This window comes from Bacillus sp. 7_6_55CFAA_CT2, assembly GCF_000238655.1.
Taxonomy (GTDB): domain Bacteria; phylum Bacillota; class Bacilli; order Bacillales; family Bacillaceae_G; genus Bacillus_A; species Bacillus_A cereus.
The window spans coordinates 1,009,785-1,098,986 of sequence record NZ_JH414708.1; the positions used below are offsets into that span (position 1 = coordinate 1,009,785).

Below are 89,202 nucleotides of genomic sequence, written 5' to 3' on the forward strand. Positions count from 1 at the left end.
CTTTTTTATATAGTGTTTTTGTTATATACTATACTCAGTAATAAAGAAAGGGCTTACATTCAGGAGTGCTCTTTAGAATACGAATACTTTGAGTATGTTTTATGTAAATGTTCGATATTTAATGCAGAAAAATGTTAGATTTTGTTGACACGTATGAGAGCAAGTGGTAAGATTACTTCGAAAAGAATCACTGCCTCATATAATCTTGGAGATAAGGTCCATAAGTTTCTACCTGGCAACCATGAATTGCTAGACTATGAGGGGAAAAGTGTGTAACAAAGGATGTAAAGGATCTTTGTGCCGAACTTTTTCTCGAAATGAGGAATGTTTATGGTGCAAAGTTTTTTTTATGCAATAAAGAGTGAAAATTTCATTAAAAAAATTATTATTATTTATTCGACAATTACGCTTATTTTGGTGTTTAGTCATTTGTACTATGTTGTAAGTTGAAAAAAGAGAAAAGAAGTCTTACATCAGAGGTCGAATAATTGAAATGCGGGGGAGTCTTATGTCAGTAAAATCTGATAGTCGTCACCTATATCTACGGGTGATTGATCACATCAAAGAAAAAATTAAAGATGGGGCTTATAAAGAACGACAAAAGTTACCATCAGAGTTTGATTTAGCGAAAGAACTTGGCGTAAGTAGAGCGACTTTAAGGGAAGCGTTGCGTATTTTAGAAGAAGAAAATGTTGTCATTCGTAGACATGGTGTAGGGACATTTGTAAATGCAAAGCCATTATTTTCTTCTGGAATAGAACAACTTTCTAGTATTACAGATATGATTTCTAGTGTGGGGAAAACACCAGGAACAATCTTTTTATCATCATCTACTACAACTTTAACAGAAGAGGAAAAAGAGAAGTTTAATAGTGAAGATGGTTTTAATGCAGTGATGATTGAACGCGTACGTACAGCAGATGGGGAACCTGTTGTGTATTGTATCGATAAACTTGCAAAAGAAATATTGCCAGATTTATCGGGTTACAATGAGGAATCATTATTAACGGTGATACATAATAACACACATAAGCGCATAACATATGCGGTTGCCCACATTGAGCCAATTGGCTATCACCCTAAAATCTCACCGATTTTAGAATGTGAGCCTGAAACAGCACTGCTTGTATTAAAACAAATGCACTATGATCAAAATGATGAGCCAATCTTATATTCTATCAATTACTTTAGAGCTGATAAATTTAGCTTCCACGTATTAAGAAAGCGTATGTAGGTAAATTCCTTTTTAGGGAGGTGACAGCAAGAAGTAAGGAACAGCAGCGTAAGAATAAATAAATATATATCATTTTTGGAGGGGTTTCTAGTATGAAGAAAAAAGCAGGCCTTTTATTATCATTAACATTAGCAGCAAGTACAGTTTTAGGTGCATGTGGTAACTCGGATAAGGCGAGCAGTGACAAGAAAGACACGAAAGACAATAAAGATTTCAAGGTTGGTCTTGTAACGGATGTTGGGGGCGTTGATGATAAGTCATTTAACCAATCTTCTTGGGAAGGGTTACAAAAGTTTGGTAAAGATAATGGTTTAAAAGAAAAGACAAATTATCGTTACCTTCAGTCTGAAAAAGAAGCTGATTATATTCCGAATTTAAAAAAATTCTCAAAAGATAAATATGATTTAACATTCGGAATTGGTTATAAATTAGAAGGTGCAATTAAAGAAGTAGCAAAAGAATCTTCAAAACAACAATTTGCAATCGTAGATACTGTTGTAGATGCACCGAACGTAACGAGCATTACGTTTAAAGATCATGAAGGATCATTCCTTGTAGGTGCGGTAGCAGCTATGTCAACAAAATCGAATAAAGTAGGATTTGTTGGTGGAATGAAAAGTGATTTAATTAGTAAATTTGAAAATGGATTTAAAGCTGGTGCAAAGGCAGTAAATCCAAACATTGAAATCGTATCTGAATATGCAGAAGCATTCGATAAGCCTGAAAAAGGTACAGTTCTTGCTTCAGCAATGTATGGTCAAGGCGTAGACGTAATTTATCATGCTGCTGGTGGTACAGGTAACGGTGTGTTCACAGAAGCGAAAAACCGTAAGAAAAAAGGTGAAAATGTTTGGGTAATCGGTGTTGACCGTGACCAACATCAAGAAGGTATGCCTGAAAATGTAACATTAACTTCAATGATTAAACGTGTTGATGTAGCAGTAGAAAAAGTAGCTAAAGAAGCAAAAGATGGGAATTTAAAAGGTGGGAAAATTGAAGAGTTTGGCTTAAAAGATGACGGTATTGGTATTTCAAAAACAACTGATAACGTGAAAAAAGTTAACCCTGAAATTTTAACAAAAGTAGAAGAGCTTGAAAAGAAAATTACAGCCGGTGAAATTAAAGTGCCAGCTACAGATAAAGAGTATAAAGAATACGAAGCTTCTCTAAAAAAATAAATAGAGAAATAGCAAAGGTTAGTTCATAGAACTAACCTTTGTATGTATAAAACTTCCGAATTGCTTAATAAGTTAATAGTGTAATAGGGAATGTTCCCTGTTAAAAGGAGGAACACAATGGAATACGTAATTGAGATGAATAACATTACGAAAGTATTCCCAGGCATTGTAGCGAATGATGATATTACGCTGCAAGTAAAGCAGGGTGAGATACATGCTTTACTTGGAGAAAATGGTGCAGGGAAATCCACATTGATGAATGTACTATTTGGTTTGTACCAACCAGAGCAGGGTGAAATTAAAATTAAAGGTAAACCTGTAAAAATTACAAATCCGAATATAGCAAATGACCTTGGTATTGGAATGGTCCATCAACACTTTATGCTTGTTCATAATTTTACAGTTACAGAGAATATTATTCTCGGAAATGAACCGAAGAAAAAAGGGAAAATTGCTGTTGAGGATGCTGCTAAAGAAATTCAAAAACTGTCTGAACAATACGGTTTGGCTGTAGATCCATATGCGAAAATACAGGATATTTCAGTGGGTATGCAACAGCGTGTTGAGATTTTGAAAACTCTTTACCGCGGTGCAGAAATTTTAATATTTGATGAACCGACAGCTGTGTTAACACCACAAGAAATTCATGAGCTAATTCAAATTATGAAAAAGCTTGTACAAGAAGGAAAATCTATTGTTCTTATTACACATAAGTTGAAAGAAATTATGGAAGTTTGCGATCGTTGTACGATTATTCGTAAAGGAAAAGGGATTGGAACGGTTGACGTTGCAAATACGGATGAAAATAAACTTGCAGAATTAATGGTCGGACGTCAAGTGAATTTTAAAACAGAAAAAATAGACGCGAAGCCAAAAGAAGAGGTACTTTCAATTGCAAACCTTGTTGTTCACGATGCACGTCAACTACCTGCTGTAAAAGGCCTTGACTTAACTGTTCGTGCGGGGGAAATTGTTGGGATTGCAGGGATTGATGGAAACGGACAAAGTGAATTAATAGAAGCAATTACTGGTTTACGAAAAGTTGAGTCAGGTTCTATTGCAATTAAAGGAAAAGAAATAACAAATTGGCCTGTTAGAAGAATAACAGAAGAAGGAATTGGTCATATTCCAGAAGATCGTCATAAACACGGACTCGTTCTTGATTTTTCTGTTAGAGATAATATAGTTCTGCAAACGTACTATAAAAATCCATTTTCAAAGAAAGGGATTTTAAATTTCAGCAAAATTACAGAAAAAGCAAAGGCTCTTATTGAACAGTTTGATGTGCGTACACCTAGTGAGCAAACGTTAGCACGCGCTCTATCTGGGGGGAATCAACAAAAAGCAATTATTGCACGTGAAGTAGACCGAAATCCAGATTTATTAATCGCGGCACAGCCAACACGTGGTTTAGATGTAGGAGCAATTGAATTTATTCATAAGAGATTAATAGAGCAAAGGGATAAAGGAAAAGGTGTATTACTTTTATCATTAGAGTTAGATGAAATCTTAAATGTTAGCGATCGAATTGCTGTTATTTATGAAGGGGAAATTGTAGCAATAGTTGATGCGAAAGAAACGAATGAACAACAGCTTGGATTGTTAATGGCTGGAGGAACAAAGAAGGAGCAGGTGGGTACAAATGGCTAAAAAGCTTTTAACAGAACGAACGATAAATATTTTAGTCCCAGTACTATCCGTTATTTTCGGCTTACTTGTAGGAGCGATTGTAATGCTAGTTAGTGGCTATGATCCAATTGTTGGTTATAGTGCACTTTGGACAGGAATGTTCGGCAGCGCAAGTGCGATTGGTGAAACGCTCCGTACAATGATACCGCTTATTCTTGCTGGCTTATCGGTGGCGTTTGCATTTCGTACAGGTTTATTTAATATCGGGGTAGAGGGTCAATTGTTAGTTGGTTGGCTTGCAGCGGTTTGGTTCGGTTATGCAGTCTCACTACCAGCGTTCCTTCATATTCCATTATCGATTTTATTTGCCGCATTGGTGGGCGGAATTTGGGGCTTCATTCCGGGATATTTAAAAGGGAAGTTTCAAGTGAATGAAGTTATTGTAACTATTATGATGAACTATATTGCGTTGTATGTAACGTATGACATCATTAAGCGTTTCTTACATGCGGGTAATGACAAAACGTATGATATTAAAGAGAGTGCGTCACTATCTTCAGACTGGCTTGCTTCTATTACTGACGGTTCACGTCTACACTGGGGAATTATTGTAGCAATTTTAATCGCTATTTTAATGTGGTTCTTATTAGATCGAACAACTTTAGGTTACGAATTAAAGTCTGTAGGATTTAATCAGCATGCTTCTCAATATGCAGGTATGAAAGTTTCTCGTAATGTAGTATTCTCTATGACAATTGCTGGTGCATTTGCGGGGATTGGTGGAGCGATGGAAGGATTAGGGACATTTCAGAGTATGACAGCGATGTCTTCGTTTACAGGAGTAGGATTTGATGGGATTGCCGTAGCATTACTTGGAGGGAATAATCCGTTTGGTATAATCCTTTCAGCTTTATTATTTGGTGGTTTGAAAAGTGCTTCCCCTCAAATGAACTTTGAGGCAGATGTACCGTCAGAGCTTATTAATGTAATTATTGCATGTATCATCTTCTTTGTTGCATGTAGTTATGTGTTAAGATGGGCGCTTACACGCATGAGCAAGGAGGGGAAATAAATGAGCTTTTTAGATATATTAGCCATTCTTGTGACGGGTACGTTATATACATCGGCACCTATCATTTTCACAGCACTAGGTGGTGTATTTAGTGAACGATCAGGTGTTGTAAATATCGGATTAGAAGGACTAATGCTATTTGGTGCATTTATTGGAGTTGTTACAAACTTATTGATGGGTGATACTTGGGGAACGATGACTCCATGGATTGCATTATTATTTGCGGCAATTGGTAGTGGATTATTTGCATTACTTCATGCGGTAGCTTCTATTACATTCCGAGCAGATCAAGTTGTAAGTGGTGTAGCCATTAACTTCTTATCTCTTGGTTTAACAGTATTTGCAATTAAGAAGATTTTTGATAAAGGGCAGACTGACTTTATTCAGTATCGTATTGAAAAGATTGATATTCCAGGCCTTTCGGATATTCCGGTTTTAGGGAAAATATTTTTCTCGAACGTACCAATAACGTCGTATATTGCCATTATTTTAGCATTCGTTGTTTGGTATGTTATTTATAAAACACCGTTCGGTCTTCGTCTACGTGCTGTTGGTGAACACCCAATGGCAGCGGATACGATGGGGATTAATGTATATAAAATGCGTTATATTGGAGTCTGTATTTCAGGAGTGTTTGCTGGAATCGGTGGAGCGATTTTTGCAATGTCAATTTCTAATAACTTCTCAGGGGCAACTATTACAGGACAAGGTTTCTTAGCTTTAGCTGCTATGATTTTTGGGAAGTGGAATCCACTAGGCGCATTAGGTGCAGCTCTATTCTTTGGTTTTGCGCAATCTCTAAGTGTAACGGGCGGAACAATTCCTGTATTAGATCAAATTCCAAGTGTTTTATTAACGATATTACCATATGTATTCACAATATTAGCGCTTGTTGGTTTTGTAGGTCGTTCTGAAGCTCCGAAAGCATTAGGAACTCCTTATGAAAAAGGAAAACGATAAGTATTTTATAAGTATAAAAAAGCTCGCACATTAGTGTGGGCTTTTTTACATAGAATATATTTAATACGGAATTTTACTATGTTCCTTACATATTAAAGTTTTTAGAAAGAATCATATGTAAGCATAATAAGGGAGAAAAGTTGATTTTTTATTTCTAAAAACTGTATATTGAAGAGGAATATTCCTATATACGTAAAGGAGGGCTATAAATGAAACTAATGGAACAACAACTACATGAGTTAGATGGTTTGCGCGTACATATTATTCCGACTGATAAATATAAAACGAATACCTTTGTATTTCGTTTTAAAGCGCCTTTAAATGAGGAGACGGTGACAGAGCGTGCCTTATTGCCATACGTATTGCAAAGTGCGACAGAAAAAATTACCTTCTGTAATTCGTCTTCGTCAATATTTAGAAGAATTATACGGATCTTCTTTAGCGGTAGATGTAAGTAAAAAAGGGGAAGACCATATTATCTCTATTTATGTAGACATTGCAAATGAAGTTTACTTACATGATGCACCACCGTTATTTGAAAAAGCGCTTTCTATGTTGTCAGATATTGTGTTACATCCAGCAACGGAGGGCAACGGTTTCCTATCTTCTATCGTAGAAAGTGAAAAAAGAGCACTGTTACAGAGAATTGAAGCTACTTATGACGATAAAATGCGTTATGCAAACGAGCGTTTAATTGAAGAAATGTGCAAAGTAGAACCGTATCGTTTAAGTGCAAATGGAAAAAAAGAGAGTGTTATGTCTATTACAAATGAAAGTCTGTATCAATATTATCAAAAGGTGTTAGCGGAAGATGAAATGGATCTATATATTATTGGTGATATTTCAGAAAACGCCGTTGATCTTGTAAGTAAGTATTTTTCTATTTCAGCTCGTCCAGTGAGAGAAAGAAATGTACTCCTTCATAGACGAAATAATGAAGAAAAAGAAGTTGTTGAAAAACAAGAATTAAAACAAAGTAAATTACACATCGGTTATCGTACATTTGTCACATATAAAGATGAAGATTATTTTGCATTGCAATTGTTCAATGGATTGTTTGGTGGCTTTTCTCATTCGAAGTTATTCGTAAATGTGCGTGAAAAAAATAGTTTAGCGTACTATGCAGCATCGCGCTTTGAAAGTCATAAAGGTTTATTATTTGTTATGTCAGGAATTGAAGCGAAAAATTATGAAAAAGCAGTTGAGATTATTAAAGAACAAATGCTTGCGATGCAAAACGGAGAGTTTTCTGAAGAAGAAATACATCAAACAAAAAGTGTCATCCAAAATCAAATATTAGAGGCAATTGATACACCACGTGGCTTTGTAGAAATGCTATATCATGGCATTATTTCAGATCGTACACGTCCAGTTGAAGAATGGCTTACAGGTATAGAAAGTGTGACAAAAGAAGAAATTGTAAAAGTTGCTAAAAATATTGAACTAGATACAATTTACTTTTTACAAGGAACGGAGGGAGAGTAAGTGGAGAAAATTGTTTATGAGCAATTAAAAGAAACACTCTATTATGAAAAACTTCCTAATGGATTAGATGTATATGTTTTACCGAAACAAGGATTTAATAAAACATTTGCAACGTTTACGACGAAATATGGTTCTGTAGATAATACATTTGTACCATTAGGGAAAGAAGAAATGATTCGTGTGCCAGATGGGATTGCACATTTTCTTGAGCATAAATTATTTGAAAAAGAAGATCACGATGCTTTCCAATTGTTTAGTAAACAAGGAGCATCGGCAAATGCTTTTACATCCTTCACACGAACAGCTTACCTTTTTTCAGGTACTTCAAACGTAGAACAAAATTTAAATACATTGCTAAACTTCGTACAAGAGCCCTATTTCTCTGAAAAAACAGTTGAAAAAGAGAAGGGGATTATTGGGCAAGAAATTCAAATGTATCAAGATAACCCAGATTGGCGTTTGTACTTTGGGTTAATTGATAGCTTATTTGTAAAACACCCAATTAAAATTGATATTGCGGGGACAATCGAATCTATTAGTAAAATTACGAAAGATTTATTATATGAATGTTATGAAACATTTTATCATCCGAGCAATATGTTATTATTTGTTGTGGGTGCAATTGATCCAGAGAAAACAATGGATTTAGTACGTGAAAATCAAGCGAAAAAAGATTATAAAAACCAGCCAGAAATTGTGCGTTCATTTGAAGAAGAACCAAATGAGGTAAATGAAAAGAAAAAAATTATTTCAATGCCTGTGCAAACACCGAAATGTTTAGTTGGTATTAAAGCGACTAATTTAAAAGAAAAGGGGCAAGCGCTTTTAAAACAAGAAATTGCGCTTACGTTACTTTTAGATTATTTATTTGGAAAAAGTTCTGTTCATTACGAAGCTTTATATAATGAAGGACTTATTGATGATTCATTCTCGTATGACTATACAGAAGAAAATAACTTCGGTTTTGCAATGGTTGGTGGTGATACGAAACAACCTGATGAATTGGCAGATCGTTTAAAAGATATTTTATTAAAAACAGATTATGATCAATTAGATGCGACGGCATTAGAACGAGTGAAGAAAAAGAAAATTGGTGGTTTTTTACGCTCGTTAAATTCACCAGAATATATTGCAAATCAATTTACACGATACGCGTTTAATGAATCTAGCCTATTTGATGCATTGACTGTATTAGAAGGACTAACCGTTCAAGACTTACAAGAAGTAGCGGGATTATTGTTATCAGAAGAAAAAATGAGTGTTTGTCAGGTGTTACCGAAAAAATAAAATTTTAAAGATACCCTCATCTTATCATTGAAAAATTGTAAGATGAGGGTATTATTTAGTTGTGTGAAAATTGAAGTTGTAGAGATAAGAGAGGGAATTTATGAAAAAGTATGTGTTAGTAACTGGAGGGAGCGGAGGGATTGGCTCTGCTATTTCGAAACAATTAATTCAAGATGGATATACAGTTTATGTTCATTACAATAACAGTGAAGAAAAGGTATTGGAATTGCAGAAGGCATGGGGAGAAGTTATCCCTGTTCAAGCTAATTTAGCTTCTAGTGATGGAGCAGAACGATTGTGGGGACAAATTGAACATCCTATTGATGTTATTGTATACGCAGCGGGGAAGAGTATTTTTGGATTAGTAACAGATGTAACAAACGATGAATTAGATTATATGGTAGAACTTCAAGTGAAGAACGTATATAAATTACTTTCAATGGCACTTCCGCCTATGATTGAGAGAAGAAGTGGTAATATTGTAATTGTTTCATCTATATGGGGACAAATAGGGGCTTCTTGTGAAGTGCTTTATTCAATGGTAAAAGGGGCGCAAAATTCATATGTGAAAGCTTTAGCGAAAGAAGTTTCTTTAAGTGGATTACGTGTGAATGCAGTAGCACCAGGAGCAATTGAAACGGAAATGTTAAGTGTTTTTTCTGAAGAAGATAAAATGGGAATTGCTGAAGATATACCATTAGGTAGAATAGGATTACCAGAAGAAGTAGCGAAAACAGTTTCATTTCTCGTATCACCAGGAGCGTCTTACATAACTGGACAAATTATCGGAGTGAATGGCGGTTGGCACTGCTAAAAAATTCTTACATAAAAAATGAATAGTTGCACAAATTAAGGATGATTTTATTACTCAATAGTGAGGTGCTTAATTATGTCAGTATTAGATAATTTTGATCAGTGGAAGAGCTTTTTAGGAGAACGTTTAGAGCAAGCGCAAGACAAAGGTTTAGATGGCGGTGCGGTATCAGATATGGCATTTCGTGTTGGCGACTATCTTGCTAATGAAGTAGAAGGACGCAATGACCAAGAGAAATTATTAGCTGAGCTTTGGAAAGTTGCTGATGAACAGGAGCAACATACAATTGCAAATTTAATGGTTAAGTTCGTACAACATAAGTAAAAGTAGAGAGGAGATTCTCCTCTCTACTTTTTTTGTATAATAATTACACAGGATAGATTATACATTTAGCTTCCCTATTAAGGTGAAATCATATAATATAGTACGTAGGTGTAAAGTAAGCAAGGGGAGTGATCTTGGATGATTGAATGGTATTTTGAATATGAAATACATAAAAACCGACCTGGCTTGCTTGGTGACGTTTCTTCGTTAATCGGTATGCTCGGCATTAATATTGTCACAATTAATGGTGTAGATAATGCACGACGTGGGTTACTTCTTATGTGTGATAATCAAGAGCAAATCTCTAGACTTGAATCAATTTTAAATACGATGGATAACATAACGGTAACGAAATATCGTCCGCCCAAGCTAAGAGATAAGCTAGCAGTTAGGCATGGTAGGTACATACAACGAGATGCAGATGATAAGAAAACATTTCGATTTGTGCGTGATGAATTAGGCTTACTTGTAGACTTTATGGCAGAAATCATGAAAAAAGAAGGCCATAAACTAATTGGGATACGCGGAATGCCTCGTGTCGGAAAAACAGAATCCATTGTGGCTGCAAGTGTTTGTGCAAATAAAAGGTGGTTATTTGTATCATCTACTCTTATTAAGCAAACTGTTCGTAGTCAATTAATTGAAGATGAGTATAGCGATGACAATATTTTCATCCTAGATGGAATTGTGTCAACGAAGCGTGCTAACGAAAGACATTGGCAGCTCGTTCGTGAAATTATGAGATTGCCTGCAACGAAAGTTGTGGAACATCCTGATGTATTTGTGAGTCAGTCAGAATACACATTGGATGATTTTGATTATATTATCGAGTTGCGTAACGATTATGATGAAGAAATTCAATATAATTTAGTAGATGAAATTGAGCAAGGTACGCAAAATAATTTCTCTATGTTTGACTTTTAAAGAAATATTGAGGTGTTAGTAGTGACGGAATTGGGACAAAAGCTGAAAGAAGCAAGAGAAGCGAAAGGCTTGTCTATTGATCAGCTGCATGAGATTACAAAAATTCAAAAACGCCATTTAGTGGCAATTGAAGAAGGCAATTATGATGTATTGCCAGGAGCTTTTTATGCGCGTGCATTCATTAAACAATACGCAGATGCGGTTGGATTAAATGGAGAGGAACTGCTTGTAGAACATCAGAGTACGATACCACAATCTGAAAAGCGTGAAGTTCCACAAGTATCAACGGGACAAAAAACACAAGAAACAATGCAAAAATCTTCATCATGGCCAATTGCAGATCACATGCCGAAAATCTTAGTTGCGCTGTTAGTAATCGCAGTTGGAGTGGTAATCTGGTTTGTGTTTCAAGCGTTAACTGGAAAAGATGATGAAAAAGTTCCGAGCGCTCAAAGTGAGAAAATTGAAGTTCAAAAAGCGAAAGATTCTCCGTTAGATACGAAGAAAGATGAAGTGAAAGCGGAAGAGCCAAAAAAAGAGGAACCAAAGAAAGAAGAACCAAAGAAAGAAGAACCAAAGAAAGAGGAGCAACCAGCACAACCAACTGGACAGCAAGAAGTGAAAGTAGTTGGAACAACTGGAAAGGTATCTACTTTGGAAATTCATAATAATAAAACATTAGAACTGGAATTATCGGGTAAAGGTGCGAGTTATGTAGATGTTAAAGATGATGCTGGGAATGTGATTCTAAACGCTACAGTACAAGAGGGCCAAATAGAAAAACGTGATGTATCAACATTAAAAGAAGTGCGACTTAATATTGGGAATGCAACGAATGTTGAAGTTAAACTGAATGGCCAAGTGGTCGCTTATCCATTGGATCCAGAAAAAGAACTTCACCAAAGATTGGTGATAAAAAACCAAGGGATAGAGCAACCTGCACAATAACAGTCATCGCTTCGATGACTTTTTTTCGATGAACAAATGTTTTTGATATGATGGAGGAATAGCTGTGAATTTACCAAATAAAATTACAATATCTAGAATCTTCTTAATTCCAATTTTTATGGTAATTATGTTAGCACCCTTTGATTGGGGTTCATACAAAATTGGTGATGTTGATTTACCAATTCAACATTTAGTGGGGGCACTTATCTTTATCATTGCTTCAGCTACAGATTGGATTGATGGACATTACGCAAGAAAATATAATCTTGTAACGAATTTAGGGAAGTTTCTTGACCCGTTAGCTGATAAATTGCTTGTTTCGGCAGCACTTATTACATTGGTAGAGATGCAATATGTACCGGCTTGGATTGTTATTGTAATTATCAGTCGTGAGTTTGCGGTAACAGGTTTACGTCTTGTACTTGCTGGAACAGGGGAAGTAGTTGCAGCAAACCAACTAGGAAAAATTAAGACGTGGACACAAATTATTGCAATTGCAGCATATTTATTACACGATGTACCTTTAAATTTAATCCATATTCCAGTTGCAGATATCTTCATATGGATTGCATTAATCTTTACTGTTATTTCAGGATGGGATTATTTCTGGAAAAATAGAGCTGCTTTTGTAAACTCAAAATAGAAGTTTATGGGGGAATTGGGATGAATGCTGAGATTATTGCGGTTGGAACTGAATTATTACTTGGACAAATTGCAAATACAAACGCCCAGTTTTTATCTGAAAAGTTAGCTTCAATCGGAATTAACGTGTACTATCATACTGTTGTTGGTGATAATAATAAGCGACTGCAAAAGGCGATTGAAGCTGCGGAAGAACGTGCTGATATACTTATTTTTACAGGTGGATTAGGACCGACAAAAGATGATTTAACGAAAGAAACGATAGCTGCTAGTTTAGATGAAGAGCTTGTGTATGATGAAAAGGCATTAGTCTTAATAAGTAATTACTTTAAGCGTACAGGCCGTGAATTTACGGAGAATAATAAAAAGCAAGCGCTCGTTTTAAATGGAGCAACAGTATTTGCAAATGACCACGGTATGGCGCCAGGTATGGGGGTAAATAAGAACGGAAAAGTTTATATTTTATTACCAGGGCCGCCAAAAGAAATGAAACCAATGTATGTAAGTTACGTAGAGCCTTTTTTACGTAATTTTACAACAGGAGAAAACATTTATTCTCGTGTGCTTCGTTTCTTTGGTATTGGGGAGTCCCAATTAGAGGTGAAAGTGCAAGATTTAATTGATGGACAAACAAACCCAACAATTGCCCCTTTAGCAAATGATGGAGAAGTGACATTACGTTTAACCGCTAAGCATCAAAATGTTAGGGAAGCGGAGAAACTAATTCAACATGTGGAAGATTTGATTTTAGAAAGAGTAGGAGAATTTTTCTACGGATATGACCAAGAATTTTTGCATTATAAGGCAATCGAGTTATTGAAGAGAAAAGGGTTAACTTTAGCGTGTGCAGAAAGTTTAACAGGTGGTCTTTTTGGAAATCAAGTAACTGAAAACGCTGGTGTTTCTTCTGTATTTAAAGGCGGTGTCATTTGTTATCATAATGATGTGAAGCAACATGTTTTACGTGTGCCTGAAGAAGTGTTGCATACTGATGGTGCAGTTAGTAAAGAATGTGCTCGTTATCTTGCTGAAAATGTTAAGGATGTATTAAAAGCGGATATCGGAATTAGTTTCACTGGGGTAGCAGGGCCAGATGCTTCAGAACAGAAAGAACCAGGAACAGTATTTGTTGGGCTTTCGATTAAGGATGAGCCAACTGTAGTCTTTCCTCTTAATTTAAGCGGAAGTCGTCAACAAATTAGAGAACGAACAGCAAAATATGGTTTTTATCATTTATATAAAAAGCTAGAAGAGATATAAGTTTCTTCTAGTTTTTTTACGTTTAAATTTAAATATTATTTGATAGAAAATAAAAAAATCGAATAAATGTTCGATTTTTGTTGGCAAATTGAATTGAAAATAGGTATAATAAGATTAGCAATTCAGTTAAGGAGGAATTTTGAATGAGTGATCGTCAAGCGGCGTTAGATATGGCGTTAAAACAAATAGAGAAGCAATTCGGTAAAGGTTCAATTATGAAATTAGGAGAACAAGCAGAGCGTAGAGTTTCTACGGTTTCTAGTGGTTCTTTAGCACTTGATGTGGCACTAGGAGTAGGCGGATATCCACGTGGCCGTATTATCGAAATTTACGGACCTGAAAGTTCAGGTAAAACGACAGTTTCATTACATGCAATTGCAGAAGTACAACGTCAAGGTGGACAAGCAGCATTCATCGATGCGGAGCACGCAATGGATCCTGTATATGCACAAAAATTAGGCGTTAACATAGATGAATTACTATTATCACAGCCTGATACAGGGGAGCAAGGATTAGAAATCGCGGAAGCACTTGTACGAAGTGGTGCGGTTGACATTATCGTAATTGACTCTGTAGCAGCTCTTGTACCGAAAGCAGAGATTGAAGGCGACATGGGTGACTCGCACGTAGGTTTACAAGCACGTTTAATGTCACAAGCACTTCGTAAGCTTTCAGGAGCAATCAACAAATCAAAAACAATTGCAATCTTTATTAACCAAATTCGTGAAAAAGTTGGGGTTATGTTCGGAAATCAACTACAAGTTGCTTAATCGAAAAGATTAAGGAGTTTACCATGGGTTTCCCTTGCTAGTGATAGCATGTTAAAAACCTTGTGAACCTTATTGCCTAAGGGTGTAACTATCCATATAGTTGCTAACGGTGAAGCCCACCATTATTTAGGGTAATACCGTGCCAAGCTCCATAGTGATATGGGGAAGGTGTAGAGACTACCGAAAAGGACTTTTAGTTAACTGAGTAGGGTACGGCAGATGATAGGCTACTGCTGGAAGTGCAAGGCTCTCTGTAAAGAGATGAAGAGATAGTCCGGACTATAGAGATGGAAAATCTATAGATAGTGCCAGAAACAACTCCAGGTGGTCGTGCGTTGAAATTCTATTCAACTGTCCGTCTTGAAGTGCGTCGTGCGGAGCAATTAAAGCAAGGTAACGACATCGTTGGTAATAAAACAAAAGTAAAAGTAGTGAAAAATAAAGTAGCACCACCATTCCGTGTTGCGGAAGTTGATATTATGTACGGAGAAGGTATTTCAAGAGAAGGTGAAATCTTGGATATGGCTTCTGAGCTTGATATCGTTCAAAAGAGCGGTGCTTGGTATTCTTATAATGAAGAACGCCTAGGACAAGGTCGTGAAAATTCGAAGCAGTTCTTAAAAGAAAATACAGATTTAAGAGAAGAAATTGCCTTCTTTATTCGTGAGCATCACGGAATTAGTGAAGATTCTGGTGCTGAGGGCGCAGAAGATTCAACTCTTCTTGATTAAAAAAATAAAGACACGGTCTCGTGTCTTTTATTTTTTTATCTACTATTAAGGAGCATAATACTATAGATAAAAATATTTTTTGACTTCAAATGGGTTGTGTAAAGAAGGATATGTAAATATTTTAAGTAAAGAAATGGGAATTACTAAGGTTTTCCAGTATAATAGGCTCCTTACTTTTCAAATTTAGGTCACATTCAAGGCTGAAGGTAAAGAAAGTAAAAGTAGACAACGCTTGACAATGAAAATTACGATAGATACAATGAGAATGTATATTTTTTCTTATATACGATATACTCTTCTCAAGAAGAGAAGTAATATTCGGAGTAAGGTTTAAATCTTACCGAAATAATAATATGACATTTTAATTGTGAAATGAAGAAAGTCCCTTAAAAAAGCGGGACGACGGTCTTTGCTGTATGTTGTAATTCAATGTACATGCCGACAGTCTTTTTTCATTCATAGCAAGGGGAGGTGAAATCATGAGTAGTACAGTTTGGATACTCATCTCCATTTTGCTTGCAACAACAGTCGGTGCAGTTGTTGGCTTTTTTGTTCGAAAGTCTATTGCTGAAGCGAAGATTAATGGTGCGGCTAATGAAGCAAAACGTATTCTAGACGAAGCGAATCGTGAGGCTGAAGCACTTAAGAAAGAAGCGCTTTTAGAAGCAAAGGATGAAATTCATACACTTCGTACAGAAGCTGAATTAGAAATTCGTGACCGTAGAAGCGAATTACAAAAACAAGAAAATCGTTTAATGCAAAAAGAAGAGAACCTTGATCGTAAAGACGAAACGCTCGATAAACGCGAGCAACAGTTAGAGAAGAAAGAGGAATCTCTTGTAGCGAGACAACAACAGATTGAAGAGTTGGAAAGCAAAGTGGGAGAGTTAGTTCAAAAGCAACAAACAGAATTAGAGCGCATTTCCAATCTGACACGCGAACAAGCGAAAGCAATTATTCTTGGTAAAGTAGAAAATGAAGTTTCTCATGAAATCGCTGTTATGGTAAAAGAAAGTGAAGTTCGCGCGAAAGAAGAAGCGGATAAGAAAGCAAAAGAGATTTTATCTCTTGCAATGCAAAGATGTGCAGCTGATCATGTTGCTGAAACAACCGTTTCGGTTGTAAATCTTCCAAATGACGAAATGAAGGGACGTATTATCGGGCGTGAAGGTCGTAATATTCGTACGTTAGAAACGTTAACGGGTATTGACTTAATTATCGATGATACACCAGAGGCGGTAATCCTTTCTGGATTCGACCCAATTCGTCGTGAAACAGCTCGTATCGCTCTTGATAAACTAGTACAGGACGGACGTATTCACCCAGCGCGTATTGAAGAGATGGTCGAAAAATCAAGACGTGAAGTGGACGAGTATATTCGCGAAGTCGGAGAGCAAACAACGTTTGAAGTGGGTGTTCATGGATTACATCCAGATTTAATTAAAATTTTAGGTCGTTTAAAATACCGTACAAGTTATGGTCAAAACGTCTTAAAACACTCTATGGAAGTTGCATATTTAACTGGACTTATGGCGGCAGAGCTTGGCGAGGATGAAAAACTAGCAAGACGTGCAGGTCTATTACATGATATCGGAAAAGCGATTGACCATGAAGTAGAAGGAAGCCACGTTGAAATTGGTGTTGAACTTGCAACGAAATATAAAGAGCATCCTGTAGTTATAAACAGTATCGCATCTCACCATGGTGACACAGAACCAACTTCTATCATTGCAGTTTTAGTTGCAGCAGCAGATGCTTTATCAGCTGCAAGACCGGGAGCTCGTAGTGAAACACTTGAAAACTATATTCGTCGTCTTGAAAAGTTAGAAGAGATTTCAGAGTCTTATGAAGGCGTTGAAAAATCATTTGCAATTCAAGCAGGACGTGAAGTTCGTATTTTGGTAAAACCAGATACAATCGATGACTTAGAAGCTCATCGTTTAGCTCGTGATATCCGAAAACGTATTGAAAATGAACTGGATTACCCAGGACATATTAAAGTAACTGTTATTCGTGAAACACGTGCAGTGGAATACGCAAAATAAAGTGGTGAAACACCACTTTATTTTTTTGTGTTGGAATTGGATAAAATAAAGACAGTTAGTTATATAGCATAAAAGTGAAACAAACTTATAATAAAGATATTATAAGGAATTTACTTGATGCTATAGCAATAAAAAATGCAGTACATAGAAAGGGTAAGACATATGAGAATATTATTTGTTGGGGATGTAGTAGGATCTCCTGGTAGAGGTATGATTCAACAATACGTACCGGCATTAAAGAAAAAATATACACCTACAGTAACAATCATTAATGGAGAAAATGCAGCAGGTGGCCGTGGGATTACAGAAAAAATATATCGAAACTTTTTAGAGTGTGGGGCGCAGGCAGTTACACTTGGAAACCACGCTTGGGATAATCGTGAAGTATTTGAATTCATCGATGATGCAAAATATCTTGCAAGACCAGCTAACTTCCCAGAAGGAACTCCAGGAAAAGGACTTATCTTTGTGAACTGTAATGGAACAGAAGTTGCAGTTATTAATTTACAAGGACGTACTTTCCTTCCTCCAATTGATTGTCCATTCCGTAAAGTGGATGAATTAATTAATATTGCGAAAAAACGTACGAATATTATATTTGTTGATTTCCATGCGGAGACTACAAGTGAAAAACAAGCGCTAGGTTGGTATGTAGATGGACGTGCTACAGCAGTAGTAGGTACGCATACGCACGTCCCTACAGCGGATAACCGTATTTTACCAAGCGGAACGGCATACATTACAGATGTTGGGATGACAGGGCCGTATGACGGAATATTAGGTATGGACAGAGAAGCAGTATTGAAGAAGTTTTTAACAAACTTACCAGTACGATTTGAAGTAACAAATGGTAGAACGCAATTAAGTGCAGTGTTAATTGATGTGGATCCAAATACAGGAAAAGCAAAGAAAATTGAACGTATTTTAATTAATGATGATCAACCATTTTTTGAGTAAATTTTCGTTAAATTTTAGATAAGTTATTATATTTTAATTTTTTAGAAAAATTACGAAAATTTAGCAGGAATACGCGCCATTCCTCGTGAATATAAGTTAAAGTGAAATAATTGCTAATACTTTTTAAAGAAACGAGGAGGAAACGCGGAATGGAAATATTAAAAGTTAAAGCAACGTCGGTCCCTAATTCTGTAGCTGGTGCACTTGCAGGTGTTATTCGCGAACGCGGAACAGCAGAAATTCAAGCTATTGGTGCAGGTGCATTGAACCAAGCTGTAAAGGCAGTAGCAATCGCAAGAGGATTTGTAGCGCCTAGTGGTTTGGACCTGATTTGTATCCCAGCGTTTACAGATATTATGATTGATGGCGAAGAGCGTACAGCAATAAAATTAATTGTAGAACCTCGTTAAGTTTAAACAACCTGTTTGCAGTATGCAAACAGGTTGTTTTTATAATGGAGGAATGAAAATGAAAATTTTTGATGCTCATTGTGACGTGCTTCTTCAGTTATGGAGTGCACAAGGGAAAAGGGATTTTAAAGATGATTCACAATTACATATTACATTTGAACAGTTAAAGAGAAGAAAAGGAAGTATACAATGTTTTGCTATATATGTACCAGAAACAGTGGCATATGAAAACCGATTTGAAGTAGCATTACAAATGGTAGATATTTTTTATAATGAGATTTTATCCCTACCAGGTGTGAAGTTTATTCAGACAAAAGATGATATTAACATATTAAAACAGGACGAGATTGGAGCGATATTAACAATAGAAGGATGCGAAGCAATTGGAAAAGATGCAATGAAATTACGGTTGTTGTATCGCCTAGGAATACGTTCTTTTGGACTAACATGGAATTATGCCAATCTCTTAGCTGATGGTGCGCTAGAGACACGTGGGGCGGGTTTAACGACTTTTGGTAAACATGTTGTACAAGAACTGAATACGTTACATGTATGGACTGATGTGTCTCATTTGAATGAAAGAAGTTTTTGGGATGTTATAGAGATTGCAAAAAATCCTATTGCTTCCCACTCAAATTGTATGAAACTTTGCGAGCACCCACGTAATTTAAAAGATGAACAACTTAAAGCTCTTATAAAGCGAAATGGCATGATTGGTGTCACTTTTGTACCGCAGTTTCTAACAAATGAAAAACAAGCGAATGTAGCAGATATAGTAAGACATATCGAATATATTTGTTCATTAGGTGGAGAGCGCAATATAGGATTTGGTTCCGATTTTGATGGGATTTTAGAAACAGTTGTAAATGTATCAGCGTATCGAGATTATGAAAATGTAATGAATGAGCTTTGTAAACACTATGCTGCATCTACTGTAGAACGATTTTTATATGATAATTTTGTAGAACATATGAGTTTTTAAATCCCGATTTAAAATTCAGAAAAATTAAAATTAATTCATTTGATTTTATTGCTTTTTTTAAGACCTAATACTAGAATGAAAAACAAAATAGCTTTATACTAAAGATTCAGGGAAATCAGAAGAGGCATAATTTGCGTCCGTTGTAGTTTATTTGCATAAAAAATGCTAAACTATTACTGTAAAAAAATACACTACAATGAATGCAGCCAAAAGGGGTGTAGGAGATGATTAGTCAACTTTCATGGAAAGTTGGAGGCCAACAAGGTGAAGGAATTGAAAGTACAGGAGAAATCTTCTGTATTGCATTAAACCGATTAGGATATTACCTATACGGTTACCGCCACTTCTCATCACGTATAAAAGGCGGCCATACAAATAATAAAATTCGTGTAAGTACAACAGAAGTACGAGCGATCTCAGATGATTTAGATATTTTAATTGCTTTTGACCAAGAAACAATTGATTTTAATTTCCACGAACTACGTCCAGGTGGAATTGTAGTTGCGGATGCGAAATTTAATCCAACAATACCTGACAATACAGATGTAAATCTATATGTGATACCGTTTACAGATATTGCTTCAGAATTAGGCACATCATTAATGAAAAACATGGTTGCTGTTGGAGCATCAAGTGCAGTATTAGGATTAGATGAAACAGCTTATTTAGATGTTGTTGAAGAAATCTTTGGTCGTAAAGGAGAGCAAGTCGTTCAAAAGAATATGGACGCAATTAAACGCGGCTCTCAATATATGAAAGAATTACTAGGTGAGAAAGTAAACATGATGCAGCTTGAAAAAGCTGATGGTAAAAAACGCATGTTTATGATTGGAAACGATGCAATCGCATTTGGTGCGGTAGCTGGTGGTGCTCGTTTTATGTCAGCATACCCAATCACACCTGCATCAGAAATTATGGAATACTTAATTAAAAAATTACCGAAAGTCGGCGGAACAGTAATCCAAACTGAGGATGAAATCGCAGCTTGTACAATGGCAATCGGTGCAAACTATGCTGGTGTTCGTACATTAACGGCATCTGCTGGTCCTGGTCTTTCATTAATGATGGAAGCAATCGGTTTAGCGGGTATTACAGAAACCCCATTAGTAATTGTTGATACACAACGTGGCGGCCCAAGTACAGGATTACCAACGAAACAAGAACAGTCTGACTTAATGGCGATGATTTACGGTACGCATGGTGAAATTCCAAAAATCGTAATGGCGCCAAGTACAGTTGAAGAAGCTTTCTATGACATTGTAGAAGCATTTAACTTATCTGAAGAATATCAAGTTCCTGTTATTTTCTTAACAGATTTACAGCTTTCGTTAGGAAAACAAACAGTAGAACCACTTAAATTAGATAAAGTGGAAATTCGTCGTGGTAAGCTTGATTTAGAAGCAGAATTACCAGAACGTGAAAATAAAGCATACTTCAAGCGTTATGAAGTAACAGAAGACGGCGTTTCACCACGTGTTTTACCTGGTATGAAAAATGGTGTTCACCATGTTACAGGTGTAGAACATGATGAAACTGGAAAACCGTCGGAATCAGCAATAAACCGTAAAGATCAAATGGACAAACGTTTCCGTAAAATGGAGAACTTGAAGTTTAATACCCCTGTTTATAAAAATGTTAAGCATGAAGAAGCAGACGTATTGCTTGTTGGATTTAACTCAACTCGTGGTGCGATCGAAGAGGCAATGACGCGTTTAGAACAAGAGGGTATGAAAGTAAACCATGCTCATGTGCGTTTAATTCACCCGTTCCCAACAGCTGAAATCGATCCACTTGTGAAAAAGGCGAAGCGTGTTGTAGTAGTAGAAAACAATGCAACAGGTCAGCTTGCTAACATTATGAAAATGAATCTTGGTAATGGTGAGAAAATTTCTAGTCTTTTAAAATATGATGGAAACCCATTCTTGCCGAAAGAGATTTACAACGAATGCAAAAAAGGGGTTGTATTAAATGGCAACATTTAAGGACTTTCGTAACAGTGTAAAGCCAAACTGGTGCCCAGGTTGCGGAGACTTCTCAGTGCAAGCTGCAATTCAACGTGCGGCAGCTAACGTTGGCCTAAATCCAGATGAACTTGCTGTTATTTCTGGTATCGGCTGTTCAGGCCGTATTTCAGGTTATATTAATTCATATGGTGTGCATAGTATTCATGGTCGTGCCCTTCCGATTGCACAAGGTGTGAAAATGGCAAATCGTGATTTAACAGTTATCGCTTCAGGTGGTGACGGTGATGGATTTGCGATTGGTATGGGACATACAATCCATTCTATTCGTCGTAATATCGACATTACGTACATCGTAATGGATAACCAAATTTATGGATTAACAAAAGGGCAAACTTCACCACGTAGTGAAGCTGGATTTAAAACGAAAAGCACACCACAAGGTTCAATTGAACCATCACTAAATGTAATGGAAATGGCCTTAACAGCTGGTGCGACATTTGTGGCGCAAAGCTTTTCGAGTGATTTAAAAGAATTAACACAAATTATTGAAGCTGGTATTAACCATAAAGGATTTTCATTAATTAACGTATTTAGCCCATGTGTTACTTACAATAAAGTAAATACTTACGATTGGTTTAAAGAGAACTTAACGAAACTAAGCACAGTAGAGGGATATGATCCATCTAATCGCATGATGGCTATGCAAACTTTAATGGAAAATAACGGTTTAGTAACAGGGTTAATTTATCAAAATACTAAGCAACCATCATATCAAGAACTTGTTAAAGGCTATAGTGAAGAGCCTTTAGTGAAATCTGATTTAAATATGGATCAGAAAATGTTTGATGAGCTTGTTGCTGAATTTATGTAATGTAAGAAAAAAAGGTTGCCGATTTGGCAACCTTTTTTTATGTACAAAATATAGGGTAGCCTTATTTACTTAGAAAATTCAGAATGATAAAATAATATATAAATCGTTGTATGAAAATGGCAAGTTCATTGCTTATGAAATGTAAGGTAATAAAAGGCCTTTGTATTGTTAAGATTGGCGAAACACGTCATACTATGGTAATGTTTATAGGGATAAAGCAATATGCTTTTGGGTAGGACAACAAGAAATGATAAAAAGGGAATGTCTATTTGCGTGGGGAAGACTTCATTCTTATGAATGATTAGATTGATTACTCAAGTTTCAAAGGACAAGTTATCTCTCCAGCTATCTAACCATTTTTGAGGTGAGTCTAAGCGCATTAAAATGGACTATAGAGTGTGTATAGTTAAGGGTGAAAGGAGATTACCGATGAACGAGCAACAACGATTAGCAAGTCAACAAGCAAATTCCTCTATGAAAAAAGAAGAGAAAGATTATAGTAAATACTTTGAAAGTGTATATCAACCACCTTCCTTAAAGGATGCGAAAAAGCGTGGGAAAGAAGAAGTTAAAATTGAACGGGATTTTGGCTTACCTGAAGAGTTTCGCAATTTTGGTACAGGAAGAAAGTTCTATATTCGTACATATGGTTGTCAAATGAATGAGCATGATACGGAAGTAATGGCAGGTATTTTCACAGCACTTGGATATGAACCAACTTTTTCAACTGAGGATGCAGATGTAGTTTTATTAAACACTTGTGCAATTCGTGAAAATGCTGAAAATAAGGTGTTTGGTGAGCTAGGCCATTTAAAGTCACTCAAACGAAGAAATCCAGACCTTTTAATTGGTGTATGTGGTTGTATGTCTCAAGAGGAATCTGTTGTAAATAAAATTATGCAAAAAAATCAGCATGTAGATATGGTATTTGGAACGCATAATATTCATAGACTACCGTACATTCTAAAAGATGCGATGTTCTCGAAAGAGACGGTAGTTGAAGTATGGTCAAAAGAAGGTGACGTAATTGAAAACCTTCCGAAAGTACGTCGTGGTGATATTAAAGCTTGGGTAAATATTATGTATGGCTGTGATAAATTCTGTACGTATTGTATTGTACCGTATACACGCGGAAAAGAGCGAAGTAGACGTCCAGAAGATATTATCCAAGAGATTCGTCATTTAGCTGCAAATGGTTATAAAGAAATTACGTTACTTGGACAAAACGTAAATGCATATGGTAAAGACTTTGAAGATATAGAATACGGTCTTGGCGATTTAATGGACGAACTTCGTAAAGTTGATATTGCCCGTATTCGTTTTACAACGAGCCATCCACGTGATTTCGATGATCACTTAATTGAAGTGCTTGGAAAAGGTGGCAACCTAGTAGAACATATCCATTTACCAGTTCAATCTGGAAGTACAGATATGCTGAAAATTATGGCACGTAAATATTCGCGTGAGCATTATTTAGAACTTGTAAGAAAAATTAAAGAAGCAATTCCAGATGTAGTATTAACAACAGATATTATCGTTGGTTTTCCAAATGAAACAGATGAGCAATTTGAAGAAACGATGTCGTTATATCGTGAAGTAGGGTTTGATACTGCCTTTACATTCATTTATTCTCCTCGCGAAGGTACACCAGCTGCAAAAATGAAAGATAATGTACCGATGGAAGTAAAGAAAGAACGTCTTCAGCGTTTAAATACACTAGTAAATACGTTGGCAATTGAAAAGAATAGTCGTTACAAAGGTCAAATTGTAGAAGTGTTAGTTGATGGGGAAAGTAAAAATAATCCGGAAGTACTTGCAGGTTATACTCGTACGAATAAACTTGTAAACTTCGTCGCTTCAAAATCTTTAATTGGTCAGCTTGTGAAAGTGAAAATAACGGAAGCAAAAACTTGGTCTCTTAACGGGGAATTAGTTGAAGAGCCGATTGAGGTGAAATAATAGATGAAAGTATATTCGAAAGATGACATTGTTGAACAAGCGAAAGAATTAGCAAAAATGATTTCTGAAACAGAAGAAGTTGATTTTTTTAAGAAAGCAGAGGCGCAAATTCATAAAAATAGAAAATAGTAAAGCGCGCAATCGATGAAATTAAAGCACTGCAAAAACAAGCAGTAAACTTGCAACATTACGGGAAATGGGAAGCTTTAAAAAAGGTAGAAGCTGAAATTGATGCATTGCAAGATAAGTTAGACAGTATTCCAGTCGTACAACAATTTAAATCTTCACAAACATACGTAAATGACTTATTACAGTTAGTTGCTAGTACAATTTCTAACAACGTAACAGATGAAATATTAATTTCAACTGGTGGCGATGTACTAAAGGGTGAAACTGGCGCAGCGGTAGAAAGTAAAAAAGGAAATTGTGGTTGTTAAAGAGATGTCATATTGACATCTCTTTTTTTTTGGGATTAAACGTAAGTTCTTCTCAAAAAAAGAATGACACATTCCGCTATTGTCACGCATATGATTAAGTGAATAGTGATTGAGGAGGGTTACGAATGTCCGAATTTAGAGAGATTATTACAAAAGCAGTGGTTGGAAAAGGACGTAAGTATACAAAGTCAACGCATACATGTGAATCGAATAATGAGCCAACAAGTATTTTAGGGTGCTGGGTAATTAACCACTCGTACGAAGCAAGAAAGAATGGAAAACATGTGGAAATTGAAGGTTTCTATGATGTGAACACTTGGTATTCATTTGATGGAAATACAAAGACTGAAGTTGTAACAGAACGTGTGAACTACACGGACGAAGTAAGTATTGGTTATCGTGATAAAAACTTTTCTGGTGACGATTTAGAAATTATTGCTCGTGTTATTCAGCCGCCAAATTGTTTAGAAGCACTTGTATCACCAAATGGTAATAAAATTGTTGTAACTGTAGAACGTGAATTTGTAACAGAAGTAGTTGGAGAAACGAAAATTTGTGTAAGTGTAAATCCTGAAGGCTGCGTAGAATCAGATGATGATTTCCAAATTGCTGATGATGAATTTGAAGAATTAGATCCGAACTTTATAGTTGATGCAGAAGAAGAGTAATAGAAAGCTAGGGAGAAGTTCTTCCTAGCTTTTTACTTTACATAAGTGGGGCTGAATGAACATGATTCTTTATGAAATATGTTATAATGAAGAAAGACTCCTGAAATAGGAGATAAGAGTGTCCGTGAAATGCGACATATATGAAAATAGATTATCATGTAAGAATTATGGAGGAAAAGTATGACTCAATATACGCCTATGATACAGCAATATTTAAAGGTTAAGGCAGATTATCAAGATGCCTTTTTATTTTTTCGCTTAGGCGATTTTTATGAAATGTTCTTTGAGGATGCTGTAAAAGCAGCTCATGAACTTGAAATTACATTAACGAGCCGAGATGGCGGTAGTAGTGAACGTATACCAATGTGCGGTGTACCGTATCATGCGGCTAAAAACTATATTGAACAACTTGTTGAAAAAGGATATAAAGTAGCTGTTTGTGAGCAAGTAGAAGATCCGAAAACAGCTAAAGGTGTAGTACGTCGTGAAGTAGTACAATTAATTACGCCAGGAACGATGATGGAAGGGCGTACAATTGATGAGAAAGAAAATAACTTCTTAGCCGCATTAACACATTTTGAAGATGGATCATATGCTTTAGCTTGTAACGACTTAACGACTGGACAAAATACAGTAACGTTATTGACTGGTTCAGTAGAAGATATTTTATTAGAAGTGTATGCAACTGGTTCGAAAGAAATTGTTGTTGATTCTTCATTTTCTAAAGATGAACTAAACAAGTTAACTGAAACATTGAAAATGACGATTTCGTATGAAGATGCAACGGCAATTCCGGAAGGATTAGAACATCTTGTGAAAAATGTTTCACAAGCAAAATTAATTAAAGCAGTTGGACGTTTATTTAACTATGTAATAAGAACGCAAAAACGTTCTTTAGATCATTTGCAACCAGTAGAAATTTATTATACGAATCAATTTATGAAAATTGATGTACATTCAAAGCGAAATTTAGAACTGACAGAAACACTTCGAACGAAAGAAAAAACAGGATCACTATTATGGTTATTGGACAAGACGAAAACAGCTATGGGTGGTCGTATGTTAAAACAGTGGATGGAACGTCCACTTATACAGAAAGAAAGAATTGAAGAGCGTTTAGAAATGGTTGAAACGTTTGTAAATGATTACTTCTTACGTGAAGATTTAAAAGAAAAGTTAAAAGAAGTATATGATTTAGAACGCTTAGCAGGAAAAGTTGCATTTGGTAACGTAAATGCAAGAGACTTATTACAATTAAGACGTTCATTGCTTCAAGTACCAGCTATTTTAGAAGCAATTAGTTTGTTAGATAACGCTTATGCATCGAGATTAATTCAAGGTGCAGATCCATGTGAAAGCTTAACAGAATTACTAGGAAGAAGTATTCAAGAAAACCCACCGCTTTCGATTAAAGATGGAGATATTATTAAAGATGGTTATAATGACAAGCTTGATCAATATCGTTACGTTAGTAAAAACGGGAAAACGTGGATTGCTGAGCTTGAAAAAAGAGAACGTGATATTACCGGAATTAAATCATTAAAAATCGGATACAACCGTATTTTCGGTTACTACATTGAAGTAACGAAAGCGAATCTTGCAGCACTTCCAGAAGGTCGCTATGAGCGTAAACAGACGCTTGCTAATGCTGAACGTTTCATTACAGATGAACTGAAAGAAAAAGAAACGTTAATCTTAGAAGCTGAAGAAAAAATTGTACAGCTAGAATACGATTTATTTACAGCACTTCGTGAAGAAGTAAAAGTATTTATTCCGAAATTACAACATTTAGCGAAAGTAATTAGTGAATTAGACGTACTGCAAAGTTTTGCAACAGTTAGTGAAGAAGAACAGTTTGTAAAACCTGTACTGACAACGAAGCGCGAAATCTTTATTAAAGATGGTCGTCATCCTGTTGTTGAAAAAGTATTGAACGGGAAATTGTATGTACCGAATGATTGTATTATGCCAGAGAATATGGATGTCTTTTTAATTACAGGGCCGAACATGTCTGGTAAAAGTACGTATATGAGACAATTAGCACTTGTAACGGTTATGTCGCAAATCGGTTGTTTCGTACCAGCAACAGAAGCAGTATTACCTGTATTTGACCAAATCTTTACGAGAATTGGTGCAGCGGATGATTTAATTTCAGGTCAAAGTACATTTATGGTCGAAATGTTAGAAGCGAAAAATGCAATTGCAAACGCATCAGAAAGAAGTTTAATTTTATTCGATGAAATTGGACGCGGTACATCTACGTATGATGGTATGGCACTTGCACAAGCGATTATTGAACATATTCATGACCAAATTGGTGCAAAAACGTTATTCTCTACGCATTATCACGAATTGACGGTGTTAGAAGAGAGTTTAAATCAACTGAAAAATGTACACGTTTCAGCAATTGAAGAGAATGGAAAAGTAGTATTCCTTCATAAAATTCAAGATGGAGCAGCTGATAAAAGTTACGGAATTCACGTTGCGCAACTTGCGGAGCTTCCAGATAGCCTAATCGCTCGTGCGAAAGAAGTGTTAGCACAGCTAGAAGGACAGGAAGAAATTATTATTCCAAAGCGAGTAGAAGTGAAAGTACAAGAAGCTACTCCAGAACCTGTAGTTGTAAAAGAGGAAATAGCAGAAATACAGGAAACGAAAGTAGAGACTGAAGAAGAATCGCAACTATCTTTCTTTGGAGGAGAACAGTCTTCGAAGAAACAAGAAAAGCCTCTGCTAGATCAAAAAGAAACAGCAGTACTGGCGCAAATTAAAAAAATCGATTTACTTGATATGACACCTTTAGAAGCGATGAACGAATTGTATCGCTTACAGAAAAAGTTAAAGAAAGGATGAGTAAGTAGATGGGGGAAATTCGCAAACTCGATGACCAACTCTCTAACTTAATTGCGGCAGGGGAAGTAGTAGAGCGCCCTGCTTCAGTCGTAAAAGAACTTGTGGAAAATTCTATCGATGCGAATAGTACATCTATTGAAATCCACTTAGAAGAAGCTGGGTTATCGAAAATTCGTATCATTGATAATGGTGATGGTATTGCAGAAGAAGACTGTATCGTCGCTTTTGAACGCCATGCAACGAGTAAAATTAAAGATGAAAACGATCTGTTCCGCATAAGAACACTCGGTTTCCGCGGTGAGGCATTGCCAAGTATTGCCTCAGTTAGTGAATTAGAATTAATTACTAGCACAGGTGATGCGCCTGGTACACACCTTATTATTAAAGGTGGAGACATTATAAAGCAAGAGAAGACTGCGAGCCGAAAAGGAACAGATATTACAGTACAAAACTTATTCTTTAATACACCAGCACGTCTTAAATATATGAAAACCATTCATACAGAGCTCGGAAATATTACAGATATCGTGTATCGTATTGCAATGTCACATCCAGAAGTATCGTTAAAACTATTTCATAATGAAAAGAAATTGCTTCATACGTCAGGTAACGGTGATGTAAGACAAGTACTTGCATCGATTTACAGTATTCAAGTTGCGAAGAAGCTTGTTCCAATTGAAGCCGAATCTTTAGACTTTACAATTAAAGGCTATGTAACATTACCAGAAGTAACGAGAGCATCTCGTAATTATATGTCAACGATTGTAAATGGTCGTTACGTTCGAAACTTTGTATTAATGAAAGCAATTCAGCAAGGATACCATACATTACTGCCAGTTGGCCGGTATCCAATTGGTTTCTTATCGATTGAAATGGATCCAATGCTAGTTGACGTTAACGTACATCCAGCGAAGTTAGAAGTTCGTTTTAGTAAAGAACAAGAATTGCTAAAGCTGATCGAAGAAACATTGCAAGCTGCATTTAAAAAAATACAGCTTATTCCAGATGCAGGTGTAACAACGAAGAAAAAAGAAAAAGACGAAAGTGTGCAAGAACAGTTCCAGTTTGAGCATGCGAAGCCGAAAGAACCATCTATGCCAGACATTGTTTTACCAACTGGCATGGATGCAAAACAAGAAGAACCGCAGGCTGTGAAACAACCACCACAACTGTGGCAACCGCCGAAACAAGAATGGCAACCACCACAGTCGCTCATAAGAGAAGAACAAAGTTGGCAACCATCCACTAAACCGATAATCGAAGAACCAATTCAAGAAGAGAAATCGTGGGACAGTAATGAAGAGGATTTTGAACTAGAGGAATTAGAAGAAGAAGTTCGGGAAATAAAAGAGATTGAAATGAACGGGAATGACTTACCACCGCTTTATCCAATTGGACAAATGCATGGAACATATATTTTCGCTCAAAATGATAAAGGCTTATATATGATTGACCAGCATGCCGCGCAGGAACGTATTAATTATGAATACTTCCGTGATAAAGTAGGAAGGGTAGCGCAAGAAGTACAAGAGTTACTTGTACCGTACCGTATTGATCTATCTCTTACTGAATTTTTACGTGTCGAAGAACAGTTAGAAGAACTAAAAAAAGTTGGGCTATTTTTAGAACAATTCGGCCATCAATCCTTTATCGTCCGCTCGCATCCAACATGGTTCCCGAAAGGACAAGAAACAGAAATCATCGATGAAATGATGGAGCAAGTTGTTAAACTAAAAAAAGTCGATATTAAAAAGTTACGTGAAGAAGCAGCCATTATGATGAGCTGTAAAGCATCCATTAAAGCGAATCAATACTTAACGAACGATCAAATATTTGCTTTACTGGAAGAACTACGTACAACAACAAACCCGTACACATGCCCGCACGGAAGACCAATTCTTGTGCATCATTCTACTTATGAGTTGGAGAAGATGTTTAAGAGGGTTATGTAGAGTGAATAGATTACATTTCAAAAGGGAGTAACATTTACTGTTGCTCCCTTTTAATATGTAGATTTAATTGTTAAACGAGAATATGGTGGAGTAATTTTGTATTGTATTTCTTGGTTGCGTTAACTTAAATTTATCTATGTATAAAAAAGCGCTGTATACAGCACTTTTTAAAAGGTGCATGAATTGTATCATTACTAACTAAATAACTATGCATGGCCAAATGTTGCTTCTTATTTAGCTAATTGTCATAAGGATCTATACAATTACTTATTTTTATTATTATTAATTTTTTCAGTGTATAGAACTTGCTCTTTATAGTGCTTCTTAATTGGGAAGTTATGTGTACCTGTGCCGTTTTTGAATTTTTTGTCAATGGGGTTCTTTAGAGGAACTGTTGTAGTTTCAGTAAATTCATATGGGTAATTTATTTTAGATTTATCTTCAAACATGAAAATGCCTCCTTTTAGGATCTCCTAAATTCTTTACTATAACATGATATGCATATAGATATTTTTTGGACTAGTTATTTATATAGGTTAATGGAATTTAATTACATAACTAATGAAACATTTTAAAGGAAAACAATTTGAGAAAGAAATGGTATGAATAGATGTTGGCTCCTATTGTTATTTTTTTGTTTAACAGCACAGTGAATTGTGCATATAAATTCATTATAGATTGTTTTTATAATATGGTTTATATGGGGTTTTCCTGATAATATAATGTGGAATATTATAGTGTTATTAGGTTATTAGGAACATTTAATGCTGTTTCATAACTGAAAGGGAATTGAAAAAAAACTGAAACTTTTCTCATAAAAATTCAATCTAACTTGAAAAATGAAAGGAAAATGAAATTTTCCAAAAGATATTCTTTGTTAAGATAAAAAGCATACATACAAAAAGCATTGACATATCTTAAAAATTTATTTTCAAGATATAGTGGGGGAAAAGATGAGATTAGAAAAACAATTAATAAAAAAGATGTATTATGAAACATTTCTAATGGAGAATGAAACAAAACCAACTCTTGACGTACTTGGACAAGCTTATGTAAACGAAGAAAAAAATGAGATTTCTGATGGGTCTTATATTCGTTTTGCACAAGGTGAATTTTATTATCGTCATCAAGATTTTGAAGCAGCTATTTTTAAATGGGAGAAGGTTAGTAATGAATTAGCACCATGGGCACAAAAAAATATTGCGGATGCTTATTTCGAACTTAATCAATTACCATATGCTGAAAATATTTATACTTCCATTACTACTGATAATAAAATATTGATGACCGAAATTAGACTACAATTACTTTCTCTTTACATTGAGCAAAATAATTTTGACTCAGCTTTCGGTGTTATTAAAGAAGCAGTTTCTTTAAATCCTGATTATCCGAATGTCACAAAAATTGCCCGTTCCTTTTATGAGGAACAGCAAGATTTTGATAGTGCAGTAGAGCTTGCTGTGAATGAGTTAATTCGAATAGAGTCGTATCCGTGGTTTGAGGTGTTAAAAGGATATATCGATAAAGGGTTTACTAAACATATTTCACCAGACTATTTTTATGATGCATTAGCTACATTAAATAATGTAGATCAAGTACAATTTACACAAATGGTTTCATCACTTTGGAACAGTTATAAAGATGAACCAAATTATTTATTATGGCTTAATACAATAAATGAATTTTTCTTACATATTGAAATACATTCGTCCGATATATGGAACAAAGTTTCTGCTCTTTACGAAGAAACGTACTTTACATTAATTCAAGGTCAATATACGCTTAGACAATTAGACGATATCATACCAAATCTGTTAGCAAACTGGTTAAAGGTAGTCAATCCATCTTATGCTGTATTTCCATCTGCAGCTGTATTGGCATGGGATGAGATTTTCCCTTCCAAAATAGATTCAGCAAATATAGAACATGCGGAAAACTTACTGTCACATTCTATTAATCATGTAAATGGCTTAGAGTACAGCTTACACCTTTTTGAATCTATTACACAGTGGGCACAAAAGCAGAATATAGAAATAGGTCACCGATTTAAATGGTTAGTTGACGAGCTCGCAGATTTAAGAACAAATCGTATTTTAGTAACGGGAACTTCAGGGAACGGAAAAACTACATTTATTAACTCTATATTAGGAGAAAATATATTAGAAAAATCAATTTCAAATGTAGTAGTTTTAAAAAATGATGCTCATATAGAAATAAACGCTATAACAGACTCAGCAATTACAACAACGGAAGATATCACTGATTACCATAATATGATGTCTCAGCACCATCAAACATATAGAGATAGAGCGTGTGTTGAATTTAAATTACCATGCAGATTTTTAAATGAAAATAAACTTACATTTGTAGTGACACCTGGCTTTAATAGAAATAACGACACTAGAGATGAGATATTCGAATATTTAAATTCTGTAGACGAATTACTGTTCGTATTGAATGCGGATTCACCTTTTACTGATAAAGAACGTGACATTCTATTAAGTATTCAAGAACATACGCCAAATTTACAAATTCATTTCTTATTAAATAAAATCGATAACATTTACAGTGAAGCAGAAGTGAAAAGGGTATTACATGATACGGCAGCGAGAATAAACACATATTTCCCACATGCGAGAATTTTCCCTTATTCTTCGTTATATACAAGTAGTCAACAATTAAATGGTTTAATCGAGTTTATTCATTTTAACTTTAATCATAAAAATATCGATGCAGAACGTACTGAAAAGTTATTATTTTTCATTCGAAAAACAATTACATATCTTTTGGAGAAACGTGTTGAGAAAGAAAATAACCTGGTGGATGCTATTAATTGGAATGAAGATATGCTAGTGAAACTAAACGGTAGCATTAATAACCTTACTGCATTTGAAAGGGAAAAAATTCATTTCATTACACAATCATATCGTTCAATGAAGACTGAAATTACAAATGATCTTACCGAAAATATTCCGAAGATATTAAAGAGCTGTTCTAATTTAATTAGTGAAGAAAGTGATTTCGGGCACATGGATACGGAACTAAATAAAGCAATGAATGAAAGAGTGCATAAATATTTAGAACAAACTGTATTACCTAATCTTGCTCTTTCTATGCAAAATTGGATTGCAACTTCTAATAATGAGCTTCTTCAAAGTCAAACGTATTTAGAAGAACTTAGTGAAGGGCTTAATTCACTATTTGGAGAAAATAAAATACAGTTAGAATGTGACTTTAAAGTGCTTGATGACTGGCGCAGAGATACTGACAGGATGACGACTAGAATACAAATGGATGAAGTAAATATTTTACGTCGATTTACGCCAGCACAATTTTTACTAAAAAGTGCCGGTAAATTATTTGGAGTTCTTCCTAAAAATAAATCTATGCTACATAACAAATATAAACAGTATGTAGAAAATGAAGATTATACTGAAGTAACGGCTTCTATTATGAAGAAATTTTTCTTGCAATTTGAGCTGTTTGAAAACACACAAGAGCGAGATATTCATATATTCTTTAGGAATCCATTTAACTCCTTAAAGCAAGCTGTAGAAAATACGCAATTAGAAATACAAGAAAAACAAGAGATGTTACATAAAATGAAATCAAATCCTGAAGTTTATCATGATTCTATCATGCTCTTTGAATTGAGATTGCGTCAATGTGAAGTAATTTTAAATATAGGTAATGATAATACCTATACAGATGTAGCTTTAGAAACAAGCGTAGAATAAAAGTAAATACATCAGATTTTGTATATACACGATCTGATGTGTTATAAGAAAGTAAAAAGGAGCAACTGTAATAAGTTGCTCCCTTTTTCATATATAGATTATTTTTCTGTTTCTTTAATTTTAGTTTGTACTTCGCCAGTTTTAATTTTATTGCTTTCTGAGAAGCGTAATAAATCGCCTTCAATAATTTTGTCAGACATTCGTAATTCATTTTGGGCACGTTTAATGAGGGCTTGAGCTTCTTTTTTTGGTAAATCTACAATTTCACCTGTTATACGGTCGTAGAAAGTGTTGTTTTTGTATGCATACTTATCTGTAACGAAGCTACCATCACGTAAAACAACAAAGCCAGTATATTCATCTGAAAACATATCATGGCCAAAACGAATATCATTCGTAGAATCAACACCTAATAAATTTAGAATAGTAGGTTTCATATCGATTTGTCCCGTAGGCTTTGAAATAGTTTGACCTTCTGTTTGTCCAGGAATATGAATATATAAAGGCGTACGTTGTAAATTTAAAGTATCAAATTCTGTTATTTGATCTTTTTCTAAAAACTGTGCCATTGCACGATTATGTTTTTCGGAAATACCATAATGATCACCGTATAACACAATAATAGAATCATCGTAAAGCCCCTCGGCCTTTAGACGTTCAATAAATTTTTTAATTGATTCGTCTAAGTAACGTACTGTTACGATGTAACGATCAAATACGCCATTACCAGAGTTGTATGGTTCAATGAATTTTGTATCTTCATCATACGTAAATGGATAATGGTTTGTTAAAGTGAGGAAACGAGCATAGAATGGTTGATTAACAGTTTTTAATATATCTACTGATTGATCAAAGTATTCGATATCTTTTAATCCCCAATTTAAATTTGTTTCTGGTGTAATTTTGTAATCAAGCTCATTATAGTAACGATCATAACCAAGAGCAGAGTACATGATATTACGATTCCAAAATGTTGCGTTATTCGCATGGAATACAGAAGTGAAATAACCTTGCTGACGTAAAATTTCTGGAGTCGCAGTATAATCATTGTTACCGTGTGTGAAGAATACAGCCCCTCGATTTAATGGATACAACGACGTATCGATTAGAAATTCAGAATCGGATGTTTTCCCTTGACCAGTTTGATGGAAAAAGTTATCAAAGTAATAACTTTCATTTATGAATTCATTTAGGAATGGTGTAACTTCTTGCCCATTGACTGATGCTCCTATTAAGAAGGTTTGCAAGGATTCAAGAGTGACTACAATTACGTTTTTTCCTTTCGCTACACCAAACATATTAGGGTTTGGCTCGCTTTGGTTTGCTTTTACGTAGTTTTCAGTTTCTTGTAATTTACTACTATCAGCAAGCGCTTTTTGTGAACCGGCTTTTACTTGCAGTGTTAAGTCATATACTTGGTGAGTATATAAGCCTAAATTTTTGACAAGCATTACTCGGTCGAATGATCTCGTTAATAATTCAGGGCGCTCTTTTTCTGCAAGATGTAGATTCGCAAAGAATACACCAATTGTTAAAAGAAAGTATAACAAGCGTGTAGAATGAGTTACACGTTCGGTTTTAAAGACCAATGATTTCTTTTTTAATAAAATAAAGAAGAAAACAATGTCTATGAATGCGAGTATAATTTTGTAGTTTAATATTTCTATAATACTGCCGCCTAATTGTCCAAAGTTTGAGGTTTGTCCAAGTACTGGTAATGTAACGAAATCACTATAAAAATCATAGAACATTACATTTCCAACGAGTACGATTGTTAATAAGAAATTAATACATAGCGCTATATAATTTCGCTTTTCACCAGTTGAAAATAATGCTAATCCAACAAATGCTAATGATGCGGCTAGAGGACTAATAAACAAAATAAGCTCTTGCGTTGAAGACTCGATTTTTAAATCAAAACTGAATCGCGTAATAAGATATGTTTTTAACCATACTGCTAAAGCCATTATTATAACAAAGCTTATATTTTGCATTTGTAAATTTATTTTATTCTTCATTTTTACACCTTCTTTATACAATTTATTTAACTGAAGTTATATATTATTTTTTTATAACTATTGGAGTGTAATGAACCATTTAGAATCTGTTTTCTAAAGGGAATAATTTGAAGTATTCATATACATACAATGGGGATTTTTAAAGCGTAGTAGCATAAATATAACTCTTTTTGAGAAACGGGCAGAACAAGTCATAGTTGTAGTGAAATTGACTTATAGACATCCTACCATATTAAACACTATGATGATGTTACAAAATATCGAACAAATGAAAGTGAAAATGGATAGAGACTTTTAAAACTGTTGACATTCAATTTATTAGAATTGAATACCAACAGTTTTAAATATGTAGTTATATTACATATGTATCTTGTAAAATTCCGATTTTTTGTCGGTTAATCATTAGCCGGGAAGGATAGGAGGGCTTATTAATATATTTTTACTATATAAGTAAAGTGTTTTGAAATTAGGAATATTTGACTAGAATCTTAATGATAGAAATTAAATGTCAGATAAGTACTTTCCAACATACAGACCACTTGCAGCTGCTTGAGATAATGAGTGCGTAACGCCTGAACAATCTCCAATTAAAAATAGCCCATGTATACTAGTTTCAAAATGATTATTAATTTTTATCGTAGGAGCATAGAACTTTCCATCAATTCCATATAGTAAAGTATGTTGATCAATAGGTTCTTGTATAAATTGTTCTAAACGTAATAAAAATTCTTTGAGCCCTTCAATATATAATTGAGGAATTTCTTGATTCAAATCTCCATAATCCCCCTGTAGTGTAGGCTGTATACGGCTATGTTCCATGCTGTTTTCCGCCGTAGGTTGTTTCTTTAGTAAGTCCTCTAAGCGCTGTATAACAATCCGATCTCGTCCTTGGTTAATGCCTTTAATAATTGAACTTGCGTATACATTTGCTTCTTTGAGAGTTGGAAAATAGCGAGGAATAAATAAAGTGAAATTTAAATTAGAAGTGCCAGTTCCTTGCTCTCGAAAATTTTGACCGTCAGGCATAACTAAACCTTCTTCGTACTTTCGAATGATGCGTCCTTTTGGATTCATACAGTAAGTAGTTGCTGTGAAATGCTCACCTTGATAAGAAAGTTTTGTTTCAAAAGTATCTTTTAATATAGAACGTAATTGATGTTCTTTCATTTCTACTCTAATTCCTAAATCTACACGTGTTTGCTCCTGAGAAATATTTAGGGAACTGCACATTTCTTTTAACCAATCGGCCCCAGAGCGCCCAGTTGCAAATACTAGTTGCTTAGTTTGAACTGTTCCTTGATTTGTATCTATTGTAAAATGATCTTCCTGTTTCAGAATATGTTGTACATCTATATGAAATTGGATCTTTATTTTCGTCAGTAAAAATTCATAGAGCTGCTGAAAAATGTTACTGGAAAGTGCAGTACCAAGATGTCTTACTTCTGTTGTTAGCATTTGTAAACCACACGCTTCAGCTCTCTTAGTGAGACTTGAATTTTCAGTAGAATATTTTGAAACCGAACTTCCACCAAACTGACATAGAATTTCATCTACTTCAGCCATGAGTTGTATAAAACCCTCTTTACCGACTTTTTTCTCAAGTTCTCCGCCAAATCCGTTTGTATAATTAAATTTCCCTTCAGATTTGCCTAAACCACCAAACCCGAAATATTTATCACATGTAGTACAATTACACACTTTTCCTTCGTCTAAAGGACAATGGCGATCTTCTAGCGCTTTACCTTTATCAAGAATTAAAACTTTTTTGTTACTTTTAGCTAGTGAATAAGCCATAAAAATGCTACTTACTCCAGCGCCGATAATCGTAACATCATACATATTCTTCCACCTGCTAACGAATAGTTTGTTTTTTATTTTTCTAGTGTATAACAATTTTATGAAGTTAAGAAATAGCTTTTATTAATAAAGTGGGAGTTTTTGAACTTGATGCTTTATTAATTTCTACGAGTGGTGGAGTAAATACAAAAATTTTTATTTGAAAGAAGAAACAGTTTAAAAAATAACTATGTCATATGATTAATAACATCTTACATAGAAAAAAACAGACCTTTTAAGTGAAGAGGTCTGTTAATGATTTTAAATCTTATTTAGCAAACACATGGTTACCAATTACTGCTACTGTTTGACGTGTCGTAATCCACTTGTCCGTTGATGTTTTTGGATTGTAGAAATAAATCCAGTCTGAATCTACTCCATTTGTGGAGATAGCCTCTTCTACAGCCATTTTTGCTTCTGCACTTGCAGGTTGATTAATTCTTCCATCTGTAACAGGAGTAAATGCATATCCGTATTTAATAGGTTCATAAATAACGCCTGTTATTGTATTTGGAAAACCTTTTGCATTTACACGATTTAGTATAACTTTGGCTACTGCTACTTTTCCTTTATAGGATTCGCCACCTGCTTCAGCGGTAACTAAGCGTGCCATTAAGTCTTTTTCTTTTTGTGAAATACTTGAGTTGATTTTTAAATGTTGTCCTGTATAAAGCTTGTTTCCGACTGTATTGTTAATTTGTTTTATAGATCGGACAGTGACATTGTAACGCTTTGCTATCGTTTCTAATGAATCTCCCGGTTGTACTTGATAAATAATTTGTTCAGAAATGTTCGCAGGCTTGGCGTTTTGAGGAACAGTGATTTCATTTGATTTCACGGACCCTGGAATATGTAACTGTTCGCCAATAAAGGTTTTATCGTTTCCTTTATTATTAGCCTGTTTAATGGATTGTATTGAAACTCCGTATTGTTTACTAATGCCCCAAAGTGTATCGTTCTTTTTTACTGTATGAATGGTAGAAGCTTCAGCTGTACTTTGACTACATACGAATGTAATTGCGGCCGCAGATAAAGGAATTATATGTTTTATTTTTAGTAATTTCATTGTAAATCCTCCTAAGAAAAAATTAAGGTGAAACGATTAAGTAATGTAGTTTGAAATATGTATATGCGTAATATATTAATGTAAGTATATTAGCACATATAAAATAAATAATCACTATAAGTTTCATATTCGTTTAGTGTAGAGCCAGAATATGAAATATTGCATATGAAAATACATTGAAGTTCATATTTCTGATTACTATAATCTATTTAGTAGAAAGGGAATACGTTATAGAATTAATCATTATAGATTAATATAATGATTAATAATTATTGATAGGAGGATTGATGTAATGAAAATATTTCAAAAAATGTGTGCGTCAACTGTAATCATTACAACACTTTTAGGAACAGGAGGCACTATCAATAGTGTATATGCTGATTCTATAGAACAGCAGAGTAAATTAGGGATAGAACAAGAAACAGATAAGCAAATCATTGTAAAATTTAAAGCGGATTTGGATTTGCCATATGAAGATGGTATTGAAAAACGAATACAATCTCAAACGAATGATAAAGTAATAAAAGATCTTTTGACAGAATATCCAGATGTAACATTTACTCGTTTATTCACATCTGTAAGCCCAGAACAAATACAAAACCTTGAAGTGAAAGCACCTAATCATGTATCTACAAGTTTATTAAACTACTATATTCTTCAAAATCAAAATAGTGGGTATGAAGAAATAGTAGATAAGTTAAAGGCATCTTCTTTAATAGAAGATGCGTATATGAAGAAACAAGAGAAAATAATGCCACCTGAAGTGCAATCATCAAGTGTAGCCCTTAATCCTAATAACAATCCTAGATTTAAAAAACAAGGTTATCTTGAAGCAGCCCCATACGGTATTAATGCGCCTTTCGCCTGGGGAATTCAAGGCGGTAATGGAAATGGTATTACTTTTGTTGATATGGAATACGGATGGCTATTAAATCATGAGGATTTATTACATCAAAATATTGAATTAATGTCTGGAAGAAATATAAATCAGCATGTCGGTCATGGGACGTCTGTACTAGGAATTGTATCCTCTGAGGACAATGAAGTCGGGAATATTGGGATTGCGCCAAAAGCGAAAGCAAAGGTTATCTCTCAAATAAGAGATAACGGACAGTATAATACGGCTGATGCAATATTAAGCGCTGTAAATCAGTTAGAAGCTGGGGATGTTTTATTATTAGAGGCGCAAGCATCTTTTGATGGATATGGTGATAAATATTTACCTGTTGAAGTACAACCAGATATTTTTGATGCAATTCGTGCTGGTACAGATAAGGGAATTGTAATTATAGAGGCTGGAGCAAATGGGTGGAATGATTTAGATCAGTTCAAAGATAGAAAAGGTAAGCAAGTCTTAAATCGTAATAGTAAAGATTTTAAAGATTCGGGTGCAATTATGGTAGGAGCTGGCTCTTCATCTTTCCCTCATGAACGTATGTGGTTTTCGAATTATGGAAGCCGTATTGATGTGTACGGATGGGGAGAAAATGTAGATACAACTACAGCCGAGCAAAGTAGAAGTGCTGTAAATCTTTATACTTCAAGCTTTAGCGGAACATCTAGTGCCTCGCCAATTATTGCTGGGGCAGCGACTTTAGTACAAAGCATTGCTAAAGAAAATTTAGGACAACCATATAGACCAAGTGAACTAAGAGCAATATTAAGCAACCAGAGCACAGGAACAAAATCTAAAGATCCATATGCAGATAAAATTGGTGTTTTACCAGATTTGAAGTCTATACTAGTAAATTTAGGTTATGAACAAAGAAAACCAAACGGTGGGAATGAGTTACAAGTAACAGAAAATGAACCAAACAATGAGCCTAGACAGGCAAATAAAGTTAACTTTCATACACCGGTGAAAGGAACGCTACATAATAGTGATAGAGTAGATGTATTTACTTTCCAAATTGACTCACCGGAAAATATTAATATTTCTCTACTAAATGAACAAAATATCGGAATGACATGGGTACTTCATCATGAATCAGATTTAAATAACTATGTAGCATATGGTGAAAATGAAGGAAATGTAGTTAAAGGAACTTATAATGCAAAGCCAGGGAAATATTATTTATACGTCTATAAATATGAGAATAAAGATGGTTCATATGTATTGAACATAAAATAAGCAAAAGGAACTTCAGATGAAGTTCCTTTAAATTTTTCTAATTTAGTATATGTGAATGATTTTTTAACTTTACTTCTATGCAATATTTCATATTGATGAAATGTTATTTATTTTTTATGAACTAGCTTATATTATATTCAATAAGTTTGATGTAAAAACAGAAAGAGAGAGGGATAATAATGAGCAATAAGAAGTTAATTTTGAAATTATTCATATGTAGTACAATATTTATCACATTTGTATTTGCTTTACATGATAAGAGAGTAGTTGCAGCTAGCTCTGTTAATGAGCTTGAAAATTGGTCAAAATGGATGCAACCTATACCTGATAATATCCCGTTAGCACGAATTTCAATTCCAGGAACACACGATAGTGGGACGTTCAAGTTGCAAAATCCGATTAAGCAAGTGTGGGGAATGACGCAAGAATATGATTTTCGCTATCAAATGGACCATGGAGCTCGCATTTTTGATATAAGAGGACGTTTAACAGATGATAATACGATAGTTCTTCATCATGGGCCATTATATCTTTACGTAACACTGCATGAATTCATAAATGAAGCGAAACAATTTTTAAAAGATAACCCGAGTGAAACAATTATTATGTCTTTAAAAAAAGAGTATGAGGATATGAAAGGGGCAGAAGGTTCATTTAGTAGTACGTTTGAAAAAAATTATTTTGTTGATCCTATCTTTTTAAAAACAGAAGGAAATATAAAACTTGGAGATGCTCGTGGGAAAATTGTACTACTAAAAAGATATAGTGGTAGTAATGAATCTGGAGGATATAATAATTTTTATTGGCCAGATAATGAGACGTTTACCACAACTGTAAACCAAAATGTAAATGTAACAGTACAAGATAAATATAAAGTGAATTATGATGAGAAAGTAAAATCTATTAAAGATACGATGGATGAAACGATGAACAATAGCGAGGATTTAAATCATCTATATATTAATTTTACAAGCTTGTCTTCTGGTGGTACAGCATGGAATAGTCCGTATTACTATGCCTCTTATATAAATCCTGAAATTGCAAACTATATAAAACAAAAGAATCCTTTGAGAGTGGGCTGGGTAATTCAAGACTACATAAATGAAAAGTGGTCACCATTATTGTATCAAGAAGTTATAAGAGCGAATAAGTCATTAATAAAAGAATAAAGATGATGAGAGTAAGAAGCGATAAAATATATCGCTTCTTATTTCTTTTCCAATAACCAACAATAGAAATTGTACTTTTATAATAGAAAAAATAAAAACATAAGATATAATCATACATATAAAATTTGTACCTATAAATTTTATATGTATGATTGAATTTGATTTGTTGTAATGAAATGGAGGTATATACTATGAAGTTTCCACATGATTTTTTATTCGGAGCTGCTTCAGCTTCTTATCAAGTAGAAGGTGCATGGAATGAAGATGGAAAAGGTGTTACGAATTGGGACGAGTTTTCAAAAATTCCTGGCAAAACATACAATGGAACAAATGGTGATGTAGCTGTTGATCATTATCATCGATATAAGGAAGATGTTCGCTTAATGGCTGAGATGGGATTAGAATCGTATCGTTTTTCTATTTCTTGGGCGAGAATATTGCCGACTGGAGATGGAAAGGTAAATGAAAAAGGGATTGAATTTTATAACAACTTAATTGATGAATGTTTAAAATACGGGATTGTGCCGTTTGTCACTTTATATCATTGGGATTTACCATTACCGTTAGAAAAAGATGGTGGATGGACGAATAAAAGAACAGCAGAGGCTTTCGTAAAATATGCAGAAACTTGTTTTAAGGCATTTGGTGACAGAGTTAAGCATTGGATTACTTTTAATGAGACAGTAATGTTTTGTGGATTAGGTTATTTAAAAGGTGCACATCCACCAGGAATCCAAAATGATGTTCCAAAGTATTTTCAAGCGACTCATTATGTATTTTATGCACATGCGAAAACAGTTGCGGTGTACAAGCAGCTGAAACAATATGGTGAGATTGGGATTACACATGTTTTCTTACCTGCTTATAGTGTGGATGATCAAAAAGAAAATATACAAGCAGCAAATCATGCGAATGAATATGAAACGTATTGGTATTATGATCCAATTTTAAAGGGCGAGTATCCGTCTTATGTTGTACAACAATTAAAGGAAAAAGGATGGACTCCTAATTGGACGGTTGAAGAATTAGAAATCATTAAACAAAATGCAGAAGAAAATGATTTTATTGGCTTGAATTATTATCAACCAATACGAGTAGAAAGATACGATATGGATATAAAGAGTGAGGAACATTCTCGAGAAAACTCAACGCTTGCTCCAGGTAACCCTTCTTTTGATGGTTTTTATCGAACAGTTAAAATGGATGATAAAACATATACAAAATGGGGATGGGAAATATCTCCCGAAGGTTTCTTAGAGGGATTGCATATGTTGAAAGCGCGTTACGGTGACATAAAGATGTATGTAACGGAAAATGGACTTGGTGATGAAGATCCAATCATTGACGGAGAAATTGTAGATGTTCCGAGAATTAAATTTATTGAAGCGCATTTAAAAGTAATGAAGCGTGCAATTGAAGAGGGAATTAACTTAAAAGGTTATTATGCATGGTCAGTGATTGATCTTTTAAGTTGGTTAAATGGATATAAAAAGCAATATGGCTTTATTTTTGTCGATCATAATGATAACTTAAAACGTAAGAAGAAACTTTCGTTTCATTGGTATAAATGTGTGATCGAAACGAGAGGGGAAGAGTTATAACAGATAAAAGAGTATTTTAGGAGAAAGTGTATGAGTGCAAAGTATAAACAAATTGCAGATGTGTTAGAGCAAAACATTCGAGATGGGCTTTTTAATGAAACGAAAAAACTACCTACAGAAGAAGCGTTGATGAATCGATTTGAAGTAAGCCGTAATACGATACGTAAAGTAATTAGTCAGCTTGTGAATAGAGGTTATATTTTTCAAGTGCAAGGTAGTGGCATGTTTTTACGCGAAACTTCTGTAACAGATTACATTAATTTAGGAAGTTTACGTGGATTAACGAAAAATCTTGTTTCACAAAATATTGAAACGAAAGTGTTAGAGCTGGAAGTAATAGATGCGGACGAAGAGATAGCAAAGCGGATGCAATGCGAAGCTGGAACTAGGTTGTATTTTTTGAAGCGCTTAAGAATTGTAGATGCTAAACCATTCTCTATTGAAGTAAGTTATTTCAAAAAGGATATTATTCCATATTTGAACGAAGAAATAGCATTAAGCTCTGTATACAGTTATTTCATTGAAGATTTACGATTAAATATTGGTTTTGCTGATAAAGTTATTAGTTGTGAAAAAGTAAATAAAGAAAATGCACAGCTTTTAGAATTAAATGAAGGTGATCCGGCGCTTCTTATTGAAAATACAGTGTATCTTGTAAATGGAACAATTTTTGAGTTATCTCAGTCGATGTTTCATTATGAAAAGGCGAAACTTTTAAATCGAATTAATTTTAAATGAAAAATTATCGTGTGAAAAAAGCAACTGGTCCTAAGTGATCAGTTGCTTTTTATTTTTTAAGTGGATGAGCAAAAAAACAAGAAAGTGGTTGGTCCGCTTTTTGCAAACATCTATTATGATAAGAGAAGAAAGGTAGTATGTTATCAACGTTTTAAAGAGGAAGGTTTTTATGTAAGTTCTTTAATTAAAATAGATGGGTCTTAGAGAGGTGAAAAGACAATGAGTTTTGCAATTTCACTAGTCGTTATTATTGTAATTGTATCGCTATTTGGGACTGTACTAGTTGCAAGAAACGTGGAGGAGAATTACGGTAAGTCTACAAAAAGAAATGTGAAAAACTTATCTGCAATCTATATTCTTCTTCTTTTTGTTCTACTGGCCGGGGTAACATGGTATGCGGTAATGATTTGATAGTTTGTAAAAGAACTGGAAATGAGAGTATGAAGTTGGAATTTCAGAAGCTATTGAGTAATCAGAAAGAGAACCATTTTGGATATATCCATTTACGGATAAGAAAATGTGACTAATTAATACTATTTTTACGGTGAATACTGTTAGTAAAAAATGAGGATAGTTCGTTTTGAAAGGAGGAAACTAGATGGAATGGAAACCAAATCGTGCAGATAAGACACCTGTATATAAACAAATTGCTGATTATATTGAAAGAGGCATTTCTTCAGGTGAATTTCCTTCTGATAGTAAGTTACCTTCTGAGCGTATATTGGCAAAGGAATTACAGGTGAACCGGAGTACAATAGTAGCTGCGTATGAAGAATTAAAATCACTTGGAGTAGTAGAACGGCAAAAGGGAAGCGGAACACGGGTTAATACAGACATATGGGGTGTCTCACATAAACGAATACCGAACTGGGGTAGGTACGTGGAGGATGGATCGTTCTTACCTAACGTACCACTCGTTCAACAAATTCGAACGGAAACACAAAAAGATGATTTAATTAATTTAGCGAGTGGTGAACTGTCACCAGAATTAATTCCAAGTGATAGATTTCGAACAATTTTGGCGGAGAAAACATTTATGGAAAATCTCGGCTATGACCATCCACTTGGAAATGAGATGTTGAGAAAAACAATTGCAGCACATGTTCAGCAATATAAACAAATTGAAGCAGATTCAAGCTCTATTCTTATTACGTCTGGAGCACAACAGGCGCTTAATCTTATCGTTCAATGTTTATTAAAACCTGGCGATGCGATTGCGATTGAAGATCCGTCATATTGTTTTTCGCTTCCAATGTTTAAATCGGCCGGTTTAAACATATTTCATTTACCTGTTGATGAGCATGGAATGAATCCAGATGACTTAATCGATTTGCACAAAAAGCATCGCATTCGTATGGTATTTTTGAATCCAGATTATCAAAATCCAACAGGTACTGTGCTTTCATTAGCGAGACGTAAAAAAATTTTAGAACTGTCTTCTGAGTTCGGTATACCAATTGTAGAAGATGATCCGTATAGTTTAATTTCTTTTAATGGAGAAGTGAACCCGACATTAAAATCAATGGACCAAAATGGAAATGTTCTTTATATAAGTTCATTATCAAAAATTGTTGCATCAGGATTACGTATTGGATGGATAATTGGTCCTACACGTGTAATTGAGCGTTTAGCAGATGCAAAGCAACAAGTTGATTTTGGCCATAGTGTATTTACGCAGTGGGTAGCAAATCAATTTTTAGAATCAAAGGATTTTCATACACATATTACGATACTTCGTGGACAATTGAAGCAAAGAAGAGATGAATTAATTGCAGAGCTTGAAGGAACATTGGGAGACCGAGTTGAATGTTTCGTGCCAGAGGGTGGAATACATGTATGGTGTAAAGTGAAAGGAAAGTTTGATGAATATCACTTATTAGGTGAATCTATACGGAATGGTGTCGCATTTGTTCCGGGCAGTGTTTTAGGTTCGAAAAATGAATATATACGATTTACGTTTGGTAGAGCGAATATAGAACAAATTCAACTTGGAATTAAACGGTTTGCCGACACGCTAAATGAAATTTCATAATATGGATGTGTGATAGTGAAATGAGGGAAAGAAATGAAGTACGTGATGCTTTTACTTCAAGTAGGCGTGCTATATATATTTAGCTTAGTGGGTACGTGGATTCAGGAAATATTCCATCTATCAATACCGGGAAGTTTAATAGGGATGTTAATGCTGTTCCTGCTCCTTTCCACTCGCATTTTACCGTTAAAATGGTTTGAGTTAGGTGCGGAAAAGTTAATCGTATTTTTACCGTTATTTTTAATCCCTTCGACAACAGGGCTCATGGAATACGGGTCTTTTCTTTTAAGTAAGGGGAGTATTATATTCCTTTTAGTAGTTGCAAGTACTGTAGTAACTTTGATTGTTTCAGGGTATATAAGTCAATTATTAATAACAACAAAAAAATAAAATCGGCAAGGTGCACGATTCAAATGGTCTTAATTATTATTACTGTAGCAATTTATTTCTTGGCGACAAAGCTATATAAAAAATTTACGTTTGCATTTACGTTACCGGTGTTAACAGTTACGGCAATTATGATTTGTTTATTTTTGATTTTTGGTATTTCTCATCATGAGTATAGGGAAAATGGAGGAGACATTCTTTCAAGCTTATTGAGCCCTGCAATTGTAGCATTAGCCATACCTCTATTTAAAGAGCGAAAGATACTTATGAAAAATTTTTTATCGATACTTATTGGAGTAGTAATAGGTATAGTGGCTGTAACGGGTATGAATGTAGTGATTGGCGGAATTTTAAATATAGATAAGGAACTTATATTAACTACTTTACCACAGTTAGCAACGATGCCTATTGCCTTATCATTAGAGGATCAAATTGGTGGTATTCCATCTATGACTTCTAGTTTTGTAGTTGTTGCAGGAATAACAGGTGCTATTATCGGACCAACAGTACTTAAGCTTTTCAGTATAACAAGTACGATTGGAAAAGGAGTTGGAATGGGCTGTGCATCACATATTATCGGTGTGAGCCGTTTAGTGAAGGAAGGCGAGAAAGAAGCGACTATCGGTTGGGTAACGATGATTGTAACTGGAATACTCATTAGTATACTAATACCGTATGGAACGAAATTTATTTTTTAAATGTAATGGAGATGATAACAATGACAACATGGTTTATAGTTACATTATTTGTTTTTGGAGCTATTAAAGTATTAGTTTCTAGCATGCCCACTTCTGTTGTAGAATCAATTATTAGTAAATTTGAATTGCATCAAAAGCTTGAGGCGGAAAATACTTCTATATCGATAGATGGAAAAAATATAGAGGGAGAAATGAAACTACAAGTTATTCATGAATTTAATGAGGCTTTGTTTTTAGATAAACATTATTTCCCGCCGCACGGAGAAGGGACACCAATAGTCATTGATACGAAGAAAGGGAATAAAGAGATTAGGTTTTCTCTATATAGCTATGAGGAACATGTTGATGTCATTAAGCAATATAAGAAGAAAGTCGTTGCCTATCGTTTACGCTCTAAAAGCCTTCAAACACTGGCACCATTAGCAATAATGGAAGAGTATGCTTAAGAAGGGACCTATAATGGTCTCTTTATTTTTTTATCCAATTATATACGTTCCAAATAAAAGAATAAAAAATCATATAACCAAATAAAGAATATGTATGGTTCCAATTCGCACTATGTACAAATAAACCTAAACTTTCAGCAATCTGTTCAAAAAGGCTAGCGCAAATACCGATCGAAATAATAAATAGAATTCTAGAAACTTTAGATATTTTTTTTGAAATGTGTATAAAGATAACTGTTAAAATCGGCAGTACGAACGATGTAAAAGCTATATTAACTGAAAATGTGGATGAGAAGGGTCTAGCTGGAAAGGAATATATTTGTTTATGAACAAAAAAAGCATCTAAACAAGTTCCAATAATAGAAGAGAGAAAGATTGTAACTACTAATGCTAGAAACTCATTCTTCTTCTCGGAGGAGGACATTTTTCTTTGCGAGAATTGCAAGTTCAATTTTTTCGAGTGTTTTGCAGTAGTCTTCTGTAATTTGTCCATTTATATTTTCCTCCTTATCAACTAAGTAATTTACAACTTGCCAATCGGTAAACCAATCTTCACTGTCAACTTCTTCATGCTTCATATCTCGCCATGCATAGATGAGTGAAGGACTGTATATACGATAAGCGCCACTTCGCAACTGGCATTTCTTTATTCGGCGCTTATAAAACTCACGGGAAAAAGATTCATTTACACTTGAAAATAAATGGGGCCAGTAATCTTTCCTTGATCCTGTATGCGGATGATGTTGGGCCCAGCTTATTATTTGAGATAAAACATGTGTATCTCGAAATAATAATGAATACAATCTTTTTCCAATTAATATCCGTTCATGTAAGGAAGTGAAATGTTTCATTGTATCACCAAATAGTAATACTTTTTGTTTCTTATCATTTTCGTAGAATGGGAAAAGGATATGATTAAACTGAAAGAAATCAAAGAGTTTAAATCCAATACTATTTAGTACAGTCTTTTTAAATTGTACATTTTGAATCACTCTTTTTTCTAAGTAGTTTTGTTCATTAATAATAGTTGCAATCGCTAAAGTTTTTTTGTTACCTGTTTTCCAAAAATGGTTCCACATCGTTTCCATAAATGTAGAAACATTTAGGTGAGAAAGAAGGTGAAATAACTTTTGTGATCTCTTTACACTTTGTTCGTAAAGTAAAAATTGAGGGTATACATCTTGGAAAATAAGCCAATTCCCTCTTTCTAAAAAAGAAAAAAATATGAATTGATCTTTCTCTGATAAAATTCTCGTATATAAATCCCCCTTTAAATCAGTCATATTCCAACCGCCGTTACGTGATACCATATGTCCAAGTAGTGCCCAATGTATTTCTGGATATTGAATGTAAAATTGGTAGTATGCGCGTGTTCTTGTAACATTATTTTTATTTAGTTGTTCTGTTTGTATTTTTATTTTGTTGATGATGAGTTGTTCTTCTTTCGTTAATTTATACATGGTGTCAGAAGGAATAAGCTTGCTTTTTTGTTTTAATTCATTTTTTACGTCGAATAGGGAGAGAGGCAGTGCTTTGGAAGGTCCGTTATATGTATGATTTGAATTGCTTCGGTCCATTCCGTTACCTCCCTTTTTCATAAATTTAAACATGATTATTGGCTATGAATCATTCTATTTATTTTATTACGAGTATAAGAAATAAATGAGCGGTGTTTTTTTACAAGGAATTTATTTATCATGAAAAACGTATAAAAAATCTTACTGTTGTGAGGTGAAATGAAAAACAGAAACTATGTTTAATAGTTTCTGTTTTTTTATTTTGTCAATTAAATGTAACAAACGACGATTATGATTTGAATCAATTGAAAATAATTCAATAAATATTATTTAAATTGAGATGTTTCGTAGGAGGAAAAAGAATGTTAAATAAAATAATTTTAATTACTGGTGGTACAGGTTCGTGGGGGCATGAACTTATAAAACAACTATTAGAAAAATCACCGAAAGAAATTAGAATTTTTTCAAGAAATGAAACGGTCCAGTTTGAAATGCAGCAACAGTTTATAAATGATGATAGGTTAAAATTTATTATTGGAGATATTCGTGATAAAGATCAACTAGTCTATGCTTGCCAAGGTGTACATTATGTGTTCCATCTTGCAGCTTTAAAACATGTTCCAGTATGTGAGTATTATCCTTATGAAGCTATAAAAACCAATATACATGGTACGCAAAATGTAATTGAAGCCTCTATACAGATGCAAGTTGAAAAAGTTATATATGTTTCAACGGATAAAGCTGCTGATCCATCAAATACGTATGGGATGACAAAAGCAATTGGTGAAAAATTAATGGTTCATGCGAATATACAAACGAAGAAAACAAAATTCATTTGTGTTCGTGGTGGAAATGTTTTAGGAACGAGTGGAAGTGTAGTACCACTTTTTAAACAACAAATTAAAAAATCTTCAGAAGTAGGGATTACCGATGCGAATATGACTAGATTTTTCTTAACAGTTGAAGATGCTGTTGGGTTGTTATTTAAAGCCGTATATCAAGGTAGAGGCGGGGAAATCTTTGTTATGAAAATGTCGGCATGTAAAATAACAGATTTAGCAGAAGTATTAATTGAATATTCCGGAAAAGAAAAAGTTAAGGTAAAAGAGATAGGGATAAGACCGGGTGAAAAATTAAGTGAAATGCTTCTATCTGAGGTAGAGAGTAAAACAAGTATAAGTTTTGATCAAAATTATTTTGTGGTACTACCGACTATTCCTATAGAAGGACTTCAAGAATATTATTCTAGCTATCCGCTAGTGGATGTGAAGAGTTTTAGTTCTCAACAAGACTTACTTGGAAAACATGAGGTGAAACAAATGCTATTAAAAGGAGGGTTTTTGCGATGAAAAAAAATGCGAGCCTTTTAATAACTGGTGCAAATGGTTTCACAGGACGCCATGCTTGCCAATATTTTTTACAGCAGGGCTTTCATGTAATTCCTATGTTTCAAAATCGTGCATATGGAGAAAAAATTAGAAATGGTATTACTTGTAATTTAACTAATAAGAGCGAAGTAATGAAGGTAATAAAACAAATAAAGCCAGACTACGTATTGCATTTAGCAGGAAGGAATTCGGTTATAGAATCTTGGACAGCTGCTCTTGAGTATATAGAGATTAATGTAATAGGAACATTATATTTATTAGAAGCAATTAAGCAAGAAGCCTCGCATTGTAGAACATTAGTTATAGGATCTGCTTTGCAAGTAAATAGTATGAACGAAATAAAAATTTCAAATCCATATAGTTTAAGTAAAACGATGCAAGTCATTATTGCAGAGGTTTGGGGAGGATTAATGGATTCAAATATTATCATTGCAAAGCCCTCAAACTTAATTGGTCCAGGGGAATCGAATGGCATTTGTTCGATTCTCGCAAAGAAAATGATAGATATAGAATCAGGTAGAAGTAAAGCCATTATTGAAGTAAACAGTTTGAAAGATAGTAGAGATTTTCTAGATGTACGTGATGCGGTCAAAGCGTATCATGTGTTATTACGAGATGGAATAAATGGAAAACAATATAATATCGGATCAGGAGTAAAACGATCTTTATTAAATGTACTAGAACAATATAAAGAATTAACACAGCTAAATTTTTTTATAGAGGAAACAGAGAAGAGTGGGAGCGACTCAAATGAGAGTTTAGCAATAGAAGAAATAAAAAGGTTAGGTTGGATCCCAGAAATTGAATTTCATCAATCATTAAAAGATGTACTTGAGTATGCGAAGTGTAGTGACATCTGCATGCAATGAAAAACAAAAAAGGGTGTAAGAAATATATGAATGATTATGAAATAATAGATAATCAAAATACGCTATTTCTTTCAATTGTTGATACGTTGGATTGGAGAGATGAAGAAGCGCATGTATTGCGTCTTTATGAGGCAATACATAAATATCAAGCGTATGTAGAAGAAAAAAGAGTTAATCAAATAAAGTCAGCATTAGAGACGGAAACTAGATATGTGATTCAAATCTTTGCTCAATACGAGTGTAGTGAGTATGGAAATGATTTTTATGAACTCATTAAAGATCTTTTACAAGATATAGAGGTGGAGTTAAAGATTTATATAAAAAATAATAATTTTATTTACATTTAAAAGGTAAATATAGAGCTAGATTTTTAATAATAAAGGTGGGTATAAGTTATGAGCAAAACGATTCTTTTTACTGGGGGCGGTACAGCCGGACACGTTATGATTAATATTGTATTAATTCCTAAATTTATAGAGAAAGGCTGGAGAGTCGAGTATATTGGATCCAAAAATGGAATTGAAAAATCATTAGTGCAAAATGTTAAATACAATAGTGTTTCAACGGGCAAGCTTAGGAGATATTGGGATTGGGAAAATTTTAAAGATCCTTTTAAAATTATACGAGGTTGTTTACAAAGTTATAAATTAATTAAGAAAACAAAGCCTGACGTTATCTTTTCAGCAGGAGGATTTGTTTCAGTTCCTGTAGCTATAGGAGCATGGTTAAATCGTGTGCCTATAATTATACGTGAACCAGATAGCACATTAGGACTTGCCAATAAAATAGCATTACCTTTTGCTACAAAGCTATGCACAACATTTCCTCAGACAGGAGAAAATGTAAGGAATGAGAAGAAGGTTTATGTAGGACCAATTGTAAGGGAAGAAATTGAGAAGGGTAACGTATTACGAGGAAGAAGATATTGTGAATTTCAGCAAGATAAACCAGTATTATTAATTATGGGTGGGAGTCAAGGTGCTAAGTGGATAAATGATATGGTAAGGGAATGTTTAGATACAATACTATTAAACTTTAATATTATTCATATATGTGGTAAAGGGAAGGTAGACTCATCTATTGGCATGGAGGGGTATATGCAATTTGAATATATAGGCGACGAGTTGCCGCATATACTAAATATGGCAAGTGTTGTAGTTTCTAGAGCGGGTTCTACTGCTATTTCTGAATTGTTATTTTTGAAGAAACCGATGTTGCTTATCCCGTTAACTAACAGTTCCAGTAGGGGAGATCAAGTTTTAAATGCTGAATATTTTTCACGGCAAGGATATGCTGAAGTTATACTCCAAGACAGAGTAAGTACGAATACATTTATACATGCAGTAAATAAGTTGTATACAAATAAGGAGAAATATATTCAAAACATGAATGGATATAAGAAAACAAATGATGAGGGAATTCATCAAATAATAGATATAATAAATGAAGTGGTGAAGTAATAGAAATGTAAATAGAAAAACAAAAGGAAAGAAGGTATCTTCTTTCCTTTTTACTATATTTGTTCAAATTCATTATTATTTATTCTAATTAGTTATGTACTATCGGTGAATGCCGTTTTCTAATAGCTCAGTAAATGCATGAATATGAATAGGTTTACTGTAATAATAACCTTGAATAAACTGACATTTATTTTTTTGAAGGAAATTTACGTGCTCTTTCGTTTCTACACCTTCAGCAATGACAGACATTCCTAATGTATTTGCTAATGTGATGATCGTTTTAATAATTTCCATTCCATCATCACATGTTTCAGACATTGTAATAAATTCTCTCGGGATTTTTAACGTATCAATTGGATACAAAGGTAAGTAGGCTAGCGAAGAATAACCTGTACCAAAATCGTCGATAGAAATGTGAATCCCTAAACTTTTTAGTGTACGCAGTTTTATCAATGTTTCTCGCTCATCCATCATTGCAATTCGCTCTGTTAATTCAAGATCAAGAGAGCTTGCTGGTAAACCTGTATTTGTTAAAGTAGAAGAAATAGACTTTACAAAATCCTCTTGTTCAAATTCCTTAGCAGATAAATTTACACCTATTTTTAAATGTGAATATCCGAGTGCGTGCCAACGTTTCATTTGCTTGCAAGCCTGCTCTAATGTCCATTTACCTATTGAAATAATTTGTAGTGTTTCTTCTGCAATCGGAATAAACTCGTATGGAGAAATAATACCTAATTCAGGATGATTCCACCTAATTAAAGCTTCTGCACCGATAATTTTATTAGATTCACTATCAACTTGAGGTTGATACAAAAGGAACAATTCTTCATTTTGTAGTGCGTTTGGTAAATCTTTTTCTAATCGTAATCGTCTTTCAATTTTTTTAGCGATTACATCGTCATAAATAGAGACAGAGTTAAGCTCTTTTGCTTTTGCATCATACATTGCAACATTAGCGTTTTTCAGAAGTGTAGCGGTATCGATTCCGGAATGTGGATAAATAGCGATGCCGATACTCAGTGATAAAGTTAATTTATGCTCATGTATGATAAATGACTTTTTCATGCATTCAAATAACTGGTTACATAATTGGAATAAGTAATCTTCGTCAGTATAGCTTTCAATTATGATTGTAAATTCATCGCCACCGATTCTTGAAAGATGAGTATGTGATGGAAGACATGATTGGAATCGCTTTGCTACTTCTTCTAATATGTAATCTCCTGATGAATGTCCAAGTGTATCGTTAATTGCTTTAAAGCGATCTAAATCTAAATATAATAATGCAAACTCGCTTTCTGTTATTTTAGCATTTTTTATAACTCTCTTTAATTTCTTATGGAAAAAGGCACGGTTCCCAATTTTCGTTACAGTGTCATGGAATGCTAAATATTTTATTTCTTCTTGCTGTTTTTTTAGTGCAGTAATATCTTTCACCATAATATAGCTTCCTGAAATTTGTCCGTCTATTATAATAGGAATGATTGTAACGTATAAAAAATAAGTAAAGCCATCTTTATATTGAGAACTAAGTTGTAAGAATGCCGATTCTTGTTGTTTCACTTTTTCTAATGCCATTGCTAGCTTATGCTTATCTTCATCTAAAATGATTGAAAAACAAGTTTCACCTAGTAACTCATCTGTTGGTGCCCCAAGTAGTACACTCCCAGCCTTATTTACATTTAAGAATATTCCATTTAAATCAATGGTGAAGATAGGGTCAGGATGATATTCATATAATGATTTAAACTTTTGCTGTTTTTGGGAAAGAGCCTCTGATTTATGAACTAAATCAGACGTCCGTAAAGTAACTTTTTCTTCTAATTGGGCATTAAATGCCTGCAAACGTTTTGTTAAGGAATTGTTTTGCATACGTACGATAGAATGACGAATGAGTACGAAAATAAAAGTAATACAATTTCCTGTAATGAGAGTTGAAGATGATGTTTGTTCTTTTAATGTAAACCCGATTAGTATTGCAACAGCAAGATAGGGAAATACAACTAAAGCTTTTTTTCCTATTATAGGGTTTACAAGGAAATAATTTTTATGGCTATTATGATCTTCTGAAATAGAGCCAGCTATTGCAATAAGTAATATAGGTATTCTATATAAAAGACGTAATAATATTATCGTTTCAGTTGATAAGTGGTTATTTAAGTAAAAATAAATATAGTTAAAAGTTGCAGAACTTATTAATACAAAAATAAAGATATAAATTTTCCGTTTGGAATTAAAAATTGTTGGACGGAAAAAGAGACTAACACCTAGCAGTAGAAATAATAAATCTGCAATTGGGTATAAAAATGAAAGGAAAACATCTCCTAGTGAAAGAGCGAATATATTTAAATTTGGTTGATTAAATAAATACCATTCTAATGTAAATATGGAAGTAAGCACTATGCATATATCACAAATAAAGAACGCTTTTTCCCATTTATTGCATTCCTTTAAGATTTTATAGCAGAAAGCGATAAGACAGAAAAATAGAAAAAACATATAAAATACATCAGAAACCGTAAAACGATGTATTGGAATTTCGAAGAAGCTATCTTGATATGTATATACTATTTTCCCTAATAAAAAACTACCAATTGCTATTGTAATACATATCCAAAACGGATTTGAACTGACTTTTTTAGAATATATAGAGTAAATCAGTGATACAAATGTAATGGCTTCAACGACAAGTGAAGCGAAGCGTACATCTGAATTTGAAAAATGAGTAGGGAACAGATAGAAAAACATAAAATAGATTGAATAGCATATTAATGTTCCGATTAATATACATAATTGTAAATTTTTATTTAATTTCAATGAAATCACCTTCTTTAATTATGCACTATGTTCGTTATATCTATACATAATAATATTATTTAAGAATTGTATCAGATTTCCTTATAAAAATCATGTTTATAAGGAAAGTGTTAAAGAGTGTAAGTATTCTTAAGGTTTAAAAAATATTGCGGTTGATAGTATAGACTGCATCAAGACTTTAAATAGAAATTGTATATTTAGTCATCCTTTGAATTGTAAAGTTTTTTTAGTGATTTGTAAGTGGAGATGCAAAATTGCATATAAAATGATGAGTATCCTTTTTTGGGGAGCTTTTTATTTTTAATCTGAAAATTAACATTTGTGAAAATGTTGAGAAAGGATATACAATAAGAACGTGTATTCTTACAGAGTGGAATAGTATTGCCACTAAATAGGGAGGCTTTTTTATGATATATCGAATTAAAGATGCAGAAATATACTATGAAATTGTGGGAGAGGGTAAACCGGTCATTATCATACATGGCTGCGCCCCTGACCATAGGTTAATGATGAAATGTATGGAATCAGTATTTCAGAAGTATGAAGGTTATAAGCGAATATATATTGATTTACCTGGAATGGGAAAATCGAATGCTCCAAATTGGATAAATAGTTCAGATCGTATAGTAGAAGTGCTTATCACATTTATTGAGGAAATCATTTCTACTGAAAAATTTTTATTGGTAGGAGAATCATATGGAGGCTATTTAGCTAAAGGTATACTTGCAAAGATGTTTGAGAGAGTTAGCGGATTACTATTAGTATGTCCTGTTGTTGTAGCGGAGCCAGAAAAAAGGATTCTTCCAGATAAACAGGTAATTGTACAAGATGAGGAATTTTTAAATACGCTCACTTCCACAGAAAGAGAGGAATTTTGTGAGTTAGCTGTAATAGCAAATGAATATACATATAAGCGATTTAAAGAAGAAATTAAGCCTGGGTTAGATGTTGCTAATGATGAATTTATTGAAAGGTTGCAAAAGAATTACTCTCTTACTATGGATTTTCAGCGTGAAAAATATGAAAATCCCGTTCTTTTACTGACTGGAAGACAAGATATATCAGTAGGTTATCAAAATATTATAGAAATTATTGAAGAATATCCAAGGGCAACATTAGCAGTGTTAGATATGGCAGGGCATAATTTGCAAATTGAGCAGCCTGAATTATTTGAGAGTTTAGTAGGAGAATGGATTAGACGAACAAATCAGCACAGTTTATAAAGTATTTTAGTATTACGCCTAAGTGTTGAAATGGGATAAATGAACGTGATTTATTAACTTATCTCGCTATTTTCCTGTAAAAGCCCGATTAGTAAGGGCTAATTAAAGTTTCACTTTATAAAAAATTTTAAGGAGAAATTATGAGAACATATATTTATATGGTTAGACATGGTGAATCACCAAAACTAGAAGGAAATGAAAGAATGCGCGGGTTAACTGAGAGGGGACATATGGATGCCCGTAGAGTAACTGACATATTAAAAGCGGAGAGGATTGATACTTTTATTTCAAGTCCTTATAATCGGGCTATGCTAACGATAGAGGAGTCAGCTAATTTCCATGAAAAAGAAATAGTAGTATATGAAAATCTTAAAGAGTGTATGTTTTCAAGTGAGGATCAGGTTATATCAGACAAAGAGGTGTATCCACTTGTACAGAAGATGTTCTCTAATCCGGACTTTGCACGAACGGAAGGAGAGTCATATGCAGATTGCCAGAGAAGAGTAGTGAAAGTATTAAAAGAAATCTTAATGGATTTTCAAGGATGCAAAATTGTAATTGGTACACATGGGCTTGTCATGACATTAATGATAAATTATTTTGATAAACAATATGGTTTTGAATTTTTAATGAATACGTCAAAACCGGATATATATAAGATGGAGTTTAAAGAAGAACAATTAATGAATGTGGAGAGATTATGGAAAGAGGAATAAAATTAGTTGCATGGATTTTGTTGTAAAAGTTACTTTTATAGCAAAGTCTTTTTTTTTTGAATAGAAAGCATCTTTATCAACTATTTTTAGAATGTTAAATAAATAAGTAATTATTCAGTCTTTGAATAAATTATGGAAAAATTGGTTTAGGGAAACAATTTTAAATGTGTCAAAACTCCAAACGTTGGATTTATATTCAATAGGAGAAAAAGATGTAGAATTTTGTCTTACAGTCCCCGTTTACTTTTCATTTCATTACATATAGGCTTTGTGGTGTAAGGGGGACATTGCCTTTACACAAAATCTATAAGGAGGTCATTGTAATGAAACAGATTAAAAAGTTTGCGGGAGTTGCTTTAGCGGGGACGATTGGATTAAGTGGACTACTGTTTTTAGAACCAAGTGTAAGCGTTGCGGAAGCACAGCAAGTGAAAGTAGAAAATTTCAATACAATTGATGTAACGATGAATCTAAATGAATTGTATGTATTAAGTGGCAGAAGTATTGATATTCTTTCTGGAGATAAAGAAGCAATTCAGTTAAATAAATACACAATTAGTTTTAATAAACCTGGGAAGTATGTGATTAAAGTAAATGGCTGTATTTATGATGATGTATATACTTTTATTGTAAATGAGTAGTATATATTCTTAAATTGCGAGATAAAAACAGAAACACCCTATTTGCGATGAGAGTCGTAAATAGGGTGAATTTATTTGTATTAAGCTGTACTTTAAATATGTTCACTAATTTTCTTTTTGTTATGTAAAATATGTAAAAGTGTTAACAATGTAAATGAAATATACATCTTCACAGTCAAAAAAGTTAAAATATTTCGTTTTAAGGATTATAATGGAGGGAGAAACATAAAAGGGAGTGAATGAACTTGAAACAAGAACTTATTGAAAGATTTACGAGATATGTAAAAATTGATACGCAATCAAATGAAGAAAGCCATACAGTACCAACAACACCAGGACAAATTGAGTTTGGTAAGTTATTAGTGGAAGAGCTAAAAGAAATTGGTTTAACAGAAGTAACGATGGATGATAATGGCTATGTAATGGCAACACTTCCAGCTAATACGGACAAGGATGTTCCTGTAATCGGATTTTTAGCCCACTTAGATACGGCAACAGACTTTACAGGGAAAAACGTCAAACCACAAATTCATGAAAATTTTGATGGTAATGCAATTACGTTAAATGAAGAGCTAAATGTTATGTTAACACCAGAGCAGTTCCCGGAATTACCATCATATAAAGGACATACCATTATTACAACTGATGGTACAACACTTCTAGGAGCAGATGATAAAGCTGGTCTTACAGAAATTATGGTTGCAATGAACCATTTAATACATAATCCGCAAATTAAGCACGGGAAAATAAGAGTAGCATTTACACCGGATGAAGAAATTGGTCGTGGGCCAGCGCATTTTGATGTAGAAGCGTTTGGTGCATCATTCGCTTATACGATGGATGGAGGTCCATTAGGTGGTTTAGAGTATGAAAGTTTTAATGCTGCAGGTGCTAAGTTAACGTTTAACGGAACGAATACACATCCTGGAACAGCGAAAAATAAAATGCGCAATGCTACTAAACTGGCTATGGAGTTTAACGGGTATTTACCAGTAGAAGAGGCGCCAGAATATACAGAAGGCTATGAGGGATTCTATCATTTACTTTCTTTAAATGGTGATGTTGAGCAAAGTAAAGCGTATTATATTATTCGAGACTTTGATCGTGAAAATTTTGAGGCGCGTAAAAATAACGTTAAAAATATTGTGAAGACTATGCAAGAAAAATATGGCGAAGATGCAGTCGTTTTAGAAATGAATGATCAATACTATAACATGCTTGAAAAAATTGAACCGGTAAGAGAAATTGTTGATATTGCATATGAAGCAATGAAAAGTTTAGACATTGAACCAAATATTCATCCGATTCGCGGAGGCACAGATGGATCACAATTATCATATATGGGATTACCGACGCCGAATATTTTCACTGGTGGTGAAAACTATCACGGTAAATTTGAGTATGTTTCGGTAGATACTATGGAAAAAGCTGTTCAAGTTATTGTGGAAATTGCAAGACGTTTTGAGGAGCAAGCTTAAAAAAGAACCAAGTAGTACGAATGTGCTACTTGGTTCTTTTAATATAGTACTCGCCACAAATAAAAAGTCGCATAAGACTCCCAATTAGCCCAGTTTGCCGCGAAATCTTTTATTTCATTTTTAGTCGGTTTATTTTTGGAACCTGTTATAAATTTAATTGCATTATGCAGACCAACATCATCAATTGGAAAAGCTGAAGGAAATCTTAAACAACGCATTAAAACATAGTTGGCAGTCCATGGCCCTATACCATGGATAGCAGTTAATTGTTTCTCAGCAACCTTTACATCTTGTGTTTGCAGTAAATCCTCTTTTGATAGTTTTCTCTCTGTAATAAGCTTCGCAATACCGATTAAATATTCACATTTTCTAGTCGTCATTTTTAATTGTTGGAGATCTTCTACATGTAGATTTGCAATTGTTTCAGGTGATGGGAATATCCAATGCTTTCTACCGTCCCGTTCTACATAACTGCCAAATTGCTCAACTAATCTTCTTTTTAGCGTATAAGCATATGTTAAGTTAATTTGTTGACCGATAATTCCCCAGGAAAGTGCCTCAAATAAGTCTGGAATACCTAAAGTACGAAGGCCATAATATTGTTCAATTGGTCCTTGAAGGAGTAAATCATGTTTAGCTAATGTATAAAAGGGAGCTAAATCAGTAGTTAAATCAAACCATTCTTTTACATAGTTAGCTACAGCTTCACGTATCGATTTTTCAGATGTATATGATTCTTCTAAACAATGTATTTGAATATTGCCATCAGTATTCAAACTAATTTCAACTAAAGGATTTACATCTTGAACAGGGATAACTTTATAAATTTTATTGTCTTCAATATGGAACATACATTCATTGTTAGAACGTGATAGATAGCGTAAATTTTCTTGAAAACAAAATTCTTTCGGAACTGCTACAGATAATGCGCTATTATATTCTGCTGTCATATGAATTCCACCTGTAACTTTTCTAATGTAAGCAATTTTTTCTTCATTTCTAATCCACCCCTAAATCCGGTTAGTTTCCCATTCTTCCCAATAACACGGTGACAAGGAATAGTAATAAGGAGAGGGTTAGCAGCAATAGCAGAAGCAACGGCGCGCACAGCTTTAGGTTTTTGAATTCTTTCAGCAATTTCTGTATAAGAATATGTCTTTCCATAAGGAATTTCACGTACCGTATTCCAAACAGATAATTGAAAATTAGTTCCATAAGCATCGATAGGAAATGTAAAAGTTTCTCGCTTGTTTTCTAAATACTCGATAACTTCTTGCGTATATATTTGCAAGTAATCTGGACTATGAATCAATATATGTTGGGGCAGTTTTTTTCTAGCCCATATATTTAATTCTTCAAAGTTTTCGTCTTGTGATCCAATGAAACATAGTCCATTTTCAGTTGCAGCAATATGAAATCGCCAATTTTTATGTGTAAGTAGCGTCCAATATATATAATTATTTTTGTAGGAATTCATTATCGTATCCCTCTTTCATTTCGTTCTTTTTTCGATATTCAGTAGGAGTAAATCCGGTTTTCTTTTTAAATAAAGTTGCGAAATACTCTGGGTTTTCTATCCCGACAGCAGTACTAATTTCTTTAATAGATTGATTTGTGTGTAAAAGGTATTTGGTTGCTTTAAGAACCCTGAATTGTTGTATATATTCTATAGGAGTTAGCCCTATTATTCTTTTGAAAGTACGCTGTAAATGAAAAGGGCTACCGTGACACATTTCCGCAAGCATGTCGAGAGTTAAGGATTCGTCATAATGCTTTTCGATATAGTCTTTAATTTGTTCTACCCACTCTTCATTAGGTAAAGTGATCCCATTTGGCTTACAACGTTTGCACGGGCGAAAGTTTTCGCTTAATGCTTGCTCTGCATGATGAAAAATTCGTACATTGTTTCTATTCGGTATTCTTGATTTGCATGATGGCCTGCAAAAAATTCCAGTTGATTTCACAGCATAAAAGAATTTGCTATCATAGGAAGAATCATTATGAATAATTGCTTGCCAATACTCATTTGTTAATATAACTCCTTCATTGTGCAAAGAACATCACCTCTGAAATTAGTATAACCTGAATAAAGTGCGTATGTATGTATTCATAAATGTAAGAGCAAGATTACAAAGGTGAAAATATCGGATGGCGTTTAGATTATTTTGTTGTTTCGGAAAGAATGAAAGACCAGATAACAGAAGCGAAAATTAATAGTGAAGTGATGGGATCAGACCATTGTCCAGTTGAATTGCATATAAATTTCTAAAAAAAGAAGTATCTCCCTAATATTAGGGAGATACTTCTTTTTTTAATTCAGTTTGTTAAAATTTTTCAAATCATTCTTGAAATAATTTCATATTAAATATATACTTAGTAACGATAATCATTATCAGTGAAAATGATTATCAAGTGATGAAGGCGTAAAAGAATTATAGTCTAGGGGAAGTGAACGTGAATGAGTTCTGGATAAAATTATTAATCTAATGAAATATATATATGGGATAAGATTCATATAGTTAAATTCTATTGAGAATATAGTTTGAAAATTTGAGAGGAGACATATAAAGATGAACAAGAAATTATTTACTTTAGGGATGGTTACAGTTTTAAGTGTAGGTTTAGCGGCATGTAATAGTGCGGATAAAACTTCAGGCGAGCAAAAACAACAGACAAAAGCTACGGAAACGAAAAAAGATGAAAAACGAAAAATTACATATTTAGGTAAAGAATATACAGTGCCAGCAAAAGTAGATAAAATTGCGACAGCTAGTTTAGAGTCAATGGAAGATGCGGCAGTACTTGGAATTAAACCAGTTGGTGCCATTACTGTAGGTGGTAAACTACCAAAGTACCTGGAAAAAGAGTTAGAAGGTGCGAAATCTGTTGGTGAGAAAATGCAACCCAATTTCGAAACATTACTACAATTAAAACCAGATGTGATTACATCAAGTACGAAATTTCCAGCAGAAACAGCTGAAAAGTTTACGAAAGTAGCTCCTACATTCCCGGTATCACACGTTTCAACAAATTGGGAAGATAACTTAAAGTTAATGGGAGAATTAACTGGTAAAAAAGATAAAGCAGAAAAAATTATTAAAGACTACAATTCAGACGCTGAAAAAGCAAAAGCAAAACTAGGAGATAAGTTAAAAGATAAAAAAGTACTTGTCATTAGACTAAGAGCAAACGAATTATTCCTATATCCAGAAGGAGTATACTTCAACCCTGTAATTTATAAAGATCTTGGACTAACTGCTCCAGAACAATTGAAAACTGTAAAAGCACAAGAGAAAATTTCATTTGAAAAACTTGCTGAACTTAACCCAGATTATATTTTCTTACAATATGAGGCAAGTGAAAATAAAAATCCAAAAGTGTTAGAAGAAATTGAAAGTAATCCAATTTGGCAAAGTATGAATGCTGCGAAGGAAAAGAAAGTATTTGTAAACGCTGTAGATCCAATGGCACAAGGTGGTACTGCTTGGAGTAAAACTGCCTTCTTAAAAGAAGCAGTGAAAAATTTATCTAAATAATACAATAAGTAAGGTGCGTTGAATGATATGCAGAAAACAAATGCAGTACCAGTAACTATATTATGTATAGCACCCATACTCATCTTATTTACAGTTATACTTTCGATTTTGTATGGGGCGAAAAGTATTGATGCTGAAACAGTGTGGAACGCATTATTTCATTTTGATTCAAGTGATGTAAATCATAATATTATTATTACTTCACGTTTACCAAGGGTAGTTGCAGCTCTTTTAGTCGGAGCATTTCTAGCCATATCAGGAGCACTTATGCAGGGGATGACAAGAAACTATCTTGCATCCCCTTCTATTATGGGTGTGACGGATGGTGCTGCCTTTGTTATTACACTTTGTATGATTTTTCTTCCAGAAATGTCATCAATTGGTATGGTTGTATGTTCAATGATTGGTTCTGCACTCGGAGCCGGTATCGTGTTTGGTTTTGGTTCGCTCCTTCAAAATGGCTTATCACCAGTTAGGTTAGCAATTATCGGAACAGTTATTGGAACATTTTTAAGCAGTGTATCGGCTGCCATGGCTTCGTATTTCCAAATTTCTCAAAATGTTAGTTTTTGGTTTAATGCAAAGTTAGATCAAGTAGATCCTAATATAATTAAAATTACGATACCGTTTGGGATAATTGGAATAATTTTAGCATTGTTAATATCAAAATCTATTACCATTCTTTCATTAGGCGAAGAGGTTTCTATTAATTTAGGACAGCGTACAAAACTAGTTAAAGCGATGGCAATTTTATCGGTAATTTTTTTAACAGGAACAGCAGTTGCTTTAGTAGGAAAAGTTGGTTTTGTAGGTTTAATTATTCCGCACATTACCCGCTTTATAATTGGAGTAGATTATAAATGGATATTGCCATGTGCAGGCGTTATTGGTGGGGTTTTTTTAGCGTTATGTGATGTTTTAAGTAGATTTGTAAATTATCCATTTGAAACGCCAATTGGAGTCGTAACATCTTTAATTGGAATTCCTTTCTTCCTTTATTTAATCCGTACAAGAGGAGGAGAGAGACATGCTTAAAAATTCAAGTCAACGTTTCGGAATGACGATGGGGATTATTATATTTTTAATACTATGTGCTATTTATATTAGTTTAACAAATGGTACGTTCGACATTACGATTACAGATGTGTTTAAAACACTTTTTAGAATTGATCCAGTACCAGAACATGATTTAGTTATTTTTGAGTTTCGTCTTCCACGTATCGTAATTGCTGGATTAGTAGGATTAGGCCTTGGTGTTGCGGGTGCCGTTATTCAAGGGATTACGAGAAATGGATTGGCAGACCCAGGTATTTTAGGAGTAAATGCCGGTGCGGGAACAGCGATCGTCATTTTTATGTTTTTCTTTCAAGGACAATTAAAAAGCACAGACTGGGTTTCTATTATGATGATGCCAATGTTTGGTTTAGTCGGCGGATTAGGTGCTGCTATTATCATCTATCTTTTTTCTTGGAAAAACGGTAAGTTAGATTCGCAGCGACTTTTATTAACAGGGATTGCAATTGGATCAGGATTTGGGGCCTTTTCTATGTACTTATCACTCAAAATGAAGTCAACTGATTTCGAGATGGCTGCAGTGTGGGTTTCTGGAAGCATATATAGTGCGAACTGGAAGTATATTGTGGCTATGTTACCATGGCTTATTATTTTAATTCCACTTATACAAAAGAAAGCATATTTACTAGATTTATTTCAATTGGAAGAAACGAGTATTACAAGTTTAGGTGTTTCAGTAGAAAGAGAGAAATCGATTTTATTATTAAGCAGTATCGGGCTTGTGAGTGCATGTGTTGCTGTTTCAGGGAGTATCGGTTTTATTGGCTTAATGGCACCGCATATAGCGAAAAGACTTGTCGGTATTCAACATAAGTATATAATTCCCACGTGCGGCGTAATCGGAATGTTTCTTGTAATTGCCTCAGACTTTATTGCAAAAACAGTTTTCACACCTGTAGAGTTACCAGTTGGAATCGTTATTTCTATTGTCGGTGTACCGTATTTCTTATATTTACTTTATAAGGCGAAAGCGTAAGAGGAGGAATAAAAGTGAGTATTTTAAGTGCAAAAAATTTAGAAACAAGTTATGAAAAGCTTACAGTGTTTCGCGATTTAAATGTGGAAATACAAGAAGGAAAAGTAACGACAATTATAGGTCCGAACGGTTGCGGTAAATCAACATTGTTAAAAACAATGGGAAGAATTTTAAAACAAAAAAGCGGAAAAGTATATTTGCAAGGGCAAGATTTACATACAATTTCAACGAAAGAAATTGCGAAGCAGTTAGCTTTACTACCGCAAACTCCAATTGCACCAGGTGAACTTAAAGTGGAAGAATTAATTTCTTATGGACGCTATCCACATCGAAATAACGTAAATAAATTAACGACAAAAGACAAAGAAATGATTGATTGGGCATTAAATATAACGAAAACTTCTGAATTTCGAACGAGACAAATTGCAAATTTATCAGGTGGTCAAAGACAAAAGGTATGGCTAGCGATGGCATTAGCACAAGAGACAGAAGTGTTGCTATTAGATGAGCCAACTACATACCTTGATATGTCTCATCAATTAGATGTATTACAAATTGTGGAGAAGTTAAATAAAGAACATAATTGTACGGTTGTTATGGTATTACATGATATTAACCATGCAGCAAGGTTTTCAGATGAAATTATTGCAATGAAGGAAGGAGAAATTGTTACAACTGGTAGCCCAGAAGAAATCATTACAAATGAAGTATTAAAAGAAGTATTTCATATTGATGCACGTGTCATGATAGATCCGTATAACGGGGCTCCTGTTTGTTTCGGTTATGATAGCGTTGTATCTCAAGAAGAAAAAATCGAAATATATGTAACAAGTTAAAAAGGGGGGGATAGGGTGAATACTACAGTTGAAAAACAGCAGATTATAACATCTAATACAGAACAGTGGAAAATGTATTCAAAATTAGAAGGTAAGGAATATCAAATTCATATTTCAAAGCCGAGGCAGCCAGCACCAGATTCAGGATATCCTGTCATTTATGTATTAGATGGCAATGCCTTTTTTCAAACATTTCATGAAGCAGTTAAAATACAATCAGTAAGAGCGGAAAAAACTGGTGTTTCACCAGCTGTTATAGTAGGATTGGGGTATCCAATTGAAGGCGCATTTTCAGGGGAAGAAAGATGTTATGATTTTACGCCTAGCGTAATTTCAAAAGATGCCCCTTTAAAACCAGACGGTAAACCGTGGCCTAAAACAGGAGGAGCACATAATTTCTTTACTTTTATTGAAGAAGAACTGAAACCACAAATTGAAAAGAATTTTGAGATCGATAAAAGTAAGCAAACGTTATTTGGACATTCTTTAGGTGGACTATTTGCTCTTTATATACTATTTACAAACTTAAATGCTTTTCAAAATTATTTTATTAGTAGTCCATCTATATGGTGGAATAACCAATCCGTACTTGAAAAAGAAGAGAACCTTATACATGAATTAAACAATGCTAAGTTTGAAACAGGAGTGTTCCTTACAGTTGGGTCACTAGAACGAGAGCATATGGTTGTAGGCGCAAATGAATTATCAGAGCGCCTTCTCCAAGTAAACCACGATAAACTTAAATTTAAGTTTTATGAAGCTGAAGGGGAGAATCATGCATCTGTTGTGCCGACTTCTTTAAGTAAAGGATTGAGATTTATTAGTTACGTATAGGAAAAAAGGTTATGGATGAAACATTCCATAACCTTTTTTGATATGTAGAATTGTCCTTTTTGAAAGTTTTGTTTCAACTTTTCGTCTAAAGAGACAAAAAGTTGTCACAAAACGGTCACAATTAGCATAAACATAAAATAGACGAAATGAACTTATTTCCAAAAAGGCTTGGTTTATTCCGATCATGATTTGTAGAGCTGAAAAAGTATGGATTAAAAGTTCACTATATTCCCAAGGAGGTAGATCGTATGAAAACTATTCTTGCTATCGCTGGACTTATTTGGGTTCTATCGCATGGCATCCCAATTTATGAAGGAGAACAAATTCGCAGTGCTCTGAATAAAAATTTTAATGAATATCATATCATTGATCGGCAAGATAATGTTGTAACAGTTCGAGTAAATGACTGTTTTCATACGGTAACCGTTGAAGGAACTTCAGTAGTGAATGATACAAAAGTATGTGATCAGCAATAACTATATATAGGAAGAAAAAAGTCTCAATTTACACATGTGAATTGAGACTTTTATATTTGTGATTGAAGTTTTTTCATAAACAATTATTGACATAACGAGTTTATGTTGATAAAATTCAATTCATAAAATATAGATAATTTAATAGATTTCGAATCAGATGAAAATTAAATCTGATTTCTCTTATCTAGAGAGGTGGAGGGACTGTGCCCTGTGAAACCCAGCAACCATCAATTTTTACATTGAAATGGTGCTAATTCCTGCAAAGCAAATGCTTTGAGAGATGAGAGAAAGGGATAGTATCGATATATGCATACAAACCTTTCTGCTCATTCTAAGGGCAGAAAGGTTTTTTTATTGTTCTCGACTGTGAGTAAAGACTATTCTGGAGGAAAATAGAGAGATTTATACAGTCCGTGTGCAGGAGGAATAACGATGTGAAAATCAATGAACCAATTTGTGCATGTCCTAGTGTTGTTCTAATAAAATGGATTATTGATTTGTTACAGCGTGAATTAATAAATAAATACATAAAAGAAGAAGGGTGTTTACAACATGAAAAAACTATTACTATCAGGACTTATTACAACGGCAATTTTTGGTTTAACTGCTTGTGGAGGTAAAAGTGAAGATAAGCTTGTTGTCGGTGCTTCTAATGTACCTCATGCAGTTATTTTGGAAAAAGCAAAACCATTACTTGAGAAAAAAGGTGTAGAACTAGAAATTAAAAAATTCCAAGACTACGTATTACCAAATAAATCATTGGCGAATAAAGAATTAGATGCAAATTATTTCCAAGGTATTCCATTCTTAGAGAAAGAAATGAAAGACAAAAAATATGATTTTGAAGTAGCTGGAAAAATACACATTGAACCAATCGGTTTATATTCTCAAAAATATAAAAATCTAAAAGAGCTTCCAGATGGTGCAACAATTATTATGAGTAATGCAATTACTGATCATGGACGTGGTTTAGCAATTTTACAAAAAGAAGGTATTTTAAAAATTAAAGATGGTATAGATCCTGTACAAGCAACCGTAAAAGATATTGCAGAAAATCCGAAAAATTTAAAATTCAAAACAGACATTGAACCTGGTTTATTAACACAAATGTATAAAAATAAAGAAGGTGATGCTATTTTAATTAATGCTAACTATGCAATTGATGCAAAATTAAATCCAAGAAAAGATGCAATTGCGATTGAAGGTAAGGATTCGCCATATGTAAACGTAGTTGCAGTTCGTAAAGGTGACAAAGATAAGAAAGAAATTAAAGCACTTGTAGAAGTATTACATTCGAAAGAAATTGAAGATTTTATTAATAAGGAATATAACGGTGCTGTTATTCCTGTAAAAGAATAACTTTGAAAACTAAGAAATGGTACTCTTTACAACTACGTATTTTATAACTGATGAAAATTAATTATTTTATTAAGGGCTACTAAGGTAGCCCTTTTATATTTGCAACGAGAAATGGTTAGGGAATGTACATTAATGGAGGCTTTAGTTGAAGAACATAGCACAAAAGTGATTAAACATTTTACTTTATTAAGTTCTGATGGAGAATGTAATGTTTTTTTGAAAAAAGAAAGGGTATCATGAAAATTGAGACTGAGAAGCTAATAAATTGTTAAGAATAAGCTTAGAGCGGAAATATACTCATATGGGGTATCATACATAGATAATTAATGCTATAATTGGTATACTCGTAAAAGCAATTGTTTTATTGGATGAAGAGAAACTTTAAGAAGGTGATAATATGGGGCATAAAGAGCATGAAGTGGTAACACATAGATCAGAAAAAGAAAAAGAACAAATTATAAATAGATTAAAGAGGATTGAAGGACAGGTCCGCGGTATTCAAAATATGATTGAAAATGATCGCTATTGTGTGGATATTTTAGTGCAAATTTCAGCGATTAATGCAGCGATGAAAAAAGTAGGAATGGGTGTATTAAAAAACCATACAAGTCATTGTGTTTCAGGTGCTATTAAAGATGGCAATGGTGACGAAGCAATTGAAGAATTAATGACTGTATTTGAACGTTTTTCAAAAGCGTAAAAACAAGCTAGTATGTCACTGGCTTGTTTTTTTGTTTACCTTCATAATAAGATTTCGGGGTATTGATGTGAAAAAGTGTGTGTAAAATAAACTTTTAGAAAATAATTGAAAAATCATGATACAAAACCATTGATTACCTTAGGGGGGTATGGTAAGATGTAATTGTGATTAACAAAGAATGAAGAAACAAGAGGAGGATTTTAAATGGAACAGTTAACATTACAAGTTGAAGGTATGTCTTGTGGACATTGTGTAAATGCTATCGAAAGCAGTGTGAAAGAGCTAAACGGTGTTGAACAAGTGAAGGTTCAATTAGCAGAAGGAACTGTTGAAGTTACTATCGACTCGTCTGCCGTAACATTAAAAGATATCGTTGCTGTAATCGAAGACCAAGGATACGATGTTCAATAATTATTTTTAGATATGGAAATAAATCGTACTTTAAACGAAGTACGATTTATTTTGCTAATAATTATACCTCATAAGGGTATATAGAGGTGAGAGACATGAATGAACAAAAAGAGGCCAATCTTCAAATATCAGGAATGACATGTGCGGCATGTGCAAATAGAATTGAAAAAGGTCTAAAAAAAGTAGAAGGTGTTCATGAGGCAAATGTAAATTTTGCGCTTGAAAAAACAAAAATAATGTACGATCCAACTAAAACAAATCTACAACAATTTAAAGAAAAAGTTGAAGCGTTAGGATATGGAATTGTAAGTGATAAAGCTGAATTTACTGTTTCAGGAATGACATGTGCAGCATGTGCAAATAGAGTTGAAAAGCGTTTAAATAAGTTAGATGGTGTGAACAAAGCGACAGTAAATTTTGCTTTAGAATCAGCTACAGTAGACTTTAATCATGATGAAGTTAATGTAAATGAAATGAAGAGCGCGATTACGAAGCTAGGATATAAATTAGAAGTGAAACCAGATGATCAAGATGCATCAACTGATCATCGATTACAAGAAATTGAAAGACAAAAGAAGAAGTTTATTATTTCGTTTATTTTATCTTTCCCATTATTATGGGCAATGGTTAGTCATTTCTCATTTACGTCGTTTATTTATTTACCAGATATGTTAATGAACCCTTGGGTGCAACTAGCACTTGCAACTCCTGTTCAATTTATCATTGGTGGACAGTTTTATGTTGGAGCTTATAAAGCGTTACGTAATAAAAGTGCGAATATGGATGTTCTCGTGGCGCTTGGAACGTCGGCCGCGTATTTCTATAGTGTATATTTAAGTATTCAATCTATTGGTTCTTCGAAACATATGACAGATTTATATTTTGAAACGAGTGCGGTACTTATTACATTAATTATTTTAGGTAAATTATTTGAAGCGAAAGCAAAAGGGCGCTCATCAGAAGCAATTAAAAAATTGATGGGTTTACAAGCGAAGACAGCTACAGTTGTGCGAGATGGAACAGAAATAAAAATTTTGATTGAAGAAGTAGTAGCTGGTGATATCGTCTATGTAAAGCCTGGTGAAAAAATACCAGTAGATGGTGAGATTGTAGAAGGAAAGTCAGCAATTGATGAATCGATGTTAACGGGTGAAAGTATTCCTGTTGATAAGTCAATTGGGGATGTAGTAATAGGTTCGACAATAAATAAAAATGGATTTTTAAAAGTGAAAGCAACTAAAGTAGGAAGAGATACTGCATTAGCTCAAATTATTAAAGTAGTAGAAGAAGCACAAGGTTCAAAAGCTCCTATTCAAAGGGTAGCAGATCAAATTTCAGGTATTTTCGTACCGGTTGTAGTTGTGATTGCGATTATCACATTTGCAGTATGGATGATATTTGTTACACCTGGTGATTTTGGCGGAGCACTTGAGAAAATGATAGCAGTACTTGTTATCGCTTGTCCGTGTGCATTAGGTCTTGCAACACCTACGTCTATTATGGCGGGATCAGGAAGGTCGGCTGAGTATGGTATTTTATTTAAAGGTGGAGAGCATTTAGAAGCAACGCACCGATTAGATACAGTTATTCTAGATAAAACGGGTACAGTGACAAATGGGAAACCGGTGTTAACAGATGTAATGGTAGCAGATGGATTCCATGAAGCAGAAATACTACGTTTAGTAGGTGCGGCAGAAAAAAATTCTGAACACCCACTTGCAGAAGCAATTGTAGAAGGAATTAAAGAAAAGAAAATTGATATCCCAAGCTCAGAAACGTTTGAAGCGATTCCGGGATTCGGTATCGAATCCGTTGTAGAAGGGAAACAATTATTAATTGGTACACGTCGATTAATGAAGAAATTCGATATTAATATTGAAGAAGTTTCTAAATCGATGGAAGCGCTAGAACGAGAAGGAAAAACAGCGATGCTTATTGCGATCAATAAAGAATATGCTGGTATAGTGGCCGTTGCAGATACTGTAAAAGATACTTCAAAAGCAGCTATCGCAAGACTTAAGAAAATGGGTCTAGACGTTGTTATGATTACAGGAGATAATACACAAACTGCTCAGGCAATTGCGGGGCAAGTTGGTATTGATCACGTAATTGCAGAAGTATTACCAGAAGGAAAAGCAGAAGAAGTGAAAAAACTCCAAGCACAAGGTAAGAAAGTAGCGATGGTTGGAGACGGGATAAATGATGCTCCTGCTCTTGCTACAGCGAACATTGGTATGGCAATTGGAACGGGAACGGATGTAGCGATGGAAGCAGCGGATATAACGTTAATCCGCGGTGACTTAAATAGTATTGCTGATGCGATCTTTATGAGTAAAATGACGATAAGAAATATTAAACAAAATTTATTCTGGGCATTAGCTTATAACGCGTTAGGAATTCCAATTGCGGCATTAGGTTTCTTAGCCCCTTGGGTTGCTGGAGCAGCAATGGCATTTAGTTCTGTATCCGTTGTATTAAATGCATTACGATTACAAAGAGTTAAATTAAAACCTTAAAAAGCTACATTAAGTAATTGAATAGAATTAAAAAACAATACTTGAATAAGTATTGTTTTTTTGTTCGTATAGAAATTAAAACGATATAATAAAGCAGAAATATAGAATCGTATGTAGTAGAAAAGTTAAGAGGTAGTTTCGTAAGGAGACTTATATATGTTAAAAGATATTATAATTAGAACATTCCAGAAAGAAGATTTAGATCAAGTATTACAATTGTTCTATGAAACAGTTCATACGGTTAATGCAAAAGATTATAATGAGTTACAGCTACAGGCGTGGGCACCGGAGCGACTAGATAGAGAAAATTGGTTACAGTCTTTAGAAAAGAATATTAGCTATGTAGCGGATCATAAAGGTGTGATTGTGGGGTTTGGGGATTATAACGATGATCGTTACATAGATCGTTTATTTACGCATAAAGATTATCAAGGGAAAAGAGTCGCTTCATACATACTACAGAAGTTAGAAAAAGAAGCAGTGAACCTAGGGCATAGGGAGATATATACAGAGGCGAGCATTACCGCAAAACCTTTTTTTGAAAGTAAAGATTTTATTTGCATAAAAGAACAAAAGAAACAACATAATGGTCAGATTTTTATTAATTATGTTATGAAAAAAATATCCTTCTCATAAATGAGAAGGATATTTTTCATTATTTTACAGCTTCTTTTAGTTCTTTACCAGCTTTGAAAGCAGGTACTTTAGAAGCTGCGATTTGCATTTCTTCACCAGTTTGTGGGTTACGGCCTGTACGAGCAGCTCTTTCACGAACTTCGAATGTACCGAATCCGATAAGTTGTACTTTTTCACCAGCAGCTAAAGTGTTAGTGATTGATTCTACTACAGTTTGTACAACTACAGTAGCTTCTTTTTGAGAAATCTCAGCATTTTGTGCTACGTTTTTAATTAATTCTGTTTTGTTCATGTTTTTCACCTCATATGTAAATAATGCTATTTAAGTTGTTATTATAACGTATAAAACATTCGAGAACAAGTGTACGTACATATATTCGCAAAAAAAATGAAATTTGTAATATTTTTTAGGGCACTTTATAGACATCCATTTAAGCGGACAGAGATTTGTTCTTCATTTCAGTCTTCTCTTGATGAGCAGGTAGTTTCTTATTATAAGATATGAAGTAAGGTAGTGCTACAAATAACATACCTCCTACTAAATTTCCAAAGAAAACAAAAATAAAGTTTGGAAAATATTCAGCCCAAGTGAAATGACCGGCAAAAATCGCGGCTGGGATGACAAACATATTGGCTACAACGTGTTGAAATCCAATCGCAACAAAAGTCATAACCGGGAACCAAATACCGATAATCTTTCCGATAAATTCTTTACTTCCCATACTGAGCCAAACAGCTAAACAAACGAGCCAATTACATCCGATTGCAGAAATAAATGCTTGCAATGGCGTATCTTGTAGTTTCGCTTGAGCGATAGAAATAGTTTTCGCTAAAAAAGCTCCCTCAGTTAAGCCAACGATATGACCGAAAAAGTAGGCTACAAATACAGCCCCTATGAAATTGCTAAATGTAACAATAACTAAATTTCGTATGAAATAAAATAAAGTAATTTTCTTTTGGAGCCAGGCCATAGAAACTGTCATCATGTTACCGGTTACTAGTTCACCGCCTGCAAGAATAACGAGAATAAGACCAATAGGAAATACAGCAGCGCCTAGAAAACTAGAAAATGATCCCCAATATTTTGGCATTGTCCCAATAACATGAATATCGAGTAAATACCCTAATGCGATAAAAGCGCCACCAAAAAAACCAAGAATTAGCATAGGGAGCAATGATAAATGAGCTTTTTTCCTTCCTGAATTCGCAGCAAGTTCCGTAATTTCTTCTGGTGTAAATACAGACATGAATAACCCCTCCGTAATCAAATGATGGAATGAATAGAAAAAATTTCGAAAATCTATGTATTATAAAAATATGTTATGACTTCTGTATAAAATTGTCAAAGTGAATAGAGAGGGAATTACATATTGATAATATTGTTCATGTTGTCACATGAATGTAACAATAAGGATTTAAAGTGTTTCTAGAGGTGAAAACATGAATACGAATCATGTAAAAAAAGAACGAAAAAAATCAATCGTAAAGATATTTATTATTAGTTTTATAAGTATATTAATGATACCAGTAAGTTTGTATTATTATGCGACAGAAATAGAACGAAAACTAGTAACAGTTACGTGGAATGAAATAGAAGCTTCTACAATTCCTAAAGAGTTTAATAATAAAAAAATATTGCAGTTTTCAGATGTACATTTAGGACCAGAGTTTACACTGAAACAACTTGAACATTTAGTGGAGAAGATGAATGAATTACATCCGGATATAGTAGTTTTTACCGGAGATTTAATAGATAAATTTGGGTCTTATAGTGCGGAAAGAGAAGAAGCGAAGGTTATTTTGCAGAAAATTTACGCTCCCTTAGGGAAATATGCTGTGTTTGGGAATCATGATAGGGGCGGGGGCGGTAGTTTATTTTACAAAAAATATATGGAAGAAGCTGGTTTTTCTGTATTAGTAAATGAAGTGCAGAAAATTAAAGTGGAAAACGGCAAATATATTATAATATCAGGTTTGGATGATTTTCTATTAGGGAAGCCGAAAATAGATTCAACTTTAAAAAACTTGAAACAAAATGATTTCAACATGTTATTAGTACATGAGCCGGATGTTGTAACCAAAATAAATCGTTACCCAGTTGATCTTCAACTGTCAGGACATAGTCACGGAGGACAAGTCCAAATTCCTTTTGTAGGTCCGTTAATTACTACCAAACTAGCTGAGCAATACGTTGAAGGTATGTATGAAGTAGAGGGGAAGAGTAAGCCGTTATATTTATATGTAAATCGTGGCATTGGGACTACTAGGATGCCTGTTAGATTTTGTAGTGTACCTGAACTTTCAATTTTTGTGTTGAAGCAAAATAGTAACTAGAATATTTAACAATATGATTCCAAGGAACGTGCGATGTAGGTCGATGGAAAACAGTTTCTTAAAACTTTAGATGTGACAAAGTAATTTTCATAAATAAAAAACAACAATAGGACCTATTGTTGTTTTTATCCTTCATTGATTGTCCATAAATGTCCGATTGATGAGGGCTAATTATAGTTTTACTTTGTTATTTTTGCAAGGAAAGACCATCAAAATATGTTCTATAGTTATTTGAGAATTCAAAGTTGTTTTTTGCATCCCAATTAATAGACCAAGACATTAGGCCGCGGAATGCAGGATAGCCACTCTGGTTAGAAAGTTTATACTTTCCTCCGAATGGAACTCCTTTAATGATATAATTTAAAGCTTTTTTCATTTCAGTTGGCGAAATATATCCACCACTTGGAGCTGCCGCTGGTGCTGCTGGAAGCCCAATCATGACTTGATCTGAACGAAGAGCTGGGAAAATGTTATTTGCATTACCACCTACAGGAAAACCATGTAAGAGCATATCTGCCATAGCGACCTCGTAGTCTGCAGTACCTTGATTGTAGTTATTACCGTCCATTCCAATCCCGCTACCAGCGTTGTAGTGTTGAACGTGAATGTATGTTAGTTTATCTTTCACTCCGTAAATAATTGGTAAATATGCACCCCATATGCTTCCATATGCGCTATATCCACCTTGAACATAAGCTGTTTCAGGGGCCATGCTTAATAGAAAATCTGGACCATAATGATCTGAGATTGTTCGAATAGCTGAAATAAGATTTACGATTTGGGGAGTAGTTGGGTTTTTGAAGTTAGTGTCATTTCCGTTTAAGTAAATACCTGATTCAAGGTCAATATCTATTCCGTCAAAACCGTATTTATCGATCAGAGATTGTATGGAATTAATAAAACGATCCTTAGCGGCATTGTCAGGAAGTAAAACGACCCCATTTTGTCCACCTATTGAAAGAACTACTTTCTTTCCTTTACTTTTTAAATACGAAATATCTGATTTGAATTCTGCATCTGTACCATACACAGGAGAAAATTCAACAGTGGAACGATCACCACTAGTTTCACCAAAAGATACATTGATTACATCCCATTTTGGTGAAACGTCTTTTAATTTAATAATGCCAGTACCGTTATCAAAATTATGCCAGTATCCAACGAGTAATTTTGAACCTAAATTGTTTGCTGCTTGTGATTGGAAAGGGGATAGCGGTAGAAGTAAGAACATTACTAAAATACAACAAAAAAATTTGAACTTGTTTAACATATCAACACTCCTATACAAAAAGTTGTCTAGATGTATAATCTTGTTTATTTAATAATATCTGAAAATTCTTTCTTTTGTAAAGGGACTATAATTTTCTCAACAATTGTGTATGGGAAAGTATTAAACCTAATGTAATAATTTTTAAAGGAGGTTGAATTTTAATTGTTGAATTCAGAATATTTTGATATATTTTAAAGTATAGGACAAAATCTTTCGCACAGTACTCTTACATAAATTTCAAAATTTAGTTTGGAAGGGGATGTACAAGATTTGGATAAAAATCTAAAGAAAGACCTCAAAATACGCCACATTACAATGATTTCAATTGGCGGTGTAATAGGGGCTGGTTTGTTTGTTGGAAGTGGTGCAGTTGTGCATTCGGCAGGACCAGGTTCTATCGTTTCATATGCATTAGCAGGACTTCTAGTCATTTTCGTCATGAGAATGCTAGGAGAGATGGCAGCTGTTAATCCGACAAGTGGTTCATTTGCAACGTATGCAAGAGAAGCGATTGGTCCTTGGGCGGGTTATACAATAGGCTGGTTATACTGGTTTTTCTGGGTAATTGTTATTGCAATAGAAGCCACAGCAGGTGCTGGTATTATCCAATATTGGATTCCACAAATACCGCTTTGGTTATTAAGTTTAATATTAACAATTTTATTAACACTGACGAACGTTTTTTCGGTGAAATCATTTGGAGAGTTTGAATATTGGTTTTCTTTTATTAAAGTAATAAGTATTGTTTTGTTCCTTTGTCTAGGTCTTGCTGTTATTTTAGGATTTGTTCCAGGAACAGAAGCACCCGGCACTTCGAATTTAATTGGACAAGGTGGATTTATGCCAAACGGTATAAGTTCGGTACTGCTTGGAATTACTGTCGTTATATTTTCATTTATGGGATCAGAGATTGTAGCAGTAGCCGCAGGTGAATCTGCAGAACCTGTAAAAGCAGTAAAAACAGCAACAAACAGTGTGATTTGGCGTATTCTTGTATTTTTTATTGGGTCTATAGCGGTAGTTGTTACGCTACTGCCATGGAATTCAGCAAACATATTAAAAAGTCCATTTGTAGCTGTACTGGAACATATAGGAATACCAGCTGCGGCACAAATTATGAATTTTATCGTTTTAACAGCTGTACTCTCTTGTTTAAATTCGGGTTTATATACAAACTCAAGAATGCTTTTTTCGATGGCAGAAAGAGGAGATGCTCCAAAGGCGTTTTTGAAATTGAACAGTAGTGGTGTTCCAGTTCGGGCCGTTTTATTCGGAACGTTCTTCGCTTATATTGGCGTTGTGTTTAGTTACATTTCTCCAGATAAAGTCTTTTTGTTTTTAGTGAATGCATCTGGCGGGATTGCGTTACTAGTTTATCTCGTTATTGCAGTTTCGCATTTAAAGATGCGTAAAAAAATGGGAAAAGTAGAACAACAAAATTTGAAAGTGAAAATGTGGCTTTTTCCGTATGTAACGTATGTTACAATTGCTGCTATTATAGCAGTTTTAGTTACGATGTTCGCAATTGATACTTTACGTTCACAAGCACTTTTAACAATGTTTGTTACTGTTCTTATCATACTTTCTTATTTTATTTTTAATAGAAATAAAAATAGCACAGTTTTGAATCCTAAAAGTAAGAATGAGGAATCTGTTCGATTCTAATTTTCTAATTTTCGAAGAGAGTTACACCCAGTCATTGCTATAAAAGAATCATATATAATCATAGAAACAAGTAATTACTATTGTCATAGTGGATATAAACTTTTTTCTTGACTTTTTATACGAAGGCGAGCAAAATGGTAAAAAAGGAAGGGGGGATGATAATGGAAGAGTACGTATTAGAGCTGTATAACCTGTTATATACGACAGAATGGCAAGATATTGTTTCGTTTCTAGGAATCGTATTTTGCATGAAAATTGTAATTGTATATATGGAAGAGCAAGGTATGTTCTATTCCTTCTCATCCCCGTTCGATATGCAGCGCGAGCCGTTGCTAAACTATGCCAATGTGAATTACGAACAAATTCCTTTTGTTATTTTCTTTATGATTCGATTTATTACAGCAATTGTAAGGAAAAAGGAAAGTGACGATGAAGAGTGCCACTCAACTTGTAATATAGCGAATGTTTTTTAAGCTAAATACAAGGAGGAGATTTATATGTGGTTTCGATTTCTTATGATTGGTTTCTTTTCATTAACAGCAATTTCTTTAATGGGATATCAAGTGTCTGAAATTTTTCAAGCATATAGCGATACATTTTTTAACAAAAACTAATCGCGTTGCTATTTGAATAATAAAGCGATAAAATCCTTCTTAAGAAGTTTTATTAAGAAGGATTTTTTCTTTGTCTTATCTTGCTGTTTCAAACTATTGTCACATTTACACTGTGAATAGTATGTTAAAATAGTGAGGTTACGTATACATATTTGAAGGAAGAGGGAGTGACCATTTTGGTGGATCAATCAACAAATCAGAAAAGCTATGCTCCTATTGTGATAACGCTTTCTGTAATTGTAAATGCGATTATTTTATTTTTGTTCTTTGGACCTGTTGGCTATGAAGGAGAATTACATTTTGATGTAACAATTTTACCAATGTTAAATGCAATTTTTAATAGCTTTACGTTCGTATTCTTATTAGCAGCTCTATACTCTATTATTAAGAAGAATGTGAAAATGCACCGTGGTTTCATCCTGGCAGCATTTACAACGACGTTGCTATTTTGTGTTTCTTATTTATCTTATCATTACTTAGCGCCAGCAACACATTTTGGCGGAGAAGGATTCATTAAATATGTGTATTTCATCATTTTAATTACACATATTATCCTGGCGGCAATTATTGTACCGCTTGCATTGTTTGCACTTGTATTTGGTTTTACAAATCAATTAACACGTCATCGTAAAATTGTACGTTGGACGATGCCGATTTGGTTATATGTAAGTTTATCTGGTGTTATTGTTTACTTAATGATCTCACCTTATTACCAATAAAAAATCTCAGCCTGTAGGCTGGGATTTTTTTATTAAGCAAATATTTTTGTGAAATGAAAAAAATATGGTATACAAAAGTATAGTTGCTTTTCATATAGAAGGGATGGTAAAGGAATATGCAAAATTTTGTATTTCGTAATCCAACGAAACTTATTTTCGGTAAAGGTCAATTAGAGCAGTTAAAAACTGAAATTCCACAGTTCGGTAAAAAAGTTCTTCTCGTATACGGGGGAGGCAGCATTAAAAGAAACGGTATTTATGATAATGTAATTTCTATTTTAAAGGATATAAATGCAGAAGTATTTGAATTGACAGGTGTTGAACCGAATCCACGTGTATCAACTGTAAAGAAAGGGATTCAAATTTGTAAAGAAAATGGTGTTGAATTTATTTTAGCAGTTGGTGGAGGAAGTGTGATCGACTGTACGAAGGCAATTGCAGCTGGTAGTAAGTACGATGGAGATGTATGGGATATTGTAACGAAAAAAACATTTGCTAATGAGGCATTACCATTTGGTACTGTACTTACTCTTGCAGCAACAGGATCTGAAATGAATGCAGGCTCGGTAATTACAAACTGGGAAACGAATGAAAAGTATGGATGGGGTAGCCCAGTTACTTTCCCGCAGTTTTCAATTTTAGATCCAGTTCATACTACTTCTGTACCGAAAGATCAAACAATTTACGGTATGGTAGATATTATGTCGCACGTATTAGAACAATATTTCCATCATGGAACGAATACAGAACTACAAGATCGTTATTGTGAAGCTGTTTTAAAAACAGTAATTGAGACAGCACCTAAGCTTTTAAGTGATTTAGAAAATTATGAGCATAGAGAAACTATTTTATATTGTGGTACTATGGCGTTAAACGGCATTTTAGCGATGGGAGTAAAAGGAGATTGGGCGACTCATAATATTGAGCATGCAGTTTCTGCTGTTCATGATATACCACACGGGGGTGGCCTTGCGATTTTATTCCCGAACTGGATGAAACATGTTGTAGAGGAAAATGTAAGTCGTTTTAAACAGTTCGCTATTCGTGTATTTGATATAGAAACAGATGGCAAAACAGATAAAGAAGTGGCTTTAGAAGGAATTAAGGCACTGCGTCAATTTTGGACTTCAATTGAAGCGCCAGCAACATTAGCTGATTACGGTATTGGAGAAAATGAAATTGATATAATGGCTAATAAAGCGATGGCGTATGGTGAATTTGGTAACTTTAAAAAATTAAATAAAGATGATGTTTTAAGTATATATAAAGCTTCTTTATAAGTGAATTGAGTAAAGAAATCCGTTTGATATAACGATCAAATGGGTTTCTTTTTTTGTTATTTATAACCGTTTGTGATTGTTTTTGATTATTTATGAATGTTTGTGGTTGATTTTTGTGATCGTTTTCATTATACTGTAATCAAAGAAGAGGTGAATAAAATGTTAACTCCTGAACGTCATCAAATGATATTGCAACTTGTAAAAGAGCAGAAGATTGTTAAATTACAACAATTGGTGGAAAGAACAGAAAGCTCTGAATCAACAATTCGTCGTGATTTAGCGCAATTGGAAAAACAAAGGTTATTAAAGAGAGTTCATGGTGGTGCCGCTGTTTTAACAGGAAAAGGGCAAGAACCAACGATGGTTGAAAAATCATCCAAAAACATTCAAATAAAACAACAAATTGCTAATTATGCGGCTAGCGTTATTGAACAAGGTGATTGTATTTATTTAGATGCAGGAAGTACAACATTTGAAATGATTCCATTTTTAATAAATAAAGATGTGACTGTCGTTACGAATGGACTTATGCATATTGAAGCTTTAGTTGAAAATAATATTCGTGCGTATTTACTAGGTGGAATGATGAAGAGTAGGACGAAAGCTTTAATCGGTGCTATGGCACAGGAAAGTATGCAGAAGTATCGTTTTGATAAATGTTTTTTAGGTGCAAATGGTGTACATGAACAGCTTGGCTTTACAACGCCAGATCCAGAAGAAGCGCTCTTAAAACAAATGGCATTAACATTAGCAAACGAAGGATATTTCTTAATTGATGAAAGTAAGTTTTCAGAAGTTGCATTTGCGAAAATTGCAAATGTTGAAGAAGCAAATATTATTACAAACCATTTAGAAATTGATTTAGAAAAATATAAAAGACAAACCAATGTAATTGAGGCTGATAAACAATGATCTATACAGTTACTTTAAACCCATCTATTGATTATGTAGTACAAGTTAATTCCTTTGATTTAGGCGCAGTCAATCGAGCAGAGAAAGATATGAAGTTTCCTGGAGGAAAAGGGATTAATGTTTCTCGCGTTCTCCATCGTTTAGGTGTGGAAAATATAGCACTTGGATTTACTGGTGGATTCACCGGTCAATTTATTAAAGGTGTATTACAGGCGGAAGGCGTAATGACAAACTTCATCCAAGTAGACGGAGATTCCCGAATTAATGTGAAAATAAAAGGGCAAGAAGAGACAGAATTAAATGGGCAAGGTCCTAATGTGACAAATGAGCAATTTGAACAATTAATGAAACAAATCGAAAGTATGAAGCAGGGAGATTGCGTTGTGCTAGCTGGAAGTGTACCTGCATCTATCCCAACTACCTTTTATGAATCAATCGCAGCGCTCGGAGCTGAAAAAGGTATTCGAGTAGTAGTCGATGCGAGTGGAAGTGCACTGCAGCATGTAATTAAAAATAAGCCATTTTTAATTAAGCCAAACCATCATGAACTTGGTGAGTTGTTTGGAGTGGAGCTTTCAACAGTAGAGGACGTTTTACCTTATGGAAGAAAATTAATTGAACAAGGTATAAAACATGTTATCGTATCGATGGCTGGAGAGGGAGCTTTATTATTTACGGCAGAAGGTATATATGAAGCGACTGTTCCAAAAGGTGTTGTAATTAATTCAGTTGGGGCCGGAGATTCTCTTGTTGCAGGGTTTGTAGGCAAATATGAACAGACAAAAGATATTGAAAAGGCATTTCAATACGGCGTTGCAACAGGGAGTGCAACAGCATTTTCAGCTGATTTATGTAAGAAGGAAAAAGTAGAAGAATTATTGTCGCAAGTAATTGTAGCTAAGCGATAGGGGGAAGCAACATATGAAAATTACAGAACTATTAAAAAGAGATACAGTCATTATGGATTTGACAGCTTCAAATAAAGAAGCTGTCATAGATGAATTAGTTGAGAAATTAAATGGGGCAAATCGTTTAAATAGTAAAATGGAATTTAAAGAAGCTATTTTAAAGCGGGAGTCCCAAAGTACGACTGGAATAGGGGAAGGTATTGCAATACCTCATGCGAAGACAAAGGCTGTTAAACAACCATCGATTTGTTTTGGTAGAAGTGTAAGCGGTATCAATTATGAGTCGCTTGACGGACAGCCAGCACACTTATTCTTTATGATTGCTGCAAGTGAAGGAGCGAATAATACTCATTTGGAAACGTTGTCTCGTTTATCGACATTATTAATGGATGAAGGGTTTCGCAAGCAACTATTAGAAGCAAAGGATGAAAGTGAGCTTCTTCAACTATTTGATGAAAAAGAGAATGAAAAAGAAGAAGAGATTGAAGTCGCAAAACCAGAAGTAAATGAACCGTACGTACTTGCTGTTACAGCTTGTCCAACTGGAATCGCTCACACATATATGGCAGCGGATAGCTTAAAAGCAAAAGCGACAGAGTTAGGAATAGCGATTAAAGTTGAAACAAACGGATCGACAGGTATTAAAAACGGTTTAACGAAAGAGGATATTGAACGTGCAACAGCTATTATTGTTGCGGCGGATAAACAAGTAGAAATGAATCGTTTTGCTGGTAAACATGTCATTCAAGTACCAGTCGCTGATGGGATTAGAAAAACGGAAACACTTCTTAATCGAGCTGTAAAGCAAGATGCACCAATCTTTAAAGGTGTAAAAGAAGATGGAAAGGCAGAAAGTACGGAAAAAGAAAAAGGATTAGGAATTTATAAGCATTTAATGAATGGCGTAAGTAATATGCTTCCGTTCGTTGTTGGCGGCGGGATTTTAATAGCGCTAGCGTTTTCGTTTGGTGGTATAAAGGCGGAAGGTCCTTTAGCTGAATTGTTCATGTCAATTGGTGGAGGAAAAACAGGTGCGTTTTTATTCCTTGTACCAATTTTAGCTGGATTTATTGCAAGTTCTATTGCTGATCGTCCTGGTTTTATGCCTGGTGTTGTAGGTGGATTTTTAGCGGCGAATGCGAATGCTGGCTTTTTAGGTGGATTAATTGCTGGTTTCTTAGCTGGATATGTTGTTTTAGGGTTGAAAAGATTATTTTCAGGACTACCAGTACAATTAGAAGGAATTAAACCTGTTTTGTTATATCCAGTCTTTGGATTATTGATTACAGGAGTTGTAATGCAAAAAGCAGTGATTCCGCCTGTAGTAGCATTAAATGAAATGTTGACAGGGTGGTTAAATGGTTTAAACGGTACGAATGCTATATTACTAGGTCTTATTTTAGGTGGTATGATGGCAATTGATATGGGTGGTCCAATTAATAAAGCGGCGTTTACGTTTGGTATTGCTGCAATAGAAGCACAGAATTTTGGAGTGCACTCAGCAGTTATGGCTGGTGGTATGGTACCGCCACTTGCGATTGCATTTGCAACTACATTCTTTAAATCAAAGTTTACAGAAGCGGAACGTAAATCTGGTTTAACAAATTATATTATGGGAGCATCGTTCATTACAGAAGGTGCGATTCCGTTTGCAGCTGCAGATCCGGTTCGAGTAATTGTAAGTTGTGTTGTTGGTTCAAGTATTGCAGGTGCGTTATCTATGTTATTCCAAATTACATTACCAGCACCGCATGGTGGATTATTTGTAATAGCGTTAGTAAATAAACCGTTACTATATATTTTCTCTATATTAATTGGAACGATTGTCTCGGCTATTATGCTAGGTGTTTGGAAAAAGAAAGTTCAATAACAAATGAAAAGAGAGCAGCTTTTAGTAGCTGCTCTCTTTTTATTACAAAAAAATAGGTTAACAATTAAATATTGATGTTTTTGGTAAAAGATGTAAAGAATTGTGAATTTTTTGTAACAAAAAAGTAACACTGTAATTTTTTCTGGAAAAAAGTTCTTGTGCTCGTATATGAAAAATATATGAAAACCACTGGAGATTTTATGAGAAATACATTTTATTAATATGGAAATTTATGTTACAACTCGTTAATCGTATATTACGAATGCTTTGTAATTGTGTGATTTCTAAAAATTCTAAAAATCTGTCGCTATAATGAAAATACGAAAACAAAGCAAATGGAGGCTATTCATGAAAAAATTATTAGGTATAGCAACAGTAGCAGTTTTTGGTCTTGGGATTTTTGCGGGTTCTGCTAAAGCGGAAACAATTGTAACAACAGACGTATTAAATGTTAGAGAAAACCCAAATGTAGAGTCAAAGCTTGTAGGTAAAGTGTTAAGTGGGAATACACTAGATGTTATAAATACAGAAAATGGATGGACAAAAATTAAGTTGAACGGTAAGGAAGCGTTTGTAAGTGCCGATTTTACAAAGAGCACATATTATGTAACGGCGGGCGTATTAAATGTTCGTGCTGGAGCGAATACTGATTCTGAAATTTTAGGTAAACTTAATAAAAATGATGTGATTGAAACGACGAATCAAGTTCAAAATGAATGGTTACAATTTGACTACAATGGAAAAGTTGGATATGTTCACGTGCCATTTTTAACAGGAACAGCACCTGTAATCGAAAAGAAAGAGGTTGTAGCTCAAGAAGAAGCGCCAGCTAGAACAAATACGCCGGTTAAAAATAATACAGTAGTTAAGAATAAAGAGACTGTTAAGAGTAACGATTCTATTAAGAATGTAGAATCAAGTAAACCTGTGGTAAAAGAAAAACCGGCTGCAAAACCAGTTGCAAAATCTACTGAAACAAGTGCGCCTACTGGTGGTCGTGAAATTACAGTAGAAGCGACGGCATATACAGCAGATCCGAGTGAGAATGGTTCGTATGGTGGTCGTGTATTAACTGCAATGGGGCATGATTTAACAGCAAATCCAAATATGAAAGTAATTGCTGTTGATCCGAAAGTAATTCCGCTTGGATCAAAAGTATGGGTAGAAGGATATGGAGAAGCGATTGCTGGAGACACTGGTGGTGCGATTAAAGGAAATCGCATTGATGTATTAGTCGGTTCAGATGGTAGTGCTAATAGCTGGGGGCGCAAATCTGTAAAAGTGAAAGTTATACAATAGGTTATCGATATTAATATAAAAAGCGGTTGCTTGAAATTATGTAAGCAGCCGCTTTTTATGGATTATTGAAATGGATAAATAGTTTTACCTGTAATAATTTTATATGCACTGCAAAATTGCGTTTGTATATATTCTGTATTTTTATTTTCTGGATGTAATGTTGTTTCATGAAGGGTAGAATGAAAAGCCCGTAGTAAACAATTTAGGGCGAAGTATAATTCCTCTTGTGAACAATTTTGTTCTTTTATAGAAGTAGCTAAAATGAGGTCTTTTGTCAAAGATGAAAAATTGATGGTGGATTGTTTCATAGTTAACTCATCCTCTCGAAACTATTTTTATCATGTATATGCAGAATTGGACAAACTATGTTCTTTTTTCTGTATAATTTCATGTACCGTAATGAAAGAACTTGCAATCATGCCGTTAAAATTGGTAAGATTGGATATAATCAATAGATGGAGTACATTACATAAAGAGAGTTGAATGATATGGGAGAAGTGCAACGTGAAAAAGTTGCTGTCATCATTGGCCCAACTGCTGTTGGGAAGACGAAGTTAAGTATTGATCTTGCCAAAGCGTTAAATGGTGAAATTATAAGTGGAGATTCCATGCAGATTTATCGTACGATGGATATTGGAACCGCAAAGGTGACGAAAGAAGAGATGGACGGAATTCCACATTATATGGTCGATATAAAAAATCCAGAAGAATCATTTTCAGTTGCCGAATTTCAAGAACGTGTTCGTAAGCATATTCGAGAGATTACAGAGCGTGGTAAATTGCCAATTATCGTTGGTGGAACTGGTCTGTATATACAATCTGTTTTATTCGATTATCAGTTTACGGATGATGCTGGTGATGCTATATACCGAGAACAAATGGAAAAGTTAGCATTAGAACGTGGTGTGGAATATGTACATAAAAAATTACAAGAAGTAGACCCAGAAAGCGCTGAGCGTATTCATACAAATAATGTACGCCGTGTCATTAGAGCGTTAGAAATTTTCCACACGACGGGTGAAAAAATGAGTGATCAACTTGAAAAACAAGAAAACGAGTTATTATACGATGTTTCCTTAATTGGCTTGACAATGGATCGAGAAATGCTATACGATCGCATTAACTTACGAGTTGATATAATGATGGACCAAGGTTTATTAGAAGAAGTAGAAGGATTGTATAATAGAGGGATAAGAGATTGTCAATCTATTCAAGCGATTGGGTATAAAGAGATATATGATTATTTTGAGGGTCGTGTATCTTTAGAAGAAGCGGTATCACAATTAAAGACGAATTCACGTCGTTATGCAAAACGTCAATTAACGTGGTTCCGTAATAAGATGGATGTCACATGGTTTGATGTTACAGACGGTGAAAAAACGTCAGAAATTTTACGATACATAGAAGGAAAGCTACAACTAAAGTCGAATAATAGTAAGTAGAGAAAAAGAGGAGGATTCGACATGAAGCAATCAATCAATATTCAAGATCAGTTTTTAAATCAACTCCGTAAAGAGAATACGTTTGTTACGCTGTACTTATTAAATGGTTTCCAGCTTCGTGGATTAATTAAAGGATTTGATAATTTTACAGTCCTACTGGAAACAGAAGGTAAGCAACAGCTTATTTATAAACATGCAATTTCTACATTCGTACCACAAAAAAATGTTTCAATTGAATTAGAGTAGTAATGAATTATTGTACATAACAAAAAAAGAGCGAGTTTCTCGCTCTTTTTTATTTGCCATAAACGATAAATAGTGAAATTTAAGCGATTCTAAATACAGTTAGACGAATGTTAGTATTTCCTGTTGCAGGGATCGTAATCTCATTAAGAGTAGATTGGACAGAAATGTTTGCGCCAGCTCTTAACGTTTCGATTGTAGTAAATGAAAGTGAGTCGCCTATTAGATTTGAAGAGAAGTTGTCAGTTGCGACTGCTCCATTAATTGAAATGCCTACTCCGAGTGGAGCACATCCTGGTGCAGTTGTAGAGATGGATACGCTAATTACATAAATACCACCGTTGATAACAGTAACTGTATCTGTGCCGTTGAAGATAATGTTGTTTACATTAATTGCAGTATTAAAAATGAAGTTGTTAAATTGGAGTACTGTTTGTTGAATGTTGTTTGTTACAACAATTGTTGCTACAGGGAAGCTAGGTCCAGTCGGCCCGGTCGGTCCTGTAACTCCTATACCAGTAGCGCCCGTTGGCCCTTGAACACCTTGAGGTCCGGTAGCGCCAGTAGCCCCTGCAGGTCCTTGAACACCCTGAGGTCCGGTAGCGCCAGTAGCCCCTGCAGGTCCTTGAGCACCTTGAGGTCCAGTAGCGCCAGTAGCCCCTGTATTACCTTGAACGCCTTGAGGTCCAGTAGCGCCGGTAGCGCCCGTGTTACCTTGAGGTCCAGTCGGTCCCTGAGGCCCACCAGAAGGTCCAGTCGGTCCTGTAACTCCTATACCAGTAGCGCCCGTTGGCCCTTGAATACCCTGAGGTCCGGTAGCGCCAGTAGCCCCTGCAGGTCCTTGAGCACCTTGAGGTCCAGTAGCGCCAGTAGCCCCCGCCGGTCCTTGAATACCTTGAGGTCCAGTAGCGCCTGTGTTACCTTGAGCACCCTGAGGTCCGGTAGCGCCTGTGTTACCTTGAGCA

Annotated in this window: 77 protein-coding genes, 5 pseudogenes and 2 riboswitches; of the genes and pseudogenes, 67 read left to right on the forward strand and 15 right to left on the reverse strand. The window is 34.4% G+C overall.

The genetic code is table 11. From position 1 onward, the window contains the following. Positions 1-175 precede the first annotated feature (175 nt). Positions 176-277: riboswitch (purine riboswitch) on the forward strand. Between the two features lie 231 nt (positions 278-508). From HMPREF1014_RS05505 to mutL, 26 genes and pseudogenes are all read left to right on the forward strand, one after another. Further along, positions 509-1,234, forward strand: a complete 726-nt coding sequence (locus HMPREF1014_RS05505) for a GntR family transcriptional regulator (RefSeq protein ID WP_000114182.1) — start codon at positions 509-511, stop codon at positions 1,232-1,234. 92 nt (positions 1,235-1,326) lie between these two features. Continuing rightward, on the forward strand, positions 1,327-2,412 hold the full coding sequence (locus tag HMPREF1014_RS05510; protein ID WP_000725771.1) for a BMP family lipoprotein: 1,086 nt from the start codon (positions 1,327-1,329) through the stop codon (positions 2,410-2,412). A 117-nt stretch (positions 2,413-2,529) separates the two neighbouring features. Beyond that, on the forward strand, positions 2,530-4,062 hold the full coding sequence (locus HMPREF1014_RS05515) for an ABC transporter ATP-binding protein (RefSeq protein ID WP_000456907.1): 1,533 nt from the start codon (positions 2,530-2,532) through the stop codon (positions 4,060-4,062). Next, positions 4,055-5,113, forward strand: coding sequence for an ABC transporter permease (locus tag HMPREF1014_RS05520; protein WP_001085254.1), 1,059 nt, complete (start codon positions 4,055-4,057; stop codon positions 5,111-5,113). Before HMPREF1014_RS05515 ends, HMPREF1014_RS05520 begins: the two co-directional genes overlap by 8 nt. After that, entirely contained in the window at positions 5,114-6,073 is a 960-nt protein-coding gene (locus tag HMPREF1014_RS05525) for an ABC transporter permease (RefSeq protein WP_000008857.1), read from the forward strand. Positions 6,074-6,282: 209 nt separating this feature from the next. Continuing rightward, positions 6,283-7,558, forward strand: a pseudogene (gene yfmF / locus HMPREF1014_RS05530) (EF-P 5-aminopentanol modification-associated protein YfmF). Further along, on the forward strand, positions 7,559-8,845 hold the full coding sequence (yfmH, locus tag HMPREF1014_RS05535) for an EF-P 5-aminopentanol modification-associated protein YfmH (protein WP_000411984.1): 1,287 nt from the start codon (positions 7,559-7,561) through the stop codon (positions 8,843-8,845). Positions 8,846-8,945: 100 nt separating this feature from the next. Then, on the forward strand, positions 8,946-9,659 hold the full coding sequence (gene ymfI / locus HMPREF1014_RS05540; RefSeq protein ID WP_000761056.1) for an elongation factor P 5-aminopentanone reductase: 714 nt from the start codon (positions 8,946-8,948) through the stop codon (positions 9,657-9,659). Between the two features lie 75 nt (positions 9,660-9,734). Beyond that, positions 9,735-9,983 (forward strand): DUF3243 domain-containing protein, encoded by a 249-nt coding sequence (locus tag HMPREF1014_RS05545; protein ID WP_000114450.1) that lies wholly within the window; start codon positions 9,735-9,737, stop codon positions 9,981-9,983. Positions 9,984-10,121: 138 nt separating this feature from the next. Continuing rightward, the gene (locus HMPREF1014_RS05550; protein ID WP_000574107.1) at positions 10,122-10,907 is read left to right on the forward strand and encodes a DUF3388 domain-containing protein; all 786 of its coding nucleotides are present in this window, start codon (positions 10,122-10,124) and stop codon (positions 10,905-10,907) included. A 21-nt stretch (positions 10,908-10,928) separates the two neighbouring features. Beyond that, complete coding sequence (locus HMPREF1014_RS05555; RefSeq protein ID WP_000137459.1) at positions 10,929-11,855, forward strand: helix-turn-helix domain-containing protein; 927 nt, start codon at positions 10,929-10,931, stop codon at positions 11,853-11,855. Between the two features lie 64 nt (positions 11,856-11,919). Then, entirely contained in the window at positions 11,920-12,498 is a 579-nt protein-coding gene (gene pgsA, locus HMPREF1014_RS05560; protein ID WP_001052967.1) for a CDP-diacylglycerol--glycerol-3-phosphate 3-phosphatidyltransferase, read from the forward strand. 20 nt (positions 12,499-12,518) lie between these two features. Continuing rightward, entirely contained in the window at positions 12,519-13,757 is a 1,239-nt protein-coding gene (cinA, locus tag HMPREF1014_RS05565; protein WP_000990696.1) for a competence/damage-inducible protein CinA, read from the forward strand. 143 nt (positions 13,758-13,900) lie between these two features. Continuing rightward, positions 13,901-14,509 (forward strand): annotated as a pseudogene (recA, locus tag HMPREF1014_RS05570) (recombinase RecA); the annotation flags it as partial. A gap of 326 nt (positions 14,510-14,835) precedes the next feature. Then, positions 14,836-15,258: pseudogene (locus tag HMPREF1014_RS05575) on the forward strand (recombinase RecA family protein); the annotation flags it as partial. Positions 15,259-15,737: 479 nt separating this feature from the next. Then, positions 15,738-17,303 carry a ribonuclease Y gene (gene rny / locus HMPREF1014_RS05580; protein ID WP_000099770.1) on the forward strand — a complete coding sequence of 522 codons (1,566 nt, stop codon included), beginning with the start codon at positions 15,738-15,740 and terminating at the stop codon, positions 17,301-17,303. 162 nt (positions 17,304-17,465) lie between these two features. Further along, a complete protein-coding gene (ymdB, locus tag HMPREF1014_RS05585; protein ID WP_001221095.1) occupies positions 17,466-18,260 on the forward strand; it encodes a 2',3'-cyclic-nucleotide 2'-phosphodiesterase in 795 nt (264 codons plus the stop codon). 149 nt (positions 18,261-18,409) lie between these two features. Next, positions 18,410-18,670 carry a stage V sporulation protein SpoVS gene (gene spoVS, locus HMPREF1014_RS05590; protein ID WP_000404341.1) on the forward strand — a complete coding sequence of 87 codons (261 nt, stop codon included), beginning with the start codon at positions 18,410-18,412 and terminating at the stop codon, positions 18,668-18,670. A gap of 58 nt (positions 18,671-18,728) precedes the next feature. Further along, complete coding sequence (locus HMPREF1014_RS05595; RefSeq protein ID WP_000688036.1) at positions 18,729-19,652, forward strand: dipeptidase; 924 nt, start codon at positions 18,729-18,731, stop codon at positions 19,650-19,652. Positions 19,653-19,876: 224 nt separating this feature from the next. Further along, positions 19,877-21,634 carry a 2-oxoacid:acceptor oxidoreductase subunit alpha gene (locus HMPREF1014_RS05600; protein ID WP_000625417.1) on the forward strand — a complete coding sequence of 586 codons (1,758 nt, stop codon included), beginning with the start codon at positions 19,877-19,879 and terminating at the stop codon, positions 21,632-21,634. Further along, positions 21,621-22,487 (forward strand): 2-oxoacid:ferredoxin oxidoreductase subunit beta, encoded by an 867-nt coding sequence (locus tag HMPREF1014_RS05605; protein WP_000190155.1) that lies wholly within the window; start codon positions 21,621-21,623, stop codon positions 22,485-22,487. Before HMPREF1014_RS05600 ends, HMPREF1014_RS05605 begins: the two co-directional genes overlap by 14 nt. Before the next feature lie 429 nt (positions 22,488-22,916). After that, positions 22,917-24,446 carry a tRNA (N6-isopentenyl adenosine(37)-C2)-methylthiotransferase MiaB gene (miaB, locus tag HMPREF1014_RS05610; protein WP_001005375.1) on the forward strand — a complete coding sequence of 510 codons (1,530 nt, stop codon included), beginning with the start codon at positions 22,917-22,919 and terminating at the stop codon, positions 24,444-24,446. A 3-nt stretch (positions 24,447-24,449) separates the two neighbouring features. After that, positions 24,450-24,883 (forward strand): annotated as a pseudogene (locus tag HMPREF1014_RS05615) (YlbF/YmcA family competence regulator). A gap of 125 nt (positions 24,884-25,008) precedes the next feature. Then, positions 25,009-25,551 carry an outer spore coat protein CotE gene (cotE, locus tag HMPREF1014_RS05620; RefSeq protein WP_001288799.1) on the forward strand — a complete coding sequence of 181 codons (543 nt, stop codon included), beginning with the start codon at positions 25,009-25,011 and terminating at the stop codon, positions 25,549-25,551. Positions 25,552-25,731: 180 nt separating this feature from the next. Continuing rightward, positions 25,732-28,404 (forward strand): DNA mismatch repair protein MutS, encoded by a 2,673-nt coding sequence (gene mutS / locus HMPREF1014_RS05625; RefSeq protein WP_000196029.1) that lies wholly within the window; start codon positions 25,732-25,734, stop codon positions 28,402-28,404. 8 nt (positions 28,405-28,412) lie between these two features. Then, a complete protein-coding gene (gene mutL / locus HMPREF1014_RS05630) occupies positions 28,413-30,356 on the forward strand; it encodes a DNA mismatch repair endonuclease MutL (RefSeq protein WP_000503928.1) in 1,944 nt (647 codons plus the stop codon). Positions 30,357-30,619: 263 nt separating this feature from the next. On the opposite strand, the gene HMPREF1014_RS05635 is transcribed toward mutL, so the two are convergent. Continuing rightward, positions 30,620-30,805, reverse strand: a complete 186-nt coding sequence (locus HMPREF1014_RS05635) for a hypothetical protein (RefSeq protein ID WP_000461138.1) — start codon at positions 30,803-30,805, stop codon at positions 30,620-30,622. Positions 30,806-31,309: 504 nt separating this feature from the next. Here HMPREF1014_RS05635 and HMPREF1014_RS05640 point away from each other — a divergent pair. Next, entirely contained in the window at positions 31,310-34,093 is a 2,784-nt protein-coding gene (locus HMPREF1014_RS05640) for a dynamin family protein (RefSeq protein ID WP_001235303.1), read from the forward strand. A 98-nt stretch (positions 34,094-34,191) separates the two neighbouring features. Here HMPREF1014_RS05640 and HMPREF1014_RS05645 read toward each other — a convergent pair whose 3' ends face one another. The 3 genes from HMPREF1014_RS05645 to HMPREF1014_RS05655 all read right to left on the reverse strand — a co-directional run bounded on the left by HMPREF1014_RS05645 (position 34,192) and on the right by HMPREF1014_RS05655 (position 39,013). Then, positions 34,192-36,111 carry an LTA synthase family protein gene (locus tag HMPREF1014_RS05645; RefSeq protein WP_000791038.1) on the reverse strand — a complete coding sequence of 640 codons (1,920 nt, stop codon included), beginning with the start codon at positions 36,109-36,111 and terminating at the stop codon, positions 34,192-34,194. A gap of 501 nt (positions 36,112-36,612) precedes the next feature. Then, positions 36,613-37,950 (reverse strand): NAD(P)/FAD-dependent oxidoreductase, encoded by a 1,338-nt coding sequence (locus HMPREF1014_RS05650; protein WP_000272397.1) that lies wholly within the window; start codon positions 37,948-37,950, stop codon positions 36,613-36,615. Between the two features lie 265 nt (positions 37,951-38,215). Then, entirely contained in the window at positions 38,216-39,013 is a 798-nt protein-coding gene (locus tag HMPREF1014_RS05655) for a cell wall hydrolase (protein WP_000771006.1), read from the reverse strand. Between the two features lie 292 nt (positions 39,014-39,305). On the opposite strand from HMPREF1014_RS05655, the gene HMPREF1014_RS05660 reads away from it, so the two are divergent. From HMPREF1014_RS05660 to HMPREF1014_RS05700, 9 genes are all read left to right on the forward strand, one after another. After that, positions 39,306-41,144, forward strand: coding sequence for a S8 family peptidase (locus HMPREF1014_RS05660; RefSeq protein WP_000689201.1), 1,839 nt, complete (start codon positions 39,306-39,308; stop codon positions 41,142-41,144). Positions 41,145-41,323: 179 nt separating this feature from the next. Then, the gene (gene plcA / locus HMPREF1014_RS05665) at positions 41,324-42,313 is read left to right on the forward strand and encodes a phosphatidylinositol diacylglycerol-lyase (RefSeq protein ID WP_000066297.1); all 990 of its coding nucleotides are present in this window, start codon (positions 41,324-41,326) and stop codon (positions 42,311-42,313) included. Between the two features lie 191 nt (positions 42,314-42,504). After that, positions 42,505-43,914, forward strand: coding sequence for a glycoside hydrolase family 1 protein (locus tag HMPREF1014_RS05670; protein ID WP_000671627.1), 1,410 nt, complete (start codon positions 42,505-42,507; stop codon positions 43,912-43,914). Positions 43,915-43,944: 30 nt separating this feature from the next. Continuing rightward, entirely contained in the window at positions 43,945-44,652 is a 708-nt protein-coding gene (locus HMPREF1014_RS05675; protein ID WP_001274912.1) for a GntR family transcriptional regulator, read from the forward strand. A 219-nt stretch (positions 44,653-44,871) separates the two neighbouring features. Further along, positions 44,872-45,063, forward strand: coding sequence for a hypothetical protein (locus HMPREF1014_RS05680; protein WP_000006458.1), 192 nt, complete (start codon positions 44,872-44,874; stop codon positions 45,061-45,063). Between the two features lie 187 nt (positions 45,064-45,250). Next, positions 45,251-46,684, forward strand: a complete 1,434-nt coding sequence (gene pdxR, locus HMPREF1014_RS05685; RefSeq protein WP_000454956.1) for a MocR-like pyridoxine biosynthesis transcription factor PdxR — start codon at positions 45,251-45,253, stop codon at positions 46,682-46,684. Between the two features lie 33 nt (positions 46,685-46,717). Beyond that, complete coding sequence (locus HMPREF1014_RS05690) at positions 46,718-47,074, forward strand: CidA/LrgA family holin-like protein (RefSeq protein ID WP_000878380.1); 357 nt, start codon at positions 46,718-46,720, stop codon at positions 47,072-47,074. 23 nt (positions 47,075-47,097) lie between these two features. Then, positions 47,098-47,769 carry an LrgB family protein gene (locus HMPREF1014_RS05695; protein WP_000242944.1) on the forward strand — a complete coding sequence of 224 codons (672 nt, stop codon included), beginning with the start codon at positions 47,098-47,100 and terminating at the stop codon, positions 47,767-47,769. 20 nt (positions 47,770-47,789) lie between these two features. Beyond that, entirely contained in the window at positions 47,790-48,215 is a 426-nt protein-coding gene (locus HMPREF1014_RS05700; RefSeq protein ID WP_000214633.1) for a YfmQ family protein, read from the forward strand. A gap of 22 nt (positions 48,216-48,237) precedes the next feature. Here HMPREF1014_RS05700 and HMPREF1014_RS05705 read toward each other — a convergent pair whose 3' ends face one another. Both HMPREF1014_RS05705 and HMPREF1014_RS05710 read right to left on the reverse strand, forming a co-directional pair. Next, a complete protein-coding gene (locus HMPREF1014_RS05705; protein WP_043306260.1) occupies positions 48,238-48,639 on the reverse strand; it encodes a CBO0543 family protein in 402 nt (133 codons plus the stop codon). Then, positions 48,614-49,792, reverse strand: a complete 1,179-nt coding sequence (locus HMPREF1014_RS05710; RefSeq protein ID WP_000376165.1) for a DUF2515 domain-containing protein — start codon at positions 49,790-49,792, stop codon at positions 48,614-48,616. Before HMPREF1014_RS05710 ends, HMPREF1014_RS05705 begins: the two co-directional genes overlap by 26 nt. Positions 49,793-50,094: 302 nt before the next feature. Here HMPREF1014_RS05710 and HMPREF1014_RS05715 point away from each other — a divergent pair, with 302 nt between their 5' ends. Genes HMPREF1014_RS05715 through murG form a run of 4 tightly spaced genes read left to right on the forward strand, consistent with a single transcriptional unit; the run spans position 50,095 to position 53,449 of the window. Continuing rightward, entirely contained in the window at positions 50,095-51,081 is a 987-nt protein-coding gene (locus HMPREF1014_RS05715; RefSeq protein ID WP_000932590.1) for a UDP-N-acetylglucosamine 4,6-dehydratase family protein, read from the forward strand. Continuing rightward, on the forward strand, positions 51,078-51,989 hold the full coding sequence (locus tag HMPREF1014_RS05720) for an SDR family oxidoreductase (RefSeq protein WP_000739108.1): 912 nt from the start codon (positions 51,078-51,080) through the stop codon (positions 51,987-51,989). The genes HMPREF1014_RS05715 and HMPREF1014_RS05720 overlap by 4 nt, the downstream gene beginning before the upstream one ends. Next, on the forward strand, positions 51,986-52,336 hold the full coding sequence (locus HMPREF1014_RS05725) for a DUF6572 domain-containing protein (protein ID WP_003315123.1): 351 nt from the start codon (positions 51,986-51,988) through the stop codon (positions 52,334-52,336). Before HMPREF1014_RS05720 ends, HMPREF1014_RS05725 begins: the two co-directional genes overlap by 4 nt. Positions 52,337-52,384: 48 nt before the next feature. Further along, the gene (gene murG, locus HMPREF1014_RS05730) at positions 52,385-53,449 is read left to right on the forward strand and encodes an undecaprenyldiphospho-muramoylpentapeptide beta-N-acetylglucosaminyltransferase (RefSeq protein WP_000047553.1); all 1,065 of its coding nucleotides are present in this window, start codon (positions 52,385-52,387) and stop codon (positions 53,447-53,449) included. 99 nt (positions 53,450-53,548) lie between these two features. Here murG and HMPREF1014_RS05735 read toward each other — a convergent pair whose 3' ends face one another. After that, a complete protein-coding gene (locus HMPREF1014_RS05735; protein ID WP_000773560.1) occupies positions 53,549-56,269 on the reverse strand; it encodes a bifunctional diguanylate cyclase/phosphodiesterase in 2,721 nt (906 codons plus the stop codon). Positions 56,270-56,676: 407 nt separating this feature from the next. Between HMPREF1014_RS05735 and HMPREF1014_RS05740 the strand changes: the two genes are divergently transcribed. From HMPREF1014_RS05740 to pepT, 4 genes are all read left to right on the forward strand, one after another. Then, complete coding sequence (locus HMPREF1014_RS05740) at positions 56,677-57,492, forward strand: alpha/beta fold hydrolase (protein ID WP_000640332.1); 816 nt, start codon at positions 56,677-56,679, stop codon at positions 57,490-57,492. A 140-nt stretch (positions 57,493-57,632) separates the two neighbouring features. Next, positions 57,633-58,208 carry a histidine phosphatase family protein gene (locus tag HMPREF1014_RS05745; protein WP_001261477.1) on the forward strand — a complete coding sequence of 192 codons (576 nt, stop codon included), beginning with the start codon at positions 57,633-57,635 and terminating at the stop codon, positions 58,206-58,208. A 323-nt stretch (positions 58,209-58,531) separates the two neighbouring features. Continuing rightward, positions 58,532-58,849, forward strand: a complete 318-nt coding sequence (locus tag HMPREF1014_RS05750) for a hypothetical protein (protein WP_000809495.1) — start codon at positions 58,532-58,534, stop codon at positions 58,847-58,849. Positions 58,850-59,094: 245 nt separating this feature from the next. Next, on the forward strand, positions 59,095-60,327 hold the full coding sequence (pepT, locus tag HMPREF1014_RS05755; protein ID WP_009326601.1) for a peptidase T: 1,233 nt from the start codon (positions 59,095-59,097) through the stop codon (positions 60,325-60,327). Between the two features lie 38 nt (positions 60,328-60,365). Here the strand turns inward: pepT and HMPREF1014_RS05760 are convergent, their stop codons facing one another. Genes HMPREF1014_RS05760 through HMPREF1014_RS05770 form a run of 3 tightly spaced genes read right to left on the reverse strand, consistent with a single transcriptional unit; the run spans position 60,366 to position 62,381 of the window. After that, on the reverse strand, positions 60,366-61,277 hold the full coding sequence (locus tag HMPREF1014_RS05760) for a DNA-3-methyladenine glycosylase 2 (RefSeq protein ID WP_000123513.1): 912 nt from the start codon (positions 61,275-61,277) through the stop codon (positions 60,366-60,368). Further along, positions 61,274-61,804 carry a methylated-DNA--[protein]-cysteine S-methyltransferase gene (locus HMPREF1014_RS05765; protein ID WP_001089839.1) on the reverse strand — a complete coding sequence of 177 codons (531 nt, stop codon included), beginning with the start codon at positions 61,802-61,804 and terminating at the stop codon, positions 61,274-61,276. The genes HMPREF1014_RS05760 and HMPREF1014_RS05765 overlap by 4 nt, the downstream gene beginning before the upstream one ends. Next, positions 61,785-62,381: a bifunctional transcriptional activator/DNA repair enzyme AdaA gene (locus HMPREF1014_RS05770; RefSeq protein ID WP_000551300.1), complete on the reverse strand. Its 597-nt coding sequence runs from the start codon at positions 62,379-62,381 to the stop codon at positions 61,785-61,787. Before HMPREF1014_RS05770 ends, HMPREF1014_RS05765 begins: the two co-directional genes overlap by 20 nt. 77 nt (positions 62,382-62,458) lie before the next feature. Here HMPREF1014_RS05770 and HMPREF1014_RS29525 point away from each other — a divergent pair. The 12 genes and pseudogenes from HMPREF1014_RS29525 to HMPREF1014_RS05825 form a co-directional block, all read left to right on the forward strand. Then, a pseudogene (locus HMPREF1014_RS29525) lies at positions 62,459-62,596 on the forward strand (exodeoxyribonuclease III); the annotation flags it as partial. Positions 62,597-62,897: 301 nt separating this feature from the next. After that, complete coding sequence (locus tag HMPREF1014_RS05775) at positions 62,898-63,863, forward strand: iron-hydroxamate ABC transporter substrate-binding protein (RefSeq protein WP_001035505.1); 966 nt, start codon at positions 62,898-62,900, stop codon at positions 63,861-63,863. A 27-nt stretch (positions 63,864-63,890) separates the two neighbouring features. Then, positions 63,891-64,898 (forward strand): FecCD family ABC transporter permease, encoded by a 1,008-nt coding sequence (locus HMPREF1014_RS05780; protein ID WP_001173052.1) that lies wholly within the window; start codon positions 63,891-63,893, stop codon positions 64,896-64,898. Then, complete coding sequence (locus tag HMPREF1014_RS05785) at positions 64,891-65,913, forward strand: FecCD family ABC transporter permease (protein WP_000917021.1); 1,023 nt, start codon at positions 64,891-64,893, stop codon at positions 65,911-65,913. Before HMPREF1014_RS05780 ends, HMPREF1014_RS05785 begins: the two co-directional genes overlap by 8 nt. Before the next feature lie 14 nt (positions 65,914-65,927). Continuing rightward, positions 65,928-66,749, forward strand: coding sequence for an ABC transporter ATP-binding protein (locus HMPREF1014_RS05790; RefSeq protein ID WP_000025773.1), 822 nt, complete (start codon positions 65,928-65,930; stop codon positions 66,747-66,749). A gap of 15 nt (positions 66,750-66,764) precedes the next feature. Continuing rightward, positions 66,765-67,583, forward strand: coding sequence for an alpha/beta hydrolase (locus HMPREF1014_RS05795; RefSeq protein WP_001098703.1), 819 nt, complete (start codon positions 66,765-66,767; stop codon positions 67,581-67,583). A gap of 248 nt (positions 67,584-67,831) precedes the next feature. Beyond that, the gene (locus HMPREF1014_RS05800; protein WP_000849103.1) at positions 67,832-68,059 is read left to right on the forward strand and encodes a hypothetical protein; all 228 of its coding nucleotides are present in this window, start codon (positions 67,832-67,834) and stop codon (positions 68,057-68,059) included. A 177-nt stretch (positions 68,060-68,236) separates the two neighbouring features. Then, positions 68,237-68,346: riboswitch (SAM riboswitch) on the forward strand. A 265-nt stretch (positions 68,347-68,611) separates the two neighbouring features. Continuing rightward, on the forward strand, positions 68,612-69,418 hold the full coding sequence (gene metQ, locus HMPREF1014_RS05805) for a methionine ABC transporter substrate-binding lipoprotein MetQ (RefSeq protein WP_000735073.1): 807 nt from the start codon (positions 68,612-68,614) through the stop codon (positions 69,416-69,418). Positions 69,419-69,815: 397 nt separating this feature from the next. Beyond that, entirely contained in the window at positions 69,816-70,118 is a 303-nt protein-coding gene (locus HMPREF1014_RS05810; protein ID WP_000509879.1) for a metal-sensing transcriptional repressor, read from the forward strand. Positions 70,119-70,322: 204 nt separating this feature from the next. After that, positions 70,323-70,529, forward strand: coding sequence for a copper chaperone CopZ (gene copZ / locus HMPREF1014_RS05815; protein ID WP_000436973.1), 207 nt, complete (start codon positions 70,323-70,325; stop codon positions 70,527-70,529). Between the two features lie 95 nt (positions 70,530-70,624). Beyond that, complete coding sequence (locus HMPREF1014_RS05820; protein WP_001005322.1) at positions 70,625-73,045, forward strand: heavy metal translocating P-type ATPase; 2,421 nt, start codon at positions 70,625-70,627, stop codon at positions 73,043-73,045. 156 nt (positions 73,046-73,201) lie between these two features. After that, positions 73,202-73,681, forward strand: a complete 480-nt coding sequence (locus HMPREF1014_RS05825; protein WP_000910157.1) for a GNAT family N-acetyltransferase — start codon at positions 73,202-73,204, stop codon at positions 73,679-73,681. A 19-nt stretch (positions 73,682-73,700) separates the two neighbouring features. On the opposite strand, the gene HMPREF1014_RS05830 is transcribed toward HMPREF1014_RS05825, so the two are convergent. Beyond that, positions 73,701-73,973: an HU family DNA-binding protein gene (locus tag HMPREF1014_RS05830; RefSeq protein ID WP_001043904.1), complete on the reverse strand. Its 273-nt coding sequence runs from the start codon at positions 73,971-73,973 to the stop codon at positions 73,701-73,703. A 139-nt stretch (positions 73,974-74,112) separates the two neighbouring features. Beyond that, positions 74,113-74,928, reverse strand: a complete 816-nt coding sequence (locus tag HMPREF1014_RS05835) for a formate/nitrite transporter family protein (RefSeq protein ID WP_000110537.1) — start codon at positions 74,926-74,928, stop codon at positions 74,113-74,115. A gap of 193 nt (positions 74,929-75,121) precedes the next feature. On the opposite strand from HMPREF1014_RS05835, the gene HMPREF1014_RS05840 reads away from it, so the two are divergent. Beyond that, positions 75,122-76,015 carry a metallophosphoesterase gene (locus HMPREF1014_RS05840; RefSeq protein WP_001095344.1) on the forward strand — a complete coding sequence of 298 codons (894 nt, stop codon included), beginning with the start codon at positions 75,122-75,124 and terminating at the stop codon, positions 76,013-76,015. A gap of 187 nt (positions 76,016-76,202) precedes the next feature. Here the strand turns inward: HMPREF1014_RS05840 and HMPREF1014_RS05845 are convergent, their stop codons facing one another. Then, entirely contained in the window at positions 76,203-77,285 is a 1,083-nt protein-coding gene (locus tag HMPREF1014_RS05845) for a chitinase (RefSeq protein ID WP_000932445.1), read from the reverse strand. A 270-nt stretch (positions 77,286-77,555) separates the two neighbouring features. Here HMPREF1014_RS05845 and gabP point away from each other — a divergent pair, with 270 nt between their 5' ends. The 8 genes from gabP (at position 77,556) to entD (ending at position 86,552) form a co-directional block, all read left to right on the forward strand. After that, positions 77,556-78,950 (forward strand): GABA permease, encoded by a 1,395-nt coding sequence (gabP, locus tag HMPREF1014_RS05850; RefSeq protein ID WP_000360109.1) that lies wholly within the window; start codon positions 77,556-77,558, stop codon positions 78,948-78,950. Between the two features lie 134 nt (positions 78,951-79,084). Continuing rightward, positions 79,085-79,423, forward strand: a complete 339-nt coding sequence (locus tag HMPREF1014_RS05855; RefSeq protein ID WP_002005644.1) for a hypothetical protein — start codon at positions 79,085-79,087, stop codon at positions 79,421-79,423. Between the two features lie 317 nt (positions 79,424-79,740). After that, positions 79,741-80,283 (forward strand): DUF420 domain-containing protein, encoded by a 543-nt coding sequence (locus tag HMPREF1014_RS05865; RefSeq protein WP_000228314.1) that lies wholly within the window; start codon positions 79,741-79,743, stop codon positions 80,281-80,283. Positions 80,284-80,399: 116 nt separating this feature from the next. Further along, positions 80,400-81,563: an iron-containing alcohol dehydrogenase gene (locus HMPREF1014_RS05870; RefSeq protein ID WP_001179092.1), complete on the forward strand. Its 1,164-nt coding sequence runs from the start codon at positions 80,400-80,402 to the stop codon at positions 81,561-81,563. Between the two features lie 159 nt (positions 81,564-81,722). Continuing rightward, positions 81,723-82,475: a DeoR/GlpR family DNA-binding transcription regulator gene (locus tag HMPREF1014_RS05875; RefSeq protein ID WP_000957263.1), complete on the forward strand. Its 753-nt coding sequence runs from the start codon at positions 81,723-81,725 to the stop codon at positions 82,473-82,475. Continuing rightward, positions 82,472-83,383 carry a 1-phosphofructokinase gene (gene pfkB, locus HMPREF1014_RS05880; RefSeq protein ID WP_000640830.1) on the forward strand — a complete coding sequence of 304 codons (912 nt, stop codon included), beginning with the start codon at positions 82,472-82,474 and terminating at the stop codon, positions 83,381-83,383. Before HMPREF1014_RS05875 ends, pfkB begins: the two co-directional genes overlap by 4 nt. A 13-nt stretch (positions 83,384-83,396) precedes the next feature. After that, entirely contained in the window at positions 83,397-85,253 is a 1,857-nt protein-coding gene (locus HMPREF1014_RS05885; protein WP_000704599.1) for a PTS fructose transporter subunit IIABC, read from the forward strand. Between the two features lie 348 nt (positions 85,254-85,601). Then, the gene (entD, locus tag HMPREF1014_RS05890) at positions 85,602-86,552 is read left to right on the forward strand and encodes a cell wall-binding protein EntD (RefSeq protein WP_000734642.1); all 951 of its coding nucleotides are present in this window, start codon (positions 85,602-85,604) and stop codon (positions 86,550-86,552) included. Positions 86,553-86,614: 62 nt separating this feature from the next. Here entD and HMPREF1014_RS05895 read toward each other — a convergent pair whose 3' ends face one another. After that, positions 86,615-86,860 carry a hypothetical protein gene (locus HMPREF1014_RS05895; protein WP_000814426.1) on the reverse strand — a complete coding sequence of 82 codons (246 nt, stop codon included), beginning with the start codon at positions 86,858-86,860 and terminating at the stop codon, positions 86,615-86,617. 180 nt (positions 86,861-87,040) lie between these two features. Between HMPREF1014_RS05895 and miaA the strand changes: the two genes are divergently transcribed. Together miaA and hfq are read left to right on the forward strand one after the other, a co-directional pair. Next, entirely contained in the window at positions 87,041-87,994 is a 954-nt protein-coding gene (miaA, locus tag HMPREF1014_RS05900; RefSeq protein ID WP_000504943.1) for a tRNA (adenosine(37)-N6)-dimethylallyltransferase MiaA, read from the forward strand. Between the two features lie 21 nt (positions 87,995-88,015). Continuing rightward, the gene (gene hfq / locus HMPREF1014_RS05905; protein ID WP_000813896.1) at positions 88,016-88,240 is read left to right on the forward strand and encodes an RNA chaperone Hfq; all 225 of its coding nucleotides are present in this window, start codon (positions 88,016-88,018) and stop codon (positions 88,238-88,240) included. Between the two features lie 79 nt (positions 88,241-88,319). Here hfq and HMPREF1014_RS05910 read toward each other — a convergent pair. After that, a partial coding sequence (locus HMPREF1014_RS05910; protein WP_000740886.1) for a Gly-Xaa-Xaa repeat protein occupies positions 88,320-89,202 on the reverse strand: 883 nt, incomplete at its 5' end.

Excerpts from the sequence above, each read along its gene's own strand:
- HMPREF1014_RS05780 (WP_001173052.1), top strand. The coding sequence starts at position 63,891 with ATGCAGAAAACAAATGCAGTACCAGTAACTATATTATGTATAGCACCC.
- entD (WP_000734642.1), top strand. The coding sequence starts at position 85,602 with ATGAAAAAATTATTAGGTATAGCAACAGTAGCAGTTTTTGGTCTTGGG.
- ymfI (WP_000761056.1), top strand. The coding sequence starts at position 8,946 with ATGAAAAAGTATGTGTTAGTAACTGGAGGGAGCGGAGGGATTGGCTCT.
- HMPREF1014_RS05800 (WP_000849103.1), top strand. The coding sequence starts at position 67,832 with ATGAAAACTATTCTTGCTATCGCTGGACTTATTTGGGTTCTATCGCAT.
- HMPREF1014_RS05510 (WP_000725771.1), top strand. The coding sequence starts at position 1,327 with ATGAAGAAAAAAGCAGGCCTTTTATTATCATTAACATTAGCAGCAAGT.
- HMPREF1014_RS05640 (WP_001235303.1), top strand. The coding sequence starts at position 31,310 with ATGAGATTAGAAAAACAATTAATAAAAAAGATGTATTATGAAACATTT.
- HMPREF1014_RS05835 (WP_000110537.1), bottom strand. The coding sequence starts at position 74,928 with ATGTCTGTATTTACACCAGAAGAAATTACGGAACTTGCTGCGAATTCA.
- HMPREF1014_RS05520 (WP_001085254.1), top strand. The coding sequence starts at position 4,055 with ATGGCTAAAAAGCTTTTAACAGAACGAACGATAAATATTTTAGTCCCA.
- HMPREF1014_RS05525 (WP_000008857.1), top strand. The coding sequence starts at position 5,114 with ATGAGCTTTTTAGATATATTAGCCATTCTTGTGACGGGTACGTTATAT.
- HMPREF1014_RS05870 (WP_001179092.1), top strand. The coding sequence starts at position 80,400 with ATGCAAAATTTTGTATTTCGTAATCCAACGAAACTTATTTTCGGTAAA.
- pdxR (WP_000454956.1), top strand. The coding sequence starts at position 45,251 with ATGGAATGGAAACCAAATCGTGCAGATAAGACACCTGTATATAAACAA.
- HMPREF1014_RS05550 (WP_000574107.1), top strand. The coding sequence starts at position 10,122 with ATGATTGAATGGTATTTTGAATATGAAATACATAAAAACCGACCTGGC.
- murG (WP_000047553.1), top strand. The coding sequence starts at position 52,385 with ATGAGCAAAACGATTCTTTTTACTGGGGGCGGTACAGCCGGACACGTT.
- HMPREF1014_RS05785 (WP_000917021.1), top strand. The coding sequence starts at position 64,891 with ATGCTTAAAAATTCAAGTCAACGTTTCGGAATGACGATGGGGATTATT.
- HMPREF1014_RS05700 (WP_000214633.1), top strand. The coding sequence starts at position 47,790 with ATGACAACATGGTTTATAGTTACATTATTTGTTTTTGGAGCTATTAAA.
- HMPREF1014_RS05760 (WP_000123513.1), bottom strand. The coding sequence starts at position 61,277 with ATGACAGCAGAATATAATAGCGCATTATCTGTAGCAGTTCCGAAAGAA.
- HMPREF1014_RS05750 (WP_000809495.1), top strand. The coding sequence starts at position 58,532 with ATGAAACAGATTAAAAAGTTTGCGGGAGTTGCTTTAGCGGGGACGATT.
- miaA (WP_000504943.1), top strand. The coding sequence starts at position 87,041 with ATGGGAGAAGTGCAACGTGAAAAAGTTGCTGTCATCATTGGCCCAACT.
- HMPREF1014_RS05515 (WP_000456907.1), top strand. The coding sequence starts at position 2,530 with ATGGAATACGTAATTGAGATGAATAACATTACGAAAGTATTCCCAGGC.
- HMPREF1014_RS05855 (WP_002005644.1), top strand. The coding sequence starts at position 79,085 with ATGGTAAAAAAGGAAGGGGGGATGATAATGGAAGAGTACGTATTAGAG.
- HMPREF1014_RS05645 (WP_000791038.1), bottom strand. The coding sequence starts at position 36,111 with ATGAAGAATAAAATAAATTTACAAATGCAAAATATAAGCTTTGTTATA.
- HMPREF1014_RS05810 (WP_000509879.1), top strand. The coding sequence starts at position 69,816 with ATGGGGCATAAAGAGCATGAAGTGGTAACACATAGATCAGAAAAAGAA.
- HMPREF1014_RS05820 (WP_001005322.1), top strand. The coding sequence starts at position 70,625 with ATGAATGAACAAAAAGAGGCCAATCTTCAAATATCAGGAATGACATGT.
- mutL (WP_000503928.1), top strand. The coding sequence starts at position 28,413 with ATGGGGGAAATTCGCAAACTCGATGACCAACTCTCTAACTTAATTGCG.
- miaB (WP_001005375.1), top strand. The coding sequence starts at position 22,917 with ATGAACGAGCAACAACGATTAGCAAGTCAACAAGCAAATTCCTCTATG.
- HMPREF1014_RS05775 (WP_001035505.1), top strand. The coding sequence starts at position 62,898 with ATGAACAAGAAATTATTTACTTTAGGGATGGTTACAGTTTTAAGTGTA.
- HMPREF1014_RS05875 (WP_000957263.1), top strand. The coding sequence starts at position 81,723 with ATGTTAACTCCTGAACGTCATCAAATGATATTGCAACTTGTAAAAGAG.
- HMPREF1014_RS05725 (WP_003315123.1), top strand. The coding sequence starts at position 51,986 with ATGAAAAACAAAAAAGGGTGTAAGAAATATATGAATGATTATGAAATA.
- HMPREF1014_RS05705 (WP_043306260.1), bottom strand. The coding sequence starts at position 48,639 with ATGTCCTCCTCCGAGAAGAAGAATGAGTTTCTAGCATTAGTAGTTACA.
- HMPREF1014_RS05655 (WP_000771006.1), bottom strand. The coding sequence starts at position 39,013 with ATGAAATTACTAAAAATAAAACATATAATTCCTTTATCTGCGGCCGCA.
- HMPREF1014_RS05680 (WP_000006458.1), top strand. The coding sequence starts at position 44,872 with ATGAGTTTTGCAATTTCACTAGTCGTTATTATTGTAATTGTATCGCTA.
- HMPREF1014_RS05695 (WP_000242944.1), top strand. The coding sequence starts at position 47,098 with ATGGTCTTAATTATTATTACTGTAGCAATTTATTTCTTGGCGACAAAG.
- mutS (WP_000196029.1), top strand. The coding sequence starts at position 25,732 with ATGACTCAATATACGCCTATGATACAGCAATATTTAAAGGTTAAGGCA.
- HMPREF1014_RS05670 (WP_000671627.1), top strand. The coding sequence starts at position 42,505 with ATGAAGTTTCCACATGATTTTTTATTCGGAGCTGCTTCAGCTTCTTAT.
- HMPREF1014_RS05895 (WP_000814426.1), bottom strand. The coding sequence starts at position 86,860 with ATGAAACAATCCACCATCAATTTTTCATCTTTGACAAAAGACCTCATT.
- HMPREF1014_RS05845 (WP_000932445.1), bottom strand. The coding sequence starts at position 77,285 with ATGTTAAACAAGTTCAAATTTTTTTGTTGTATTTTAGTAATGTTCTTA.
- HMPREF1014_RS05660 (WP_000689201.1), top strand. The coding sequence starts at position 39,306 with ATGAAAATATTTCAAAAAATGTGTGCGTCAACTGTAATCATTACAACA.
- copZ (WP_000436973.1), top strand. The coding sequence starts at position 70,323 with ATGGAACAGTTAACATTACAAGTTGAAGGTATGTCTTGTGGACATTGT.
- hfq (WP_000813896.1), top strand. The coding sequence starts at position 88,016 with ATGAAGCAATCAATCAATATTCAAGATCAGTTTTTAAATCAACTCCGT.
- HMPREF1014_RS05885 (WP_000704599.1), top strand. The coding sequence starts at position 83,397 with ATGAAAATTACAGAACTATTAAAAAGAGATACAGTCATTATGGATTTG.
- HMPREF1014_RS05720 (WP_000739108.1), top strand. The coding sequence starts at position 51,078 with ATGAAAAAAAATGCGAGCCTTTTAATAACTGGTGCAAATGGTTTCACA.
- cotE (WP_001288799.1), top strand. The coding sequence starts at position 25,009 with ATGTCCGAATTTAGAGAGATTATTACAAAAGCAGTGGTTGGAAAAGGA.
- HMPREF1014_RS05545 (WP_000114450.1), top strand. The coding sequence starts at position 9,735 with ATGTCAGTATTAGATAATTTTGATCAGTGGAAGAGCTTTTTAGGAGAA.
- HMPREF1014_RS05690 (WP_000878380.1), top strand. The coding sequence starts at position 46,718 with ATGAAGTACGTGATGCTTTTACTTCAAGTAGGCGTGCTATATATATTT.
- rny (WP_000099770.1), top strand. The coding sequence starts at position 15,738 with ATGAGTAGTACAGTTTGGATACTCATCTCCATTTTGCTTGCAACAACA.
- HMPREF1014_RS05825 (WP_000910157.1), top strand. The coding sequence starts at position 73,202 with ATGTTAAAAGATATTATAATTAGAACATTCCAGAAAGAAGATTTAGAT.
- HMPREF1014_RS05710 (WP_000376165.1), bottom strand. The coding sequence starts at position 49,792 with ATGGACCGAAGCAATTCAAATCATACATATAACGGACCTTCCAAAGCA.
- ymdB (WP_001221095.1), top strand. The coding sequence starts at position 17,466 with ATGAGAATATTATTTGTTGGGGATGTAGTAGGATCTCCTGGTAGAGGT.
- HMPREF1014_RS05595 (WP_000688036.1), top strand. The coding sequence starts at position 18,729 with ATGAAAATTTTTGATGCTCATTGTGACGTGCTTCTTCAGTTATGGAGT.
- HMPREF1014_RS05505 (WP_000114182.1), top strand. The coding sequence starts at position 509 with ATGTCAGTAAAATCTGATAGTCGTCACCTATATCTACGGGTGATTGAT.
- HMPREF1014_RS05765 (WP_001089839.1), bottom strand. The coding sequence starts at position 61,804 with ATGAATTCCTACAAAAATAATTATATATATTGGACGCTACTTACACAT.
- HMPREF1014_RS05605 (WP_000190155.1), top strand. The coding sequence starts at position 21,621 with ATGGCAACATTTAAGGACTTTCGTAACAGTGTAAAGCCAAACTGGTGC.
- plcA (WP_000066297.1), top strand. The coding sequence starts at position 41,324 with ATGAGCAATAAGAAGTTAATTTTGAAATTATTCATATGTAGTACAATA.
- HMPREF1014_RS05840 (WP_001095344.1), top strand. The coding sequence starts at position 75,122 with ATGAATACGAATCATGTAAAAAAAGAACGAAAAAAATCAATCGTAAAG.
- HMPREF1014_RS05740 (WP_000640332.1), top strand. The coding sequence starts at position 56,677 with ATGATATATCGAATTAAAGATGCAGAAATATACTATGAAATTGTGGGA.
- cinA (WP_000990696.1), top strand. The coding sequence starts at position 12,519 with ATGAATGCTGAGATTATTGCGGTTGGAACTGAATTATTACTTGGACAA.
- pfkB (WP_000640830.1), top strand. The coding sequence starts at position 82,472 with ATGATCTATACAGTTACTTTAAACCCATCTATTGATTATGTAGTACAA.
- HMPREF1014_RS05650 (WP_000272397.1), bottom strand. The coding sequence starts at position 37,950 with ATGTATGATGTTACGATTATCGGCGCTGGAGTAAGTAGCATTTTTATG.
- HMPREF1014_RS05830 (WP_001043904.1), bottom strand. The coding sequence starts at position 73,973 with ATGAACAAAACAGAATTAATTAAAAACGTAGCACAAAATGCTGAGATT.
- HMPREF1014_RS05745 (WP_001261477.1), top strand. The coding sequence starts at position 57,633 with ATGAGAACATATATTTATATGGTTAGACATGGTGAATCACCAAAACTA.
- HMPREF1014_RS05715 (WP_000932590.1), top strand. The coding sequence starts at position 50,095 with ATGTTAAATAAAATAATTTTAATTACTGGTGGTACAGGTTCGTGGGGG.
- metQ (WP_000735073.1), top strand. The coding sequence starts at position 68,612 with ATGAAAAAACTATTACTATCAGGACTTATTACAACGGCAATTTTTGGT.
- HMPREF1014_RS05600 (WP_000625417.1), top strand. The coding sequence starts at position 19,877 with ATGATTAGTCAACTTTCATGGAAAGTTGGAGGCCAACAAGGTGAAGGA.
- HMPREF1014_RS05675 (WP_001274912.1), top strand. The coding sequence starts at position 43,945 with ATGAGTGCAAAGTATAAACAAATTGCAGATGTGTTAGAGCAAAACATT.
- spoVS (WP_000404341.1), top strand. The coding sequence starts at position 18,410 with ATGGAAATATTAAAAGTTAAAGCAACGTCGGTCCCTAATTCTGTAGCT.
- HMPREF1014_RS05635 (WP_000461138.1), bottom strand. The coding sequence starts at position 30,805 with ATGTTTGAAGATAAATCTAAAATAAATTACCCATATGAATTTACTGAA.